The organism is Haemophilus seminalis (assembly GCF_006384255.1).
Lineage (GTDB): Bacteria > Pseudomonadota > Gammaproteobacteria > Enterobacterales > Pasteurellaceae > Haemophilus > Haemophilus seminalis.
Map to the genome: position 1 here is coordinate 1 of NZ_VCED01000002.1, position 115,343 is coordinate 115,343.

The window sequence follows — 115,343 nt, forward strand, 5'->3', positions numbered from 1 at the left end:
GGCTGGCCATCCTCTCAGACCAGCTAGAGATCGCAGGCTTGGTAGGCCTTTACCCCACCAACTACCTAATCCCACTTGGGCTCATCTCATGGCATGCGGCCTTGCGGTCCCGCACTTTCATCTCCCGATTCTACGCGGTATTAGCTACAGTTTCCCGTAGTTATCCCCCTCCATAAGCCAGATTCCCAAGCATTACTCACCCGTCCGCCACTCGTCAGCAAGAAAGCAAGCTTTCTCCTGCTACCGTTCGACTTGCATGTGTTAAGCCTGCCGCCAGCGTTCAATCTGAGCCATGATCAAACTCTTCAATTCAAGTTCAATCGCTCAATATACTGCTTAGCTATAAATAAAAACACTACTTAAAAAAGTAATTATGAATTTTCAGTTAAGCACCTATTAAGACTTCAAAATTAAAAATATTTTAAAACAAGTCAATCAACAAGTGCCCACACAGATTGTCTGATACATTCTTAAAGAGCAAAAAACAACGACGCACGTGGAAACTTAAAGACTTCACAACAGTGCGTCGTTGTGTGCGGTGCATTATAGGGATTTTCAAATCCCTTGCAAGTACTTTTTACAAAAAAATTATTTGAATGAACAAATTTTATTCGTCATCTAATTTTCTATAGCCTTTCAAGCCATTCTTTCTCAAAATTTCGTTTAATTTCTTTAATAAACGCTCTTTTTCAGATTGACTTAAAAATTGGCTATTTTTATTTTGCAAAGCACATACTAACTTCCAATAAAAATCTAAAGTTGCTCCGCTGCCGCTTTTCTTTAATTCTACCAATGCATTTTCTGCACCAATTTCTCTTAGCATAGCAACATCAGTAATGCCAACTTTTATTAGCGCCCTTTCATGCTTGATAGTTAAATTGGGTAAATCCTTTAATCTATTTAGCTTTCTCAAAGTACGATCTAACTTCTGATTGCGGATTTGCTGAATAGAAAGAATAATCAACTTTCTACACAACATATTATTGCGCATCACCTGATCTGAAAGCGCATAATATTGAGAAAGTACAAATCTCTTATTCAACTCATTTGTTGTAAATGGTTCACAACCTAATTTACTTAATTGAATTGCAAGTTCATCCTCACCACGTAGATAAAGTTTTTTATTCTGCCAAATGGCAAACATTGTCTCTTCCTTGTGAAACACACCGTAACCTGTAAAAAGATTTTTAAAGGTAACATTTCCTACCAACAGATCTAATAGAAGGCAAACATTATTTATATGCTCGTCTTTTATGTTCATATTAACCTCATATGGATAAGTAGTTTAAAGGAGTTAGTAGAAGTACTTCTGATTTGGTTTATATCATGAAGTTTTTAATCTTACTAAGAATAAATTTCAGATTTGTGAAGCTGATCGTAAATTTGAAATTTATTTTTATGTAAACAATTGGTTTATATATAAATATACTATATTTAAAAATTTTCTTACTATTATGTTTTGTATATAATTTAACCTAAAAATTCAATTAACAAGCTTTATCATAACTCCCTCATTTTGAGGTTTAGCTCTGGTTTTTTTGGAATACAGATCCCATATTTTTCCAAATATGAATATTTCTCTTGACCTGTACATCAATACAGATATAATCACAAAAAACTTGAACATTCAAACAGGAATTCACTTATGGCAACTAAAGAAGAAAAACAAAAAGCACTAGCTGCAGCATTAGGACAAATCGAAAAACAATTTGGTAAAGGCTCAATTATGAAATTAGGTGATACCAAAACGTTGGATGTAGAATCTATTTCTACCGGATCACTTGGCTTAGATGTTGCACTAGGAATTGGTGGTTTACCTATGGGACGAATTGTAGAAATTTTCGGACCAGAATCATCTGGTAAAACCACATTAACTCTTTCCGTCATTGCTCAAGCGCAAAAAGCGGGAAAAACCTGTGCATTTATTGATGCAGAACACGCCCTTGATCCTATTTATGCAGCAAAACTTGGGGTGGATGTAAAAGAACTTTTTGTTTCTCAACCAGATAATGGTGAACAAGCACTTGAAATCTGTGATGCATTAGTTCGCTCTGGCGCAATTGATGTAATCATTGTGGACTCCGTTGCCGCACTGACACCAAAAGCTGAAATTGAAGGGGATATGGGTGATTCCCATATGGGGCTACAAGCTCGTTTAATGTCACAAGCTTTACGTAAACTTACTGGCCAAATTAAAAATGCAAACTGTTTAGTTGTATTTATTAACCAAATCCGAATGAAAATAGGTGTGATGTTTGGTAATCCTGAAACCACCACAGGCGGTAATGCATTAAAATTCTATTCTTCTGTTCGCTTAGATATTCGTCGCACAGGTTCTGTAAAAGATGGCGAAAATATTATTGGAAATGAAACACGCGTAAAAGTAGTAAAAAACAAACTAGCGGCACCATTCCGTCAAGTAGATTTCCAAATTCTTTATGGCGAAGGTATTTCAAAAGCGGGTGAGTTATTAGAACTTGGTGTAAAACACAAGCTTGTAGAGAAATCAGGTGCATGGTATGCCTATAATGGAGAAAAAATTGGCCAAGGTAAAACTAACTCAATGAAATGGCTCAATGAAAATCCAGAAAAAGCTGATGAATTAGAAGCACGTTTACGCGCAGAATTAGTGGCTAATCCAGAACAAGCTTTAATGGCTGACATTGAACAATCTGAAAATAGTTCAGAATCAGAAAGTGATTTTGAATAAATCAAATCATCAACGCCAAAAGTGCGGTCATTTTAACCGCACTTTATATCAACTCAATAAAAATAAAGGAATCATTCCTTGTCATCCCTTGCTTTTAATTACATAGTTAATCTTCTTTCTCGCAGAGAATATAGTGAATTCGAGCTCCGCAATAAAATGCAGGAAAAGAACTTTTCGGAAGAAGAAATTGATGATGCATTATCTTTATGCCAGGCAAAAAATTGGCAAAGTGATCGTCGTTTTTCAGAAAATTATATAAATTCACGCGCACAAAAAGGTTATGGTGTAGGAAGAATTCGACAAGAATTACTACAATTAAAAGGTGTGTCTTCTGATATTATTGATGAAGTTTTAATAGAATCCGAAATAAACTGGTATGAAATGGCAGAGAACTTGTTACGTAAAAAATTCCCAAATTACAACGAACAGCAAACGCCTAAAATGAAACAAAAAATTTGGCAATATATGCTATCACATGGATTTCGTAGCGATGAATTTACTGATTTAATTGGGCAAAACCAAAATGAATGGGATTAATGTAAAAGTTGAGAACAAATTTTATATATCCAAATGCCCAATACAGTCATAGCTAAACATCCGGATAAATGCATAGCTAGTACACTAAATCCATTTAACCATTTATCATTAAAAAATAATTCCACAACTTCGGAAGAAAAAGAAGAAAATGTGGTTAGCGATCCTAAAAAACCGGTAATTAAAAATAACCGCCATTCAGCACTAATTTGTGGGAATTGCCAAAAAAGCCCAAGTAATACACCAATAATTAAGCAACCAAGCAAATTAGCGATTAAAGTCCCAAAAGCAAACGAAGAAAATAAAGGATTAAATAACAATCCTATAGCCCAACGTAATGACGCACCTAATATTGCACCACAACTTATGAATAATAATGCCTGCATTAATAATCTAATCCAAATTGGGTTCGCAAATAACGAGCGACAGATTCTTCTTTATTTGAGCCAATAACTTCTAACTCTGGACAAGCTTTTTTTAAACGAATATCAGCATCCTGCATGATACACCCTTTACCAGCCCAAGAAAGCATTTCTACATCATTCATTCCATCACCAAAAGCAATACAGTCTTTTAACTCATATTCTCGTGATTCGAGTAAATGTTTTAATGCATCGCCTTTTGAAACATTCTTATTCATCACTTCCAAACAGGCTAATGCTGAATAAACAATCGTCGTTACGTCACCAAACTTATCTCGTAAATAACTTTCTACTTCAACTAAATCCTCTGGAGTTTTACCAATAAAAAAGACTTTTTCTGTCCCACGTCCATGATGTTTAGAGAAATCGACAACGTTATAATCAAATCCTGATTCTTTGTGGAACTGACGCATTGCAGGAATATCTTTATTAGTAAACCAACCTTCATCTTGATAGCTATTCATGCATACTTTTGTTGTATCAAATGGAGTTTTGTAAAGCTCTAGAACTAACTCTTCAGGCAAGCTGTTGCTATAAAGAAAATTACCCTGTAAATCCCGTACACGAGCACCATTTGATGTAATCATAACCGCACGTTCCGCACCAATTTTTCCAAGAATGGATGACACATCGGTATGGTTACGCCCCGTTGCTAAAATGATATCCACACCGTTTTGCTCTAATGCTCTCAGCGTATCAATGGTAAGATCACCGACTAAATGTTCAGGAGTTAAAAGCGTGCCATCTAAATCAGACACCATTGCTCGAAAAGGTAAATTCATAAAAACCTCAAAAAATAATTTGCGGTTATCATATCACTAAATATACAAATTGCCCTTGTCTAAGATCAATGTATAAAAAACGGTAATAAAAATAACCGCACTTTATTAAGAATTAAGGCATTAAATCAACTGATATATTTCCTTTCATTTGACAGCAGCACGCTAAAACATAACCTTGTTTAATTTCATCTTCTGTCAGCGGTCCGTTTGAACTCACTTCATAATCCCCACTCACCACTAAAGTTTTACAAGAACCACAAATACCTTCTCTACAGGCAGCAATAATAGGTGCTTTATGTTCTTCCAAAGCAGCTAACAATGTTTTTCCAACAGGTACAGAAAAAGTTTGAGGTACTGGATTAGTAATAGAAAGCGTCACTTGTTTACTATTATCTAACATACAATTTTCTGCTGAAGAATGAAATTGCTCTAAAAAGAAACGTTCAGATGGGATACCAAGGGATTCTGTCATCGCACGTAAATCACGCATATAACTTTCTGGGCCACAAGTCAGCACCGTATAATCAGCTATATTAGGCACAAGCTCAGATAACATTTGACTATTTAAACGTCCAGCGATAAAGCCATCATCTGCATCAACAGAAGCATTAATAAATAATTTTAACTGTGGAAATTGTTCTTTCAGTAATGCCCATTCTCGTTTAAAAATAACATCTTTAGGAGAATGGACACTATAGAATACAACCACATCTACACCTGGTTTATTTTTTAATAACCAGCGAGTCATAGACATGATTGGCGTAACGCCACATCCACCAGCCACAAGCAAATATCGATCACTTACAATGCGGGTACAGGTAAATTTACCCATTGGATCAGATAGCCAAATTTGATCACCTTCTTTAATTTCGGATGTAATCCAATTAGAACCTACCCCGTTTTTAATACGACGAACGGTTAAAGTAACAAAACGGCTCATTCCTGGCGTAGACGATAGCGTATAAGCTCGTACAATATTTGGTGTATTACGAATACTTACTAAAGCATACTGGCCTGGCTCATAAGGGTAAAAATCTTGTGCGATTAATTCAATTGTATAGACATCATCAGTTTCCTGATGAATAGAATGCACCTGCATTTCGTTATAACACAACGGATTCTGATTATTTGACATAGAATTTTCTCTTTGAAGATAGAAAAAAGTGCGGTGGATTTTTAAAATGTTTATAAAGCTAATACTACAAATTAAAAAATCGACCGCACTTTTCTATGAAATTTTATTTAGCTAAAGCTTCTGCCATATCTTGTTCAGGTGTTGTCAAACCGCGCAAACCGAATTTTTCATTTAATAATGCCATCACATTATCATTTAAAAATGCTGGCGCAGTCGGCCCTGTATAGATATTTTTAACACCTAACGCCAATAAGGTAAGCAAAATAACAATAGCTTTTTGCTCAAACCAAGAAAGCACAAGTGTTAATGGTAATTCGTTAACGCCAATACCCAGTTTTTGTGAAAGATTTACAGCAAGCATTATCGCAGAATACGCATCATTACATTGCCCAACATCTAACAAGCGAGGTAACCCATCAATAGCGCCAAAATCTAATTTATTAAAACGATATTTACCACAACCTAAAGTTAAAATCGCACAATCTTCCGGTACTTGACGAGCAAAATCAGTGTAATAGCTACGCTCACCTTTGCTGCCATCACAACCGCCCACTAAGAAAACATGACGTAATTTTCCACCAGCAACAAGATTAATCACTGCATCTGAAGCATCTAATAAAGTTTGACGACCAAACCCAACGGTAATTTTGTGTTCTAATTCATCATAAGGGAATCCCGTCATTTCTTGTGCTTTCGCGATAACTTGACTGAAATCACGATCTTCAATGTGCGTTACACCAGGCCAGCCCACAATGCTACGGGTATAAATACGATCTGCGTAATTACCAACATTAGGATCAATAATACAGTTAGAGGTCATAATTACAGGACCAGGGAATTTCGCAAATTCTTTCTGCTGATTTTGCCAACCACTTCCATAATTACCAACTAAATGATTGTATTTTTTCAATTCTGGGTAACCATGCGCAGGTAACATTTCACCATGAGTATAAATATTTATCCCTGTTCCTTCCGTTTGTTCTAAAAGTGCTTTTAAATCTTTTAAATCATGACCAGAAATTAAAATACATTTTCCTGCTACAGGCTTCACATTTACCGTTGCTGGAACAGGATGACCAAATGCTTCTGTTTCACCTGCATCTAATAAACTCATTACTTGAAAATTCATATTACCGATGCCAAGTGCCTTTTCTAACAATTCATTTAGATCGCTTGGATTTGTTCCTAGCCACGCCATAAACTCATGGAATTGACGATATACCTCATTATCAAATTTACCTAAAACATGGGCATGTTCCATATAAGCAGCCGCACCTTTTAAACCGTATAAACAAAGCATACGCACACCATGTACGTCTTCCCCAATCAAAGTGCGGTCAGAATTTAGGGCAAAATTCGCAGCTTGTTTTGTTAAATCAGAAATCGTTGCGCCTTCAAGCTGTAAATGAGCTAACGGATGGTTTACATCAATACTTGGATTTAGTGTACGGCAACGTTTCATTAAATTATCGCGATAAGCGATGGCTTGTTGTGCATATTCAACTATACGTTGAGAATCAAAGTTTACATTAGTCAAGGTAGAGAAAAATGCTTGTGCCGTAAAAGCATCAATTTCATTATCGATAATAGCTAAATCTCTCGCTTGAATAGCCCAAGCAGATAAGCTTTGCAGAGTTGCAACAAGAAGGTCTTGTAAATCAGAAGTTTCCGCAGTTTTACCGCACATTCCTTGAGAGTAACTACAACCGTTACCCACAGGTGTGCGCATTGTTTGTTCGCATTGTACGCAGTACATAATTAAGTCCTTTTGATTAGAATAGAAAGTTTCGTTATAAACCCGATAAAATCACTCGGATTTATAAAAAAATGATAAAACCTTTTTTCTACTAGATACAAAAGGAAATTTTGATTAATTAGAATTTGTTTGATCTAGATTAAATTAATACCAATAACGAGTTAATCTATTTTTATTTAGAAGAACATAAATTCTAACAATACTAAAAACCACGCAATAAAATTGCATATATTGGCATTACCAGTTGAAAAACGATAACAAATTTCATTTTATTTCTCTTATAATGCAACTGTTCGAACAACAAGCAGTATCTCGAATGATGTATGTTTATTCCCCAATGGATAGTCAAAACACAAGGAGATTATTATGGCTTTCAATATGAAAAACAGACATTTACTTAGTCTTGTTCATCACACAGAACGTGAAATTAAATATCTCTTAGATCTCTCCCGAGATTTGAAACGAGCCAAATATGCAGGCACAGAACAACAAACATTAAAAGGCAAAAATATTGCGCTCATCTTTGAAAAAACCTCCACCCGCACACGTTGTGCATTCGAAGTCGCCGCTCATGACCAAGGCGCTCAAGTCACCTACATCGACCCTAACTCCTCCCAAATTGGCCACAAAGAAAGTATGAAAGATACCGCCCGCGTATTAGGCAGAATGTATGATGGCATTGAATATCGTGGCTTTAAACAAAGTATCGTTCAAGAACTTGCTGATTATGCTGGTGTGCCAGTATTCAATGGTTTAACCGATGAATTCCACCCAACACAAATGCTTGCCGACGTACTTACCATGATTGAACATTGCGACAAACCATTAAACGAAATTAGCTATGTATATATTGGGGATGCTCGCAATAACATGGGTAATTCACTTTTATTAATTGGTGCAAAATTAGGTATGGATGTGCGGATTTGTGGACCTAAAGCATTATTATCAGAAGCAAGTCTTGTGGAAATGTGCGAAAAATTTGCTAAAGAAAGTGGCGCTCGTATTACTGTAACTGAAGATATCGACAAAGCTGTGAAAGGTGTAGATTTTGTTCATACTGATGTGTGGGTTTCAATGGGTGAACCATTAGAAACTTGGGGCGAACGCATTAAATTATTACTTCCTTATCAAGTCACACCTGAATTAATGAAACGCACTGGTAATCCAAAAGTGAAATTTATGCACTGCTTACCCGCCTTCCATAACAGTGAAACCAAAGTTGGTCGTCAAATTGCTGAAAAATATCCTGAATTAGCTAATGGTATTGAAGTGACTGAAGACGTATTTGAATCGCCAATGAACATTGCATTTGAACAAGCAGAAAACCGTATGCACACAATTAAAGCGGTCATGGTAGCAAGTTTGGCATAAGGAGAAATCATGAGAATAGTGATTGCATTAGGCGGTAATGCGTTATTACGACGCGGAGAGCCGCTGACAGCCGAAAATCAACGACAAAATGTTCGCATTGCTTGTGAGCAAATTGCTAAGATTTGGCCAAATAATGAACTAGTGATAGCACACGGTAATGGCCCACAAGTGGGTTTGCTCGCCTTACAAGGCGCTGCCTATACTGATGTGCCAACCTATCCTTTAGATGTATTAGGTGCAGAATCAGTAGGAATGATTGGTTATATGATTCAACAAGAACTCGGTAATTTAGTTCCATTTGAAGTGCCATTTGCAACTTTATTATCTCAAGTCGAAGTTGATATCAACGACCCAGCTTTTAAAAATCCAACTAAACCAATTGGCCCTCTTTATACGAAAGAAGAAGCTGAACGTTTGGCAAAAGAAAAAAATTGGTCTATTGCACAAGATGGTGATAAATATCGTCGCGTTGTGCCAAGTCCATTGCCAAAACGTATTTTTGAAATCCGTCCAGTCAAATGGTTGCTTGAAAAAGGCAGTATCGTAATTTGTGCGGGTGGCGGCGGTATCCCGACCTATTATGATGAAAACCATAATTTACAAGGTGTTGAAGCCGTTATCGACAAAGATTTATGTTCAGCTTTACTTGCAGAAAATCTTGATGCTGATTTATTCATCATTGCAACTGATGTTTCAGCAACCTTCGTAGATTGGGGAAAACCAACTCAAAAAGCAATTTCTGTCGCATCACCTGAAGCCATTTCAGAACTTGGTTTCGCTGCAGGTTCCATGGGACCGAAAGTACAAGCCGCGATCAACTTTGCGAAACAAACAGGAAAAGATGCAGTAATAGGCTCTTTATCTGATATTGTGGACATTGTGAAAGGAAAAGCTGGTACTCGTATTACGAAAAAAGCTGAAGGCATATCCTATTATGCTTAAATAATAAAAGAACTTTGAGAAATCATTCTCAAAGTAAAAAGTGCGGTCGGTTTAACCGATGTTTTTACCAACCGCACTTTAAACGTTACATATAAGGAGCTCGCTATGGATGCGTCCAAAAAGAAGAAAACGTTTAATTTCCCATCAGCGTTTACCATTTTATTTGCAATATTAATTCTCGCTGTTGGATTGACCTGGGTAATTCCATCCGGTTCATATTCAAAATTAACATATAACTCCACAGATAATGTTTTTGTAGTTAAAGCTTACGGCGTTGACGATAAAACTTATCCCGCCACAACAGACACTCTTGATAATCTCAATATCAAAATAAAACTCTCCAACTTCACCGAAGGCGTGATCAAAAAACCAATCGCTATTCCTGGTACCTATCAACGTGTAGAACAACACCACAAAGGCATTGAAGACATAACCAAAAGTATGGTGGAAGGCACCATCGAAGCCGTTGATGTCATGGTCTTTATCTTCGTATTGGGGGGTATGATTGGTGTCATTAACCGTACTGGTTCTTTTAATGCTGGGTTGATGGCTCTGGCGAAGAAAACCAAAGGTAATGAGTTTTTTATTGTATTCAGCGTATCCGTCTTAATGGTTTTAGGCGGCACAACATGCGGTATTGAAGAAGAAGCGGTAGCATTCTATCCGATTCTGGTGCCAGTATTCTTGGCTCTGGGATACGATGCGATAGTCTGCGTAGGGGCTATATTCCTTGCTTCATCTATGGGAACTGCATTCTCTACAATTAACCCATTCTCCGTTGTTATCGCATCAAATGCGGCTGGTATTCAATTTACTGAAGGTATTGGTTTCCGTGCTCTAGGTTTAGTTTTAGGGGCAACTTGCGTAATCGCATATCTTTATTGGTACTGTAAAAAAATCAAAGCTGACCCAAGTTTTTCTTATACTTACGACGATCGCGAAGAATTCCGTCAACGTTATATGAAAAACTTTGATCCAAACACAACTATCGAATTCTCAGCTCGTCGCAAATTAATCTTAACGCTTTTCTGTATTGCATTCCCTATTATGATTTGGGGTGTAATGGTTGGCGGATGGTGGTTCCCTCAAATGGCTGCATCTTTCCTTGCCATTACTATCATCATTATGTTTATCAGTGGCTTGTCTGAAAAAGATATTGTGGAATCCTTCACAGAAGGTGCATCAGAATTAGTAGGCGTATCCTTAATCATCGGTCTTGCTCGTGGCGTAAACTTAGTACTCGAACAAGGTATGATTTCTGACACTATCCTTGATTATATGTCTAATGTGGTTAGCGGTATGCCGGGTAGTGTATTCATCTTAGGTCAATTAGTCGTATTTATTTTCCTAGGTTTAATCGTGCCGTCTTCTTCTGGTTTAGCCGTACTTTCAATGCCAATTATGGCACCACTTGCTGACTCTGTGGGTATTCCACGCGATATCGTGGTTTCCGCTTATAACTGGGGACAATATGCAATGCTATTCTTGGCACCGACAGGATTAGTGTTAGTGACACTTCAAATGTTGCATATTCCATTTGATAGATGGGTTAAATTCGTCATGCCAATGATTGGATGTTTATTACTAATTGGCTCCATTTTATTGGTAGTACAAGTATCTTTATATAGTGTTTAACTAATTAGTCAAATTGCCGCCTAGATCACAGTTTTTCTAGGCGGTTTCTTTTATAATAAGCTATCTTTTTTGTTAGTATAAAAAGGATTTACTATGCTTAAAAAATGTTTCGATAATATCGATACTCGAATTCTTAAAGCATTACAACGAAATGGTCGATTACAAAATAATGAATTGGCCAACGAAATAGGCCTCTCCAATTCAGCTTGTTTACGTCGAGTGAATCAATTAGAAGAAAGTGGCGTAATTGATAACTATGTAGCCTTATTAAATCCTAAAAAAGTAAACTGTAATCTCATCGTTTATGCATTAGGTTCTTTCTTTGAAGAAGACCCAGAATTAAAAGAGCGGTTTATTTTTGAAGTGAAATTAATCCCTCAAATTACCGAATGCCATTTTATGGCTGGTAGCTTTGATTTCTTATTGAAACTCAATGTATCTGATCTTGACCAATTTAATTACATCAAAAACACCTATCTCAATTCTAGGCTTGGCATTAAAACCTTAAAATCAGAAGTTACACTAAAAACGGTTAAGTCAACAACTGAGTTGCCTTTATAAAAATCCAGCTTTTATGCTGGATTTTGTTTTTAGCTTCGGCATAATAGCAATAACTTTTCATACCTAAAAAGGATTATAAATATGAAAAACATGTTACTGCTCAGTAGCTCAAAATACAAGAACACAGGTTATCTTGAACACACCATACCTTGGTTACAAAATTTCCTGACTGATTATCGTGGTAAAACAATTGCTTTTGTGCCTTATGCTGGGGTACGCCGTACTTTTGATGAATATGAAAAAACTGTGCAAAATGCACTTTCTGATTTAGGGATGAATATTGTTTCCGTTCATCATGGTAAACAGCATCGAGATATCATTGAACAAGCAGATGTCATTGCTATTGGCGGCGGGAATACATTTTGTTTGTTAAAACAGCTTTATGAACACAATTTGATTGATATCATTCGTGAAAAAGTAAATAACGGTACACCTTATTTTGGTTGGAGTGCTGGAGCCAATGTAGCTGGCGCATCTATTATGACAACTAATGATATGCCAATTACTTATCCCCTTCATTTAAAGCATTACAACTTTTTCCTCATCAAATTAATCCGCACTTTATTTCAGGTAAAATGCAAGGCCACAATGGTGAAAGCCGAGAAGAACGTTTGACAGAATTTTTACTCGTTAATCCAACTGCATTTATATATGCATTACCTGAAGGTTCTGCGCTTCATATACAAAATGAAATGGCAACTGTTTTGGGTGAAAATCCTATTTTGTGCTTCAGTGAAAATATGGAATGTGGCACATTTGACATCAATACAACTTTTTCTTATTAACTTAAAAGGAACATATAATGGAATTATTTAAATCCATCGTTGCAGTGGTTGGCATTATTGCCACAATTTATTTTTTGATTAAAAAAGCCGAAACCCGAACCGTTTTGATTGGAGTCGGTTTAATAATGTCCATTCTGACTCTTAATCCAATGGGAGCATTAGATGCTTTTGCCAAAAGCATGACATCTGGCGGATTAATTATGGCTATCTGTTCTAGTATGGGTTTTGCTTATGTAATGAAATACACTCAATGTGATACTCATCTAGTACATTTACTTACCAAACCATTAAGCGGATTAAAATTCTTCTTAATTCCGATTGCAACCGTCATCACCTTTTTCATCAATATTGCTATTCCTTCTGCTGCTGGTTGTGCAGCTGCGGTTGGAGCAACATTAATTCCTGTTTTAAAAAGTGCGGGTGTTTGACCAGCTACTGCTGGCGCAGCTATTTTAGCAGGGACTTTTGGATCAATGATGAGCCCAGGTTCTTCTCACTCAGCAATGATTAGTGAAATGTCAGGATTAACTATCGCTCAAGTAAACCTTTCACATGCACCATATAACATGATTGCAGGAGCAATAGGTGCGGTTGTTTTAACAATTCTTGCTCTTGTTTTTAAAGATTATGGTGAACAACATCGCCAAGCTTATCTTGCAGAACAAAAAGAAAGTGAAATTAAAGTTGTTGAAGGCGTCAATGTACTTTATGCCCTTGCACCATTAATACCATTAGTTATTTTAGTAATTGGTGGAACGTCATTACAACAAGTACCAGGTCTTGAATGGACTAAAATGGGCGTTCCTCAAGCGATGTTGATTGGTGCAATTTATGGCATTATCGTCACTCGTATTTCTCCAGTAAAAATCACTGAAGAATTTTTCAATGGTATGGGAAATTCTTATGCAAACGTGCTTGGTATCATCATTGCAGCCAGTGTATTTGTAGCAGGATTAAAATCTACGGACGCAGTGGATGCTGCAATTTCTTTCTTAAAAGAATCCAACGAATTTGTACGTTGGGGTGCAACAATTGGACCATTCTTAATGGGGTTAATTACAGGTTCTGGGGATGCGGCAGCAATTGCCTTTAACAGTGCTGTCACACCACATGCAGTAGAACTAGGCTACACTCACGTAAATCTTGGTATGGCAGCAGCGATTGCTGGTGCAATCGGTCGTACAGCTTCACCAATTGCAGGTGTAACTATTGTTTGTGCAGGCCTTGCGATGGTAAGCCCAGTAGAAATGGTAAAACGTACCGCACCAGGCATGATACTTGCTGTTTTATTCTTAGCATTATTTATGTTGTAAAAATAGTAAAAAATTGACCGCACTTTATTTAAGTGCGGTCTGTTTTTATAGACGTTTAAAGGAGAAAAAAATGAACTTAGATTTAAATCAACTTGTTAAATGGCGTCGTGAATTTCATCGTTTTCCAGAAATTGGTTGGAGTGAATTTTGGACAACTTCTCGCATTGCGGATTACTTGGAAGACTTAGGGTGTTTTGAAATTTTTCTTGGCAAGCAAATTATAAATCCGGACTTTGTTCGTGGACGAAAACAAGCTGTAGTAGATAAAGGTTTAGCTAATGCAAAAGCCTATGGAGCCAATGAAAAATGGCTCAAAAAAATGGAAGGGTACACTGGTTGTGTAGCATTATTTGATTCAGGCAAACCAGGAAAAACTATTGCATTACGTTTTGACATAGACTGTGTGAATGTAACGGAAACTCGTTCACCTGAGCATATTCCAAATAAAGAAGGTTTTGCCTCAATTAACGATGGATTCATGCATGCTTGTGGACATGATTCACATATTACAATAGGTTTAGGCGTTGCATTATGGATCGCTCAGAACAAAGATAAACTCACTGGAAAAGTAAAAATTGTATTCCAACCAGCAGAAGAAGGTGTTCGAGGTGCAGCAGCCATTGCACAAAGTGGCATAATTGATGATGCAGATTATTTTGCTTCTTCACACATTAGTTTTTGCGCAAATACAGGCACAGTTATTGCTAATCCAAGAAATTTTCTTTCCACTACAAAAATTGATATTCGCTATAAAGGTAAACCTGCACATGCAGGTGCTGCCCCCCATTTAGGTCGTAATGCCTTATTAGCTGCAGCGCATACAGTCACTCAACTTCATGGTATTGCACGCCATGGTGAAGGCATGACAAGAATTAATGTGGGAGTGCTAAAAGCGGGTGAAGGACGAAATGTCATTCCATCCTCTGCTGAATTACAATTAGAAGTGCGGGGAGAAAATAAAGCAATTAATGAATACATGACTGAACAAGTCATGCAAATAGCCAAAGGTATTTCCATAAGTTTTGATGTCGCATATGAAACTGAAATTGTAGGTGAAGCAGTGGATATGAATAATGATATTGAACTTATAAAACTTATTGAAGAAATATCTCTTGAACAACCTCAAATAAATAACGTAAATTCAGATTATGCTTTCAATGCAAGTGAAGATGCGACTATCTTAGGTAGACGTGTACAAGAACATGGAGGCAAAGCTATTTATTTCATTCTTGGAGCAGACCGCACAGCAGGTCATCATGAAGCTGAATTTGATTTTGATGAAAATCAATTACTTACTGGGGTTAATATTTATACTTCTTTAGTACAAAAATTATTAGCTTAATTAAATAAAAATATTTTTACTCCTTTCTTTTAAGAATCCTCTATTTTTCTTAGAATAAAGGCAATATCTACTCACCTTATAAGGAAAACTCAATGATTAATAGACGTCATTTTATTCAAATCGGTGCAAGCAGTATTCTTGCATTAAGTGCAAGCCGTTTTGCGACAGCAAAAGGTAAACATGATGTAGATTTACGTATTGTTGCCACTACTGACGTTCACAGTTTCTTAACAGACTTTGATTATTACAAAGACGCCCCAACCGAGAAATTCGGTTTTACTCGTGCTGCAAGCCTTATTCGTCAAGCACGTGCTGAAGTAAAAAATAGCGTATTGGTTGATAACGGGGATTTAATTCAAGGTAACCCTATTGCTGATTATCAAGCTGCACAAGGCTATAAAGAAGGCAAATCTAACCCTGCGGTGGATTGCTTAAATGCAATACACTATGAAGTAGGAACTTTAGGTAACCATGAGTTTAACTATGGTTTAGATTATTTAGCTGACTGTATCAAACAAGCTAAATTCCCAATTGTAAATGCCAATGTAGTAAAAGTCGGAACTGAAGAACCTTATTTCACACCTTATGTCATTCAAGAAAAATCAGTTATTGATAATCAAGGTAAAACACATAAATTAAAAATTGGTTACATCGGTTTTGTGCCACCGCAAATTATGGTTTGGGATAAAGCGAACCTTCAAGGCAAAGTTGAAACTCGTGATATTGTAAAAACAGCACAAAAATATGTACCTGAAATGAAGAAAAAAGGGGCTGATATTGTAGTCGCATTAGCTCACACAGGTCCATCTGATGAACCTTATCAAGAAGGTGCTGAAAACTCCGCATTCTATCTAGCTGATGTTCCACATATTGATGCCGTCATTTTTGGTCACTCACACCGTTTATTCCCAAATAAAGAATTTGCGAAATCACCAAATGCAGACATTGTAAATGGTACAGTAAAAGGTGTACCAGAAAGTATGGCTGGTTATTGGGCAAATAATATCAGCGTGGTTGATTTAGGATTAACAGAACACAAAGGCAAATGGATTGTTACCTCTGGAAAAGCGGTTCTTCGTCCAATCTATGATGCAGAAAATAAAAAAGCACTTGCAGAAAATGACCCAGAAATTACCGCACTTTTAAAACCAGTTCACGAAGCGACACGTAAATTTGTTTCTCAACCTATTGGTAAAGCAACAGATAATATGTACAGCTATCTTGCATTAGTACAAGATGATCCAACCATCCAAATTGTGAACCAAGCACAAAAAGCCTATGTAGAAAAAGTTGCACCAAGTGTTGCTGCAATGGCTGGCTTACCTATTTTAAGTGCAGGCGCACCATTTAAAGCGGGTGGTCGTAAAAATGACCCAACAGGTTATACCGAAGTAAATAAAGGTGAATTAACTTTCCGTAATGCGGCAGACTTATATCTCTATCCAAATACATTAGTGGTGGTTAAAGCAACAGGCGAACAATTAAAAGAATGGTTAGAATGTAGTGCTGGTATGTTTAAACAAATTGACCCTACAAGTGATAAACCACAATCATTAATCGACTGGGAAGGTTTCCGCACTTACAACTTTGATGTGATTGATGGTGTCAATTATGAATACGATCTAACCAAACCTGCTCGTTACGATGGTGAATGTAAATTAATTAACCCAGAATCGCACCGTGTAGTGAACCTAACTTATCAAGGCAAACCAGTTGATCCAAAAGCAGAATTTTTAATTGCAACGAATAACTATCGTGCTTATGGTAATAAATTCCCAGGCACTGGCGATCAACATATTGTTTACGCATCACCAGATGAAAACCGTCAAATTTTAGCTGATTACATTAAAGTAACCAGTGAAAAAGAAGGTTCTGTAAACCCTAGCGCGGATAAAAACTGGCGCTTTACGCCAATTAAAGGCAACGATAAATTAGATGTTCGTTTTGAAACCTCACCAAGCGAACAAGCAGCTCAATTCATCAAAGAAAAAGCACAGTATCCAATGAAACAAGTGGGTACAGATGAAGTTGGATTTGCTGTATATCAAATTGATTTATCTAAATAATAATTTAGAAAAGTAAAATGCCGCCTGAATATAAAAATTTAGGCGGTATTTTTTCTTCCCAAAGAGCGGTCAAATTTTTAAGTTTTTTTGCTTAATTTTTAATTCATTATCTTTATGTTTACGGGTAATATGGCAACTGACCACATTCCCAAATTCATAATTCAAACCTGTTACTTTTATACAAGGAGATTAAATAATGAAAAAATTATTAACCACTATCCTTTCTGCTACAGCCATTCTTTTCCCTTTAACAACATCTGCAAATACTACGCATAAAGTAGAACAAAGTGCTGTACAACCAGAAAAAGCAAAAGGGATTTGGATTGATGTACGTTCTGCGGAAGAATTTAATAGTGGTCATTTGCAAAATGCGGTTAACATTCCACACGATCAAATTATTGAAGGAATTAAAGCTGTTAGCTCAGATAAAAATGCCCCTATCAATCTTTATTGCCGTAGTGGTCGACGTGCAGAAGTTGCATTAAATGAGTTGAAAAAAGCTGGTTACACTAACCTTACTAACCATGGTGGTTATGACGATTTAGTTAAAAAAGGTTTGAAATAATAGCCTTCAGTTCCTTATAAAATCCCCTAAATTTCTTACTAAAGCATTTAGGGGATTTTTTATTCAAGATAGAATCAAATAAAAATACCCTGTGGATAACTCATAAATAATCTGTCATAAAACTGTTTTTATTCACTTGGTAACTTTGAGAAAAAATAAAGTTGTTAATAACTTTCCATTTTACACACAAGATTTTTAAAGAAAATGATCGCATTTTCACAAGATCTTTAGATCCTATAACACCTGTTTCTATAAGGATCAAATAAGGTTACTCACAATCACAAAGGATCTTAATAATAACAATAATAAGATCTTTATATATAAAAAGAGATCTTATTTACTAATACAAACCTGATCTTTCAAAGGACCAATAGATCCATTCTTTTTTTGTCAGGTGTTTTAAATTTCTGTAGAATAACGTCAATTTTTTGATCCGAATAAATAGAGATAGATATGTTTTACACTGAAACTTATGATGTGATTGTGATCGGTGGTGGCCATGCGGGTACAGAAGCCGCGCTTGCACCAGCTCGAATGGGATTAAAAACCCTTTTATTAACGCATAATGTAGATACTTTAGGGCAAATGTCTTGTAACCCTGCAATTGGTGGGATCGGTAAAGGTCATTTAGTAAAAGAAGTAGATGCAATGGGCGGTTTAATGGCTCATGCTGCAGATAAAGCAGGGATCCAATTTCGTACTTTAAATAGCAGTAAAGGCCCAGCAGTGCGTGCTACTAGAGCTCAAGCTGACAGAGTTCTATATCGTCAAGCTGTTCGTACAGCATTAGAAAATCAACCCAATTTAGATATTTTCCAACAAGAAGCCACCGATATTCTAATTGAGCAAGATCGAGTTACAGGCGTTAGCACAAAAATGGGATTAACTTTTCGTGCTAAATCAGTGGTATTAACTGCAGGTACTTTCTTAGCTGGTAAAATTCATATTGGTTTGGAAAATTATGAAGGTGGTCGTGCAGGAGATCCTGCTTCCATAAATCTTTCACATCGATTAAGGGATCTAGGATTACGTGTAGATCGTCTTAAAACAGGTACACCACCACGTATTGATGCACGTACGATCAATTTTGATATTTTAGCTAAACAACATGGTGATGCCGTATTACCGGTATTTTCTTTTATGGGATCTGTTTCTGATCACCCTCAACAAATTCCTTGTTATATCACCCATACCAATGAACAAACTCATGAAGTGATCCGTAATAATTTGGATCGCAGTCCAATGTATACCGGTGTGATTGAAGGGATAGGGCCACGTTATTGTCCATCCATTGAAGATAAAGTTATGCGTTTTGCGGATCGCAATTCACATCAAATTTATTTGGAACCAGAAGGCTTAACTAGTAACGAAGTATATCCAAACGGGATTTCTACCAGTTTACCGTTTGACGTGCAAATGGGCATTGTAAATTCCATGAAAGGTTTAGAAAATGCACGTATTGTGAAACCTGGTTATGCCATTGAATACGATTATTTTGATCCACGTGATTTAAAACCAACGTTAGAAACTAAATCGATTTCGGGTTTATTCTTTGCGGGTCAAATTAATGGTACTACGGGTTATGAAGAGGCGGCAGCGCAAGGCTTACTAGCTGGTATCAACGCAGGTCTTTACGTACAAGAGAAAGAGGCATGGTATCCACGCCGCGATCAATCCTATACTGGTGTATTGGTTGATGATCTTTGTACACTTGGCACCAAAGAACCGTATCGCGTATTTACTTCTCGTGCGGAATACCGTTTGTTATTACGTGAAGATAATGCAGATATTCGTTTAACGCCAATTGCCCATGAATTAGGTTTGATTGATGAGGCTCGTTGGGCGCGCTTTAATCAAAAAATGGAAAATATTGAACAGGAACGCCAACGCTTATGCAGCATTTGGTTGCATCCGCGTTCTGAATATTTAGAAGAAGCGAATAAAGTACTTGGTAGCCCACTTGTGCGTGAAGCCAACGGTGAAGATTTATTACGCCGTCCAGAAATGACCTACGATATTTTGACTTCCTTAACGCCATATCAACCAGCAATGGAAGATAGAGAAGCCGTAGAACAAGTGGAAATTGCCATTAAGTATCAAGGCTATATTGAGCATCAACAAGAAGAAATTGAAAAACAAAAACGCCACGAAAATACGGCAATTCCGACTAACTTTGATTACAGCAAAGTTTCCGGTTTATCTAATGAAGTACGTGCGAAGTTGGAACAGCATCGTCCGGTTTCCATTGGTCAAGCAAGCCGAATTTCAGGCATCACCCCTGCAGCAATTTCAATTATTCTGGTGAATTTGAAAAAGCAAGGGATGTTAAAACGTGGGGAATAATCTTTAGAAATGAAAAGTGATCTGCCCCCAAAAAGTTAGACAGTTAGTTAACTTAAATATTGAGCTCTGTATTGTACTGGGCTCAATTAATTCGTTTTTGGTTGTAATACACTAAATATTCTTCAATTTCAGCCTGTAATTCAGCGATTGAATGATAAGTCTGTGAGTAAAAACACTCTGATTTTAATATCGCAAAAAACTTTCAATCACCGCATTATCGTAACAATTTCCTCGACGACTCATGCTTTGTATCGCTTTATCTTCCAACATTTTCACCCATTCCACCGTGCCATACAATACACCTTGGTCGCTATGAATAATCGTGCATTCTGTCGGTTTAAGCCGACTAAGCTCTTGTTCTAACATCTTTTTTACCAATGAAAACTTCGGGAGTGTTGCAAAGTTATAGGCAATAATTTCTCGGTTAGCCAAGTACATCAATGGTGAAAAATAAAGCTTTTCTTGCCCAACCTGAAACTCGGTAACATCGGTTACCCATTTTTGATTGAGTGCCGTTGCGGTAAAATCAAGATTCAGTAAATTTAGGGCAATATGCGATGTTTTTCCGCGCTTTCCATGTCTTTTCTTGCGTAATATGGAATGAATACCTAACTCATTCATTAGTCTTAACACCGTCTTATGATTCAAATTAAAACCCATTTGGCGTAATTTAAACGTCATGGGGCGATAATCTTCTCGTTTTCTGTTCTTTTTATACAGAGATAAGATAGCCTCTTTACTTCGTGATAATTTCGCTTAATCTCTTTATAGTGAAAGCTCTCGCTGCAGCTTTTTAAACGCTTTAGGTGAAAAGTCTGTGGTTTCTGGAATTTTAATATCTTTCTTTTTCATTTTTGGCTTCACTATTTTCGGTGTTTGAAGGTTTGTATTAGGCGATTTTACGCTATCAAGCCCTCTTTCCCGAAATGCTTTTAGCCAATAAATGACGAGAGCGTGGGAAATTTTATGAAGTTTGGCCACCTCACGGATACCATAATCCTGTTCAGTGACGAGTTTGATAATTTTCAAACGAAATTGATAAGAGTAGGACATAATCAGCACCTCAAATTAGGTGTCCAGGTTTTGGGGTGCAGATCAAAGTGCGGTTAGTTTTAACTGCATTTTTTTATGTTTTATAAATTAAAAGAGACTATAATATCCAAAATCCTGTAAAATTAGATTTTTTGGATATAATTATGTCTATTTTTCTTATTGATGAAGTTGATGTTCAACAGGCATTAGCGATTTATCTTCATCACATTCGGAAACAAAAGAAACTTTCGCGTGCTGCGCTTTTTGAAAAAAGTGGTGTACCGGCAGCCACGATCAAAAAATTTGAGCTAACTGGGCAAATTTCACTGCGGCAGTTTTTGTTGTTATGGCAAAGTTTAGATGATTTGCAACGTTTATATTCACTGGTTCAAATGAAAAAAACATTACCAAAAACAATTGAAGAGGTGATAAAGGGTGAATTTTGAACCGACTAGACAACTTCAAGTCAGTCGAATATTAAGCAATGGGCAAAAAGTGTCAGTGGGAACATTGGCGCAAAATAGTGAGCAGGTTTATTTTTCTTATCATGCGGATTATGTTGAGAAATTTGGCAATCTTTCGCCTTTTGCCATGAAATTAGATACATCATTACAACTTGCTCCAAAACAACCGCACTTTGGTTTACATGGCGTGTTTGCAGATAGTTTGCCTGATGGGTGGGGGTTGTTATTGCAGGATCGTTTTTTTCGTCAAAAAGGTATTCTACCACAACATGTGACAGCAATGGATCGCTTAGCTTTTGTAGGCGATCGAGGTATTGGTGCGTTGATATTTGAGCCGAGCAAAGTAATAGAGCGGGATCAACTTGATTATGCTCAACTTGGCTTAGCTGCACAAGCTGTGTTTGATGGGCAAACGGAAGATATTTTAGAGGCTTTGTTAACCGCAGGGAGTTCTGGTGGTGCGCGCCCAAAAGCACAGATATTTATGCCAAAATCAGGTGAAGCAATAGCAAGATCTCAACCAAATTTCAACGATGAAGCTTGGATTATTAAGTTTACATCAAAAAACTTACCGCTCGGTCATGAGGAAGGATTATGCGAAGCTATTTATTTAACGATGGCGGAGCAAGCGCAGCTCAAGCCTTGTCAGTGGCGTTTACTTGATGCTCCGGCAACAAGCGGGGCAGCACAGTGGTTGGCATTAAAACGCTTTGATTGGGTAAATAATGAAAATGGCGTTGGTCGATATCATCAGCATAGTCTGAGTGGGTTATTAAATGCCGATTTTCGTTTACCGAGTTTGGATTACGAAGATTTAATTAAAGCCAGTAAATCATTATGTCAGTCTCAAAATGTGGCTGAAATTCAATTTCGTCGAGCGATTTTTAACTTATTTTCTAGTAATCAAGATGATCACGGTAAAAACTGGGCGTTTTTACAAAATGATCAGGGGGAATGGAAAGTCTCACCTTTTTATGATGTCACCTTTAGCCCACATCCATTTGGCGAGCATAGTACTGCTTTCGGTGGGTTCGGTAAAAAGCCAAGTGTGAAAGCAATGCAAAAATTAGCTCAGCGTGCTGGATTAAGTTGGAGCGAGACACAAAAAATTATTCAACAAATATTAGATGCTTTGAGTCAATTTCCTGTTTTAGCCCGTGATTTTGGAGTGAAAAATTCAACAGTGAAGTTGATTCAGAATGAGCTAAATCGGATTTGGGGTGAGAACAAGACTTTATTAGATTGATGGGAAAAGTGCGGTAGATTTTCACCGCACTTTTTGATTGATGACAGATCTATAAATTAATCTATGTAAATGGAAAAGCGTCTTAGTGAGCAAGCACCTGTTTCACTGCTACATCCAATCCTGCTGTTGGACGGCCAAGCAATTTCTCAAGGGTTTTGTCTTCTGAGAATAATGCACCGTTTGACGCATCTACATCCCATTGTGCAATTAAGCCTGCAAAGCCTTCATCTAAGCCTGCTTGTACAAGTGCTGCGGCATAATCTGCTGCAGGAATATCCACGTAAGGAATTTCTTTACCTGTTTGTTTACTGATTTCTGCGGCAAGATCAGCTAATGTCCAGCTGGTTGATCCAGCAAGCTCGTAAGTTTGGTTTTCATGACCTTCACTTAATGCAACGTTTACCGCTGCTTCAGCAAGTTCTGCACGGAGTACAGACGAAACCTTACCATTTTTTGCTGAACCATAGAAAGCATTGTTTGCTAATGCTGCCGGAATTGAATCTGTGTAGTTTTCGGTGTACCAACCATTGCGTAAAATGGTGTAAGTGATACCGGAGGCTTTTAATGCGGCTTCGGTTTCAACGTGTTCACCGGCAAGGGATTTGACGGTATTGTCGTTGGAGGCACCAAGTAAACTGGTGTAAATAATGTGTTTAACACCTGCTTTTTTTGCTGCTTCAATCACATTTTTATGTTGTTGAATACGCTGTCCCACTTCACTGCTTGATACTAAAATTAATGTATCCACGCCTTGTAATGCTTCTACTTGTCCTTCTGTTTTTGAATAATCAAATTTTCGGGCTTCTACACCTGAAATTTTTTCTGGAGAGCGTACAAGCGCAATGAAGTTTTCTTGTTTTGCTTTTAATAAGTCTAATGCGATTGCGCCAAATTGACCTGTTGCACCAGTAATTGCGATAGTTTTAGTTGTCATGATATTTTCCTTCTTGTTAAGTTGAAATGATATTTGAACATTTGATTGTTCGCTTGATGTGGCGTATTATATTTTAAAACTTACTTTTAGGAAGTACTTACAAAAATGTAAGTTTTAGAAAATTTAAAAATATTTTTTAATTAATTGATTTATAAGGAATTAAAAATGGAAAAAATTTTTGATCGGGGCAATGTATTAGCTTCAGCTTGTCCATCTCGCCAAATTTTGCAGCATTTAACAAGCCGCTGGGGAGTATTAGTATTAGTAAGTTTACATTCGGGCACCAAGCGTTTTAGTGAACTTCGCCGTGCGATTGATGGTGTAAGCGAACGTATGTTGACTAAAACCTTACAAGAATTGGAGGCTGATGGCATGTTAATCCGTAAATCCTATAATACCGTGCCACCGCAAGTGGATTACACATTAACAGAATTTGGAACAGAGGCTTCTAATAAGATGTTTGAGTTGGTGGATTGGTTGGAAACAAATTTACCTGAAATTTTAGATACAGTGAAAAAACATTAATAATTATTACTAAACTTGCTTATGGAAATTCTAAGGTAAAAAAATCGCACCTTTAACAGTGCGATTTTTTCTTATATTAATTTATGACATTCTGCCGTTTTCTATGCCAATCACCTGATCACAAATTGCCATTGTGGATTGGCGGTGGCTAACGAGAATAATCAATTTTTCAGCTTTCACATCGAGTAATGATTTCAAAATCATTGCTTCATTTAAGCTATCCAAATTACTGGTTGGCTCATCAAGCAAGATAATCGGTGCATTGTGTAAAAATGCTCGAGCAATACCGATACGCTGTTTTTCACCGTCAGAGAGATTGCCACCCAATTCCGTCATTTTTGTTTGATAACCTTGTGGCAAGCTTAAAATGAAATCATGAATTGAGGCTTTCTTCGCGGCTTCCATAATTTCTTCTAATGTTGTATCACGGCGCGCAAGACGAATATTTTCCTCAATGGTTTCGTTGAAAATATAGGTTTGCTGAGTAATGTACGCCATATTGTCACGCAAACTACGGGTGTTGATGTTAGGTAAAGTTTCGCCGTTAATTTTGATGCTACCTGATTTAGGATCGTAAAAACGCATCAACAGTTTTAATAAGGTACTTTTACCGCTGCCACTTCTTCCGTGAATACCTAAGATTTCACCTTTTTTCACTGACAAGCTGACATCCGATAAAATTTGCTCTTCGCCGTAAGCGAAGTTTACGTTCTCCACATCAATGCGAGAAACGTCCTTCAAATCTACCGCACTTTCTACGTCTTTTAATTCAGGCTCTTCTGCTAGCAAGCTCAATACACGCTCACCTGAAGCCAAGGTTTGTAATAAGTTGCTTGAAAGGTTACTTAAGGCAATAACTGGCCCGTAGCTCGACATCAATAAAATCACACCAATTAAAAAGGCTGAGAAATCAATCTGATCTAGACTAAACAAAATTAAGCCGGTGAATAACATAATGATGTTAAACGCCGATACCGCCACTTCAGTATAAACACGCACTTTTGCTTCTTGGTCTTTAATGCGCTCAAAAGCCGTATCAATTTTTTGGCTGCGTTGTTGGATTTCTGCTAAACGTTGTTTTGCATAACCAAAAAGCTGAATTTCTTTCATACCACGCACGCTGTCGAGGAAGAAGTCATTCATTTCGCCCACTAATTCACGATAACGTCTGCCATCTTCACGCGCTAATTTAGTGGTGATAATCGGTAAAATAACACCCACTGTCAAATACGCAGCCAACGCCACAAGCACAAACCAACCTGAAAGATGCGCAAAGACCAACAATAAAATCACAGAGGTAAAGAACGCAATCATAATTGGCGCGATGGTATGCGCATAGAATACTTCGAGTAATTCTATATCGTTGGTCACCAATGACACTAATTGCCCCGCTTGTTTATCTTGCAACTTCACAAAAGCCAAACGGCGCAAGGAAGAAAACACTTTATCACGCAATAAAGCCAATAATTTAAAAGCAATATAGTGCCCAGACATTTGCTCTAAATAACGCAGTGCGCCACGAGCCACCGCCAATACAATAAGTGCGGTCAAAATTCCAGAGAAACTTAAATGGGTATCAAAGTTTAAAAGATTCACTAACCCCATCGCACCCAGCACCATAATAAAGATGGCAGCCAGGAAACCGAGCGTTCCCATGGTGATAGTAAACGCCATAATGTGCGCAAGTGGTGTCACTAATTTCAACAAATGCCCCATTACAACAAAACCATTTTTACGCATTTGCCACCTCTCTAATTTGTTCTAAATCTTTTTGTTGTTGGAACATTTCAGCATACGCACCTTGTTTTTCCATTAAGGTTTCGTGAGTGCCTTGCTCGATCAATTTGCCTTGGTCAAGTACGTTAATACAGTCCGCATTTACCGCATTTGCCAAGCGGTGAGAAATCATCACAATGGTTTTTTGTTGTTTAAATTGTTGAATGAACTGCAAAATAATTTCTTCGCTTTCTACATCAATATTACTGGTCGCTTCATCAAAAATATAAAGCTCGGCATTGTGTAATAAAGCACGCGCTAAGGCTAAACGTTGAATCTGACCGCCCGATAAATTCGTACCACGGCTTAATAGCTGCATATCTAATCCGCCATTTTCGCGTACAAATTGGGCAAGATTCACTTGTTCTAAACACGCATAAATTTGTTCATCTGTGGCATCAATTTTCGCCATCGTCATATTTTCACGCAGTGTGCCTTTAAACACGTAGCTACTATGGCTCACCAACGATACTTTTTGATAGAAAGAAGTGAGGTCTATTTCTGAGGCGTTTTGTCCATTAAACAAAATTTCACCTTGTTGCGCTTTATTAAAGCCCATCAATAACGAAACTAAGGTTGATTTACCGCAACCACTTTTACCCACAAACACAGAAAGTTGGTTTGGTTGAATCGTTAACGTTAACCCCTGAATTGCCGGTTTTTCAGCAGAATACGCAAAATGTAGATCTTTAATTTCCACTTGAACGTTATTTTTGGCTTCAAAATCCATCGCACTTTGTTGGGTTTCCACTGGCGTATCAAGCAATGTGAAAATTTTATCTGAAGCCGCTTTACCATTCATCGCCACATGGAAGAATGAACCAAGCAAACGAAGCGGAATAAAGAACTCGGAGGAAAGTAGAATAAATAAAATCACGCCTAAGACGCTGAGTTGTGCATCTTGGAATTGCAATAATGCGGTTAAAATCCCAATTGCTGCGCCACCATAAGCGAGTAAATCCATAAGAGAAACCGAGTTAAGCTGCATGGTAAGTACTTTCATGGTGATTTTGCGGAAATGCTCTGCTTCTTCATCCATCGCTTTCGCTTTATAAGCATCATCTTGATAGATTTTTAGCGTAATTAAACCCTGTAGGTTATCTAAAAAGCTGCTGCCTAATCCCACATAGATGGACCAATATTTTGCTAAGAGTTTTTTCGCAATTTTATTTACCGCAATGATCGACATAGGGATAAGCGGCACGCAAATTAATAAAATAATGGCTGTTTTAAAGCTGAAAAAAATCAAGAAAACAAAGAGGGTAAGCGGTGCAAGCAAGCTATAAAAAAGCTGCGGCAAATAACGCCCAAAGTAGATTTCAAGCTGTTCTACACCTTCTGATGCCACTTGGATAATGCTTGAGGTGGATTGTTGGTTCACTTGGTTAAGCGGCATAGAAGCCAATTTACGGTAGATAAGGCTACGCAATTCATGCTTCACTTTTGTGCTGGCAAAATAAGATGCCTGCACTGATTTTTTACCCGCAAAAGCACGCAGTGCCAATGCCGCAATTAAAATCACACCTAAACCCACCGCACTTGACATCGTCAACTCTTTAAAATAAGCGGCCTGTAAAATATAAGAAAACACGACGGCACTAATAATCCCGCCAACTAATGCCACCCAATTCCACAACACTGTGACGCCAATCCATTTTTTACTATCGGCCACCGTGTTAATTAGGCGTTTATCTATCATCATAATGATTGCTCCTAAAATAAAAAGAAGTACGCATAGAATTATGCGTACTTTATATGTAGGGAATGGAAGTTAGTACAATCCATGCACTCAAATTATTTATGTGCGTGAATGGAAAACTATTCACACACCCTACAAATTAATTAGAATCGAATTTCTACAGAGGCAGAGAAGTTGCGACCTGGTGCATAGAAACGTTCAAGACCGACCCCGTTTCTATCAATATTATTTGTTGTGCTGTGTGCATTAATACCGCGCAACGCATCCCAAGTATGGTATTTTTTATCAAATAGGTTATATACCCCAGCTCTTAATATAATAGCTTCTTTGATTTTATAAAAACCGAATAAATCGACTAAATAGGTAGATTTATTAAGGTATTTATAGTTTTCAACAGATTGGTACAACTCTTTTTTTGAACACTGATCTTCACCAGTCCAATCATCATATTCCCACGCTACACAACGATCTTTAATTTCAAGTGTTTTGGCATCTTTTGCTTTTTTGCTCCCTAAATAGGTTAATCGGCTAAAAATGCCCCATTTACCATTTGGATCTTCATAATCTAACCCCAAAACAGCTTTTATTGGCTGAATAGAAAGTAGACTGGTAGAGTTCGATAACTTCCCTTTACTATAACCTAATGCAGCATGTAATTTAAAGCCTTGAGGAATAGGAAAAATAGTATCTAAATTCAAACTACCTTTTACTTCTACACCATGTACCCTTGCATTATCAACATTTACCATTTGTTGCACTGGAGTTTGATAAGTTCGTCCATATTGAGTCTGTTCAATAATACTTTCTTGCTCAAATAAGAAATCACGATACCGAGTTTGATATAAACTAACATCAAATATACCTTTTTCATTCTGTGCTTTAGCAAAAACTGTATGGTTGATACTGCGCTCAGACTTCAATCCGGGATTAGATTTCCATGTTCCATAAGCATTAGTAAAACTGAAATATAATTCAGTGGCAGTAGGAATACGATAACCTGTACTCAATTGATAGCCAAATTTCCAAGTATCTGTTGTTTGAGCATCTAAACCTAGAAAACCGCTCCAATTTGAAAAACTACTTTGTGCCGGTTCCCCTTCTGCTAAACAAGCCTTACTACAGGCCGCATTTAAAGCTTTAGGAGAAAGTTTAGCATAATCATAGCGAGTACCAACATTTGCAGAGAATGTTGGTCTCCAACCACTTTCAAAACGAGGATTCCATGTAATTTGATCTTTTAGTGAAGCACCGTATATTCTCGTTTTTACAGGTCTTTGAATGGTATACCAGTCGTCTAATCCAAATTCATTGGTATCATGGTTAATGTTTTTAAATTCTCGTTCACTTGCGTAGGTTCTAAAAGAGAAGACATGCTCGCCCCCCAAATTAAATGGCATGCTTTCTAATTCAGCAGAAATTCGTTTAAACACAGTTTTCATCCGACGATCATAAACTTCACTCAATTGTTTTTCATTTGTTAGCCAATCGCGTTGACCTTTATAGTTAACCGCTGCCAAATCTGTTTTTTGATAATCAAAATCTAATTTACTGAATGCTAAGTAATTAGATTCCGGCGTATAGAGATAATATGCATTGACATTAATACGTTTATTTTGATCATCCGCTTCACGCCAAGCACTTCCGTATGAAGTGTAGCTACGTTCATCGACATATCGGCTACCTTTTTGCCCATTAAGACCAACACCAACCTTATGATGTGGAGTAATTTGATAGCCCACCTTAGCTAAATAACTATGAAAACGGTGGGTAGCAGGATCTGGATGTTGACTTCTTGTGTAATTAAATTCAGGTCCCTCCCCCCTACTCTTAATTTCATGACCTGTACGTTGTGAGTACATCAAAACAGCATCCACCTTATCGCCAACATACCCAAGACCTAGAGTTCTGACCCACTCACTATTTTTGCTGGCATATCCACCACGTAATAAGGCACCAAATTTATTATTGGATTTAACAATATCTTGTGCATCTAAAGTATGGTAATTAACACTGCCACCTAAAGCACCACTACCAGAATTAAGAGCATCTGAGCCCCGAACAATATCAATATCTCTAACTAACTCTGAATCAATACTCAAACGAGAAGGATTAAAATTGCCATAACGCGAATAAAGTGAGTTTTCCTCACTATCAGGCAAATTCACACCATCTACACTAATACCAACTCGATTACCTTCTACTCCACGAATAGAAAAACCCTTTAGGAACCGCCCGTTGTCACTGATCCCTACATCAGTCGTATATCTCACTAAATCTCGAGTATCTCGAATCATTTCTTGTTGGATAGTTTTTGCATTCGTGCGGATAACATTTGACTGTGTTTTATGTTCAGACGATATTTCATCCGTAATCTTAATTTCAGACAATTGCTCCTCAGCCAAAGCATAACTCGTAACAGACATGCCTGCAGTAATCAGCAACAGAGCATAAGGGGTTAATTTATGTTGTTTCATTTATGATTTCCTTAAGTTATATAAATGATAATTATTATAAATAATGAATTTTTTATTTTGTATATGTTTTTGATAATTATTTTTATTTTGTGATTGAGATCAAAAAATTAAGTTGAACTTTTATTTTGCTAATCATTATCACAGTACAATCAAAATGACTTTTTTTCCTAACAGTGATAGGATAATTGGTAATTTTATTATGTAAATTGAATCAATTATGACCCAATCTCGAATTGTAAAAATCGCAACGCGTCAAAGTCCTTTAGCTTTATGGCAAGCAAATTTTGTGAAAGAGCGCTTAGAGCAATTTCATTCCCATTTAACAGTTGAACTTGTGCCTATGGTGACAAAAGGTGATGTGATTTTAGATTCACCTTTAGCAAAAATTGGGGGAAAAGGTTTATTTGTGAAAGAACTAGAGCATGCATTATTGGAGAAGCGAGCAGATATTGCTGTACATTCAATGAAAGATGTACCAATGACTTTTCCTGAAGGTTTGGGCTTAAGTGTGATTTGTAAACGCGAAGATCCTCGAGATGCTTTTGTTTCAAATTCTTACTGTTCTTTATCTGAATTACCACAGGGCTCGATTGTAGGAACATCTAGCTTACGTCGTCAATGCCAGTTAAAACAGCTTCGACCAGATTTAGATATTCGTTCTTTACGTGGAAATGTGGGTACGCGTTTGAGTAAACTTGATGCTGGTGAATACGATGCCATTATTTTGGCTTCTGCAGGTTTAATTCGTTTAGGTTTAGCATCTAGAATTGCTTCTTTTATTGAAGTAGAACAGTCATTGCCGGCTGCAGGACAAGGTGCCGTAGGAATAGAATGCCGAACGGATGATATAGTCGTGAAAGATTTATTAGCACCGCTAGCTGATGAAGAAACAACAGCATGTGTTTTGGCTGAACGTGCGATGAATACTGCATTACAAGGTGGATGTCAGGTACCAATTGGAGGGTATGCTGTGTTACAGGGAGATGAAATTTATTTACGTGCATTAGTGGGTGATGTGGATGGTTCGTTGATTATTCGAGCAGAAGGCAAAAGTACGGTAGAAAATGCAGAAGAATTAGGCCGTACTTTGGCTAAACAGTTATTAACGCAAGGTGCTGATAAAATTTTAGCAAGAATTTATGCATAATAGGGGGAAGTAATGGCTGTCTTAGTGACTCGCCCTGACGAACGTGGTAGACAATTGGTTGATATGTTAAGTCAATCAGGTATGACGGCACTGCATTTGCCTTTATTTACTCTAGAAGAAGGCTATGAGCTTGTTAATTTACCCACTAGGTTAAATCAACTTAATGCTGGTGATTATGTGTTTTTGGTTTCTAAAAGTGCGGTAGATTTTGCGGATAAAATATTAAAAAAAACAAATAATATTTGGAGAAAAGATTTACATTTCTTTACAGTTGGAGAACGAACCGCACAGTATTTTTCTTGTCAAAGCGAGCGCAATGTGCGTTACCCTATTCGTTCTGAAAGTAGTGAAGGCTTGTTAGAGTTACCCGAAATGCAATTTTTGCAAGGTAAACAGATTTTAATATTACGAGCTAATAGTGGTCGAGATTTTTTTCGCAAACAAGCAGAATTACGTGGAGCACTGGTAAGCTATGTTGAATGTTATCGTCGGGAGCCTCTTCTTTATGATGCAGAAGAAAAAATAAATATTTGTAAGCGTTTAGGTGTAAATACTATTGTGGCGACAAGTTTAGACATCATTCAATCCCTATTAACATTTGTGCCTGAAAATGATCAGGCATGGTTAAAACAATGCACACTGATTACTGTAAGCCAACGTATTGCTAATTTTACGAAAGAAGCTGGTTGGGCTAATGTCGTCATTTCTCCTAAAGCAGATAACACAAGTTTATTAAATACCTTACTTAAGACTCATTAAGGAATTGATATGGCAAAGAATCAATCAAATGATATCACTGAACAAGTCAGCGATACCCCTGAAATAGTAGTAGAAAAAACGGAAGCGGAACAATCTGCTGAACAGCCTGTTCTTCAACAAACGATAGTTAAAAAAAATGGTACAGCATTAAGTTTGTTAGCTATTTTAATTGCGCTTGGTGTTGGCGGTGCTGGTTATTATATTGGCCAACAACAAGTTACAGACTTTCAGAAAAAGTTAATTGTTCTTGAAAACCAAGTCGGAGAGTCAGCCTCTCGTGTTACTTCAAATGAGAAAAATGAGCAAGTAAGCCAATTGGAAAGTGGTTTAAAAGCCATGCAGGAAAAGGTAATTCAATTAGAAGAATTTAATAAAAGTAAAACGGAAGAAATTACTACTTTACAGGCACAAATAAAACAAGTGGGTCAACTTGCAAGTGCACAACAACCAAATGATTGGTTATTCTCTGAAGTCGATTTTTTATTGAATAACGCACTACGTAAACTTATTTTAGATAATGACGTTGATACAGCAATTTCTTTATTGAAATTAGCTGATGAAACGCTAGTTAAAATTAATAATACTCAAGCTAATTCTGTTCGTAATGCGATTAACCAAGATTTGAAGAAATTACTTTCTCTTTCTAGTGTGGATCAAAATTCAGTAATGCAAAAACTTTCACAGCTTGCCAACACAGTTGATGAGTTGCAAGTGCTTAATGTAAATTTTGATGACACCCCTGAAAATAATAATAAATTATCCGATAGTATCGAGGATTGGCAACAAAATGTTGAAAAAAGCGCTACTTCTTTCTTAAATCATTTTATTCGTATTTCGCCAAAACAAAGTGTAAATAAGAAAGAATTATTAGCACCGAATCAAGATATTTATCTTCGTGAAAATATTCGTTTACGTTTACAACTTGCTATTATGGCTGTACCTCGTCAACAGGATGAGCTTTATAAACAATCTTTAGATGCGGTGTCTTCTTGGGTTCGTAGCTATTTTGATACAAATTCTGAAACTACGCAGAACTTCTTAAAATCTGTGGATGAATTGTCTGAGTTGTCTATTTATGTGGATGTTCCAGAACAATTGGCGAGTTTAACATTGCTTGATAAATATCTTAATCGCTTACCATTAGATGTACAAAAAGTAGAAATTGAGACAGATAAAGCGGTTGAAAGTATGCCGAAAGTAGAGGATACAATGCAAAAATCTGAAGATAAACCGGCAAAAGCCGAGCATCAACAATAAGGAGAGCCTATGTTTAGAGTGCTTTTTCTAATGATAGCGCTGCTTGCAGGACTTGTGGGTGGACCTTATCTTTCTGGTCAGCAAGGTTATGTCCGTATTGAAACGGCTAACAATATTATTGAAATGTCTATTACAACGCTAGTCATCTTTTTTGTTATCGCGTTAGCAATCATTTATGGATTGGAGTGGATTATTACCCGATTTTTACGTTTAAGTAGAGGATCTTACAACTGGTTTTCACGCCGTAAACGTGTTAGAGCACAAAAACAAACCCTTGAAGGTTTGGTTAAAATGAATGAGGGAGATTATGCAAAAGCAGAAAAATTGATTGGTAAAAATGCCAAACACTCTGCTGAGCCAGTATTAAATCTAATCAAAGCTGCTGAAGCTGCACAACAACGTGGTGATGAATTTAGTGCAAATCGTTATTTAATTGAGGCAACAGAGTTAGCGGGTTCTGATAATTTATTGGTTGAAATCGCTCGGACACGGATTTTATTACAACAAAATAAATTACCAGCAGCGCGTAGTTCGGTTGATAGCCTGCTTGAAATGTCTAACCGTAATAAAGAAGTATTAAAACTTGCTGTGGATATTTATTTGCGCTCTAAAGCTTATCAAGCGCTTGATGAGATTTTAGACAGTGTAGAAAATAATGGTTTATTTAGCACAGAAGAGTTTCAAGAGCTCCGTACGCAAACAGAAAATGGCCTACTTGATGAAAAGATGAATGAGGAAGGCGTTGATGGATTACTTGCATGGTGGGATGAGCTACCTCGTCGTCGCCGTAATAATGTTGATTTAAAAGTAGGCTTAATTCAACGTTTAATTGATTGTAATGATCATGAGTCTGCAGCAGAATTTACCCTTGAAATCTTGAAAAAAATTGGTGACAACACACCAATTGGTAAAGCGCTTTGCACTCAAATTACACGTTTACAGCCGGAAGATAACAGTAAGTTAATTAAACTTGTAGCAAAACGAGCTAAACATGTTGGTGATGTAGAAAAATGTTGTATTAATCGAGCGTTGGGCTATTTATATGTTCGTAATAACGAATTTTCCCAAGCTGCTGAAGTTTTTAAAAAGGTGATTGCTTGTCCTAATCAATTAGAATCAAATGATTTGATGATGGCTTCTTACGTTTTTGAACAGTCTGGTGATAAAGTCCTAGCAGAACAAGTGCGACAAGATAGTTTAAAATCTGTAATGGCTATAGACAATATTCCTCTTGAAAAAAATGAGGAAAATATGCTAAAAAATGGAGATTAGCTTTCAAAAGCAAATTAGAATAAATACTGATTATAATAGATAAAACGCACTTCAATGAAGTGCGTTTTATTATGCTTTGGGATTTTTATATCTTTATAGATTTTTAAGTCTGTTAGAATATAAAACAAGGCAAAGCGCAATAACCATAACAAGAATTGAACCAGCAAATAACAAGGTATCAACTGAGCTTTCATGATTTACAATAATGAGTCGTAACATTGCTGTAATCCCTGCGTATATAAAATAGCGTAATGGGAAATGATAGCCACTTTTAAAATATTGAACTATTAATCCTATAAACCCGAAATATAAGAAAAACATTACAGCTTGTTCAGCAACATCATAGGGTACAAAGCTTGATGTATTTAAAACCATCATTGCTAAGGTATAAGTTATTTTACCCAAAGCAATAATTAGTACAATTGCTAATGCAATTAATGCAGAACTTAACACTATTTTTAGGACTCCAGTTATCATTTTCGGGAGCTTTTCTAATTCCGAAGATTCTTCCATTTTTCTTCCTTAAGGATAAAATTTAAAAAGGCGTATATTTTAATCTAATATAGAAAAGTTGGTCAAAGCTATTTGGGAAAATAATATAGTATAGAGTGGCTATAATAAGTGAATAGAGTAGTCAACAGTTGATATAGAAAGGTATGTTTAAAGGATTGTTTTCGATATTGTATCGGACTCAGTTCTTTTAATTTTAGTTGAATCCGTCGGTGATTATAGTAATCCAAATAATCTCTGACAGCATCAACTATCTCCTCTCTACTGTTAAATTCCCGACCATAAAAACATTCCGTTTTTAATTGCCCAAAGAAGCTTTCCATCGCGGCATTGTCCAAGCCATTCCCTTTTCTCGACATACTTTGGATGATGCCATGTTCAGCTAAAATTCGACGATAAGCCACCATTTGATATTGCCATCCCTGGTCTGAATGTAAAATGACATCACAAGCTTTGTTTAACCCTTTGACAGCTTGCATTAACATGTCCTCTAGTTGTGCCAAGTTTGGGGAATCGTTGAGGTTATAGGAGACTATCTCTTGATTAAATAAGTCTAAAATTGGGGATAAATAGACTTTACTCCCTGCAAGCACTGGACTTTTTTATGATTCACACCTGGCAAACAGGCATGAATGCGTCGATAGCCATAATCAGGATGTTTCGCTTTAATGTCTTTAATGACGGCTTTAAGGGCTTTGTCTTTATTTGCCTTAACTTGAAGTTGGGAAAAGAACGTACTGCGCTCTAATTGTGCGAAACTTAATAGCCATGTTAAGGGATAATGCGTTCTTAACTGTTGGATAATTTCTATTGCTCGGCTTCGTCCTGAAGTCTGAGCCTTCTTAACTCTTTTAGGTAAGCTACCTCCGCTTCAAGCTGTAAAATTCTCAGGCGTAAGCGGTCTTCTTCAGTTTTGGGGGGTAATAGCATTTTTTCATATTTGGGTTTCATTGGCGGTCATCCTGATAGTTTACGAGGAATCAGCCCATTTATGTCACTTTCTTCAAACCATTTCAACCATGTTCCGACTAAGGCATTGGAGGGAATATTGTAAAAGAGCGCGGCTTCTCTGATACTCATTTTTCGATTCAGAATAGGTTGAAGAACCTGTAATTTAAATTCGATTGTGTACTGTTTACCTATAAAAAATCTGCACCTCAATTGTTGGTTTGTTTAGTCCAACTTTTTGTGTACAGATCAAAATTCAGTGCACTTTTTACTTTCTTAGCTTCACTAATTCTACTTCGTGATTTTCCCCTTTTTTTAGAATTAAATTGGCACGTTCTCGTGTTGGCAATATGTTCTGATTAAGATTTAATCCATTAATTTCATCCCAAATTTTGCTTGCTGTGGCAATGGCTTCTTCTTTTGATAACTTCGCATAGTGCTTGAAATAAGAATTAGGATCAGTAAAGGCACTTTCACGGAATTTTAAAAATCGTTTGATATACCATTCTTTTAATAAACGTTCTTCTGCATCAACATAGATGGAGAAATCAACAAAATCAGACACGAAGGTTTGATTTGCTTTATTGTTGCCCGTTTGTAGCACATTTAATCCTTCTAAAATGAGAATATCCGGTTGATCGACTACATCAAATTTATTGGGAATAATGTCGTATGTCAGGTGAGAATAAATTGGTGCATGAACATTTCTTTTACCCGATTTTACATCAGCAAGAAAGCGAATGAGTTTGGGCGTGTCATAGGAAATGGGAAACCCTTTCTTTTGTAACAGATTATTTTGCTTGAGTTTCTCAAGTGGATAGAGAAAGCCATCAGTGGTGATAAGTTCAACTTTTCGCTCTGTTGGCCAATGGGAAAGAAGTGACTGTAATATCCGTGCAGATGTGCTTTTCCCTACAGCCACACTGCCAGCAATACTGATAATATAGGGAATTTTGGCATTGTTTCTGCCGAGAAATCGATGTAATACCGTTTGGCGACGTAAATTTTCATCGATGTAATAATTAATTAAGCGTGTCAGGGGTAAATAAATTGTGCTGACTTCATCCAGTGAAAGTTCTTCGTTAAAACCTAGGAGGGGCTTAAGATCTTGCTCTGTGAGTTTTAACGGAACGGATTTACGTAATTCAGCCCATTGTGCGCGATTGAAGCTTAAAAACGGGGTTAATTGATTTGAAAATTCCATGATGTACTGATTTTATCGTGAAATAAATGCGAGAAAATATACTCTATAAGATGAAATTTCGCATTGATTTTTCAGCATACTTCATGATTTCTGATTAAAAAATCACATTTTTGATTGTGATTTAAACGAATAGACAAAAAAAATAAATTTTTTAGAAAAAACACTTGTCAGGAAAAGTTTTTTCCATATAATACGCCTCACTTGCTTACGACACGCCGACTTAGCTCAGTAGGTAGAGCAACTGACTTGTAATCAGTAGGTCATCAGTTCGATTCCGATAGTCGGCACCATTCTTTCGTATCAAGTATTCATTTAGCGTGGAGGGGTTCCCGAGCGGCCAAAGGGGGCAGACTGTAAATCTGTTGGCTCAGCCTTCGAAGGTTCGAATCCTTCTCCCTCCACCATCTTTTAGATGAATCCTGATGGGACAGACGAATTTAGGACTTGCGGGCATCGTATAATGGCTATTACCTTAGCCTTCCAAGCTAATGATGCGGGTTCGATTCCCGCTGCCCGCTCCAAACGCTGATATAGCTCAGTTGGTAGAGCGCACCCTTGGTAAGGGTGAGGTCGGCGGTTCAAATCCGCCTATCAGCACCATCCTTCATTTCTCTCTTCCTTCAATTATAGCAAACAATTTTATTGGTTAATGTGGTTTAATTTACCCATCGATAACCGTGTCTATTTAGAGGGACTCTTTAAATGTCTAAAGAAAAATTTGAACGTACAAAACCGCACGTAAACGTGGGTACAATCGGCCACGTTGACCACGGTAAAACAACTTTAACAGCAGCAATCACTACCGTATTATCTAAACACTTCGGTGGTGCAGCTCGTGCATTCGACCAAATCGATAACGCGCCAGAAGAAAAAGCGCGTGGTATCACCATCAACACTTCACACGTTGAGTACGATACGGCAACTCGTCACTACGCACACGTTGACTGTCCAGGACACGCCGACTATGTTAAAAACATGATTACTGGTGCGGCACAAATGGATGGTGCTATCTTAGTAGTAGCAGCAACTGATGGTCCAATGCCACAAACTCGTGAGCACATCTTATTAGGTCGCCAAGTAGGTGTTCCATACATCATCGTATTCTTAAACAAATGCGACATGGTAGATGACGAAGAGTTATTAGAATTAGTAGAAATGGAAGTTCGTGAACTTCTATCTCAATATGACTTCCCAGGTGACGATACTCCAATCGTACGTGGTTCTGCATTACAAGCATTAAACGGCGTAGCAGAATGGGAAGAAAAAATCCTTGAATTAGCAAACCACTTAGATACTTACATCCCAGAGCCAGAGCGTGCGATTGACCAACCGTTCCTTCTTCCAATCGAAGACGTGTTCTCAATCTCAGGTCGTGGTACAGTAGTAACTGGTCGTGTAGAACGTGGTATCATCCGTACTGGTGATGAAGTAGAAATCGTAGGTATCAAAGATACAGCAAAAACTACTGTAACGGGTGTTGAAATGTTCCGTAAATTACTTGACGAAGGTCGTGCAGGTGAAAACATCGGTGCATTATTACGTGGTACTAAACGTGAAGAAATCGAACGTGGTCAAGTATTAGCGAAACCAGGTTCAATCACACCACACACTGACTTCGAATCAGAAGTGTACGTATTATCAAAAGAAGAAGGTGGTCGTCATACTCCATTCTTCAAAGGTTACCGTCCACAATTCTATTTCCGTACAACAGACGTAACTGGTACTATCGAATTACCAGAAGGCGTGGAAATGGTAATGCCAGGCGATAACATCAAAATGACAGTAAGCTTAATCCACCCAATCGCGATGGACCAGGGTTTACGTTTCGCAATCCGTGAAGGTGGTCGTACAGTTGGTGCGGGCGTTGTAGCGAAAATCATCAAATAATAGATGTAGCGAAATAGTCTAAGAGACAAGTAAGAGAAAAGTGCGGTGAGTTTTCATCGCACTTTTTTGCATTTATATCTAGCCACTGGGAATAGTGAAGATATAAAATAAGCTTTTGTGATTTTATCTCAAAAGCTTATTTTATATAGTTAGTAAGACAGGATTAATTAAAGATTAGTCCCATTTCCAAATCTTTTAGAAGATTGCTTTCAATTCTTAATTCATTCCATATTAATGGGTTTCGTTCCAAGTAACCTTCTTCAAGCGTTAAGAGCCAATTATTGTCAGATCGTTGAGTTTGAAAGGTGAACGTTTTTAGATTTTCCGTGGCTTGACGTGATTTATTGAAAATTACCGCAAGACGGAGAATGCGTATAAGCGTGATGATATCTTGTTCATGATAACGAGAAGATCGAAGAAATTCGTTTGGCTTGAGGTGCCCAGTATGCCAGTTAACGAGGGTGGTGAGTAAACGTTGCTGTTCACGGTCAAAACCAGGTAGTTCGATATTTTGTAAAATATAAGCAGAATGTTTTTGCAAACTTTTGTGATTGATGACAATACCTACTTCATGCAGGCGAGCAGCCCAAAGCAGGATTTCTCGCATTTCTTCAATACATGCTTGAGATTGCCAATGTTGATATTGAGCACTTAATAAATTTGCACTGTCAGCAACACGGTGAGCCTGTGCTTGATCTATATTAAATTGTTCACTTAATCCCCAAGCTGTGCGTGCACGAATGTCAGCAACTTGAAAGTTTTTTTCTAAGCTATAGATAACACCTTCACGTAGTGCTCCATCAGAATAACGCATCTGTTGAATATTTAATACCTCAAATATAGCACTTAAAATAGCCAGTCCGGGTACAAACACATCTACACGATCAGAATTTAAGCCATTGATATTCAGTGAAGTGAAATGATTAGCTCGTAGCGTTTGAGCGATAAGGGTATTTAATCGTTCTGTGGTAATAATACCATTAGGATCGATAGTTGAGGAAATAACCTGAGAAACAGTTTTGATGGTTCCTGAGGAGCCCAGTACAGATTGCCAGCCAAGTTTACGATATTCAAAACCTAAATCTTCGATTTTATTTACCGCACTTTGACGGGCTCGTTGGAAATTTTCTACTGAAATAATTCCATCTTTGAAAAATTGAGTGGCAAAGCTGACACAACCCATATGGCGACTTTCTGCAATAAGCGGGGTAAAGTCATCCCCTATGATTATTTCTGTTGAGCCACCACCGATATCAATTACCAGTTTACGGCCTTTTTCTGGCTGGGTATGACATACGCCGGCATAGATTGTTTTGGCTTCTGTTTGCCCACTGATAATATTTATTGGATATGGGAAAACGCGGGCCGCCTGACGTAAGAATTCATCATTATTGACCGCGCGTCTTAATGTATAGGTACCGACGACGTTAACATTTTCCATCGGAAAACCTTGTAAACGTTCTGCAAATAATGCCAAACAGTTTATTCCTCGAGTAATTGCTTCTTGATTGAGTACGGCATTTTCATCTAATCCTTCTGCTAGTCTCACTTTTTGTTTTAAGCGAGAAAGGACTTGAATAGAACCATTCACAATACGTGCAATAATCATATGAAAGCTGTTTGAGCCAAGATCAATTGCTGCAATTTCACGGACATTACCACGATGTTGTGAGGGTAATATTGCGTTATTCATAAAATTCCTAAAATTCAAATTGATAAAGTAAGTCAAACACCTGGTTTGTACTAGAAACGGATTGAAAATAAAGTTGTGGCATTAAGCGGTAACGTAAGGTTACTTCTGCCAAGCCATCAAATAAGCCTACACCATATTTTATTTGTAAACGATTGGTGAGATTTCCGCTGACAGTCACTTTGGATTTATCACCCACACCCGATGTGCCAAGGTTTAAATCTTGGATACCAAAAGTCTCGCCAATACTTCCCACTAATTTACCGCTTTTTGAAAGCCCTAAGCCAAGTAATGCCGCCCCCACAGAGCCACTAGATCCAGCCTCACCACTATTTTCTAATGAACGACCCGTTAACAAATAAGAAAGTGCTTGATCTTGTGGTTTGCTTGGTTCGCTAAAGATGGTGACATCAGGTCTATCAGCCGTACCTATTACTCTCACACCAGCAGTAATTTTGCTGTCTTCCATTGCTTCTGGATTACGAATTGCTTCAATGTTTAACATCGGTTGTGACGGTTGGCCTGAAAAGTTAATTTGTCCTTTTCGAATTAATAAATCTTGTCCAAAAGATGCATAGCGTCCTTTGGTTAAATTAATTTGCCCGAATAAACCTAAATTGCCCCTGTCTTGTTTCACAGAAAGTAAACCATCAAGATTGGTTTTTAAGCCATAGGCATCAAGGCTGACATCTTTACCAATATTGATGCGTAAATCAGAACGAATATCCATGCCTGATTTTGTTTTTGCCGCAAATTCACGTTTAATCAGTTCTTCTTTGCTCTTATGAGGGCCATTTAAAATAACTTCATCTTCGCTCACTGGCTCAGCAGTATCTGGTAAGCTATCAATTCTAATTCGCGCCCAAGGAATATCCACTGTCCCGCTTAAATTCAATTCTTTCGGATTCGCTTTTACCGTGATATTTGGACTGAAACGTAGTTTCGCCATAGAAGGAATATCCACGTTGAAATTATTTGCCTGAGCATTTAATTCTGTTGTCCAATGTTCGATATTCGCCCAGTTTGCTCGGCCAGTTAAATTTAAACGACTATCGCTAGTTTCAATTTTGCCCTGTAAAGTGGAATTATTACCGTGGAAATGTACGGCAATATCGCCATCTGTAATATTGACTGGCATAGATTTTAATTTGGTACGAATATTGCGAATATTGAAGTCGCCATTTAATAATGGTTTCTCTAAATTCCCACCGAAACTCAACTTCGAAACTACCTCACCATTCACTGATTCACCACTAGTAAGTAGCTGATTTGCGATAGACAAGTTTAGTCGTTCTATCGCAAGGGTTCCGCCAAGTTGACGATTTTTAGCCAGGTCATTTAAATGAATATCGCCTACAATCCTGCCTTGGTTATGCACATTGATGTCTGTTTTTAAAACCAAATTGTTATTTTGAATGTCGGCGTTAAGTGTTAATTTTGGAATATCCAATTTAAACGTACGGTAATCCAATTTTTGAGAGAAAGTTAAGTGATTGCCATCTACTTTTGCGCTAAATTGGAATGGTTTATCCGTAAACCAAGCAACATTACCTTGCGCTTGTAAGTTGCCTTTGAGGCTATCTTGTTCGATAAGTTTATTAACTAAATCCAAATTAACATGTTTAAATTGGAAAGGAATATTCCCTTGCTTGCCCACATTGAAAGATTGTGGAAAACATAACTCTACATCTGTGTTTTTCCAGCAATGTGAAGCAATATTGGCTTGTGTTTGTTTGTGATCGTAAGACACCGTAATAGCTTGGTTAGATTTTACATCACCAATAGGTGTATCGAGTTTTGCTTGGGAAAGTGTGCCTTTCCACTGTTCTAAAGTGCGGTCAAAATGACCGTTAATTTGTAAATTTGCAGCAACAGGCTCACCTTGGGATTTAAGCGTTAACAAATGATTTTGTTCATCGCCAGATAAGGCGAGATCAAGTAAATGGAGTTTAACACTTTCACCGTAATGAAGTTGCTCTGCCTTAACATTGAATTGCCCTTTAGCTAAAGGATCGCTTTTGATATTCCCTTTTGCGCTCGCTTTAGATAACTGGAAACCTTGTAAGTGTAAATTAGACGAGGTTAAATCAAGATCAAGATTTGGACTGGTGAACTGACCAGAAATAGCCGCATGCCCTTTCACATTGCCGCTTAAATCAGACCATAAACCACGCAAATTCGGTGCATCAACATCTAATACAAAATCAGAATGGTCATCTAATACACCTCTTGCGTTAAGATGATTTTCACCATATCTAACCTGCAAATCAGGTACTGTTAGAAGTACATTTTGATTAAGTGTTGCAGAGCCTTTTAAACTGATGGGTTTTGAAGACAGCGTCCCATTTAAATCGGCTACTGGCACTTCCACTTGCCAGCCTTGAGAGCCTGCAAAACCACGCGAATGCAATTTACCAGATAGTGTTGCAGGCATGATAGGTACATAAAAACCGATATTCATTTTTTCTAAATCGGCTTGTACATCCCAGTTTGCGCCCTCTTTCCAGTTTGCAGTCCCCACAAATTCACTTTTACCGTCTAACGAAGCTATCCCTAATTTATTGACGGTTACTTCATAAAGTTTGCCGTCAGCATTAAGGTCCACTTGAGATGCGGGAATATAATCCATTCCATCTACGCCACCCTTAAGTTCAGCGTGATAATTCAGTAAATCCCCCGTGAGCTTAAGTGTCACATCATTAATTTTAAGTGGCGCCATTGTGTTTACAAAAGCGTATTGTCCTTTTGCCACATTTAATGTGAGATTTAAGGGCATTTTGTCTTGCGCTAATTGCACTTCACCATTCAGCTCAGCATCTAATACGCCTTTTGTTTTCAAAGAAAGTGAGGTTGATTTTTTCAGTGATCCCGAAAGCGTAAGATCGACATCACTCGCTGGCAGAATTTCTTTTCCAGCGGATTTCAACGGCTCCAAATGGGATTTTAAAGTTAAATCTAGTGGCATATCGCCATCAAGTTGTAATTTACCCTGTGAATAAAGATTACCCAACGAGCTTTCTACCGCTAATTTTTGTAATTGCAGTTGGTTATCGTCAGTATCCGCCTGTGCAATCAGGCTTGAGATTTCAATAGATTGAAGTGTTTCACCTTTTTCATTCACCGCTTGATAATGCCAGTTTTTGCCTTTAATCGCAGGGGTGTGTAAATCAAAAGGAAGAATTATTTCTGATACATTGCCTAAAAAAGCAGGCGTTAAAGATTGCTCAATCGCATCCCAATCTACAGGCTTATTCGACTGTTCGGCTTTCGGCTCTAATTTAACTTCAGGCAATTTTTTTGAAATAACTGAAATATCGTTAATTTCAGTCGGCGCAAGAGTTAAGCCTTTTTCATTATTTAAACTTACCGCACTTTTAAAATGACAGAGAGTAAGATGAGTTTGATCAACATTTACAGATAAATCTTGCACTGCCAAATTTTCTGCATTGATACTAATCGGCAAGGAAATGCGTTTCATCGAGCCAGAGTTTGAATCATCAGGTGTTGATGGAGGCAGTAATGCGGTATTAATCGCAATCGTTGGTTTATTTAAAGTGAAATCACGTAAACAAACCTCACGTGAAAGCAAACAACCGAAATCAAGCTGTAAACGTGCTTGTGCAATATGAGTATCAATCCCTGCGGTTTGATAACGAACATTATTTAGCACCAAGCCATTTTGTAGTCCGCCTTCAATTTGCTCAACAGAAAAACTATCAAGCATTTTATCGGCAAATTGAATTAAACCTCTTTGCCCTGCATCGAAAGAAAGTGCCCCAGCAACACCTAAAACGGGCACTAAAATGACCGCACTTCCGATACAAACAGCCTTGCGTACCCAATGTTTTTTATTAGGTTGAACAGGTGATTTTGGTGAAGTTTCTGATGGTTGTAGTTGTTCTGTCATAAATTCACCTTAAATTTCTGTACCAAGTCCGATGTAAAATTGAATATTTTTGCTGTTATCTTTATCACGAATCGGGGTGGCAATATCAAATTTAATCGCGCCCACTGGTGATGCCCAACGAACACCAACGCCTGCGCCATAACGCAATTCTTTAGTGGTGTAATCATTGGCTGCTAATCCACTATCTGCGAAGGTTGCCGCCCACCAATTCGGATAAACTTGATATTGATATTCTAAAGAACCCGCAAGTAATCGCGAGCCACCAACCAATTTTCCGTTTTTATTTTTAGGCGCAATTTTTTTATAGCCGTAACCGCGTACACTACGATCGCCACCAGCAAAGAAACGAAGTGCGGGCGGAATTTTTTCAATATCCTTTGTATGTAAATACCCAACTTCAGCACGAGCAACGATACGGTGATTTTCCGCATAAGTACGAATCCATGCACTAGAGGCTTGCACTTTTACGAAAGACGCTTCCGATAACCAAACTTTGTTACCCACATCAAACGTGATTTTTTGTACGTCGCCCCAAGTTGCAAAAGAACCGCCACGTAATCGGGTGCGAGTAAATCCGACCGTTGGATAAAGCAGGAAAGTTTTATCAGTTATATCGGCTTGTGTAAAACTGTCGTATCGTGCACGAAGTCCGCCAAAATATTGCCAGCCATGGGCGTTGTTCCAATAACGTAACGCGGACAACGTAAGCGCTCTTGTATTGGTATCATTCTCTTTTTCACCTTCCCAACCGACAGAGTAATCATAGTAATAATTTAATGGATTTTTAAGTAGAGGCATTCGATAAGTTGCCTCTAAAGTTTGTTTTGGGGCAGAGAGATAAAGATTAGTGCGGAAACTATGTCCACGGCTATTAATCCACGGTTTTGTCCAACCAATTTGAGTATGCACGCCACCATCAGTTGCAAAGCCCACCCCTAGTTCCATCGCATTTTTTTTACGTGGATAAAGAATAATCTCCACATCCACAGTTTTGCTTTTATGATTAACATTAGGTTGAACTAATACTGAGCTAAACCAATTTGAAGATGAAAAATCGCTGGTTAAATCCGATAAGTTATTCATTAAATACGGATCACCAGATTTGATGTTAAGAATATTATTTAAGTAATCATCCCGAATTTGTGAATGGCTAAAAGTAATATTGCCATAATGATAACGAACGCCGCTATCAAATAACATTCGCCACCATGCTTGGTGGGTTTCAGGGCTGATTTCTAAACGTGAAATTTTAAATTCTCCATCAAAATATCCACGATTTAATGCTAAACGTGAGATCGCTGTTTTGTAATCATCGTAAGTTTGGTGTTCAACCAAAACGCCTTCTTTCGGCAAGTTTTTACGTAATGCATCAAAATTCTCATCTTGTGCGGCTTCCCCTTCAATTTGCACATCAGTGCCCGCAATTTTTGTTGGCTCGCCAGGTGTAACATGAGCAATCAATAAATCACGTTTGCCTTGACGCTGTTTTCGTTCAAAACGCACGGAAGATTCATAATAGCCGAATACCCGCAAGCCGCGATCTACGGCTTTACTTACTAGGTGTTGATAACGTTCTGAGCCATCCATTTCTTCTTTATTGATGAGTTGAACATTAAGATCGGTATTACGAATAGCACGAAATCCACGGATACCTTGAATTTCAATATCCACCGTTTGTTCAGCTAAAGCAGCTAGGCTAGGAAAAAAAAGAAAAAGTGCGGTGAGTTTTAGCGGTTTTTTATTCATGCTTAAATGCTACTAGGTATTATCGTTGCACATTAGTGGCTATAGTCTACGGATATGTAAAAGATGATCAATGCTATTTATCATTTCTTGTCATAATTTTTATGCTTGAATGTGGGTAAACATTAATAAGCTGTTTCAATAGGTAATTCTGCTCGACACCAGCCATCAAATCCACCAATAATACTAAACACATTTTCATAGCCTTGTTCCACTAGAAAGGTCGCCACATTTTTACTGCTTACGCCATGATAACAACTCACAATAATGGGGGAGTCAAAATCGACTAACTCTTCAAATTGCAAAAAACTTTGGTTCGTTAAATGAAAAGCACCTTTAGGATGCGAGTGGGTAAAGCGAGTATCATCGCGAATATCGGCTAACACTGCCCCTTGCTGAACCATTTCCCAAGCTTGTTGTGGCGTAATTTCTTTAAATGACATTTATAAACTTCCTTTTGCGTGCTGTTTGTACACACCATCAATCACAATAAGAATCATAGCGAGCACTAAACAAATAAAAAGCGGATAACTTTCGGCATCAATTTGTTCACCGATAAAAAACGACACAAAAACCATCATTATGGTTTCCACATAACCAAGTAAGCCAAGCAAATTCATCGGTAGCATATTGCTAGCGATCACATAAGCAATCAATGCCGTGCCGCTAATTAATCCAAGCAACACAAGCAGCCCCCAAATATTAGGATTACTTTGTTCAACCACTGCAAAATCTGTTTGCAACGCAAAATAAATGCTAATTGGGATTAGGCTTAACATCTCTAAACAAAAAGAAGCTAGATCACTATTTTTTAATGCTTTTCTAACGGAAAAATAAGTAGTATAGCCAACACAAATCACAATGGCTTCCCAAGAAAGCCCACCTTTTAACACGATATTAGAAATTACACCCAATGCGGCAATCACGACTGCAATAAATTTGAATGTTGAAATACGTTCTTTAAAAATTAATCGACCTGCTGCCACCATCACAATTGGCAAAAGTAAATAACCAAAAGACACGCTCAATGAACTGCCATTATTCGGCGCCCAAAGAAAAAGCCACATTTGAAAACCCATCAATAAGCCGCAAAAAAGATAGGGCAATGCCAAGTGCGGTTGTTTTTTGATGAGTTTTAAGCGATGAATCAACGCATTTTTCTGCTTAAAAATAAACACGGAAAGGACAACAAAAGGAAACGTAAAAATCATCCGATAACCAAAAATATCCGTGCCGCTCAAAGGTTTTAACAGCGTAGAAAAATAATACATATAGCCAAATAGAAATGAGGCAAGTAATGAAACGAGAACACCTTTAAACATAAGAAATCCTTATTCTAAACAGCTAATCATTCTATTCTAACATCGCCCAAAATGCACGGATTAAGGGCTGTTCGAGATTCCTTTTTTGGGTACAAATAACCAATTCAAAAGGCTCAACAGGCTTATCAAGATTAAGTCTGGAAATTTGATTATTCATTGGACTATTGTCAATGACCACATCAGGCAACATCGCTAATCCGAATCCCAATCCCACCATCGGAACAATCCCTTCATGCCCCGCAACGGTAGCATAAATTTTCGGATGTTTAATGTGTTTCTCCCGTAGCCATTGTTCAATCCGTTGCCGAGCATGCCCTTCAACAGGGAAAATAAAAGGCATTTGCTGCCAATTAATGGGTTTTTCTTGCAGTAATTGTGTCGCCAAACAAGCCACGCGCGGTGCAATTAAAGACAAACTAATATCATCAATTTTATGAAATACCACACTGGATGGTAGATTATTCGGCTTACCCGCAATAGCGAGGTCGACTTGTTGGGTTTGAATCAACTCTAATGCAAGCGCTGGATCGCCCGTCGTCAGCTGAATTTCCACTTTAGGATAACGTTGTCGAAATTCTTTAAGTACGTGCGGAAGATGGCTATAAGATGCGGTTACAGAGCAAAAAAGTTTAATTTCACCGCAAAGTTCATTTGATTCATCCTTGAGCTGTTGTTTAAATTGTTGCCAGCTTTGCCATTCTGTTTTAGCAAATTGCAAAAATTTCTCACCATATTCAGTAAGTTTGACTTGACGATTATCACGGATAAAAAGTGTCTTCCCTAACTCGTCTTCTAACCGTTGAATTTGACGGGAAAGCGTAGAGGGAGACATGTGGTTTTGGATGGCGGTTTTAGCGAAATTTTTTGTATCACTAAGGTGGATGAATATTTGTAGGTCGTTAAATTCCATAATTTCTTTTTTTATTTAATATCGGGTTTCGCCGATGGCGACTTACTTTCTTTTGCTTGTACAAAAGAAAGTAAGCAAAGAAAAATACACCCCAGTTAAATCGCTGATCTTTGCTTTGTTTCAATTTTCTTTACGGCAATTTTCTAAACTCGCTACGCTCAAACAGACGAAAATTGCCTAAAAATTGAAAGTCACAAAGGCGATTTATATGGGGCTTAGGATGTATTAGAGCATTATTTGAAAGTGCAGTTGATTATAAGATTATTTTTTATGATGAAAAATATTCAATTTTTCAGGAAATAAGGCAAAGCAGGGTGTGCTTTCTTTTTGCCTACTTTTACTTTGCACAAGCAAAGAAAAAGTAGGTCGCTCATCGAGCGAAATACGATGCCAATTCACAAAAAACAAAATAATTGCATAAATTGCAACATTACATTCCTATAATATCACTTTACGCAATCACAAAAAACTTTATAATCCCATCCACAACAAAAAAATATGCAAACACAACATCATACAATTATTCACCTTACACAATTAAGGACAACAAAATGGCTAACTATTTCAACACATTAAATTTACGTCAAAAATTAGACCAATTAGGTCGTTGTCGTTTTATGGATCGCGAAGAATTTGCAGATGAAGCAAACTTCTTAAAAGGCAAAAAAATCGTTATCGTGGGCTGTGGTGCGCAAGGTTTAAACCAAGGTTTGAATATGCGTGATTCTGGCTTAGATATTAGCTATGCCTTACGCCCTGAAGCAATTGCTGAAAAACGCGCGTCATTCCAACGTGCAACTGAAAATGGTTTTAAAGTGGGTACTTATGAAGAATTAATTCCAACTGCAGATTTAGTCGTAAACTTAACGCCAGACAAACAACACTCTAAAGTGGTTGCTGATGTCATGCCTTTAATGAAAAAAGACTCTGCATTTGGTTATTCACACGGATTCAACATTGTTGAAGTTGGCGAAGAAATCCGTAAAGACATTACAGTTGTGATGGTTGCACCAAAATGTCCAGGTACAGAAGTACGTGAAGAATACAAACGTGGTTTCGGTGTGCCAACATTAATCGCGGTTCACCCTGAAAATGACCCGAAAGGCGAAGGCATGGCGATCGCAAAAGCATGGGCTGCGGCAACTGGCGGTCATAAAGCGGGTGTTTTAGAATCTTCATTCGTGGCAGAGGTAAAATCTGACTTAATGGGTGAGCAAACTATCCTTTGCGGTATGTTACAAGCAGGTTCTATCGTATGTTATGACAAATTAGTGGCAGATGGTAAAGATCCTGCATACGCAGGTAAATTAATCCAATACGGTTGGGAAACGATTACCGAAGCGTTAAAACAGGGCGGTATCACATTAATGATGGATCGCTTATCAAACAGCGCAAAATTACGTGCATTTGAACTAGCTGAACAAATCAAAGAAAGCCTTGGTTTCTTATATTACAAACACATGGATGACATCATTAGCGGCCACTTCTCTGCAACAATGATGGCTGACTGGGCAAATGGCGATAAAGACTTATTCGCATGGCGTGAAGCAACAGGTAAAACAGCCTTTGAAAATGCGCCAAAATATGATGGCAAAATTAGCGAACAAGAATACTTTGATAACGGCGTGTTAATGATTGCAATGGTGAAAGCTGGCGTGGAATTAGCTTTTGAAGCAATGGTAGCTAGCGGTATTTATGAAGAATCAGCTTACTACGAATCACTTCACGAATTACCATTAATTGCGAACACCATAGCACGTAAACGCTTATACGAAATGAACGTGGTAATTTCAGATACTGCAGAATATGGTAACTACTTATTCTCTAACGTAGCGACTCCAATTCTTGCAAAAGAAATTATCCCTAACCTTCAAAAAGGCGACTTGGGCGAGCCAACTCCAGCAGTGGAAATCGATAACATCACCTTACGCGATGTAAACGATGCAATTCGTAACCACCCTGTTGAATTAATCGGTCAAGAATTACGTGGTTATATGACAGATATGAAACGTATCGCAGTTGCGGGTTAATACTGAATTAAACCAAATTAAAACCGATTTTGTTAATGCAAAATCGGTTTTTTCATTCTTTAATCAATTTTTAAATCCAAAGTGCGGTAAGATTTCACCGCACTTTTATTTGCCCTAACTAAATATTCAAAATCTTATAAATTCTAGAATCTTTTAGCTATTAAGAGAGAAATGAATTCGATTACTCTATTGTGTATCAAGGATATCACGTACTGTCAAATCGATGATTTATTGATTATATTTCGATCAAAATAAAATAAAAAATATGATCAAGATCACAAAATGAATTCTTTCATAAGAATGTGAACTTCAAAAGTGTATAATTTTATATCGATTATTGATTTTAAATAACTCAAGGATTGAGGAGAATATTTTGAAAAAACGTACTGCTTTAACTACTGCAAAAAGTTCAGTAGCCTTATTACTCTTTACATTGCCTTTATCTTCTAACCTTGCCTATTCTGCCCCATCCACAACGGGTGAAGGGAATATTGTCACAGGCGATCATGGCGTTGCAACTGGCTATAACAATGCTGTAACAGCTAAATATGGTTTAGCACAAGGTAATGATTCTGTTGCAACAGGTGGGAACATTTCTCGTGAAGAATTTAAGGCTATTCTTGAAAAAGAAAAGCAAACGTTTGCCGATAAGAGTATGGCGAACGATGATCTTTCCAAAATAAATATAAAAATTGAAGCTAACAATAAAACTGAAACAGAACTAAGCAAAAAAATCAAAAAATTAGAAGAGTTAATCTCAAAGTATAATAATGATAAAACAAACAAAATAGATTCACTAAATAAAGATTTAAATAACAAAAATAAGGAATTAGATAATTTAAAAAAAGAGTTTGATGAAGCCCAAAATAAACTAGGTTCCATCTTGACATCAATCAATTCAGGCGACAAGTTGGTTTGGATAACTTTTAGAGAACAAATTAAAAAACTTGATTTCACTAAACTTACAGATTCTTCAGAGGGAACAACCGGACGTCAAAAACTAGCAGAAGATTTAAAAAAAGAAGTTGAAAAGGCTTACCCTAATTACTCTGAAACTCTTAAAAAATGGGGTATAGATAAGTATGAAGGCGTTATTAATGGATATATAAATGCAGGGACATTATTTGGTGCTAACAAAGTAAAGATACAAAAAATTATTGAATCTAGAAATCAAAAATATTTACTTAACTTTGGTACAGCAAGGGATCTAGGTATATACGCTAATCCTGATGTGGGAATTGTTCCAGATTTACTAGAAAAAGTAAATTCGGTAGATCCTATCAGTCTCACAAAAGAAGAAACAATACCAAATAAAATGACAAACAGTTTCTTTTCATCTGACAAACAAAAACGTTATGTACAATATTCTACTTTACTAAAAATAATAGATGAGGAGAATATAATAAGTGACTTAAATAAAAGTTATAACCTAAATAATAATAAATTAGATAATAATTTTGATAAACCTAATAATGTGGCAAACCTAGTATTTTATCTTCCACCATTAAAAAATAATCAAGATAATAAAGATCCAGTAAATCACAGTAATTTTTTATTAACCGACCATGTATATTATGACTATAATTATAATATCGGTGCTAGTGGATACGAGGTTGAGGATAAAGATAAAGAGCAAGATAAAGATTCTATCTTCGAGCATACGGGTGAAGGAAATATACGTATAACCCATAAGGTTGAAGATACAACAAAACCTTTATTCTATTATTATAAAACGTCAAAATTTTTCGATGATATCTTCAATAGCGGAGAAGGCGCTGCCCTTACAGATAAGCAAGCAGAGAGATTAAAGGAATGGGTAAATAGATTTTACAATGACTTCTATAACCTAATCGATTTCAATGCACCTGAGGATAAGTGGCTTTTTGATAAAAAAGATTTTATTAATAAACTTGATATTGTTGAAGGTTTTGCAAAAAAAATATCAGATTTTCTTGATGCTCGCAATAAAGAAATCGAATCCCCAACTACAGAAAATTCTGAAAAAAGAGAACTTCTTGCTAGGGAAATAGCTAAAGAGATACACAATCCTAAAAATTATTACGAAAATATTGAATTTAAATTTAAAGAATCCACTAAAGATTTATGGAATAAATATGCTGAAAAAACAGCAAAAGAATTAACTGATTGGGCTAAAAAATTGAAACTTTATGACCCATACAATGAAGTTGTTAAGGGAATAACAGAGGAATCTGAAAAAGTCCAAAATGCCTTAAATGAAGCTAAAATAAAATTTGAGGATAAGGAACGGGAAATTAATGATCTCAAATCTCAAATTGACAAACTACAATCAGATTCAAATAATTCAGATGAGTTAAAACGAAGACAAGAAGAACTTGCAGAGAAACAAGCAGAAAAAGAAGAGCTTGAAAAAGAGCGAGCCAAAAAGGAAAAAGCATTAAAAGAGTTAGAGGAAAAACTAACACGTCATTTTTCTAACATTGGTGAAAACTCAATTGCCGCTGGGAAAGAATCCTTTGCAAGTGGTACAAATTCAATTGCTATCGGTACCAAAAATGAGGTAACAGGTAATAATTCTGTAGCGATTGGTGCAGGGAATAAAGTTGCATCACATAATGTGATGGTGTTAGGCAATAATGTCACTGTTGATGCTGGGTTTGATGGTGCTGTAGTATTAGGTAACGAATCTGCGCCAAGTAAACCAATGCCTGTAGAAAGCATCACTATTCAAGGCACCACTTATCGATTTGCTGGTACAAATCCAACATCAACTGTCAGCGTAGGTGCAGAAGGTAAAGAGCGTCAAATTACGCACGTTGCAGCAGGTCGTATTACCAGTACATCAACGGATGCGATTAACGGCTCTCAACTTTATTCTGTTGTCGAGGCTATTAATCAAAAAGTTACCCAACATAATAAAATGCTGAAAGCGGGGATTGCCGGTTCTGCTGCAATAGCCGGATTACCACAAGTACGAGGTAATGGTAAGTCTATGATTTCTGCGGGTGCAGGAAACTTCAAAGGACAAAATGCTATCGCAGTGGGATATAGTCGCTCAAGTGACAACGGTAAAGTGTTATTCCGCCTAAGTGGAAGCACAAATACTCAAGGCGATGTGGTAAGCTCCGTTGGCGTAGGCTACGAATGGTAAGCTAAGACACAAAAAGTAGGTGAATTGATCAGCCCTCAAAAGTTGGACTAACTAAACCAATAATTGGGTGCAGATTAATTCACCGCACTTTTTTTGTTATTCTAATTAACTAAAAATTAATTTTTCGCTGCTGCCGCTGCTTTTACAATTACTGCAAATGCTGGGGCTTTTAATGATGCGCCACCTACTAATGCGCCGTCGATATCTGGCTGAGTAAATAATTCAGCTGCATTTGCATCATTTACAGAACCGCCGTATTGAATAATCACTTGGTCTGCCACGGCTTGTGATTTTGCTGCAATGTGGTGACGGATAAATGCATGAACGGCTTGTGCTTGTGTTGGGGTCGCAGATTTACCAGTACCGATCGCCCAGATTGGTTCGTATGCGATCACTGCACCATTGAATGCTTCTACACCTAAGGCGTTGATTACTGCATCAATTTGACGTGCGCACACTTCTTCTGTTTTGCCTGCTTCGTTCTCAGCTTCAGTTTCACCAATACATAATACTGGTACTAAACCAGCTTCTTTTAATGCACCAAATTTTTTCGCTACGAATTCATCGCTTTCTTTGTGGTAAGTACGACGTTCAGAGTGACCAATAATGATGTATTTTGCACCAAAATCTTTTAACATTTCGCTAGAAATATCACCAGTAAATGCACCTTTTACATTGATATCTACGTTTTGTGCACCTAATTGAATTACACTTTTACCGCCACAGCTGCAACCACAACCAGAAAGTACTGCTTCAGCCGTACCTAAATACATAACGGGGGGGGCAATTGCCACATCACAACCTGTTACATCATGTAATTCTGCTTTTAATCCTTCGATTAATTCTTTGGTGAACGCTTTGGAACCGTTTAATTTCCAGTTACCCATAACTAAAGGACGACGTGCCATTTTTGTTTCTCCATAGTTGATAAAATTAACTCGCTTACTATACCAAAATTTCGCCACGATTCTTTGCAGAAGATCATAAAATTAAAAAAATTCTCATAGAAAGATGATTATCTTGTGCTAAAAAGCTACAATTACCTGTATGGAACCAATAAAAAATAACCAATTATGAAACTTTTCAAAGCTGAACAATGGAATATTGACGTGCTTCTTCCTCTTTTTGAAGCCTATCGCCAAGCCTATGGACAAGCAGAGAATCCAGAACGCACTTTGGCTTTTTTAACTAATCGTATGCGTTTTAATGAAAGCCTGTTTTTTATTGCGGTGGATGAAAATGAAAAGGCTATTGGCTTTGTGCAGCTTTTCCCTCGCCTTTCTTCTTTACAATTACAACGCTATTGGCAAATCACCGATATTTTTGTGTTAGAACATGCTCAACAAACAGAGATTTATGCGGCGTTGATTTCTAAAGCAAAAGACTTTGTGCATTTCACGCAATCCAATCGTTTAGTGGCAGAATTAGCGCAAAATCAATATTCAATGTTGGAATCGGAAGGGTTTAAATTAAACCCGAAAGAACGTTTATTTGAATTGAGTCTGTAATGCTAACAGCGTTAAATCGTTATTGGGATTATTTGCGGATTGAACGCCAAATGAGCCCTCACACGCTCACCAATTATCAACATCAACTCGATGCCATCATCAAAATCTTAGTGCAACAAGATATTCATGCTTGGGCACAAGTGACACCCAGCGTGGTGCGGTTTATTTTGGCGGAAAGCAAAAAACAAGGCTTAAAAGAAAAAAGCTTGGCTTTGCGTTTATCGGCACTGCGTCGATTTCTCAGTTTTTTGGTGCAACAAGGCGAATTGAAAGTGAATCCCGCCACCGGCATTTCCGCACCGAAACAAGGCAAGCATTTACCGAAAAATATGGATGGCGAGCAAGTTCAACAATTGCTTGCCAACGATAGCAAAGAGCCGATTGATATTCGTGATCGTGCTATTTTGGAATTAATGTATAGTTCAGGTTTGCGCTTATCTGAATTACAAGGTTTAGATTTAAACAGCATTAATACTCGTGTGCGGGAAGTGCGCGTTATCGGGAAAGGCAACAAAGAGCGTGTCGTGCCGTTTGGGCGTTATGCTTCGCATGCCATTCAAGAATGGTTAAAAGTGCGGGCATTATTTAACCCAAAAGATGAGGCGTTATTTGTTAGCCAGCTTGGAAATCGTATTTCTCATCGAGCCATTCAAAAACGCTTGGAAACTTGGGGAATTCGTCAAGGCTTAAACAGCCATCTTAATCCGCACAAACTACGTCATTCTTTTGCGACGCATATGTTGGAAGCCAGTTCTGATTTACGCGCGGTGCAAGAATTGCTTGGGCATAGCAACCTTTCCACCACACAAATTTATACTCACTTAAATTTTCAACATCTGGCGGAAGTGTACGATCAGGCTCATCCAAGAGCGAAACGTAAAAAATAAACGCCCTCTAAACCGATTATAATAAAAAGAGGTAAGCCATGATTCTGGCTAGAAGGGCACAGGGTCAACAAAGGAAAAAATTTTACCTGTTCAATAAACTGTGACAAATTTAGTTTAATTCAGAGTGCTAATTGCGGGTAAAACTTCTGCGTTATCGCCACAAAATCTAGCATAGTAATAGACCGCACTTTACTTTCTCTAGGTAAAAGTGCGGTGAGATTTCTTGCCAGAATATCTTGCTCTAACAACAGACATTCAGCTGGGCATTGTTCAAAACAATGCGGATATTTAATTGCTAGCAAGACTCCATCTTGCCATAACACCACCGCATCATTCTCAGTAATATTCGCAAAATACCCCTCAAGTTCTCTTTGCGCATAATCTGCTTGTGAAAAAGTATAAAGCATGATTTTCCTTAAAAAGTCAGCAATTTTTCAGCTTGATTCAGTTTGGACATAAAAGAAGCACGATTCATTTTTTCAGCTGAAATAATACATTGCTCTGACGAAATGCCGAATTTTTCCAAACTTTCTGAACAAATGAAACGTTGTGTTATTTCATATAAATCTAACAATTTAAAGGTGCGAATAAAATCTTTTTGGAGAATATGTTCTGGTTGTTGATAAGAAACAAGATTCAGCACACCGTCATCTATAAAGAATACGCCAATATCCTCTTCATCACAAAAAGCCGTTGCGGCAAGTAATGCATCTAATCCCTCACGGGAAAGTGCGGTGCCATGGGGAACGGTTTTAAACAAAAAAGCAATTTTCATAATGTGATGACTCGCTCAGCCTTTAATGTTGCTGATATAAATTCACCTAGCCCCGCAATCGTGAAGCCCTCAGCAAGATTGATTTTTTCTGGGTTTTCTGCCGTTAAAGTATCCACGATGCCACGACGTTGTGAAGCGGCAACACAAAGGTGCAATGGAATTTGATGCATTATAGCAAGATCTTGCCAACACTTTTGCAAATTGACTTCATCACTAGCAGGATAAACTAATGCGTTGCCATTCGTCACACCATCTTGGAAAAAGAAAATTTGGACGATCTCATGTTTTTTTTCAATCAATGCTTTGGCAAATTGGTAAGCTAAAAAAGCCCCTTGCTGACCATAAATAGGGCTTTTCACTGCAAGTACATAGCGCATTATTCTTGCTCGTGTTTTATTTGACGAATATAGAGATAGACCGTATGGCGGGAAATATCCAAACGCTCAGCCACTAAATTGATCGCATCTTTAATGTCAAAAATACCTTTTTCATACAGAGATAAGACAATTTGGCGGTTTTTAGTGTTATTGGCCACCATACGATCAGTATTTACTTCCTCGATGGTTTTCTCAATAGTTTGATTGACTAAATCCTCAACAGAGCTTGCAAAATTGACAGCCGATGTTTCTTCTGTTTTTTCTGTTGGCATAAAAGCCTGTACAAATTGTGAAATGGGCACATCTAAATTAATATTAATACAAAGTAAACCAATAATACGTTGGACTTTATTACGAATCGCAATCGTGACAGATTTCATCAACACACTGCCTTTAGTGCGAGTAAAATAAGGCTTAGAAACACTTTCACTTTGCATATTACGGAGTGAACGTAATGCCAAATCAGTAATTGGTGAGCCCACTTGACGATTCGTATTATGGCCATTTGCAATACAAATAGCAGAATGCTCAATATCTTCTAAAGAATGTAAAACGATTTCACAGTGTTCGCCAATCAGCGCGCTAACGCCATCAACAACCGCTTTATAAGAATTAATGATAGTGCGATCTTCATCCGTGAAAGGTTGTTTATCGTTTAATGTCATGGTTCGAGGTTAAAAGTGCGGTCAAAATTCACTGAGTTTTATAACAAATGACACGCATTAAAAAAACATGTGCCATGATAAGAAGTATTATTTTTCTGATTTAGGATTTACATCTAAAACTTCTACATCAAAAATGAGGGTTGAATTAGGTGGAATAGACGCGCCGGCACCTTGTTTACCATAACCTAACGCTGGTGGAATCACTAACTGAATTTTTCCACCTTTTTTCACCAATTGAAGGCCTTCTGTCCATCCAGGAATAACTTGATTTAATTGGAATTCAACCGGTTGACCACGCTCCACAGAACTATCAAATACTTTTCCATTTGGTAATTTACCAGTGTAATGCACTTTTACAGTATCGGTAGCTTTAATTGCCTCACCTTTACCCGCATTTTCAATTTTGTAAAGTAAACCTGATTTAGTCGTTTTAACATCTTTGCCTTTAGCAAAATCAGCGCGATATTTATCCCCCTCATCCTGAGCACTTTTCGCAATGGCTTCCGCTTTTGCTTTTGATGCAGATACTAATTTCGCTTCAATAGCTTCTAAAGTTTTTTGTACATTTTCATCTTTACGCACATCAACTTTACCCTCTAAAGCATCTTTTAAACCATCTAAGATACGAGCATTATCATAAGTAATCACTTCTTTGTGCGCATCGACCAAATCTTTCATTTGCCCACCCATTAATGCGCCCACGGCATAAGAGGCAGCTTTTTCATCAAGCGCTTTTTCTTCCGCAAAAACTTGGCCAGAAATCACCGCACTTACCATTAATGCTGCGATAGATAATTTTTGAATTTTTAACATATGTGTTAATCCTTTATAATAAATGAAATAATTCTGAGGCTAGATTAAATCGCTTTTAACCTATTCTCAACTTTTTTTTAAAATTTAGAGAAATTTTATGCACATTGAACAAATATTAGAAAATCGTATTACTGAACTTGAAACCAAAATCGCGTTTCAAGAGCAACTATTAGACGAACTGAATCATGCATTAGTTCAACAACAATTTGCGCTTGATAAAATGCAAGTTCAGCTACGCTATGTGGCAAGTAAATTAAAAGATTTTCATCCCACAAATATTGCAAGCCAAGCGGAAGAAACGCCACCACCGCATTATTAATTTCTGCAATAAATTCGTACAAATGAAAAGGGCGCATTATGCGCCCTTTAAATTACATTCCCAAATAATAATCAGCTAAATACTTGCCTGCTTATGAAAAGTATTTTTCCAAATCGTCGCTACCGCCAATATGCTTACCACCAATAAACACTTGTGGAACAGTAGTACGACCAGAAACCGCGCGTACACTCACGATAGTAGCATCATGGCCTAATACGATTTCTTCAAAACTTAATCCTTTATCATGTAAAAGTTGTTTTGCTTTTGTGCAATACGGACAACCTGGTTTAGTGAAGATTGAAATAGATTCTTGAATTTGATGCTGTGGCGCAAGATATTTTAACATTGTATCTGCATCAGAAACTTTGAACGGATCACCCGGTTCATTTGGTTCAACAAACATTTTTTCTACTACGCCATTTTTCACTAACATAGAATAGCGCCAAGAACGTTTACCAAAACCTAAATCTTCTTTACCAACAAGCATTCCCATGCCTTCTGTAAACTCACCATTACCATCTGGAATGAAAGTGATGTTTTCAGATTTTTCGTCTTCCTTCCATGCATTCATCACGAAAGTATCATTGACTGAAACCACAACAATATCATCCACACCATATTTTTTGAATACAGGGGCTAATTCGTTATAACGAGGTAAGTGAGAAGATGAACAAGTCGGCGTGAATGCGCCTGGTAATGAGAACACGATCACTGTTTTGTTATCAAATAATTCAGAGGTAGTTACATCAACCCATTTATCACCCTGACGAGTGCGGAATGTTACTTGAGGGACTTTTTTACCTTCCATATTAGACATCATCATTATTCTCCTATTGGTTGTTGATTTAATTTGAATGTGCTGGATTATAGGGAAATTTATGGTATAGTTACAATCAATTAATTCTATTTTTTTAATTGAAATTTTCTATAGGAAGAATCAAATGAATATCCGAGATTTAGAATACCTTGTAGCCTTATCAGAATATAAACATTTCCGCCGTGCTGCCGATTCTTGCAATGTCAGCCAACCCACTTTAAGTGGTCAAATTCGCAAGCTCGAAGATGAACTTGGCATTATTTTATTAGAACGAACCAGCCGTAAAGTATTATTCACACAATCAGGTATGTTACTTGTAGAACAAGCGCGTACCGTGTTGCGTGAAGTAAAATTATTGAAAGAAATGGCAAGTAATCAAGGTAAGGAAATGACAGGCCCATTACATATAGGCTTAATCCCAACTGTTGGCCCTTACTTATTACCTTATATTGTTCCAACGCTAAAAGCTGCCTTTCCGGATCTAGAAGTCTTTCTCTACGAAGCACAAACACATCAATTGCTAGAACAACTCGAAACTGGTCGTTTCGATTGTGCAATTGTAGCTACCGTGCCTGAAACAGAAGCCTTTATTGAAGTGCCTATTTTTAACGAAAAAATGTTACTGGCCGTATCAGATGAACATCCTTGGGCAAAAGAAAAGAAAATGTCTATGAATCAACTGAAAGGGCAAGAAATGTTAATGCTAGACGATGGTCATTGCTTACGTAATCAGGCTTTAGATTATTGCTTCACGGCAGGCGCAAAAGAAAATGCCCACTTCCAAGCCACAAGCCTAGAAACTTTGCGCAATATGGTCTCTGCAAATGCTGGTATCACGTTTATGCCTGAACTTGCTGTATTAAATGAAGGTGCTCGTAAAGGTGTAAAATATATTCCTTGTCACTCACCTGAACCATCACGCACTATTGCTTTAGTTTATCGACCTGGTTCACCTTTACGTAACCGTTACGAACGCGTAGCCGGTGCAATCAGCAGTGAGGTAAAATTAATTTTAGCCGGAGAAAAATAATGGCCGGGGTTCGTGCAATTCAAAAAGAGAAAACACGTCGAGCCTTGGTAAATGCCGCGTTTAATCAGCTCAGTGCGGAAAAAAGCTTTTCCAACTTAAGTTTACGCGAAGTCGCTCGTGAAGCGGGTATTGCGCCAACTTCGTTTTATCGTCATTTTAGCGACATGGATGAATTAGGCTTAGAAATGGTAGATGAAGCTGGTTTAATTTTGCGTCAATTAATGCGACAAGCACGTAAACGTATCGATGCTGGTGGTAGTGTAATTTCTGTTTCTGTTGATACGTTTTTTGAATTTATTACCAATAGCACAAATGTTTTCCGCTTATTATTACGTGAAAGCTCGGGTACCTCCCAAGCATTTCGAACTGCAGCCGCACGAGAAATCAAACATTTTGTCGATGAACTCGCAGAGTATATTTCATCTAAGCATCAGTATTCTCAATATATTGCATATGTTCAAGCTGAAGGCATTGTGACTATTGTCTTCACCGCTGGAGCAAATGCTTTAGATATGAATAAAGCTGAAAGAGAACAACTCAAAACACGCGTAATTTTACAATTAAGAATGTTAGCAAAAGGTGCAGATTTCGCGGCTCAAAAAGAAAAAGGAAAACACACATAAACTTAACCGCACTTTTTGGCTTACAACTAAATCCGCAAAACTGGATTAGTTATCCTATTATTCATTTATAACATAACAAATGGCCACATTTTGCTTTATGAAATGTGACCATTCTTCTCTATATCTTAACTTACCATTTTCTTTAACTGATACAAATACGCCAATGCTTGTTTAGGGCTTAAATCATCGGGATCCAGTTTTTCAATAGCCTCTCTTAGTGCATCTGTTTCTTGTTCAAACAATAATTCACCTTGCGTGTGATTGGCTTCACGCAATGCCTGAATTTGTTGATCGGCTGAATGACCTGAGGTTTTTTCTAATTGTGTCAATTTCTGTTTTGCCAGTTTAATAACAGATTGTGGCACTCCCGCCAAAGCCGCTACTGCCAAACCATAACTTTTACTTGCTGCGCCATCTTGTACAGCATGCATAAAGGCGATGGTGTTGTTATGCTCAAGGGCATCTAAATGAATATTGGCGATGCCTTCTAGCTGTTCTGGCAACGCGGTTAATTCAAAATAATGGGTGGCAAATAATGTAAGCGAGCGGATTTTTTTCGCTAACCATTCTGCACAAGCCCAAGCTAAGGATAAGCCATCATAAGTGGATGTGCCGCGACCGATTTCATCAATAAGCACGAGACTTTGCGCAGTGGCTTGATGAAGAATATTTGCCATTTCAGTCATTTCCACCATAAAGGTTGAACGTCCTGAGGCTAAATCATCAGACGCACCAATTCGAGTGAAAATACGGTCAATCGGCCCAATTCGCGCGCTGTCTGCTGGCACAAAGCTACCGATATAGGCAAGCAACGTAATTAATGCAGTTTGGCGCATATAAGTACTTTTACCACCCATATTTGGCCCAGTGATAACTAATAAATGACGATTGTGATTGAGTTCCACTGGGTTGGCGATGAAAGGATCTTTCAATACTTGTTCCACGACAGGATGGCGGCCATTTTCAATTTTCACACTCACTTCATCACAGAATGTTGGCATCACGTAATTGAGGGTGTCTGCGCGCTCGGCAAGATTGACCAATACATCCAATTCAGAGAGTACGAGGCTCGCCAGTTGTAATGAACCTAAGTGCGGTAATAATAAATCAAATAATTCATCGTAAAGTTGCTTTTCTAACGCTAACGCTGCGCCTTTTGATTTCAGCACTTTGTCTTCATATTCTTTGAGTTCAGGAATAATGTAACGCTCAGCATTTTTCAGGGTTTGACGGCGAACATAATGAATCGGGGCTCTATGCGCTTGACCTTGGCTAATTTGAATGTAATAACCATGCACTGCATTAAAACCGATTTTTAGCGTATCAATACCTGTGCTTTCACGCTCCCGTTTTTCTAGGTTTTCCAAATATTGGGTTGCACCATCAGACAGCATACGCCATTCGTCCAACTCGGCATGGTAACCTTCAGCAATCACGCCACCATCCCGAATTAAAAGTGGAGGCGTCTCAATCAATGCACGTTGCAATAAATCGCACTGCTCGGTGAAATCGGCAATTTGACCGAAAAGAGCGGTTAAAAATGGAGGTGTTTTTTGTTGCACAATCGCGCGTAATTCTGGAATTTGTTCTAACGCCGTGCGCAAGCGGGTGAGATCGCGTGGACGCGCTGAACGCAGCGCCACACGTGCTAAAATACGTTCCATATCGCCGACTAATTGCAAATAAGGCTGAAGTTCATCGACTAAATCAAAATTCAGAATTTCCGCAATCGCTTGTTGGCGTTGTTTTAATTTTTCCACATGACGAACAGGCTGGTGAATCCAACGTTTCAGCAAACGGCTCCCCATTGGCGTAACGCATTTATCCAATACAGACGCTAGGGTATTTTCTGTGCCACCCGCAAGATTTTGTGTCAATTCAAGATTTCTGCGCGTGGCGACATCTAACTGAATACAGTCTTGATTTTGAATTAAGCTAATGCTTTGAATATGGGGTAATGCGGTACGTTGCGTTTCTTTTGCATATTGCAATAAACAACCTGCCGCACTTAAGCCTAAAGGGGATTTTTCCACACCAAAGGCGCGTAAATCTTTTGTGCCAAATTGGCGATTCAGTAACGTAATGGCAGTGCTAAGTTCAAATTCCCAAATCGGGCGACGGCGTAATCCCTTGCAATGTTCAATCGCAGCCATTTCGTTAAATTCTTCACAATACAGCAATTCTACGGGGGCAATACGTTGCAATTCAGCGCGTAATGTTTCTTTATCTACAGGTTCACAAAGCTGAAAACGGCCAGAGGTCATATCTAAAGTGGCTAATCCAAATTTTTCTTTCTCTTGATATACTGCTGCAATCAGATTGTCTTGGCGCTCAGGCAAAAGTGCCTCATCACTCACCGTACCGGGTGTAACAATTCGCACAATTTGGCGCTCCACAGGCCCTTTGCTTGTGGCAGGATCGCCAATCTGTTCGCAAATCGCCACAGATTCCCCTAACTGAACTAATTTTGCTAAATAACCTTCCACCGCATGATAAGGTACCCCAGCCATTGGAATTGGTTGCCCAGCTGATTGACCTCGTTTCGTTAAAGAAATATCCAACAATGCCGCTGCTTTTTTCGCATCGTCATAAAACAACTCGTAAAAATCCCCCATGCGATAAAACAACAAAATATCTGGATTCTCTGCTTTGAGTTTTAGATATTGTTGCATCATTGGCGTATGTTGTTGGAAATTTTCTTCGGAAATCATCTATTTAATCCTTTTAATATATTGATTTTAAACAATATATATAAAATTTATTGTATCTAGTAGTTTCATTAGGTTTTATGAAGACTCACTAAATCCTATACTAAAATGTAGGTTTTTTTGTAGGTTTTTATAGCTTATAGTATAATATACATATAGCAAAAAACGGAATTTATCAGAATATTTTATGAGTAATGCTATGAAAAAGCCATTAACTACGAAAACTATTGAAATGATGAAGCCTAAAGATTTTGATAAAGCTGATATTGGTGAGTATTCAGGTCTAAGGGTAACTTGTGGTAAAACTGGTATAAAAACATTTTTTTATAGATATTCTAGCCCTATAACTAAAAAACTCACTTAAGTCAAAATAGGTTCATATCCTCAAATTAGCTTATCTGAAGCTAGAAAACAATTAAAAGAATTGAAGAATATTCGATTATCTGGTCGTTGTCCTGCCGCTGAATTAAAAGAATTTAAGAAAGAACAAGCAGAGAAAGAAACTCAAAAACTCTTTTATGTTAAAGATCTTGTTGAACTTTACTTGTCGCAATATATTGAAGATCACTATAGTGAAAATGGTCGTTTAATAGTTGGAGCAAGAAAACCTAAAGGACAAGATGAAGTTAGGCGTACATTATACAATGATGTTGTTATTCCATTTGGAGCTAGACTAGCTTCATCAATTACAAGAAAAGATATAGCAGAACACATTACAAGTATTGTTAATGAGCGAGGTGCAAGTGTTCAAGCAGGTAATGTTCTTAGAGAATGGATAGCAGCGTATCGTTTTGCTATTGGATTAGATAAATTTGATGAAAATTTTGTAAATCCTGCATTATTAGCGAAAGAAACACTAAAAATGACAACTGTTAGGCTTACTAATAATAAAGGAACTAGAGCGTTTGATCAGCGTGAATTAAGTATATTTTTAAAATGGCTTAAAACTTCAAGTTTAACTAAAAAAATTCAAAATGTTTTTCTATTAACATTACTTACAGGTTGTCGAACAGGAGAAATTTGTGCCATTTCTTGGGCCGATATTGATCTAGAGATGAAAACTATTTTTCTTAGGGAAACTAAAACCGGTACATCTCGTTATGTTCAATTATCTAATCAAGCTACAGAACTAATCAAGACATTTGATAAATCAACTAAATATCTCTTTCAAATGCGGCTACAAGAAAAGCCTATTCAGCAAAAATATCTTACAGAAAGAACTTGGACCCTTAGAAAAAAGGGAATAATGCTAGATATTGAGCACTGGTCACCACATGATCTACGCAGAACAGTTCGCACTGGATTAGCTAGATTAGGCTGTCCAAATGAAGTTGGCGAAGCGATTTTAGGACACTCTAAGAAAGGTATTGAAGGGACTTATAATTTGCATACCTATGACAAAGAATGTCGACTTTGGCTACAAAAATGGGCTGATTATTTAGACGATTTACTTATAACATAAAAAATAGGCAGTTTTCTGCCTATTTCTTTATTTTTTTGTTACAAGCAACTCTCTCCTATATGTTTCAGATAGCTTGGATACCACGCCATTTATTTCAAGTATATCCATTATTTCTACAGCTCGTATAAAGTCAATATTAAATTTACGCATTATCCCTGCAATCGATACTGTTCCAGTTTCAATTACAAATTTTCGTATATCTTCAAATAAAGGATCTAGGACACTCTCTATTCTGCGAGGTATATAAGGAATTTCCGTAGCAAAAATATCTTTGACGTATTGCGGTTTACCTTGATTTCGCCAAAAATCAGTTACATTAACGATTTCATCATTACTCACAAATGCACCATGAACATGAGTGATAGAAGATAATCCTATTTCTGAATAAAGCATATCCCTCGCCTCTAATAAGGGCACAGCCCTTTTTTCCTTAAGAATAAACTCAGAATTGACATCGCTAGCAACAGTCAATGTGATATGGCTAGGAATATTAGCTTTAATAAGGGAAGTTATGACATCACTAGAGAATTTTTGTGTTGCGAGAACCAAATGAATACCTACTAGATGAGCTTTATTTAAGATATGTATAATGCTTTCTTCTACCTGTCTACCACCAACTATCATTAAATCAGCAAACTCATCAATAATAGTTACTATACAACTCAACTTTTTCAATATCGGAGGAATTAAATCCAATGTATCACCAATTCTCCAAGTTGGATCTGGAATCGGCATTCCAAGATTCTCATATTCATCAATTTTTTCATTAAAGCTACTAATGTCACTCACCTTCAAAATAGAAAATAAGTGATAACGACGTTTAACTTCATTAATACACCACGATAATGCTTGTTCTGCTTTTTTCATATCAGTGATGATAGGAGTAATTAGATGAGGAATATCATTGTAAATCGATAGTTCAACAACTTTTGGATCAATTAACATAAAATTAATCTGATCTGCCCTAAATCTAAATAATAAGCTAATAAGAATGGTATTAATACAGACAGATTTGTCTGCTCCACTCATACTGTCTATCAACAAATGAGAGGATTTGGCTAAATCAATCACTACAGGATTACCTTTTGTATCAGTACCTAAAGCAACAGGTAGTTTTATATTAGTATTCACAAATTCTTCAGAATTAATTATTCCTTTTAGTGAAATTATTTGATGATTACTATATGGTACTTCTAGGCATAATATATCCAAATCATCTTTTGTGATTCTAATAGATTGAATATTCAATAACTTAGCCCATTTTTTAGAATCTAGAAGTTTTTCTACATTTAAAAATTTTGCTTCAATACGATAGTTAATACCAATAGAACCAGCCTTACTCTTAATTTTTGCATTCTTAATACCAAATTTAGCTAGAGCTTTCTCTATATCAGACAAATTCACATTATAGTGGTTAGACAATAAATCTTTGGGTAATAGTAATGAATGAGATTTTTGCATATATTTCCAAATTAGATATCTACTAAAACTCTACGTACCTTCATTAAAGCTAAACTTGATTGATAAAAATAGTTCTCTTCTCAACTTTATTTATCAATATGCCTTCAATATTTTCTGTATAAGGATCAGTAATTAAACCTTCAAAATACCAATCTTCATCATCATTCATTATTTCTAGCCATATGGTTTCTTTTGTTACATCAGGTTTATTTGATACTAACTCAACTGTATAGGGATTAGTAAAAGTATTAACTGCACCGCTAAACCACACATAAGTTGTAGGTTCATTTTCTTCTTGTTCGTATTCAAACTTGATACTCAATATATTTGTTTTACTATTATATTTAACCCAACAAGGTAGGGATTCTCCCCAATATGATTGATTACTATCATCTAAATACTCTAGATATTCACAAGTAATATCCATATCATCTAATTGCATAGCTAATTATTCCTCTTCATCTAGATAAATTTTTAGATCGCCTAAATGCCATTGTTCACCATCCCAGGATACTACGCTTGGCATATTTTGTTGAGCAACATGGTTTCGTTTTTGTCTAAGAGTTCCATTTTTATCAAACCAATAATTAATCACAGTCATAGGTCTTGGTTGTAAAGTACGATTTTTGCTATTTAATGGAGCTTGTAGATAATATGTCAGTAAACGTTCAGGCTCTTTCAGGTAAGCTAAATAAGCTCCATTCATATTTGGATAAGGTGTAGATTCAATTAATCCTAACCAAACTTTCTTCTCATTCTCAATTTTCCAGTATTTATGGTGTGCTTTAAATCGAGAAGCATAGGATTGTACTGCAATACCACAATACTGAATTTGGCTTTCTGTATCTTCTTTTCGTTTGCCTGTGAATAAATAGAGCCCTCTCTCTTTTCCCCAATCTGATTCAATCACTTCAGAAAGCTCAAAAGGTCCATACCAATGAATTAATGTAAATGAATGTTGCATAAATAAATCCTTAAATAGGTAAAATTATTTAAAGATACTATAACCGATATTTTTAAAGGAGTAAAACAGTTACAAAATAGCTATAAAAGATGATTTTAAGGCTAGGTAATGTCGAAACTTTCAGTAACAGAAACCGATAGATTTATAGGGAAACGAATTCAACAAAAGCGAAAAGAACTTGGATTTAGTGCTGCGGAACTTTCCGAGCAAATAGGCATTGCTCAACAACAACTTTCTCGTTATGAACGAGGTGAAAATAAGATTAATGTGGCTCATTTAGTAGGAATAGCGACAGCATTGAATACAGAGATTGGTTGGTTTTTTATTGATTGTATATCAGATCAAAAAACTAATAATAAACGAAAATTTATTCCTGTTGCGGAAGATAGTATTAGAGATAGGCTTTATACTCACTTAGATAGGCTAAGTGCGGACAAAAAACGAGGTCTATTAGTCTTCCTAGAGACCATTTTGTAGATACTATAAAATATGTTAATATATTGATATATAATATATTTTTTGATTTAAATGAAAGCATTACAACAGGGAGAATTAGACTGCTTATGTGGTATTTATAGCATAATAAATGCAGTCTATTTTGTATCAAATAAGAAAATTAAACGAAAACCATTGTTTAACCAGCTACTTTTAGCTTATATGAATAACTGGAGTATTTATGATCTACTCACTAATGGATTAGATCTTAACCAAATGAAATATCTATTAAATCATACCGTTAAAATACATAAGCAGATAAAAATAGAACATCCCAATATAAGACTACATTCAAAAATCCCTTCACTTATATCTTCTCACTTAAAAAAACAATCTAATGCAATAGTATTATTTTCGACCAATTATCACTGGAGTTTAATAAAAGGTTACGATAATGAAAAATTATCTCTTTTTGACAGTTGCGGTATAAATACCGTAAAAATTTCAGAAATTTTACCGAATTCTCTATTTTATATATCCTTTCTCCCTAAAGAATAAATAATCAAGTAAAATTTCTCTATCCCATTTCTTTTCTTTAAAGGGGTAGTTTTTATCTAATAGCTTTAGTAATTTATCTAATGTCATAGTTTTCTTAGTTACATTTCGATAGATTTTTCTTAATATTCTTGATTTTTCTTTATTTCCAGAAATATAAACATAATAGGTAATAGCCAGAGATTTTATCTCAACTTCTCTTATTTGTTCCTCTGCTAATTCAAAGGCTTTTTTAATCTTGAATTGTTGTTTAGCTATTTTTTCCTCAATATCCTCATAAGTATGGAATGTAACAGTCTTAGGAAAACGCTCCTTGATAGAAGCTCTTCTACGTTGTTGTTCTTCACTATTTTTCTTTTGCTGGATTGTTTGTCCACTCAAATTTCTATGCATTTTTAACACCTCAAAATAACTAATTATCAACAATATTTTTTATAAACTGACAGTCAGTAAGTTTATAAAAAATAAAACTGACTGTCAGTAGATTAATGGCTAGATTTTAACTTTTGTAAAGAGAGCCTCGCAAAGAGTAATTCTGCTCTTTGGTAACTAAGTGAGGTTCCTAATGAAACTGATTAAACTTAGCCAAGTAATGGCAAAAACAACGTTATCAAAATCCACGATATATAGATTAATAAAAACTTCTGGATTTCCACAACCGAAGAAACTTTCATTAAGAGCGGTTGCATGGCTAGAGGATGAGATTGATGAATGGATTGTAAGTAGAGGATGTAAAAACGATTCAAGTCCTAGTAACTCTATTAGCACACTACAAGCATATTTATTACTTAATGGAGGTAATAAATATGAATAAAACAGTATTATTAAATAAAAATTGTATATACAGATGTAATAATTTTATATATGTAGGTAAATTCAAAGATAAACCTCTATATATGGGAATAGATAAATTATCTTTCATTTCATACATAGATAATGAAATAGAATATAAGAATATCTGTGATAGATTTAATTTTTTAAGAAAAGAAATATCATCAAATTATAAAATTGAGAATGTAAAGGATAAACATTATAAATACAGTATGAAAATTATAGAAATTAATAATCCAGAATTTTATATAGTCATATCTTATTTATTTTTGAGTAATAAAAAAATTTATGGCATTAGATTTGAGTTATCACCACAATATGGAAATGTAGATTCAATTTATAATTTTGTAAAATGGTTAATAGATTGCATTGGAAAAAATATAGTTAATAAGTTATTATCAAAAAGCAGAATAACAAGAATAGATATTACTGTTGATATACATGGCAATAGTTTTATTTCTAACTATTATTTTTCCATACCAAAATCAAGAAAAGGAATAAGATTTATACATAATAAAGATGATTGTAAAAATAATTATAGTGTAGGATCAAAACGCTCAGAATTTTACTTGTTAGTATATGAAAAAGCTAAATTATACGAGGATATTAAGGTTGAGGATGATGATATAATTTCTGTAAAAGAAAACGATATAGATAAACGAATAACAAGATTAGAACTTAGAATAAAACCAAAGGAGTTTTTTTCGCTTTTATCAATATCTAATCTAAAAAACCCATTTAATAAAGTGGATATTTATAGTAAGAAATATGTAAAATCTAGATTTAGAGATTTTTTACCTTTCTTAGAGCAAGAAAAGAGTCTCCCAAGAGCTATAGATTGTTATTTAGATACTATGAATGGTTCATCTAAATATTGGAGACATAAGATCAATGAAACTATGGAATATTGTAAAAGTAAATATATCCTTGATATAGATTGGGGGAAATGGCAAGATATAACTAGAATTATTGAACCATTTATTCACCCTCTAGAATAGTCTCATTTCTTAGCAATAAAAGCTACATAAGTGTAGGTTATTATGTAGCTTTTACTTTTCAAAACGTGCGAACCCTTGTAAATAAACAAACATAGCCTTATGCATCAGGCGTATGTTGTTGAAATGTTTCTCCGGAAAACATGGGGCTACCTACTTGTAAGATGAGATATTTAAGTGAATCTATGCGGATTTATATAGATTGGCGGAAGGTCATGGGAGTTGAACCCACCCGGGAACGCTGGCGTCCCCAACAGGATTTGAAGTCCTGCCACCTCACCGGAGATGACGACCTTCCGTGGTTGAAATTGAGGTTACTTTAGCGTAAATTAATCGGCAATTCAACGTTATTTTAAACGGATTCAAAAATGACCGCACTTTTTCAACAACTTCCTTCCGTTGATAAAATTCTCAAAACACCTCAAGGATTACAACTCATTACCGAATTTGGTCACACAGCAGTCGTGGCAACATGTCGAGAATTATTAACACAAGCTCGTCAATTTATTCAAAAAAATAATCAACTTCCTGAATATTTTTCTAATTTTGACCGCACTTTTGTAGAAATTCATTCTCGCCTACAAAGACAGAACCAAGTACAAATCAAAGCGGTGCATAATCTGACTGGCACGGTGTTACACACAAATCTTGGACGGGCACTTTGGTCTGAAGCAGCACAACAGGCAGCGCTTTCTGCGATGCAAAAAAATGTTTCGCTTGAATATGATTTAGATGAAGGTAAGCGTAGTCATCGCGATAATTACATCAGTGAATTATTATGCAAACTCACAGGTGCTGAAGCAGCCTGTATAGTGAATAACAACGCCGCTGCGGTATTGTTAATGCTGGCAACCTTTGCTCAAGGTAAAGAAGTTATTATTTCTCGTGGCGAATTAATTGAAATCGGCGGTGCATTTCGTATTCCAGATATTATGGAGCAAGCTGGATGCCATTTAGTGGAAGTGGGCACCACTAATCGTACTCACCTGAAAGATTATCGTAATGCTATCACTGAAAATACGGCTTTTTTAATGAAAGTGCATAGCAGCAATTATCAAATTTGTGGTTTTACCTCTTCAGTTTCAGAAGAAGAGCTTGCGGAATTAGGCCGAGAAATGAAGGTACCCGTAGTAACGGATTTAGGCAGTGGTGCGTTAGTTGATTTAAGCCAATATGGCTTGCCAAAAGAACCGACCGTGCAAGAAAAAGTTGCCCAAGGTGTAGATTTGGTCTCTTTCTCTGGCGATAAATTGCTTGGCGGTGTGCAAGCAGGCATTATTGTGGGTAAAAAAGAATGGATCGAACAATTACAAGCCCATCCTCTCAAGCGTGCATTACGTTGCGATAAAGTCATTTTAGCCGGCTTAGAAGCCACATTACGTTTATATTTAAATCCTGAAAAATTAACTGAAAAATTACCAACTCTGCGCTTACTCACGCAGCCATTAGAACAACTCAAAATAAATGCTACGCGTCTCAAAGAGCGGTTAGAATCTCGCTTAAATTCACAATTTGAGATTCAAATTGAAGATAGCCAAGCACAAATCGGTAGTGGATCACAACCGATGGAAAGAATCCCTTCTGTGGCTGTCACTATTGCAGAAAAAACAAACGTAAAACTTTCCGTACTTTCAGCTCGTTTTAAACAACTTTCTCAACCTATTATTGGGCGAATGGAAAACGGAAAAATTTGGCTAGATTTACGTAGCCTTGCGGATATTGAAACATTATTAAATACATTGGATGAACTATGATTATTGTTACTTCAGGTCACGTTGATCACGGCAAAACAGCATTATTAAAAGCATTAACTGGCACAAGTACCGCCCATTTACCAGAAGAAAAAAAACGCGGAATGACCATTGATTTGGGATATGCCTATCTGCCTTTAGAAAACAAAGTTCTAGGCTTTATTGATGTACCTGGGCACGAGAAATTCTTGTCAAATATGCTGGCGGGCTTAGGTGGCGTGCATTATGCAATGTTAATTGTCGCTGCGGATGAAGGCGTTGCAGCGCAAACAAAAGAACATTTAGCGATATTACGCCAGCTTCAATTCCACGAAATTATTGTTGTCATCACAAAAGCAGATCGTACAAATTCAGAGCAAATTGAATCGTTAATCCAAGCAATTAAACAAGATTATAGTTTTTTACGCGATGCTAACTACTTCGTTACCTCAGCAGAAACAGGACAAGGCATCAGTGAATTGCGTCATTACTTAGCTAATCTACCTGAATTAGCTGATACCCTGAAACCATTCCGCTACGCAATAGACCGAGTATTCAGCGTAAAAGGGGCGGGTACTGTAGTGACAGGCACATCCTTTTCAGGAACAGTGAAAGTCAACGATGAAATTTACCTTTCCACAGGACAGAAAGTTCGTATAAAAGCGATTCACGCGCAAAATACATCAAGCGAACAAGGTATTGCGGGGCAACGTTTAGCGCTAAATTTAAATGCTGATTTAGACCGCACACCAATGAAACGAGGTGATTGGTTATTGCAGAATGAGCCACTTCCACCAACAGATCGCATCAGTGTACAAATTTTGGCTGAAGTACCATTAAATGAAAGCCAACCTGTGCATATTTATCACGGAGCGAGTCGCACTACGGGTAAGCTCACCTTATTACAAGGAAAAAATGCCGCTAAAAATGACCGCACTTTGGCTGAAATCATATTAGATTCACCTTTATTCTTGGCTTTCGGAGACAAACTTATTTTACGCAGTGGTGATGCTAAATCGTTAATTGCAGGTGCGCGCATATTAGAAATTGATTCACCCAAACGCCATAAACGAACAGAGGGTCGATTAAGCTTCTTGGCAAATTTAGCGCTTGCTGAAAATACAGCCCAACGAATTGCATTCATCCTTCAACATAATGCAATATCAGCTCATAAACTGATGTGGATAGAACAACTCACAAATAAACAACTAGATTATGCACTTACCGAACGTAGCGCTGTTCGCTATCAAGATTGGTGCTTTAATACAAACTACAAAAAAGAAAAAATACAACTAATTTTAACCGCACTTAATACCTATCACGAGCAACATAATGATCAACTTGGTGTAAGCAAAGCTCGTCTCTACCGAATGGCCGCTTTAAACCAGCCTGAAAACTTGATCAATCATTTTATTGATGAAATGCTTGATGATGGACGATTACAACAAACGCGTGGCTGGATTCATCTACCAGAGCATAAAATTCAGTTTAATACTGAAGAAAAATCACGTTGGACAGATGTATTAAACGAGTTTGAAAAAGCAAACGGTCAAGCAATTTGGGTACGAGATATGGCGAATGCGCTCGCTATTGATGAATCAATTATGCGTAATTTTATGTATAAAGCAGGGAAACTGGGTTACCTCACGCCAATCGTGAAAGATAGATTTTTCTTAACTGAAACCATCTATACTTATGCAAGACTCATCAAACAAATCGCAGAAGAAAAGGGAAAAGTATCCGTAAATGAAGTACGTGATAAATTGAATTTCGGGCGCAAACTTACCGTTCAACTGATGGAATATTTCGATAGAATGGGTTTTTTACGTCGCAGAGGAAACGATCATATCCTACGCGATAAAAACGTTTTTGATTTATAAGGAAACATTTTACTGATATATAACTAACTTCAATGAAGTAAATAACCAAGTGAAGAGCTCGAACAATACAAAGTGTAATTGCTCCCATACAACGTGTGTAAAAATACTTTATCAGTTCTTCACTGACGTAAATCAAATGCACGATGCGTTATTGAATAAAATCTGGCGCAACTTGTGTATTTACCAACTTCCCAAATACTGGCGTTGAGTTTTTGGAAAAACAAAAATAATACGTAAGTAAAAGTAATAAAAGTGATCTGCTCCCCAAAAGTTGGACAGGTTAGTTAACTTAAATATTGAGCTCTGTATTGTACTGGGCTCAATCCTTTGAAACCAAGTTTAATTCGTTTTTGGTTGTAATACACTAAATATTCTTCAATTTCAGCCTGTAATTCAGCAATTGAATGATAAGTCCGTGAGTAAAAACACTCTGATTTTAATATCGCAAAAAAAATTTCAATCATTACATTATCGTAGCAATTTCCTCGGCGACTCATACTTTGCACCGCTTTACCCTCCAACATTTTCCCCCATTCCGCCGTGCCATACAATACACCTTGGTCGCTATGAATAATTTGGCATTCTGTCGGTTTAAGCCGACTAAGTCCTTGTGCTAACATCTTTTTCACCAATGAAAATTTGGGGCGTGTTGAAAAGTTATAGGCAATAATTTCTCGGTTAGCCAAGTCCATCAACGGTGAAAAATAAAGCTTTTCTTGCCCAACATGAAATTCCGTTACATCCGTTACCCATTTTTGATTGAGTGCTGTTGCTGTAAAATCATGATTCAGCAAATTCGGGGCAATATGCGATGTTTTTCCACGTTTTCCATGTCTTTTTTTGCGTAAAATGGAATGAATACTTAACTCGTTCATCAGCTTTAACACCGTTTTATGATTCAAATTAAAACCCATTTGGCGTAATTTAAACGTCATGGGGCGATAACTATCTCGTTTTCTGTTCTTTTTATACAGCGATAAGATAGCCTCTTTTACCTCGTGATAATTTCGCTTAATCTCTTTATAGTAAAAGCTTGAGCGAGGCATTTTAGCTACATGAAGTAAATCATTTAACGCGTGGTCCGGCTTCAATCTTTCAATGATTTTTCTTTTTTCTGTCGTTGTTTTTGACGGTCGAGCTTCTCCAACTCCTTTAGGTAAGCAATCTCCGCTCGAGCCAAGGCGAGTTCTCGCTGCAGCTTTTTAAACGCTTTAGGTGAAAAGTCTGTGGTTTCTGGAATTTCAATGTCTTTCTTTTTCATTTTTGGCTTCACTATTTTCGGTGTTTGAAGGGGTGTATAAGGCGAACGCCATCAAGCCCTCTTTCCCGAAATGCTTTTAGTCAATAAATAACGAGAGCGTGGGAAATTTGATGAAGTTTAGCCACCTCACGGATACCATAATCCTGTTCGGTAACGAGTTTGATAATTTTCAAACGAAATTGATAAGAGTAGGACATAACCTGCACCTCAAATTAGGTGTCCAGGTTTTGGGGTGCAGCTCAACAAGCGGTTCAATTTGGTAAAAGTTTTACCATTTTGAACCGCTTTTGCTTTAATTAGTGTTTGTGATCGTGATGATGCTTATGTGGGGCATCATCTACCTCAACTAATGTCACCATAATGACTGAGTCCTCCGCAGCTTCGCCTTGAATAAAGTATTTTCCATCAAAGTTAAGCACTTGCCCTACGTTGATTTCATGTTTTTCATTGTCATTCAATACCACATTCATTTTTCCGCTTAGTACGGTAAAAATCACACTATCGCCTTCGTGGTTATGACGTTTTAGTTGCTCTCCTTTCTTCAAAGCTTTTTTCACCACGGTAAACTGTTCCGTTTGCATAATTTTACCGAAGCCATCTTTTACTACACCAATATCTGCTTGTGCAATAGAGGCAATACCAAAGCTGAGTAATGAGGCTAATAACACTTTTTTCATAACAAGTCTCCTTCTGTGTTTTGAATTAGATGTCCTAATTCTGACACTTTTACTCAACTATTTCAATGCAAATTATTCTCAAATACAAAAAGCATCACAAAAATAACTCTTTATTACACTTTTTTTCTCAAATGATCCCCATCTGTTTTATGCAATTTCAATACGGTTAAAACAAGAATGATTGCAAAAATATATCCCGTTTCTAGATCAATAACTGGTCCTCCACTTGTTCCCTCATGAACCATTGTATCAAGTAAATCTAAAAATTCGCATCCAAGCGCCATCTTCAGACTAATCTTCAGGATACCATGAGTTGCTCACGGCACGGAATACACGCTCAGGGTGTGGCATCATTGCAGCAATATGACCGTCCACTTTAGAAATCACGGTAATCCCTAATGCCGAAGTATTTGGGTTGGCTGGGTAGGTTTCAGTTACATTTAAATGACAGTCGATATACTGCGCCACAATCAAGTTTTGGGCTTGAAGTGCGGTCAAATTTTCAAAAGTTTTGAATTCAGTCTCCTTTCTTTGTTATTGGTTTGTATCTCTTAATAACAAAAAAGCTTGCTGTTTCTCCCAGCAAGCCTTTTAAAATAACGCAATTAAGCAAATTGTTTTTTATTATTTAAATAGCGTTTCGCACATTCTGCTGCAGCAACTAAACCGCCTGCCATCATAATAATATCTTTAATCACGAGTCGGCCAGCACCTGAGAGATATGGGAAGCCATAATTAGGTGTTGGGAAGTCCCCGCCTAAATTCGGCACCCAGGTTTCTGGCGTAAATATTAGGAATGACAGCGTGACTATCGACATACCAAACGTGAGTAAGCCTCCAAATAGTCCAAGTGTTGGAGACCAAATCCCCGCTAATACTAAAATACCAATGGTTACGATCATCGCGCCAATAATATAAGAAGCTGTATAGGTACCATTAGCTTTATGCCACTCAATATTTTTTGCGACCATTTTGCCTTCAGGGTTTTTATATAAGGTATATTCTTTTACTAAAACACCCTTATCATTTTCTACCATGTTCGCTCCATTTTTATAAAGGAAGCTTAAAAAAGGGCTATTTGACACAAAATGTGCGATACCATCTGCCTCATATTGGCAAACTTTTAAGCCACCAATCCAGACCATCACTACACAAATAGCAATGCGGATCAAGTTAATAAATTGACGTTGCAATGGTGCAACAATATTAGCTAGTAATGTCACTAAACTACTCATTAAGAACTCCTCATATAGTTCAATTGATATTACGGACAAAATATCCAAGCATTGTTCAGTATAAAAAAGAGATACTGACTCGCCCAGTATCTCTTATTCTGTATTAATTTTCTGTGAGTAATTTCACATTATTTGAAATTTATTCTCGCATTTCTAAAAATTCGCATCCATGCGCCATCTTCAGACCAATTTTCTGGATACCATGAGTTACTCACAGCTCGGAATACACGCTCTGGGTGTGGCATCATCGCAGCAATACGACCATCAACGTTAGAAATTGCGGTAATCCCTAATGCCGAGCCATTTGGGTTAGCTGGATAGGTTTCAGTCACATTTAAATGGCTGTCGATATATTGTGCCACAATCAAGTTTTGCGCTTGAAGTGCGGTCAAATTCTCAGTAGTTTTGAATTCTACGCGACCCTCACCATGAGAAACGGCAATCGGCATATGTGAACCTGCCATGCCTTTAAACCACAATGAGTTGGTATCGTTAATTTTTACCATCGCGGCACGAGCTTCAAAGCGTTCTGACTTATTACGCACGAAACGTGGCCAGTTTTCTGCACCAGGGATAATTTCTGCAAGAGTGGAGATAAATTGACAGCCGTTACATACGCCTAATGAAAGGGTGTTTTCATTGGCGAAGAATTGGCTGAATTGATCGCGTAATTGTGGGTTAAATAAAATGGATTTCGCCCAGCCACCGCCAGCGCCCAATACGTCACCGTAAGAGAAGCCACCACAGGCCACCATCGCGTTGAAGTCGTTTAAGTTGTAACGACCTACCATTAAATCGCTCATGTGAACATCAATCGCCGCAAAGCCTGCACAGTCAAAAGCAGCTGCCATTTCAACGTGGCTGTTTACGCCTTGTTCACGTAATACGGCCACTTTCGGTTTCACGCCTTTGCTGATGTACGGCGCAGCAATATCTTTATTCACATCATAGGTTAAGTGAGCGGATAAACCTTTATTGTCTATTGCTTTTTTCGCTTCAAATTCTTGGTCAGCACATTCTGGGTTATCACGTAAGCGTTGCATTTGGTGAGTGAGCTCTGCCCAAATACCGCGTAATTCAGAGCGTTTTTCGCTTAATAGTTTTTTGCTGCCGCGCGTGATTTCAAAACGATCTTCTGAGGTTACATAGCCGAGTTCATGTGTTAAACCAAGCAAATCATGGGATTTTAATACTTCACTCACGGCACTTAATTCTCGTTCTGACACTTGGAGCACTGCACCTAATTCTTCATTGAATAACACGGCTAAATCATTGTCGCCTAATGCAGAAATATCCACATCTACGCCACAGTTACCCGCAAATGCCATTTCTGCAAGGGTGGTAATTAAACCACCGTCGGAACGGTCGTGGTAAGCCAATAATTTACGCTCTGCTACTAATGCTTGCATTGCATCAAAGAAGTGTTTCAGTTTAGCGACATTCACCACATCAGCTGGTTTGTCACCTAATTGTTTATACACTTGCGCAAGTGCGGTCGCGCCTAAGCGATTTTTTCTTTCGCCTAAATCAATCAACAATAAACGGCTTTCGCCTTTGTCTGTACGTAATTGAGGTGTCACGGTTTTGCGGACATCTTCCACACGAGCAAAAGCTGAAATCACTAAAGAAAGCGGAGCTGTAACCGATTTTTTCTCGCCATTTTCTTCCCAAGTGGTTTTCATCGACATGGAGTCTTTACCCACTGGAATGGTAATGCCTAACGCAGGGCAAAGTTCTTCACCGACTGCTTTCACCGCTTCATATAAGCCAGCGTCTTCACCACCATGACCCGCTGCAGACATCCAGTTTGCAGAAAGTTTGATACGTTTAATATCGCCAATGTTAGTGCCCGCAATGTTAGTGATAGATTCAGCCACCGCTAAACGTGCAGAAGCACCAAAGTCTAATAACGCTACAGGTGCTCGTTCACCCATAGCCATGGCTTCACCGTGATAGCTGTCTAATGATGCAGTTGTGACGGCCACATCAGACACCGGAATTTGCCATGGGCCAACCATTTGATCGCGCGCCACCATACCGGTTACCGAACGGTCGCCAATAGTGATTAAGAACGTTTTTTCTGCCACCACCGGTAAGCGTAATACGCGATGGAAAGCTTCTTTTAATTGAATATTTTCTGTTGCAAGCGGTCGATTTTCGACAGTTTTTGACGAAACCTCGCGTGTCATTTTCGGGGTTTTGCCTAATAACACATTCATTGGCAAATCAATTGGGTTATTGCCGAAATGGCTATCGTGCAAGGTTAAATGTTTCTCTTCCGTTGCCTCACCAATGACCGCAAACGGTGCACGTTCACGTTCACAAAGTGCGGTAAATAATTCGAGTTTTTCTGGCGCAACCGCTAAGACATAACGTTCTTGCGATTCGTTACACCAAATTTCTAATGGCGACATGCCTTTTTCATCGCAAAGGATGGAGCGTAAATCAAATTTACCGCCACGTTCGCCATCATGCACCAATTCAGGCATCGCATTGGATAAACCGCCAGCGCCCACATCGTGAATAAAGAGAATTGGATTTTCATCACCTAATTGCCAACAGCGATCAATCACCTCTTGGCAACGACGTTCCATTTCTGGGTTTTCACGTTGAACAGAGGCAAAATCTAAATCTTCTTTTGATTTCCCGCTGTCCATCGAAGACGCTGCGCCACCGCCTAAGCCGATGTTCATCGCTGGGCCGCCTAAGACGATCAATTTAGCACCAACTGGAATTTCGCCTTTTTGAACGTGTTCGCCACGAATGTTACCGATACCGCCCGCCAACATAATCGGCTTGTGGTAACCGCGCACTTCTTCGCCATTGAAGCTGTTCACTTTCTCTTCATAGGTACGGAAATAACCCAATAACGCAGGACGACCAAACTCGTTGTTAAATGCAGCACCCCCTAATGGGCCTTCAATCATAATATCTAAGGCTGAGGCAATACGATTTGGTTTAGAAAGTGGATTTTCCCAAGGTTGTTCAAAGTTTGGAATAATAAGGTTTGATACGGAGAAACCCGTTAAACCTGCTTTTGGTTTTGCACCACGACCCGTTGCCCCCTCATCACGAATCTCACCGCCCGAACCTGTTGCGGCACCTGGGAATGGCGAAATTGCGGTTGGGTGGTTGTGGGTTTCCACTTTCATTAAGATATGCGCTTCTTCATTGTGATAGCGATATTGCCCATCTTGATCTGCAAAGAAACGGCCGACTTTTGAGCCTTCCATTACTGCTGCATTATCTTTATAGGCTGAAAGCACGAAATCAGGGGTTTTCTCAAAGGTATTTTTAATCATTTTAAACAGGGATTTATCCTGTTTTTTGCCGTCAATAATCCAATCTGCATTAAAGATTTTATGACGGCAGTGTTCAGAGTTAGCTTGCGCAAACATATAAAGTTCAATATCGTGTGGATTGCGCCCTAATTGGGTAAAGTTTTCCACTAAATAATCAATTTCATCTTCTGCCAGTGCCAGGCCTAATTCTACGTTAGCAGTGACCAACGCTTCACGTCCACCTTTCAAAATATCCACGGTTTTAAACGGTTTCGGATCTTGATGTCGGAATAAAATCTCTGCATCTTCAGGACGACGCACCACGGTTTCCATCATTCTGTCGTGTAAAAGTGCGGTCAATTTTTCTGTTGTTTTTTCATCAAGCGGTTGGCTTAACTCAAAATAATACGCCAAACCACGCTCAATACGCTCCACTTCACTTAAACTACAGTTATGCGCAATATCGGTCGCTTTAGAAGACCAAGAAGAAATCGTGCCAACACGTGGAATCACGATAAAAGTTTCGCCTTTGGCTTCATGTTCTGCCAAAGTTGGACCGTAATGTAACAACGCTTTTAATTTTGCTTCCTGCTCGCTAACAAGCGGTCGATTTAATTCCAAAAAATGCAAGTATTCCGCGTAAACTGATTTCACCGGTAATTGATTTTGTTGGAATTTTTGCATTAAGCCTTGAATACGGAATTCAGAAAGGGCGGGTGAGCCACGAAAAGTTTGAAACATACGGGTACCTTTGAGTTGTGTTTGAGGTAAAAATCGCGGGCTATTATAAAGGAAAAACACCAAAACGAAAACGTTTGCGTCAATCATTTTCAATGATTTTAGGTAAGAGAAAGCATATAATCATCAAGTAAATTCAAAAACAATCCAAAAACTAACCGCACTTTGAGGCGTCACTATGATCATCAACGACATCAATTTCAACGATCTCTACCAACAACATCTAAAAGCCTGTAATCACTATAATCTTCCACCAACAAAGTGGGATAAAAAAGCCCCTAAAATGGCTGAGAACTTAGTGGGCAAACCAAGCCGTTATAACGAAACGTTGCTTAAAGCCATGAATGTGCAACCCAATGAAACCGTATTAGATATCGGCTGTGGCCCCGGCACCTTTGTGATTCCTTTAGCCCAACAATGCCAAGCTGTGTATGCCCTCGATTACAGCCAAGGCATGTTAGAGATGGTTCAGCAATATAAAGAAAAGCATCAACTGAATAATATTACGCTTCTACATAAATCATGGTCGGATAACTGGGATGATGTACCTCAAGCAGATGTAATACTCGCCTCTCGCTCGACGCTTGTGGACGATTTAGATGACATGATTGAAAAGCTACAAAGTAAGGCGAAAAAACGCGTCTTTTTAACCTCGGTGACACAACGCCATTTTCTCGATGAAGGTGTATTTGAAGCCATTGGTCGTGATGATGTGGGCTTTCCGACTTATATTTATTTAGTCAATCGCCTTTACCAAAAAGGCATTCACGCGAATGTGAGTTTTATTGAAACCGAATCAGGCCATTTCCAAGGTGAAACCTTTGAGGATTTATTAAATTCTGTGGAGTTTTCTCTCGGCAATCTCACTGAAAAAGAAAAACAAGATTTGGCTCAATTCTATCAACAAAAACAAACTAATAACAACCCAATAAAACACGGACAACGTAAATGGGCGTTAATTTGGTGGGAAGTTTAAGAAAATATAAGTATTGTAATTTACTTTTAAATTAAAACACTTAACCTTATAAAATTAACTAACTCATAGACAAATTGAATTTCTAATGATACAGTCCAGTCTGATACCTTTGAAGGTATTTTATGTCTACTTTTTCAATAAGGAATATTAGTATGTTTTCTTTAAATCATGTTTTAAAATTTGGTACTACAGCATTAGCCGTTTTAGTATTATCTGCGTGTGGTAGCAGCGGCGGTGGTAGTAGTAATCCAAATGCTTCAGCCTCAACCAATCAGACTAAGCAAAGTCAGCCAAGTACTACTGCTAATAATATGACTCAGCAACCAAGTACTACTACATCTACAAACAATCAGACAGCATCAAGCCAATCTACTCCAACTGAAAATGTGGCTCAACCATCAAACCCTAATACTCAAAGTGGTAATACTAATCGAGCACTCACAGATAAACATGTTGGTTTCATCATACCTAAAAAAGGCGGAACTATTCAAACCGCATCCATTTCTGGCAATCCAAATCTTTATGTGCTAGATGTTGAAGGTAAAAGTATTGATATAATTCCTGCCGGGATGGGGGGTGGAAAGGTTCTCAAAATCACGGCCAACAATATTACCCGCATAGTTAACGGTTCATTATATAAAAATGTACGTTGGGGATTAATTACAGAGGACAGCCTAAATAATTATTACTTAGTCTCTTACGGTATCAATCCTACAACCGATATGCCAACTAGTGGTAGCGCTACCTATGTTGGTCAAGGTGTACACGGTTACGCAAATAGTGGTTCAGCTATTGATACGTATCGCTTAAGTAACGCAAAATTTAATGTAAATTTTGCTGATAAATCATTTGAAGGCACTATTACTCCAGATGATGGAAAAGCATTTGGCAATATCAACGAGGTTAAACTTTCTGCGAAAATTGATGGTAACCAATTCCACGGTAAAACTGCTGAAGGTACAGAAGCTGTCGGTCGTTTCTACGGAAATAACGCTAGTGAGTTAGCTGGTAGTTATGTAAATGAAAAAGCCTCTTACATTGGCGTATTCGGCGCACAAAAACAATAATTAGTTTTAATCCTAACATAATAAAGCAAGCTTAGTGCTTGCTTTATTTTTATAAAAAAACGAGATAATGTAATAAATTAAAGAATCTCTAATAACTTCGCAAAGTCATCAAACACCCAATCTGGGTTTGATTCAGCAATCGGAATGTTGTAGCGGTATTTGGCAGAGTTGGCTTGCGCGAACATATAAAGTTCAATATCGTGCGGATTGCGCCCTAATTGGGTGAAGTTTTCCACCAAATAATCAATTTCATCTTCGGCCAGTGCTAAACCTAATTCTACGTTAGCTGTGACCAAGGCTTCACGTCCGCCTTTTAAAATATCCACGGTTTTAAACGGTTTCGGATCTTGATGACGGAATAAAATTTCCGCATCTTGCGGATTGCGCACCACCGTTTCCATCATTCTGTCGTGTAAAAGTGCGGTCAATTTTTCTGTTGTTTTTTCATCAAGCGGTTGGCTTAACTCAAAATAATACGCCAAACCACGCTCAATACGCTCCACTTCACTTAAACCACAATTATACGCAATGTCCGTCGCTTTAGAAGATCAAGAAGAAATCGTGCCAACGCGTGGAATCACGATAAAAGTTTCGCCTTTGGCATCGTGTTCTGCCAAGGTTGGGCCATAACGTAACAACGCTTTTAATTTTGCTTCCTGCTCGCTAACAAGCAGTCGATTTAATTCCACAAAATGCAAATATTCCGCATAAACCGATTTCACCGGCAATTGATTTTGTTGGAATTTTTGCATTAAGCCTTGGATACGGAATTCAGAAAGGGCGGGTTAGCCACGAAAAGTTTGAAACATACGGGTACCTTTGAGTTGTGTTTGAGGTAAAAATTGCGGGCTATTATAAAGGAAAAACACCAAAACGAAAACGTTTGCGTGAGCTGAAAATAAAATCCCCATCTTTAAGAATTTGATGGGGATAAGAAGATTAAAGGGTTATAAAACCATCATATACATGGGTTGCTTCGCCAGTCATATAAAGTGGATGACCAATGCCATCCCATTCAATGATTAATGAACCGCCTGGCAAATCGACTTGAACTCGATTGTTCAATAAACCTTGCATAATTCCAACTGCAACAGCTGCACAAGCGCCACTTCCACAGGCTTGCGTTTCTCCTGCACCGCGTTCATAAACTCTAAGTTTAATATGCTCTTTATTGATGATTTGCATAAAACCAGCATTGACCCGTTCGGGGAAGCGTTCATGACTTTCTAGCAAAGGACCAAGTTGTTCAACATTTGCGGTTTGAATATCATCTACTTGTACAACACAATGAGGATTGCCCATTGAAACGGCACCACATAAGACGGTTTGAATATCCGTGCGTAGGATGTAATTTTTCTCGAATTTATTTGCGGTAAATGGAATTTTTGCTGGCTCCCAAATAGGCTCACCCATATTCACACGAATTTGGTTATCGTCTTTTACTGTTAGAACCATATTGCCTTTTTGCGTGCTAACCGCGATGTCTTTTTTGTTAGTTAGCCCTTTTAATGTCACAAAACGAGCAAAACAGCGGGCACCATTTCCGCATTGCGAAACTTCACTTCCATCGGCATTGAAAATGCGATAATGGAAGTCGAGTTCAGGATCATAAGGTGGCTCAACAAGCAAAAGCTGATCAAAGCCAATTCCACGGTGGCGATCAGCTAAGCGTTGAATGGTTTCTGACGTGAAAAAAACATTTTGAGTAACACCATCAACTACAACAAAATCGTTGCCTAATCCGTGCATTTTGGAAAACTGCATTTTTCCATCCTTTATTTAAATTCAAGATTGATTGCATTATAGAGAGCGGTAAAAAGAATGGCAAATTCAGAATTTTAAACTAAGAAAAGTACGGTAAAACACAGGAAATTTTTACCGCACTTTATTCGCTAATTTACTCAGATTACATCCAAGCATTATTGCGAATGATCCCTACGGCAATGCCTTCAATCTCAAAGTTTTCTTGCTCTTCAAGATTTACCACGATTGGATCAAATTCTTCATTTTCTGCGTGTAGATAAATGATAGAACCTTTTTTCTCAAGGCGTTTTACCGTCACTTCATCTTCAATACGGGCAACGACAATTTGTCCATTACGTACATCCTTGGTGCTATGTACAGCTAATAAATCACCATCTAAGATACCAATGTCTTTCATGGATTGGCCATAAACTTTGAGTAAGAAATCGGCTTGTGGTTTAAACATATCGGCATCTACGCGATAAGTTGCTTCGATATGTTGTTCTGCAAGAATAGGTTCTCCAGCCGCTACGCGCCCCACGAGTGGTAAACCATCAAATTCTTCATTTGCGCTATTGTCTAAAATGCGGATACCGCGAGATGCGCCTGGAATAATTTCAATCGCACCTTTGCGTGAAAGCGCTTTTAAATGTTCTTCTGCAGCATTGGGTGATTTAAAGCCTAATTCTCGAGAGATTTCGGCTCGTGTTGGTGGCATGCCTGTTGTTTCTAAATGACGTTTTAATAAATCCAACACTTCTTGTTGGCGTGCTGTTAATGGTCTCATATACACTCCTGTTTTTAAATACAGATAACTGGTATTGTATACAGATTGCATGAAGTTGCAATAGTTATTTTTTAAATCTGTGTATTAGGTCACATTCTTCCACCAAATTTTTTAAAGCGGTTGAGATCGGATGTGTTAAAATATTTTAAATTTACAACAAAGAGAAAATTTATCATGGCAAATTTTGTAAATATGTATCGTCAATTATTGAGCTTGCCTCTGTCAGTATTAGTGAAAAATAATCCAATTCCAGCCAATCCGATAGAAGAGCTTTCCCTCAATATTCACCAACCTGTTGTTTATGTTTTGCCTTATACCTCTCAAACCGATTTCGTTATTTTCCGTCGAAATTGTTTGGCGTTAGGTTTGCCTGATCCTGCTGAGAAAAATGAAATTGATGGTGTGAAGTTGCCTCGTTATGTGTATTTAGATGAGGGACGTCGTATTTTTAAATCGAAAGGTGCGAAAGATGAAACTACCACGATCTTCAATAAATACCTCGAATTACACCGCACTTCTGAGAGTTTAGATGTGCAACTTATTCCAGTCTCCGTTCTTTGGGGGCGTTCTCCTGGGCATGAAGATAAATCCGGCTTGCCTAACTTGCGTTTGTTAAATGGCATGCAAAAAACTTTTGCTGCTATTTGGTTTGGACGTGATACCTTTGTACGTTTTTCTCAAGCTGTTTCATTACGTTATATGGTGAATGAGCATGGCTCTGATGAAAAAATTGCGCAAAAGCTGGCTCGAGTTGCAAAAATGCATTTTGCTAAACAGCGTATTTCTGCCACAGGCCCGCGTTTACCGAATCGCCAAGCTATGTTTAATAAATTATTGCAATCAGAAGCGATTCAACGTGCGATTGAAGATGAAGCAAAATCGAAAAATATCAGTATTGAAAAAGCGCAAAAAGAAGCGCATAAGATTTTGGATGAAATCGCTGCAGATGTAAGCCATTCAAGTTTACGAGCCGTTGATCGTTTTTTACGTTGGCTTTGGAATAAACTTTATTCTGGTATTGATGTGCAAAATGCAGATCGCGTACGTAAATTAGCACTTGAAGGTCATGAGATTGTTTATGTTCCTTGCCACCGCAGCCACATTGACTATCTATTGCTTTCTTATGTGCTTTATCATCAAGGGCTTGTTCCACCGCATATCGCAGCAGGAATTAATTTAAACTTCTGGCCTGTGGGTAGAATGTTCCGCAGTTGGGGGGCATTCTTTATTCGTCGCACTTTTAAAGGAAACAGATTATATTCCTCCATTTTCCGTGAATATTTATCAGAGTTATTCCATCGTGGTTATTCGGTAGAATATTTTATTGAGGGTGGTCGTTCTCGCACTGGCCGTTTACTTGCGCCAAAAACAGGTATGATGTCGATGACACTTCAAGCCTTGCAACATAATCAAACTCGTCCAATTTCTGTTGTTCCAGTTTATGTAGGCTATGAGCATGTATTAGAAGTGGATACTTACGCAAAAGAATTACGTGGTGCGGCGAAAGAAAAAGAAAATGCGGGTTTAGTACTCCGTGTAATTAAAAAATTGCGTAATCTTGGACAAGGCTTTGTCAATTTTGGTGAGCCAATTACGCTTTCAAACTATTTGAGCCAACATTTCCCTGATTGGAAAGAGCAAAACAACGAAGAAAAACCACAATGGTTTGCTCCTGCAGTTGATTCTGTATCAAAACAAGTAATGGTGAACATCAATAAAGCAGCAGCAGTGAATGCAATGAATTTAGTTGGAACGGCATTATTGTCTTCTCGTCAACGTGCACTTTCTCGTGAGCAACTTTTAGAACAACTGGCGAGTTACCAACAATTACTACAAAACGTGCCTTATTCCGTAGATGTTGTATTGCCCACTGCTACGCCTGAAATGATGTTAAATCATGTATTAACGCTTGATCGTGTTGGCGTGTTAGTCGAAAAGGATAACTTCGGAGAAATTGTGCGTTTGGAACGCGCATCAGCCGTGTTGATGACTTACTATCGCAATAATATTCAACACTTATTTGTTTTGCCGTCTTTAGTTGCAAGCATCATTTTGCATTATGAGGCGATTCAAAAAGATTTATTAGTCGAAGCTGTCGGCAAGATTTATCCGTTCTTAAAAGGCGAGTTATTCTTGCACTTTAGTGAAGAAGAGTTAAAAACTCAAATTCATCAAATTATTGATGAATTTGCGCGCCAACAGGTGATTAACTCTAATGATAATTTCTTATCTATCAATAAATCGAAAGTACGTATTTTACAACTTTGGTCTGCTGGAATGCGTGAAATCTTGCAACGTTATTACATTACAGTGACAATTTTGCAAAAACAACCAGATATTTCACGTGCAGAACTGGAAAAAGAAAGTCAACTTGTCGCACAGCGTTTATCTGTATTGCATGGTATTAACGCGCCGGAGTTTTTTGATAAAGCCGTCTTCTCTATGTTTATTGCAAATTTGAAAGAGCAAGGTTATTTTGATGATAACGGCCAAGGTAACCTTGAAAAATTAGAGGCATTATCCTCTATTCTTGCACATTTAATTTCAACCGAAATTTGCCTCACCGTAAAAGGCACGGTGGCTAAAGTTGAAGATAACTAAATATTACCATGTTACAAAGTGCGGTGAATATTCACCGCATTTTTTATTATCAACCTGATAAATGAAAATGTGATCTCCATCACATTTTTTATGTTTTTCGATTGTATTTTATTTTACGTGGGTGTATAACTTCTGCCGATGATGAGACAGGGAGCTCGTCGTATCTTTAATCTACTAAGATCTATCTTTACTTAGCCTTTCAAAAAATCTCCCCCTTTTGCCGTTCTCAATGATAAAGCAGTATGTTTTGTTACATAATAACCAAAATATTGCAACCAAAGCAGGGGTTGTCTTTACTCAAGGTGGTGGTGTAACTTATAACGCTGGTGTAAACTTTGAGTGGTAAATAAATATTACCTATAAGGGCAGACATTGTGTCTGTCCTTTTTTCTTTATTAAAAAAAATATTGGCGTTAATAGACTGGTTAGAAATAAATTAAGACGGAATCTTATTATAAGTAAAAAAACACTAAAGATTTTCACCGCACTTTTAAGTAAAATAGCGCAATTTTCTAAAGAGATAATAAATATGAAAGCCAAATTAGCTAGTTTACTTGCGCAAGCAAATATAAAAATAAGTGATCAACAAATTCAGCAGCTGATTGATCTGGTCAATTTACTCAATAAATGGAATAAAGCTTATAATTTGACGTCAGTCCGTGATCCACAAGAAATGTTAGTCAAACATATTTTAGATAGTCTTGTTGTAAGTCCTTATTTACATGGGGATCGTTTTATTGATGTCGGTACTGGCCCTGGCTTGCCTGGTTTACCTTTGGCAATTATTAATCCTTCCAAGCAATTTGTCCTCCTTGATAGTTTAGGAAAGCGTATTAGTTTTATTCGAAATGCTATACGTGAGCTTGGGCTCACTAATGTAACTCCTGTTTTGAGTCGAGTAGAAGAATATCAACCTGAAGATAAATTTGATGGCGTATTAAGTCGCGCTTTTGCTTCGTTAAAAGATATGACAGATTGGTGTCATCATTTACCAAAAGAAAATGGATATTTTTATGCATTAAAAGGTACTTATCAGGAAGATGAAATTAATGAATTGAATGAAAAATACACTATTCAAGAAGTGATTGAACTACATGTTCCAGAACTTATAGGTGAGCGACATTTAATCGTTTTGCGTTAAAAAGTAACTAATAAATAAATTATTTTCTAAAAGTGTGATTTATATAACACTTTTTATGTGTTTTTAAGTTGAATCTAAAACCAGCAAAGGTATAATCGGCGGGCTAAAATTATTTTGTAAAAGTGATGTCGCGCATTTTATCTCACGCTAAAAAAAACTACAGAAAAGCTATTGTTATTGAGAGTCTTTTGCTTGTAGTTTTTTATTTGCTTATTTATGGATGGCAACGCCAAAGTGCGGTAGATTTTGGCTACGGTTTTTTAAGTGCCTTTTTGCCTTTTTGTACATTCATATTTATCATTTTTTACAGAAAACAAAATTTTTCAACAAAACTGACTGCACTTTATCGTGCTGAAGCAATAAAGTTTATTTTAACGATGGTTTTTATCATTATTGCCATCAAATGGTTATTAGTTATCAATTTTATTGCGTTTTTTGTTGGTTTTTTATTGGCGTTAGTGCTGAATAATGTTATTCCACTTATTCTCAATAAAATTTAACTTTGGGTTATTCTTCTTCAGAACAAAGGATCGATTATGTCTGGACAAACTTCAATTGAATATATCCAACACCATTTAACTTATCTTACAACAGGTGAAGGTTTTTGGACGTTTAATCTTGATACGTTTTTCTTCTCTGTGTTGTGCGGTTTCCTTTTCTTAGCTATTTTTCGCAAGGTGGCTAAAAAAGCAACAATAGGTGTGCCGAGTAAACTACAATGTGCTGTTGAAATGGCTGTAGAATGGATTGATGGTGTGGTAAAAGAAAATTATCACGGTAAGCGAGATGTGATAGCGCCGTTGGCTTTAACTATTTTCGTATGGGTGATGATTATGAATACTATTGATTTGGTACCTGTGGATTATATTCCCCAGTTGTTTGCTATTATTACAGGCGATCATCATATTCCTGTACGAGCCGTGCCGACTACGGATATGAATATGACATTTGCAATGTCGATTTCAGTATTTGTATTAATCCTTTTTTATACGATTAAATCTAAGGGTATTAAAGGTCTCGCAAAAGAATACACTTTACACCCTTTTAATCATTGGGCATTTATCCCTGTTAATCTTCTTCTTGAATCCGTGACGTTGATCTCAAAGCCTGTTTCATTAGCACTTCGTTTATTCGGAAATATGTATGCTGGTGAGCTGATCTTTATTTTGATTGCCGTGATGTATTCAGCCAATGCGTTTGTGGCTGCACTGGGTGTGCCATTGCAGTTGGTGTGGGCGATTTTCCATATTTTGGTTATCGCATTACAAGCCTTCGTCTTTATGATGCTTACTGTGGTTTACCTGAGTATTGCATATAATAAAGCGGAACATTAATTTTTATTTTTTATTTAACAACTCAACTCTCAACAACGGAGAAAATTTATGGAAACTGTAATTAGTGCAACAATCATTGCTTCTGCGATTATGCTTGCTTTTGCTGCGTTAGGTACTGCGATTGGCTTTGGTCTTCTTGGCGGTAAATACCTTGAGTCTGCCGCTCGTCAGCCTGAATTAGCTAATTCACTACTTACTAAGATGTTTATTGTTGCAGGTCTTCTTGATGCGATTGCGATGATCGCGGTAGGTATCGGTTTATATTTCGCATTCGCAAATCCATTTGCTGCATTATTAGGTTAATAAACAACAAATTTCCTAATTAACGAAGGAGGTATGTTGTGAATATTAATGCAACATTAATTGGTCAAACCATCGCCTTTATTATTTTTGTATGGTTCTGTGTGAAATTTGTTTGGCCACCAATTATTAATGCGATTGAAACACGTCAAAGCCAAATTGCGAACGCTTTAGCGTCAGCTGAAGCAGCTAAAAAAGAGCAAGCAGATACGAAAAATCTTGTTGAACAAGAACTTTCAGCTGCAAAAGTACAAGCTCAAGAAATTTTAGATGCAGCGAATAAACGTCGCAATGAAGTATTAGACGAAGTTAAGGCAGAAGCCGAAGAACTAAAAGCAAAAATTATTGCTCAAGGTTATGCAGAAGTAGAAGCAGAACGTAAACGTGTTCAAGAAGAATTACGTCTTAAGGTGGCTTCATTGGCAGTGGCTGGTGCTGAGAAAATTGTGGGTCGTTCTATTGATGAGGCGGCAAACAATGATATTATTGATAAATTAGTTGCAGAGTTATAAGAGGCTTAGCTTATGTCAGAATTAACTACAATAGCTCGCCCTTATGCAAAAGCTGCATTCGACTTTGCCATTGAACAAAGTGCGGTCGAAAAATGGACTGAAATGTTAGGTTTTGCTGCAGCCGTAGCTGAAGATGAAACGGTAAAAGCTTACTTAAGTAGTTCTCTTTCTGCACAGAAATTAGCTGATACAGTAATTTCTATTTGTGGCGAACAATTGGATCAATATGGGCAAAATCTTATTCGGTTAATGGCTGAAAATAAGCGTTTGAGTGCTATTCCTGCGGTGTTTGAAGAATTTAAACATCACGTAGAGGAGCATCAAGCTATTGCAGAAGTTGAAGTAACGTCTGCGGAACCATTGAATGCAACACAAATCGAAAAAATTGCAGCTGCAATGGAAAAAAGATTAGCTCGCAAAGTGAAATTAAATTGCAACGTGGATAACGCACTTATTGCTGGTGTGATTGTTCGTACTGAAGATTTTGTGATTGACGGAAGTAGCCGTGGGCAACTTACTCGTCTCGCAAACGAGTTGCAATTATAAGAGGAATACAAGATGCAACTAAATTCAACTGAAATTAGTGAATTGATTAAAAAACGCATCGCTCAATTCGACGTGGTCAGTGAAGCGCGTAATACAGGGACAATTGTTTCTGTAAGCGATGGTATTATTCGCATCCACGGTTTAAGCGATGTGATGCAAGGTGAAATGATCGCCTTACCAGGTAATCGTTATGCGATGGCACTTAACCTTGAACGCGATTCTGTTGGTGCTGTAGTTATGGGACCTTACGCAGATTTAGCGGAAGGTATGGAAGTTCAATGTACAGGTCGTATTCTTGAAGTACCAGTTGGTCGTGGTTTATTAGGTCGTGTAGTAAATACGCTTGGTCAACCAATCGATGGTAAAGGCGAAATTGAAAATGATGGTTTCTCACCAGTAGAAGTGATCGCACCAGGCGTTATCGATCGTCGTTCTGTTGATCAACCTGTTCAAACCGGTTATAAAGCCGTTGACTCAATGGTGCCAATCGGTCGTGGCCAACGTGAATTAATCATCGGTGACCGTCAAACTGGTAAAACTGCGTTAGCAATTGACGCTATTATTAACCAACGTAATTCTGGTATTAAGTGTATCTATGTTGCGATTGGTCAAAAAGCCTCTACTATCGCAAACGTCGTGCGTAAATTAGAAGAACATGGTGCGCTTGCAAATACTATCGTGGTAGCTGCATCAGCATCTGAATCAGCAGCGTTACAATATTTAGCACCTTATGCTGGTTGTGCGATGGGTGAATATTTCCGTGATCGCGGCGAAGATGCATTAATTGTTTATGATGATTTATCAAAACAAGCTGTAGCTTATCGTCAAATTTCATTATTATTACGTCGTCCACCAGGTCGTGAAGCCTATCCAGGTGATGTGTTCTATTTACATTCTCGTTTACTAGAACGTGCTTCTCGTGTAAACGAAGATTACGTAGAAAAATTCACTAAAGGTGAAGTGAAAGGAAAAACAGGTTCTTTAACCGCACTTCCTATTATTGAAACCCAAGCTGGTGACGTATCTGCGTTTGTTCCAACCAACGTAATTTCTATTACCGACGGTCAGATCTTCTTAGAATCTAACTTATTTAACTCAGGTATTCGTCCTGCGGTAAACCCAGGTATTTCGGTATCTCGTGTTGGTGGTTCAGCGCAAACTAAAGTTATTAAGAAATTAGCGGGTGGTATTCGTACCGCGCTAGCTCAATATCGTGAATTAGCAGCGTTTGCACAGTTTGCATCAGATCTTGATGATGCGACTCGTAAGCAACTTTCTCACGGTGAAAAAGTAACTGAATTATTAAAACAAAAACAATTTGCTCCATTATCTGTTGCAGAACAAGCGGTTGTATTGTTTGCTGTTGAATTTGGTTATTTGGATGACGTGGAATTATCAAAAATTGCAAGTTTTGAGACCGCACTTTTAGATTATTCTAACCGTAATCACGCTGAGTTTATGCAAGAGCTTACTAAAACCGGTAACTATAATGACGAAATCAAAGATACATTAAAAGGTATTTTAGATAGTTTTAAAGCGAATAGTGCTTGGTAGTAACGGAGAGATAAGATGGCAGGTGCAAAAGAGATAAAAACCAAAATTGCCAGTGTACAAAGTACACAAAAAATTACTAAGGCAATGGAAATGGTGGCGACCTCGAAAATGCGTAAAACGCAAGATCGTATGGCTGCATCTCGTCCGTATTCTGAAACTATCCGTAACGTTATTAGTCATGTGTCTAAAGCAAGTGTCGGTTATAAACATCCGTTCTTAGTTGAGCGTGAAGTGAAGAAAATCGGTATCTTGGTTATTTCAACAGATCGTGGTATGTGTGGTGGTTTAAATGTTAATTTATTCAAAACCACACTTAACCAAATCAAAAATTGGAAAGAACAAAATATCTCTACAGATTTGGGCTTAATAGGTTCAAAAGGGATTAGTTTTTTCCGTTCCTTTGGATTTAATATCAAAGGTCAACTTTCTGGTTTAGGCGATACGCCCGCTCTAGAAGAATTAATTGGTGTCGCAAATACAATGTTTGATGCTTATCGTAATGGTGAAATTGATGCAGTTTATATTGCATACAATAAATTTGTTAATACGATGTCGCAAAAACCTGTTGTACAACAATTAGTTCCTTTACCAGAATCTAAAGACGATCATTTAAATGAAAGACAACAGACTTGGGATTATCTTTATGAGCCAGAACCAAAAGTACTATTAGATAGTCTCTTAGTTCGTTATTTAGAATCCCAAATTTATCAAGCGGTTGTAGATAATTTAGCTTCAGAACAAGCGGCTCGAATGGTAGCAATGAAAGCAGCAACTGATAATGCAGGTAATTTAATTAATGATCTGCGGTTGGTGTATAACAAAGCTCGTCAAGCAAGTATCACAAATGAATTGAATGAAATCGTAGCCGGTGCGGCAGCGATTTAAGAAAAGAGGAACGGTAATGTCAGCAGGAAAAATTGTACAAATCATCGGTGCGGTGATTGACGTTGAATTTCCACAAGATGCAGTGCCAAAAGTTTACGATGCATTAAAAGTTGAATCAGGTTTAACACTTGAGGTGCAACAACAATTAGGTGGCGGTGTGGTACGTTGTATCGCATTAGGTGCTTCTGACGGTTTAAAACGTGGTTTAAAAGTAGAAAACACGAATGATCCAATTCAAGTACCGGTAGGCACAAAAACCCTTGGTCGTATTATGAATGTATTGGGTGAACCAATTGACGAACAAGGTCCTATCGGTGAAGAAGAACGTTGGGCTATCCACCGTTCTGCACCAAGCTATGAAGAACAATCAAACAGTACGGAATTATTAGAAACTGGTATCAAAGTTATCGACTTAATTTGTCCATTTGCTAAAGGTGGTAAAGTTGGTTTATTCGGTGGTGCGGGTGTAGGTAAAACCGTAAACATGATGGAATTAATTCGTAACATCGCGATCGAGCACTCAGGTTACTCCGTATTTGCGGGTGTAGGTGAACGTACTCGTGAAGGTAACGACTTCTATCATGAAATGAAAGATTCCAACGTATTAGATAAAGTATCTTTGGTTTATGGTCAGATGAATGAGCCACCAGGTAACCGTTTACGTGTTGCGTTAACTGGTTTAACCATGGCAGAAAAATTCCGTGATGAAGGTCGTGATGTATTATTCTTCGTGGATAATATCTATCGTTATACCCTTGCTGGTACTGAAGTATCTGCGTTATTAGGTCGTATGCCATCAGCGGTAGGTTATCAACCAACCTTAGCTGAAGAAATGGGTGTATTACAAGAACGTATTACTTCAACTAAAACAGGTTCTATTACCTCTGTACAAGCGGTATATGTACCTGCGGATGACTTAACAGACCCATCTCCAGCAACAACTTTCGCACACTTAGACTCAACAGTTGTATTAAGTCGTCAAATTGCATCTTTAGGTATCTACCCAGCTGTTGATCCATTAGATTCAACTTCACGTCAGTTAGATCCTCTTGTTGTTGGTCAAGAGCATTATGATATTGCTCGTGGTGTACAAGGTATTTTACAACGTTATAAAGAATTGAAAGATATTATCGCAATTCTTGGTATGGACGAATTATCTGAAGAAGATAAATTAGTGGTAGCACGTGCACGTAAAATTGAACGTTTCTTATCACAACCGTTCTTCGTTGCTGAAGTATTTAATGGTACTCCAGGTAAATATGTTCCATTAAAAGAAACCATTCGCGGCTTTAAAGGTATTTTAAGCGGTGATTACGACCATATCCCAGAACAAGCGTTCTATATGGTAGGTTCAATCGACGAAGCGCTAGAAAAAGCCAAAAATATGTAATCACTTCAAGTCATTTGAAGGAGAACAAAAATGGCGACATTTAATTTAACAATAGTAAGCGCAGAGCGAAAAATCTTTGAAGGTGAAGTAAAACAAATCCAAGCAACTGGTGTTGAGGGGGAATTAGGCATTCTCCCTGGACACACCCCATTGCTAACGGCAATTAAGCCAGGGATTGTTAAATTTACCCTTAAAGATGGAAATGAAGAAGTTATCTATGTTTCTGGTGGTTTTTTAGAAGTTCAACCAAATATTGTTACGGTACTAGCAGATGTTGCTATCCGTGGTAGTGAATTAGATGCAGATCGTATTCGTGAAGCAAAACGTAAAGCTGAAGAAAACATTGTATCTCATGCATCAGATGTAGATCATGATTTACTGGTTGCGAAACTTTCTAAAGAGTTAGCAAAACTTCGAGCTTATGAGTTGACTGAAAAACTCTTGAAAACAAGACGGTAATAAAAAAATACGGTGAATTGATCTGCACCCAAAAAGTTGGACTTAACAAACCAACAATTGAGGTGCAGATTTTTTTATGGGTAAACACTACACATAGAATTTAAATTACAGGTTCTCCAATCTATTTTAAATGGGAAATGGGTATCAGAGAAGCTGTACGTTTTTATAATATTCCTTCCAACTCCTTGGTCGGGACGTGCTTGAAACGGTTTGAAAAAAGTGACATAAATGGGCTGATTCCTCGTAAACTATCAGGACGACCGCTAATGAAACCAAAATATGCCAGAATGCCACCGTTACCCAAAACTGAAGAAGACCGTTTACGACTGAGAATTTTACAGCTTGAAGCGGAGGTGGTCTACCTAAAGGAGTTGAGAAGGTTCAGACTCCAGGACTAAGCCGGCAACAGAAATTATCCAACGGTTAAGAACGCATCATCACTTAATATAGCTATTGAGTTTTGCACGATTAGTGCGTAGTACGTTCTTTTCCCAACTTCAAGTTAAGCCAGATAAAAACAAGGCGCTTAAAGACATTAAAGCGAAATATCTTGATTATGATGGCTATCAACGCGTTCATGCTTGTTCTATAACCTCAGCTATTCCCCACAAGCTGGGCACAAGTAGAGGACATGTTAATGCAAGTCATCAAAGGGTTAAATAAAGCTTGTGGTGTCATTTTACATTCAGACTAAGGTGGCTTAAATGGTGGCTTATCGTCGAATATTGGCTGAATATGGCGTCATTCAAAGTATATTGAGAAAAGGGAATGGCTTGGATAACACCGCGATGGAAGTTTCTTTGAGCGATTAAAACAGAATGTTTTTATGGTCGAGAATTTAACATCAGAGAGGAGATAGTTGAGGCTGTCAGAGATTATTTGGATTACTATAATCACCGATGGATTCAACTAAAATTAAGAGGACTGAGTCCGATACAATATCGAAAACAATCCTTTAAATAACAGTCTAACTTTTGGGGGGCAGATCAATTTTCACCGCACTTTTTTGGCTAGATATTTAACGTTTAATTCACGACTTCAGCAGTATATTTCAGCTTGTGAATCGCATCGAATAATTGCTGATTTGTGACTTTTGGATCTTCCACAACCGTCACTAAACCATCTTTAATGGATGCTTTTGTTGAAATAACACCATCGATATTACGCAATTCTTTATTGACTAAGTAAGCGCAAAGCTGGCAATTCATTTCTTTTACTTTTAGCACAATTTGTTTGGTTTCATTCGCATGAGCGAAAGAAATAGCAAACAGCGAAAGCAAAAGTGCGGTACATAATTTCTTCATTTTTATTCCTAATTAGCTAATTCTAAAATCCAAGGCAAAATTGTCGGATAGGTTAAGAAAAAAATCATCACGATAAATACAATCCAATATAAAACGATGAGTTTTTTACGGGAAATATATTTGCTACAAATGATTTTTTTGGAAAACATCAACAGCCAAAATCCATAGGCAAAGGCACATAATGAAACGATAAGCATAGGAATACGCAAATAATCATATTCGCCTAAGCCAATCAACCAAGTAGATGATACGCCGAACACTAAATAGATTAACGGTGCGGTGCAGCACAAGGTTGATGCCACCGCGGCGCTAAGTGCGGTGGCTATGGCAATCCAAAAGGATTTATTAGAGTTTTTTAGAGACGTAGTCATATTTAAATTCTTTTGGATCAAAGGAATTTAACGGATCGCCCCCCACTTCAGCATATGGATAGCCGAAGTTATTGATTGGAGCCAGTTCTGGTTGTGGATATAAATCGAAGTCACGGGCATGATTAAATCCCACCCAGTTTGCTTCCCAGTTACCAAACAAATATTTTGCTACGGCTTGTGTATCTTTACCTTCAACAGATTTTTTCTCTGCTAAACGCATTTTGGCAACGTCTGCGGAATCAACTGGTACCCATCCAAACCCTGCAAGGTAGAATTCAGCACGGCAATGTTGGCCACCACTTACGTTTGCGATGCCTTGTTCATTTGCACTACCGAAAGCACCTTTGGAATATTTGCCCATTTTCTCTGCTGCACCTAAGCGAATACCAAAAATTTCACGAGCTGGGATGCCTGCCGCACGAGCAAGTGCCACAAATACAGAGTTAATATCGGTACATTTACCTTTTAATACGCCAGTGGTAAGAATTTTTTCTACATCGCCGTCGCCACAACCTAATACAGAATTATCACGTTCCATATTTTTTACGATCCAATGGTGAATAAGTTCTGCTTTCTTCAATGGATTACTTTCTTTACCTATGATTTTGTCAGCAAATTCTTTCACAATGCCATCAGTTTTAATATGTTGGGTCGCTTTTAAGTACTCTTGTACATCCACGGAATACTGAATATCTTTTGGCGGAGTATAATTCTCTAGAGCACTTTTCACCATCGGTTCACGATCTTTTGTTTCAATGACCATAGTGACTTTTAAATCACGTTTTTGTGCATCTTTATCCCAAGTGGCAAATAAGGTTTTTGCACCGTATTTATTGTTTTCTGTTACATAGGCATTCATGTAATTACCTTCAAAGTGAATCGATTTCACTTGTTGGTATTCTCCATTAAATGGCAATGGAACCCATAAATTGGTTTGTCCTTGCGAGCCTTTTGGCACAACTAAATCGTAGGTTTGCGTGAATTCGTAAAGATGGGTGTCTGTATTGTAGTTTGGAATATTGGTGTTTGCATGAGCTAACGAGCCACATGCAGAAAGCACCGCAACTGCGATAAGTTTCTTCATGAAGAGATCCTCTAGTTAATAATAGTTAAACTTAACATATTAGATAAACTAATACGCCACTATGCTAACGGATTTTTGAGCAATAATTCAACCGTTTTGCATAAACTTTTTATTTTTCTTATATAAAAAATATTTTATTTTCCAACCGCACTTTCCTTCTAACATTTGACACCCCTAGCCCTTACACCTATTATTCCCTCGTTATTTATTAAGATTTACGGAACAAAATAATTATGGTGAATAAAACCGCTCAACTTAAACAAGCTCTAGAAAATCGTATTCTCATTTTAGACGGTGCGATGGGGACGATGATTCAAAAATATAAACTGACGGAAGCCGATTTTAGAGGCGAGAAGTTTAAGGAAAGTGCGGTTGATTTACGCGGTAATAATGATTTACTGACATTGACTCAGCCACTGCTAATTTCCGCTATTCATGAGAAATATTTGGCAGCGGGTGCCGATATTATTGAAACCAATACTTTTAGTTCAACTACGATTGCTCAAGCGGATTACGACTTGCAATCTATTGCTTATGAACTCAATTTTGTTGGCGCAAAATTAGCTCGTTTGGCAGCAGATAAATATAGTACGCCAGAAAAACCTCGCTTTGTCGCAGGCGTGTTAGGCCCAACAAACCGTACAGCCTCCATTTCACCCGATGTTAATGATCCTGGTTTCCGTAATGTGACTTTTATGGAGTTGGTGGATGCTTATGCCCAAGCAACAAAAGGCTTAATTGAAGGTGGTGCGGATTTAATTATGATCGAAACCATTTTCGACACGCTTAACGCTAAAGCGGCAGTTTTTGCTATTGAAAGCGTATTCGAAGAATTAGGCGTGGAATTGCCAATCATGATTTCTGGCACCATTACCGATGCTTCCGGGCGTACCCTTTCTGGGCAAACCACTGAGGCTTTCTATAACTCCCTCCGTCACGCAAAACCGCTCACTTTCGGTTTGAACTGTGCGTTAGGTCCAAAAGAATTACGCCAATATGTAGAGCAGCTTTCAAAAATCAGTGAAACCTACGTTTCTGTGCATCCGAATGCGGGCTTGCCAAATGCTTTTGGTGGTTATGATTTAGGGGCAGAAGAGATGGCAGCTCACTTAAAAGAGTGGGCAGAAAGTGGTTTTGTGAACATTATCGGCGGTTGTTGCGGCACCACACCGGAACACATCAAAGCCTTTGCCGATGCGGTAGAAAACATCCCACCACGCAAATTGCCACAAATCAAAACCGCGATGCGTTTATCGGGTTTAGAACCTCTCAATATTGATGATGAAAGCCTGTTCGTGAATGTGGGCGAGCGTAATAACGTGACGGGTTCGGCAAAATTCAAACGCTTAATTAAAGAAGATAAATTTGCTGAAGCCATTGAAATTGCTATCGACCAAGTAGAAAACGGCGCACAAGTCATTGACGTCAATATGGACGAAGCCTTGCTCGACGGCAAAAAATGCATGACCCGTTTCCTCAACATTATGGCGACGGAACCCGATGCGGCCAAAGTGCCAGTGATGATTGACTCGTCTAAATGGGAAGTAATTGAGGCAGGTTTACAGTCGGTGCAAGGTAAACCGATTGTGAACTCTATCTCGTTGAAAGAGGGCGAGGAAAAATTTATCCATCAGGCTAAATTGGTGCGTAAATACGGTGCAGCCGTTGTGGTCATGGCATTTGATGAAGTAGGGCAGGCTGATACCGAAGAGCGTAAAGTCGAAATCTGTACCCGTGCTTATAACATCTTAGTCAACCAAGTCGGCTTCCCGCCGGAAGACATTATTTTCGACCCGAATATTTTCGCCATCGGCACCGGGATTGAAGAACACAACAACTATGGCGTAGATTTTATTAACGCCACCGGTCGTATTAAACGCTCTTTACCGCATGCAAAAATTTCGGGCGGTGTGTCAAATGTCTCTTTCTCTTTCCGTGGAAATAATGTCATGCGTGAGGCTATTCACGCTGTCTTCCTCTATCATGCAATTAAACAAGGCATGGATATGGGGATCGTGAACGCAGGACAGCTCGCGATTTACGATGATCTGGATCCAGAATTACGTAACGTGATAGAAGATGCTGTATTAAACCGTACGCCGGATGGCACAGAGCGTTTATTAGATATTGCGGAAAAATATCGCAACCAAGGCAACGATGAAAGTGCGGTGGATTCTGTGGCCGAATGGCGCACGTGGCCGGTGGAAGAACGCTTAAAACACGCGCTAGTGAAGGGCATTACTACGCATATCATTGAAGATACCGAAGAGGCGCGCCAAAAATTGCCAACGCCGTTAGAGGTAATCGAAGGCCCGCTCATGGCAGGCATGGACGTGGTGGGCGATTTGTTCGGCGACGGTAAAATGTTCCTGCCGCAAGTGGTGAAATCGGCACGCGTAATGAAACAATCGGTGGCGTATTTAGAGCCGTTTATTAACGCGACCAAACAAAAAGGCTCAAGCAATGGTAAAGTGGTGATCGCCACCGTGAAAGGCGACGTGCATGACATCGGCAAAAACATCGTGAGCGTGGTGTTGCAATGTAATAACTTTGAAGTGATTGACTTAGGCGTTATGGTGCCAGCGGACAAAATCATCCAAACCGCTATTGATGAAAAAGCCAACATTATCGGCTTAAGCGGTTTGATTACCCCGTCCCTTGATGAAATGGAATACTTCCTCGGCGAAATGACACGTTTAGGTTTGGACTTGCCTGTGTTGATTGGCGGTGCAACCACGTCCAAAGAACATACTGCGATTAAACTTTATCCAAAATACAAGCAACATGGTGTGTTCTATACCTCTAATGCATCAAAAGCAGTAACGGTTTGTGCAACTTTAATGAACCCAGAAGGTCGTGTAGCATTGTGGGAACAATTCAAGAAAGATTACGAAAAAATCCAACAATCTTTTGCAAATCGTAAACCGCTACGTAAACAGCTTAGTATTGAAGAAGCTCGCGCAAACCGCTTTGATGGTTTTAGTTGTGAATGGGCAGATTATGTGCCGCCAACACCAAACCAAACAGGCATCGTGGAATTTAAAAATGTGCCGATTGCCGAGCTGCGTAAATTTATCGACTGGTCGCCATTCTTCCGTATTTGGGGCTTGATGGGCGGCTATCCTGATGCCTTTGATTATCCAGAAGGAGGCGAAGAAGCACGCAGAGTGTGGAATGATGCACAAGTGGTATTGGATGAATTAGAACAAAACCACAAACTCAATCCAAGCGGCATTTTAGGCATTTTCCCTGCAGAACGTGTGGGCGACGATGTAGTGCTTTTCTCTGATGAAGAACGCACACAAACCATTGGCACAGCTTACGGCTTACGCCAACAAACGGAACGCGGAAAAAACAGCAAAAGCCCATTTAACTTCTGCTTAAGCGATTTTATCGCCGATCGAGAAAGCGGCAAAAAAGACTGGTTCGGTATGTTCGCCGTGTGCGCCGGTATTGAAGAAATGGAATTAGTAGAAGGCTACAAAGCCGCAGGCGATGACTACAACGCCATCTTGCTACAAGCCGTGGGCGACCGCCTTGCCGAAGCCATGGCTGAATATCTGCACTTTGAGCTTCGCACCCGCATTTGGGGCTACACACAAGAGGAATTTGACAACCAAGGTTTAATTAATGAAAACTATGTTGGCATCCGCCCTGCACCGGGCTATCCAAGTTGCCCAGAACATACCGAAAAAGCCTTGATTTGGGATTTATTAGAAGTGGAACAACGCATCGGCATGAAACTCACCGAAAGCTACGCCATGTGGCCAGCAGCTTCTGTCTGCGGTTGGTACTTCACCCACCCGGCAAGCAACTATTTCACTTTAGGTCGCATCGATGAAGACCAAGCTCAAGATTATGCTAAACGTAAAGGTTGGGATGAGAGAGAGATGATGAAGTGGTTGGGTGTGGCGATGAAGTAGGTGTATACTAAACATAGCTACAATACACAAGGAGCAAATTATGAAAAAGACTATCGTGATACTTGCTAAATCGATAAAGAATGGGCATTTCTGTATTGCTGGTAAAGATTTAAGTAACTTCGAGTGGATAAGACCTGTTTCAACAGAAGAGGGAGGGGAAATAACGAAACAACAGTCAAAACTAACTTATCAAGGTGCTGAAGCTCGTCCTTGGGATTGCAACATTTTTCATAATGTTGAAATTGATTTTCAACGCCATGTTCCTCTTTATTTTCAACCAGAGAATTATTTAATCTCGACTGAATATCAATGGATACAAAAATATAGATCTTCACCAAATATATTAGATAGCCTGCTAGATAGTCCATTATCTTTGTGGGGGAGTGCTTCACCTAGAATAAATAAAGAGACAATCATTCAAGATGACAAGTTCAATAACTCATTATACTTGATAAAAGTACAGAATTTAAAACTATATATAAATGAATATAAAAAAAGAAAAGTTTCATTTGAATATAAAAATGTATTACATTCTGATTTTTCTTGTACTGACCCAAGTTTTGACAGCCTAATGTCACAAAAAAAAGAATATTGTAGTGCAATATTGTGTATTAGTTTGGGAGAGTTATTTAAAGATAATTTTCATTATAAAATAGTAGCATCTATTTTTGTTATCTAAGGAGTTCTTATGATTAAAATAAATACTATTGGATTTACCCAGAAAAGTGCTGAAGATTTCTTTTGTTTATTGAAAAAATCTAATACAAAATTACTTATAGATGTTAGAATAAATAACGTATCTCAATTATCTGGTTTTGCAAAAAAAAACGATCTTCAATTTTTTTTAAAAGAATTATGTAGTATCGAATATCAACATATGCCTGAATTAGCTCCAACTGATAGTTTATTAAAACTATATAAGAAAGGGGATATAAGTTGGGAAAGGTATGAGACCGAATTTCTAAATTTAATGGCCAAAAGAAATATAGAAAAATTAGTTAATGCAAATTTATTAGAAAACTCATGTCTGCTCTGCAGTGAGCATAAGCCACATTTTTGTCATAGACGATTAGTAGTAGAGTATTTGAACAAAAATTCAGATTTAAAATTAGAAGTTAAGCATTTATATTAATATGATAGAGAAAAATATATTAATTTTATATCCAATAGAGTTTAAATCATTTTCTAAATTTGAAAGAAAAATTAATCATATATTATCAAAAATAAAAAACTTTAAGATTTTTTCTATTAATGACTATAATGGTTTTATAACTAATTATTTTGGTGCCTATGAAAAAATAGATATCAGAGAAATAGCGTCTTGTAATATTACACATGCTATTATTTTTTCCGATAGAGAAATTTTCTTAGATGAAATATCGTGGTTCAAAGAGAAGAATATACCATTAAGAGTTGTACACATTGATATAACTAGAGTAATCAACATTGATATAGAAGATCCAGCAATATATGGAGATAAATATGTTTATATTGGAAGAAATCCTAATAGAACTCCCAATACTCCAAACTGGAGTAACCCCTATTCAATGTATGATTTTCAGATAGGTGAGGAACCACTTTCAAGGGAAGACGTCATTCATCAATTTGCTTATGGGTTTGAACGAGAAAATTTGCCCACAAATTTAACTAAAGCAGATGCACTACAGTTGCGTGGCAAAGTGTTAGGATGTCATTGTAAACCCTTAGCATGTCATGGTGATATTTTAGCTGATTATTTAAATAGTCTTGACGACGGGAAATAGTAGTCTTGTCCCCACGATAGCGCAAGCGTCCTCGCTTGTGCCTATCAACTAAAAGTGCGGTCAAAAAATCCAAAGAATTTTGAATTTTGGCTCTGCCGATGGTTATGAGTAAAATTCAAAATGTTTTTATTAAGCAGCACCAGTGTGGACGCTGGCGCTATCTTTCTTTATTTGAACCTATCTGTTGGCGCACGCTTCCCAGCGTGTGCCTAATTTCACTAAAAAACACTTCAAAAACTGACCGCTCTTTATTTACTTTCTACGGCACGCGTTAGGAAACGCGCGCCGAAATAAGAGTTAAATACCAAAAAGTGCGGTGAAAATTTTCAACATTTTTGGATTTATTGCAGCAACCAATCCACCACATAAATCACTTCAATCCCATCAATCTCCGTTTGTTCGTAATATTTCCCCGTAATTAAGATCTTTTTATAGTTATCCTTAATATGCAAAAGATTATCGGTTTTGTGGGTATTTTCAGGGATTTCAAAGGCGACTTGCACATATAAAATTTCATCGGCTTTTCGGGCGATAAAATCAATTTCTTTGCTGTCAAGTTTACCTACATCTACGGTATAACCTCGTCTAAGCAATTCAATAAAGACAATATTTTCTAAGCGATTGGCATAATTCGCGCCTTTTTTGCCGATAGCGTGTCGTCTTAAACCGTTATCCACAATAAAATATTTGGCATTGGTTTTTAAATAACCTTTTCCGCGAATATCGTATTGTTTTGCTTTATAAAAAAGAAAGGCATTTTCTAACAAATCAAGATATTTGCTGATGGTATGATTTGAGGTAGGGACACGTTCGGACGTGAGCGTGTTGCTAATTTTGCTCGGATTTACCAACTGACCGACATTATCCGCTAAAAAGAGAATCACGCTTTTAAGAATATGGGTATCTTTCACGCCGGCTCGGTGAGCAATGTCATTCAGCACGATGGAATCAAAAATACCCGATAAAATCGTTTCTTTTAAAGGTTCATCAGCAATGGCGACACTGGGGAAACCGCCGTATTTTTCGTATTCCAAATAGAGTTTATCCACCAATCTTGACTGGCTATCCACATTTTTGACGTGCAAAAATTCTTTGAAAGAAAGCGGGTAAATTTTGATTTCCACATAGCGACCGCTTAACAAGGTTGCAAGCTCACCGGAAAGCAAGTTGGCATTGGAACCCGTAATCACAATGTCGGTGTTAAAACTCACGCGAAGCGCATTGACGATTTTTTGCCAACCTTCCACAAACTGAATTTCATCAATCAACAAGTAGATTTTCTCTTGAGAGGACGGTATTTTTTCTTGAATAAGCTGTTGGAAGTCTTGAGCGTCTTTCACCCATTGATATTCAAAAGATTCAAAATTGAGATAGAGAATATTTTCGGAATCAATGCCTTGTTGTTGAAGGTAATCACGGTATTGCATGAGTAGCACTGATTTACCAGAACGACGAACACCAGAGATCACTTTGATAAAATCGGTATCTTTAAATTGAATCAGTTGCTGTAAATAATTTTCACGAGAGATCATAGTTTTACTCATTGGAAGTTAATTTCATATTTATAAAAGTATACAAAATTGGAAGTTAATTTCCATATTTTATTTTTTTTCGTGTATTTGGAATTACATTTCCAATTTCTTATTGTGATTTTTTAGTCTCATTCCAATCCCTTGCACAATCCCCAATTTCCGCTATCATACGCGCTTTCTTATTTCTCGGAATTTTGTATTTATGAATAAATTAAAGATGGCGTCGTTTGTGGGTGTCCTAGTGAGTTTATTTGCTTGTACCACAACACATCAGCCGAAGAAAACGGTTAAATCTCGATTTTTAAAGAATAATATTAGCCAAGCTGAGTTAAATAATTCTGTTAATTACAAGCCATATCATTATCGTTGTAATAATAAAGAAACTGGCGGGATTTCTCATTTAACGACTTATTTCCCTCTGTCGCGTGAAAGCCGTATGAAAGATAACTTTGGGTTTTATTTCCAGTTAGATAATGGTAAGGCTGTGCCTTTTGATCATTTATACACACTGACACTGAATGCGCGCGGTACAAAATTTGAAGTGGTTTATCGTTCGTATGATCCGATTCAAGGAAGTTATGTGGATTTAATTGCGCGATCTCAAAGTTCAATTTACTACAAGAATCAACAAGGCAAGCAAGTTCCTTGGTTGATTTGTAAGGGCGGTTGATTTTTCTCGAAAATAACTTTTGCTTTCAGCAAAATGAGAAATTGGAATTAAGTTTCCAATTTCTCTATTCCATAAATCTCTCTTCTTTCTACGTCAAATTTCACACTTATATCAAAGGCTTGTGCAAGATTCGTTGAATTTAGCACCGCTTGTGTTTTGCCAGTCGCAATAATTTTACCTTTGTCGAGCAAAATCACTTCATCACAGTATTTGTATGCGAGGGATAAATGATGGATCGCTACAACGCAAGTATGCTGTGGTGTGAGCGATTTTAATTGTTCCATCATGTCTATTTGGTAATAGGGATCGAGTGGTGCGATAGGTTCATCAGCAAGCAATAGCGGCGCATTTTTGATACAACAACGAGCGAGTTGCACTCGGGCTTTTTCTCCGCCTGATAGTTTTTGAAAGGATTTATTAAGCAAATGTTCTATCGAAAATTTTTGTGAAATCTCCGTGATTTTTGACTGCTCTTTTGCCGATGATAATGGCGAATTTAAGCCGATAGCAATGACATCATAAACCGATAAATCCCAATGAATATTGGTATCTTGCGCCAGATAAGCGAGTTGTTGGCTTTTTTCAGCTGTACTCATTTTGCTTAACGGGCTATTCCCAAAATAAATTTCACCTTTTGTAATAGGTAAAATTCCTGCGATCGTTTTGAGCAAAGTTGATTTGCCAGCACCGTTTGCGCCCATAATGCCGATAAGTTTTCCTTTAGGAAGCGTGCAGCTGATGTTGTTTAAGCCATAAGGCTGGGAAAGGTTTTCGATTCTAATCATTATCTTACCAACTTGCGTTGCTCCGTAATTAAAATCCAAATTAAGCAAGGTGCACCAATGATTGCGATGAGCGTACCAATATAAATATGTGAGAAGATTGGGATATATTGCACGCAAAGATCTGCAATAAGTAGCAATAATGCGCCAAGTAATGCACTGGTGATGTAAAGTTGCGAAGGGCGTTTTTTTAGCAATAGGCGAGCAAAGTGCGGTGCGATTAAGCCAATAAAACCGATAGTACCTGTTTGCGGAATCGTTGCACCAACTAATAATGCCACGCCAAAGGTCGTGACGAAAAAGCTACGTTTAGGATTTACGCCCATTGTGCTCGCGGTTTCTTCACCGAAGGTGAGCAAGTCAATATAGCGGCGTTCACGATATAAACAGAACAATCCTAATAGTATGATTGGAAATGAAATGAGTAGCGTATCAAGTTTTGCCCACACAAGAGAACCTTGTAGCCAGCGGTAGAGTTCAGCTAATGCCCACGGGCTTTCTGCGTTTGAAAGTAGCAATGCAATGGCAGCAGAGAGCAACATATTGACGGCTAAACCACTTAAAATCATCGCCGTTGTACCGTGATTTTTAGCGATTAAATAAACCAATAAAAAACTAGATAACGCACCAGCCACACCGCCAATTAACAACAGACTTAAGGGCACGGAAAAATAATAGAGCAAAAAGACACTGGTGGTGGTTGCACCGGCACTACTTCCCAATAATCCAGGACTTGCCAGCGGATTTTGAAATATCCCTTGCATTGCATTGCCCGCTAAAGCAAGGCTTACGCCAGTTAAAATGGCTAATCCGAGGCGCGGCAGGCGAATATCAAGCAATACGAGCGAGCGCATATCCGTGAGCACACCATCCGCATTTTTGAGATGAGCAAAATCGCCGAGCTGATGATAAATTGCAAACCCGCTAATCAACAGAAACGCTAAGAAAAGTGCGGTATTTAATTTTAGTGTTTTGGTCAATGAATAATTTCCTATGTAATTCAAATATCATTTTAATTGTTGATAAATCTTCTCTGCCCCTTGCCACACGCCGTGATCAAAGCAATAAGTATATTTCATTGGAATACGAAAGTGCGGTCGATTTTTAAAAAGATTTTGTAGAAGCGGATGTTTAAGCAATTCCGCTTGCTCGTTATAACTTTGTTGGTCGCTGATTTCAATCAACACGTTGGGTTCAGCTCGTAACACTTTTTCGAGAGAGAAATTTTGTGCCGTAAGTGGTGTTTTTAGTGGGGTTAAGCCTAGCAAGTTAAGTAAAGTGGGATACTGTGGCGTATAAGTTTCTACAATGCCAGTATCTGAAAGTATTAATGTGTCTGTGAGTGATAGATTGAGGCGAGAATCTTGTAATTTAAGTTTATCGATTAAAGATTTCGCATGCGTTTCGTTATCCGTGAGTTTGCCCAAGTGCAATATTAGCCCAAATAATTCTTCTGCCGTTTGTGGCGTGTCATTAATTGGTTCAATTTTTGCCCCGAGTTTTTTTAAATCTGCTACAAGTTGTGGATAAAAGGTTTCATTGATAAGAAACGTTTTATCGAGATAGGGCAATAATGCGGTGAGTTGTGGCTCAAGTGTTGGCTTATCCATATTGAGTTTATCTAACATCATCAAGGGATTTTTAGAATAAGGAGACTGTGCGGTAATTTGTTCAGGACGCGCAATTTCCGACAAAAGACGATCGCTACAAAGCGTAAGCGAGACAAATTGCTCCGACGCATGCGAAGTCAAGGGCAAGAAAAGTGCGGTTAAAATTAAGTGAGTTTTTTGCATATAGATAATGATACGCTATGCCATCAAGAATGTAAAAAGGCGTGCTAAGCACGCCCTTATTAGTGGGTAATAATTAGAACGATCCTTTCAACCCAACGTAAACATTACGTCCGTCTTGGCCATAGCCTACAATGTTTTCGTATTTTTTATTGAATACGTTGTTAAGGTTCGCATAAATTGTCAAGCTATCTGCTACTTTATAGTTCACGCCAAAGTTTGCCAAAGTGTAAGATGGCATTTTGAAATCGCCGGAATCAAGACGTTTACCCACATAAGAAACATTCACGTCAGAACCTAATTTTTCCGTGATTTGATAAGCTAAACCAAGGTTTCCTGTGTGTTTCGGACGACGAACATAGTTTGAACCGTATTGATCATTTTCAGATTTAATATAAGTGTAAGTATAGTTCGCGTAACCTGACAACTGCTCGGTAAATTTACCGTTATACGCCACTTCTACGCCTTTGATTTTGGTTTTACCGTCACGATTGATTGTGCGATAAGCTGTAGAACCTCTAACTGGGACTGCAGAAAGGAAATTATCTACATTACGGGCAAAGAGTGTGGTATCTAAGCTATGACGTTTGTCATTGCTTTCAACTAATAAACCTAATTCACCACCTAAGCTTTTTTCTGGTTTTAAATTTGGGTTTGCAGCCCAACTGGTAGAATTACCCCATCCATAAACATCAATAAATGTTGGATTGTGGATTGCTTTACCAATACTTGCGTGTGCTTTTAAATTTTGTGATAAACGATAAGCTCCAGCAAGGCGAGCCGTGAATGCATTTTCAAATAAGCTGTTATCTGTATAACGACCGCTTACAGAGAGACTATGGTCAGATTCAGTAAATAAACGGTACTCTGTGGCAACACTTTTCTCGGTTAATTTTTTCTCAGCAAAATTGTAAGCGGAAGCAATATATTTCGTATTTTGGTAATCTGCTAATACGCTGACGGCTTGTTTGACTTCACCTTCACGGTCGAAGTTAATATCAAGTTGATAGTTCGTATTCAACTTTTTGCTGTCGTATTCTGTTTTACCAATAGCGGAAGCCCAACTTTGATATTGTGCAGTATCAGCATCCATTTTAACGTGACTTACCGCCGCTTTATGCACGAATAAATCTTCTGCATTACCAAAATAACCGCTTAATTTATAGCGAGTTTCGCGTGTACGGGTATTATCATCAAATTTTAATTCATCTGCTGCACTATTATCCAAATGCAAGGTTTGAGAAGAGTGAGAAGCAAGGAAATCCACTCCTTTTTTACTATCATCAAAACCTAAACGCATAGACACGTTATCACGGTGGAAGCCATCCTTTTCAGTTGCCGGTACATTTGTACTTTTCGCACCGGATACGCTCGTATAATTAAATACGCGTTCACTACGCGCAGAAATCCCTTGCGTACGATGGCTATCACCATGAAGGGCATAGTAAAGACCGTGATGTTGACCAGAAAGGGTGACAGAACCATCACGGGTGCGATGAGAACCTGCGCCTAAATCAAAATCGACGTTAAATTCCTTGTCTTTATATAACCCGCTTTTGGTGGTGATATAAACTACGCCGCCCATAGCATCACTGCCCCAAAGTGCAGATTGTTCGCCACGCAATACTTCAATTTGTTCAATATTACTTAATGCTAAACCGCCAAAATCAAAGTTAGTATCAGCCGGATTAACGCGAATGCCGTCAATAATGACCGCAGTATGTTTTGAATTTGCACCACGTAAGAATAAACTAGTTACAGCACCACGCCCTCCATTAGCACCCATCGCCACACCTGGCACAGTCTTCAACACATCACTTATATAAGTCGCATTACGCTGTGCAAAATCTTTTTCTGTTAATACTGTGACTGATGATGCAGTTTGATCTTGGTTTACAGGTGTTGCGTAAGCCGAATACACATTGATCGGTTCAAGCTCGGTTTTGGTTTCAGCTTGTACAAAAGCAGATGCACTCAATAAAAGTGCGGTAGTAATTAAGTTAGTTTTCATTAAGTTGGTTCCTCTTTTAAAAAAGTGCGCTATTTTGGCACAATAGAAATTCATTTCCTAGTTGAGAATTTTCATTTACTTTACAAATTCTGTTTATTTTGTAAAAAAATTCGTTTTTTGACCGCACTTTTTCGCTTTTATCCGCCTTGCGTTTTCAAGTATAATGTTTCAAACTATTGAATGAATTATGATGGTTTAGAATTCCTATTTTGAGCTATTTATCTTCTAACATAAATCCACACTTTATCTTCCTCCAGCGTCCTTTAATTGCTTAATTAAATCCTTCAGGAATAACCGTGTCTTTATCGTTTAATTCTTTTTGTAATATGAAACATTCTTTCAGGTAATTTCTATGAAAAAAAATGTATTTCGTCTTAATTTTCTAACCGCTTGTATTTCATTAGGGATAGCATCACAAGCGTGGGCAGGACATACTTATTTTGGTATTAGTTACCAATATTATCGTGATTTTGCAGAGAATAAAGGGAAGTTCACAGTTGGAGCCCAGAATATTGAGGTTTATAACAAGAAAGGGGAATTAGTCGGTACATCAATGACAAAAGCACCGATGATTGATTTTTCTGTAGTGTCGCGCAACGGCGTAGCAGCATTAGTGGGCGATCAGTATATTGTGAGTGTTGCACATAACGGTGGATATAATAGCGTTGATTTTGGTGCGGAAGGACAAAATCCAGATCAGCATCGTTTTTCATATCAAATTGTAAAGAGAAATAATTATAAACCTGGTCAATATGATGGCGATTATCATATGCCTAGATTACATAAATTTGTCACTGATGCTGAGCCGATAGAAATGACAGAAACAATGCATGGAAATACGTATGCAGATCATGCTAGATATCCTGAACGTGTTCGTATTGGTGCAGGTAGACAATGGTGGAGAACCGCTGAAGATCAAGAAAAGGGACGTAATAGCTCATATTGGATTGCTAGTGGTTATCAATGGAGAACTGCTGGTAACACGCATTCCCAAGGTGGGGCAGGTAATGGTACGGTAAATTTAAATGGAGATCTGACAAAACCGAATGATTATGGACCTTTGCCAATCGCTGGTTCTTTAGGCGATAGTGGATCGCCAATGTTTATTTATGATGCAAAAAAACAAAAATGGTTGATCAATGGCGTATTGCAAACTGGTAACCCTTTCTTGGGAGCTGGGAATGGATTCCAATTAATTAGAAAAGACTGGTTTTATGACAATATCTTTGCAGAGGATTTGCCTATAACATTTTTAGAACCAAGAAGTAACGGTCATTATTCATTTACTTCAAATAATAATGGAACTGGTACGGTTACTCAAACGAATGAAAAAGTGAGTATGCCTCAATTTAAAGTCAGAACGGTTCAGTTATTTAATGAAGCATTAAAAGCAGAAGATAAAGAACCTGTTTACGCCGCAGGTGGTGTAAATGCTTATAAACCAAGACTAAATAATGGTAAAAATATTTCATTTATTGACTATGCGAAAGGTGAAGTTACTTTTACTAATAATATTAACCAAGGGGCTGGCGGTTTATATTTTGAAGGTGACTTTACAGTATCTTCAGAAAATAATGCAACTTGGCAAGGGGCAGGCGTACATGTAAGTGAAGGTAGCACCGTTACTTGGAAAGTAAATGGTGTTGAAAATGATCGCCTTTCTAAAATTGGTAAAGGAACGTTACATATTCAAGCAAAAGGTAAAAACTTAGGCTCAATTAGCGTTGGCGATGGTAAAGTAATCTTGGATCAACAAGCCGATGAAAATAATCAAAAACAAGCCTTTAAAGAAGTTGGCATTGTAAGCGGTAGAGCAACTGTTCAACTAAATAGTGCAGATCAAGTTGATTCTAATAATATTTATTTCGGCTTCCGTGGTGGTCGTTTAGATCTTAATGGTAACTCATTGACTTTCAAACGTATTCAAAATACTGACGAAGGAGCGATGTTAGTTAACCACAATGCAACTCAAGCATCAGAAATTATCATTACTGGCAGTGATATTACTAATAATCAAGGAGGCAACTTAACCAATAAACGTGATATTGCTTTTAATGGTTGGTTTGGTGATAAAGATGATACTAAAAATACTGGACGTTTGAATGTTAATTACAATCCACTTAACAAAGATAATCACTTCCTTCTATCAGGTGGAACAAATTTAAAAGGGAATATTACTCAAAATGGCGGTAACTTAATTTTTAGCGGTCGTCCAACGCCTCATGCTTACAATCATTTAAATCAAAATCATGCCAAGATGGAAGGTTCAACGCGAGGAGAGGTCATCATCGATGATGATTGGATCAACCGCACTTTTAAGGCTGAAAATTTTCAAATTCAAGGTGGAAAAGCTATTGTTTCTCGTAATGTTTCCGAAATTAATGGTAATTGGCAATTAAGTAATAATGCTAAAGCCACTTTTGGTGTGACGCCAAATCAAGAGAATTTGGTGTGTATCCGTTCAGATTGGACGGGATTAACAGAATGTAAATCGGAAAATCTAACGAAACAGAAAACAATCGACTCATTACCAAGAACAAAAGTAAATGGCAACGTGCAGTTATCTAATACCGCAAGCCTCGTTGCATCAGGATTCGTGGATTTAATTGGCAACGTGAATTTAACTGAACAGAGTCAATTTACATTAAGCCATAATGCAACCC

103 protein-coding genes, 5 tRNA genes, 1 rRNA gene and 5 pseudogenes (1 of these 114 running past the window's edge) are annotated in these 115,343 nt (G+C 37.7%); 60 read left to right on the plus strand and 54 right to left on the minus strand.

From position 1 onward, the window contains the following. Together FE813_RS02210 and tfoX are read right to left on the minus strand one after the other, a co-directional pair. A 16S ribosomal RNA gene (locus FE813_RS02210) occupies positions 1-312 on the minus strand; the annotation flags it as partial. Between the two features lie 295 nt (positions 313-607). After that, positions 608-1,261, minus strand: a complete 654-nt coding sequence (tfoX, locus tag FE813_RS02215; RefSeq protein WP_139989304.1) for a DNA transformation protein TfoX — start codon at positions 1,259-1,261, stop codon at positions 608-610. A gap of 384 nt (positions 1,262-1,645) precedes the next feature. Between tfoX and recA the strand changes: the two genes are divergently transcribed. Further along, positions 1,646-2,710 (plus strand): recombinase RecA, encoded by a 1,065-nt coding sequence (gene recA / locus FE813_RS02220; RefSeq protein ID WP_005636084.1) that lies wholly within the window; start codon positions 1,646-1,648, stop codon positions 2,708-2,710. 78 nt (positions 2,711-2,788) lie between these two features. Beyond that, positions 2,789-3,247 (plus strand): recombination regulator RecX, encoded by a 459-nt coding sequence (gene recX, locus FE813_RS02225; RefSeq protein ID WP_139989305.1) that lies wholly within the window; start codon positions 2,789-2,791, stop codon positions 3,245-3,247. Here the strand turns inward: recX and crcB are convergent. From crcB to hcp, 4 genes are all read right to left on the minus strand, one after another. After that, positions 3,244-3,630 carry a fluoride efflux transporter CrcB gene (crcB, locus tag FE813_RS02230; protein WP_139989306.1) on the minus strand — a complete coding sequence of 129 codons (387 nt, stop codon included), beginning with the start codon at positions 3,628-3,630 and terminating at the stop codon, positions 3,244-3,246. The genes recX and crcB overlap by 4 nt on opposite strands. Continuing rightward, complete coding sequence (locus FE813_RS02235; protein ID WP_139989307.1) at positions 3,630-4,448, minus strand: Cof-type HAD-IIB family hydrolase; 819 nt, start codon at positions 4,446-4,448, stop codon at positions 3,630-3,632. The genes crcB and FE813_RS02235 overlap by 1 nt, the downstream gene beginning before the upstream one ends. A gap of 112 nt (positions 4,449-4,560) precedes the next feature. After that, positions 4,561-5,583, minus strand: a complete 1,023-nt coding sequence (gene hcr / locus FE813_RS02240) for an NADH oxidoreductase (protein ID WP_139989308.1) — start codon at positions 5,581-5,583, stop codon at positions 4,561-4,563. Between the two features lie 103 nt (positions 5,584-5,686). After that, on the minus strand, positions 5,687-7,339 hold the full coding sequence (gene hcp, locus FE813_RS02245) for a hydroxylamine reductase (protein ID WP_139989309.1): 1,653 nt from the start codon (positions 7,337-7,339) through the stop codon (positions 5,687-5,689). Positions 7,340-7,705: 366 nt separating this feature from the next. Here hcp and FE813_RS02250 point away from each other — a divergent pair, with 366 nt between their 5' ends. The 10 genes and pseudogenes from FE813_RS02250 to mnmG all read left to right on the plus strand — a co-directional run bounded on the left by FE813_RS02250 (position 7,706) and on the right by mnmG (position 20,262). Beyond that, complete coding sequence (locus tag FE813_RS02250) at positions 7,706-8,710, plus strand: ornithine carbamoyltransferase (RefSeq protein ID WP_139989310.1); 1,005 nt, start codon at positions 7,706-7,708, stop codon at positions 8,708-8,710. A 9-nt stretch (positions 8,711-8,719) separates the two neighbouring features. Then, positions 8,720-9,652 (plus strand): carbamate kinase, encoded by a 933-nt coding sequence (arcC, locus tag FE813_RS02255; protein WP_139989311.1) that lies wholly within the window; start codon positions 8,720-8,722, stop codon positions 9,650-9,652. Between the two features lie 105 nt (positions 9,653-9,757). Then, positions 9,758-11,287, plus strand: coding sequence for a YfcC family protein (locus FE813_RS02260; protein WP_005644136.1), 1,530 nt, complete (start codon positions 9,758-9,760; stop codon positions 11,285-11,287). Between the two features lie 93 nt (positions 11,288-11,380). After that, the gene (locus FE813_RS02265) at positions 11,381-11,848 is read left to right on the plus strand and encodes an Lrp/AsnC family transcriptional regulator (RefSeq protein WP_139989312.1); all 468 of its coding nucleotides are present in this window, start codon (positions 11,381-11,383) and stop codon (positions 11,846-11,848) included. Between the two features lie 81 nt (positions 11,849-11,929). Further along, positions 11,930-12,633, plus strand: a pseudogene (pepE, locus tag FE813_RS02270) (dipeptidase PepE). 17 nt (positions 12,634-12,650) lie between these two features. After that, positions 12,651-13,946: pseudogene (dcuC, locus tag FE813_RS02275) on the plus strand (C4-dicarboxylate transporter DcuC). 70 nt (positions 13,947-14,016) lie between these two features. Further along, positions 14,017-15,288 (plus strand): M20 family metallo-hydrolase, encoded by a 1,272-nt coding sequence (locus tag FE813_RS02280; RefSeq protein ID WP_139989313.1) that lies wholly within the window; start codon positions 14,017-14,019, stop codon positions 15,286-15,288. Positions 15,289-15,380: 92 nt separating this feature from the next. Beyond that, the gene (gene cpdB / locus FE813_RS02285; RefSeq protein WP_139989314.1) at positions 15,381-17,354 is read left to right on the plus strand and encodes a 2',3'-cyclic-nucleotide 2'-phosphodiesterase; all 1,974 of its coding nucleotides are present in this window, start codon (positions 15,381-15,383) and stop codon (positions 17,352-17,354) included. A 196-nt stretch (positions 17,355-17,550) separates the two neighbouring features. Next, positions 17,551-17,919: a rhodanese-like domain-containing protein gene (locus tag FE813_RS02290; RefSeq protein ID WP_139989315.1), complete on the plus strand. Its 369-nt coding sequence runs from the start codon at positions 17,551-17,553 to the stop codon at positions 17,917-17,919. Positions 17,920-18,372: 453 nt separating this feature from the next. Further along, a complete protein-coding gene (gene mnmG, locus FE813_RS02295) occupies positions 18,373-20,262 on the plus strand; it encodes a tRNA uridine-5-carboxymethylaminomethyl(34) synthesis enzyme MnmG (protein ID WP_139989316.1) in 1,890 nt (629 codons plus the stop codon). 82 nt (positions 20,263-20,344) lie between these two features. Here mnmG and FE813_RS10760 read toward each other — a convergent pair whose 3' ends face one another. The 3 genes from FE813_RS10760 to FE813_RS02310 form a co-directional block, all read right to left on the minus strand. Further along, on the minus strand, positions 20,345-20,452 hold the full coding sequence (locus tag FE813_RS10760) for an IS3 family transposase (protein ID WP_139989567.1): 108 nt from the start codon (positions 20,450-20,452) through the stop codon (positions 20,345-20,347). Further along, the gene (locus FE813_RS02305) at positions 20,446-20,943 is read right to left on the minus strand and encodes an IS3 family transposase (protein ID WP_235898362.1); all 498 of its coding nucleotides are present in this window, start codon (positions 20,941-20,943) and stop codon (positions 20,446-20,448) included. The genes FE813_RS10760 and FE813_RS02305 overlap by 7 nt, the downstream gene beginning before the upstream one ends. Before the next feature lie 84 nt (positions 20,944-21,027). Then, positions 21,028-21,315 (minus strand): transposase, encoded by a 288-nt coding sequence (locus tag FE813_RS02310; RefSeq protein WP_139989318.1) that lies wholly within the window; start codon positions 21,313-21,315, stop codon positions 21,028-21,030. Between the two features lie 143 nt (positions 21,316-21,458). Here FE813_RS02310 and FE813_RS02315 point away from each other — a divergent pair, with 143 nt between their 5' ends. Continuing rightward, positions 21,459-21,740 (plus strand): helix-turn-helix domain-containing protein, encoded by a 282-nt coding sequence (locus FE813_RS02315; protein WP_139989319.1) that lies wholly within the window; start codon positions 21,459-21,461, stop codon positions 21,738-21,740. Then, a complete protein-coding gene (locus tag FE813_RS02320) occupies positions 21,730-23,004 on the plus strand; it encodes a type II toxin-antitoxin system HipA family toxin (protein ID WP_139989320.1) in 1,275 nt (424 codons plus the stop codon). The genes FE813_RS02315 and FE813_RS02320 overlap by 11 nt, the downstream gene beginning before the upstream one ends. Before the next feature lie 82 nt (positions 23,005-23,086). On the opposite strand, the gene FE813_RS02325 is transcribed toward FE813_RS02320, so the two are convergent. Beyond that, entirely contained in the window at positions 23,087-23,938 is an 852-nt protein-coding gene (locus FE813_RS02325) for an SDR family oxidoreductase (RefSeq protein WP_139989321.1), read from the minus strand. A gap of 165 nt (positions 23,939-24,103) precedes the next feature. On the opposite strand from FE813_RS02325, the gene FE813_RS02330 reads away from it, so the two are divergent. Continuing rightward, complete coding sequence (locus FE813_RS02330; protein WP_139989322.1) at positions 24,104-24,463, plus strand: winged helix-turn-helix transcriptional regulator; 360 nt, start codon at positions 24,104-24,106, stop codon at positions 24,461-24,463. 81 nt (positions 24,464-24,544) lie between these two features. Here FE813_RS02330 and FE813_RS02335 read toward each other — a convergent pair whose 3' ends face one another. The 3 genes from FE813_RS02335 to FE813_RS02345 all read right to left on the minus strand — a co-directional run bounded on the left by FE813_RS02335 (position 24,545) and on the right by FE813_RS02345 (position 30,361). Continuing rightward, on the minus strand, positions 24,545-26,203 hold the full coding sequence (locus tag FE813_RS02335) for an ABC transporter ATP-binding protein (RefSeq protein WP_139989323.1): 1,659 nt from the start codon (positions 26,201-26,203) through the stop codon (positions 24,545-24,547). After that, a complete protein-coding gene (locus tag FE813_RS02340) occupies positions 26,196-27,941 on the minus strand; it encodes an ABC transporter ATP-binding protein/permease (protein ID WP_139989324.1) in 1,746 nt (581 codons plus the stop codon). The genes FE813_RS02335 and FE813_RS02340 overlap by 8 nt, the downstream gene beginning before the upstream one ends. Before the next feature lie 140 nt (positions 27,942-28,081). Continuing rightward, positions 28,082-30,361: a TonB-dependent hemoglobin/transferrin/lactoferrin family receptor gene (locus FE813_RS02345; protein WP_279386095.1), complete on the minus strand. Its 2,280-nt coding sequence runs from the start codon at positions 30,359-30,361 to the stop codon at positions 28,082-28,084. A gap of 268 nt (positions 30,362-30,629) precedes the next feature. Between FE813_RS02345 and hemC the strand changes: the two genes are divergently transcribed. Genes hemC through FE813_RS02365 form a run of 4 tightly spaced genes read left to right on the plus strand, consistent with a single transcriptional unit; the run spans position 30,630 to position 34,847 of the window. Then, positions 30,630-31,559, plus strand: coding sequence for a hydroxymethylbilane synthase (gene hemC, locus FE813_RS02350; protein WP_139989325.1), 930 nt, complete (start codon positions 30,630-30,632; stop codon positions 31,557-31,559). Between the two features lie 12 nt (positions 31,560-31,571). Further along, positions 31,572-32,318 (plus strand): uroporphyrinogen-III synthase, encoded by a 747-nt coding sequence (locus FE813_RS02355; RefSeq protein ID WP_111407835.1) that lies wholly within the window; start codon positions 31,572-31,574, stop codon positions 32,316-32,318. Between the two features lie 9 nt (positions 32,319-32,327). After that, positions 32,328-33,575, plus strand: a complete 1,248-nt coding sequence (locus FE813_RS02360; RefSeq protein ID WP_139989326.1) for a uroporphyrinogen-III C-methyltransferase — start codon at positions 32,328-32,330, stop codon at positions 33,573-33,575. 9 nt (positions 33,576-33,584) lie between these two features. Beyond that, positions 33,585-34,847: a heme biosynthesis protein HemY gene (locus tag FE813_RS02365; RefSeq protein ID WP_139989327.1), complete on the plus strand. Its 1,263-nt coding sequence runs from the start codon at positions 33,585-33,587 to the stop codon at positions 34,845-34,847. Positions 34,848-34,940: 93 nt separating this feature from the next. Here the strand turns inward: FE813_RS02365 and psiE are convergent, their stop codons facing one another. The 4 genes from psiE to coaA form a co-directional block, all read right to left on the minus strand. Continuing rightward, positions 34,941-35,360, minus strand: a complete 420-nt coding sequence (gene psiE / locus FE813_RS02370; protein WP_065265661.1) for a phosphate-starvation-inducible protein PsiE — start codon at positions 35,358-35,360, stop codon at positions 34,941-34,943. A 68-nt stretch (positions 35,361-35,428) separates the two neighbouring features. After that, positions 35,429-35,950: an IS3 family transposase gene (locus FE813_RS02375; protein ID WP_139989328.1), complete on the minus strand. Its 522-nt coding sequence runs from the start codon at positions 35,948-35,950 to the stop codon at positions 35,429-35,431. A gap of 364 nt (positions 35,951-36,314) precedes the next feature. Next, positions 36,315-36,437 (minus strand): helix-turn-helix domain-containing protein, encoded by a 123-nt coding sequence (locus FE813_RS10765; protein ID WP_139989329.1) that lies wholly within the window; start codon positions 36,435-36,437, stop codon positions 36,315-36,317. Between the two features lie 136 nt (positions 36,438-36,573). Continuing rightward, entirely contained in the window at positions 36,574-37,509 is a 936-nt protein-coding gene (gene coaA / locus FE813_RS02385; RefSeq protein ID WP_139989330.1) for a type I pantothenate kinase, read from the minus strand. 214 nt (positions 37,510-37,723) lie between these two features. Here coaA and FE813_RS02390 point away from each other — a divergent pair. From FE813_RS02390 to tuf, 5 genes are all read left to right on the plus strand, one after another. After that, positions 37,724-37,799, plus strand: a tRNA-Thr gene (locus FE813_RS02390). 29 nt (positions 37,800-37,828) lie between these two features. Continuing rightward, positions 37,829-37,913: transfer RNA gene (locus tag FE813_RS02395), tRNA-Tyr, on the plus strand. Positions 37,914-37,955: 42 nt separating this feature from the next. Next, positions 37,956-38,030: transfer RNA gene (locus FE813_RS02400), tRNA-Gly, on the plus strand. Positions 38,031-38,033: 3 nt separating this feature from the next. Then, positions 38,034-38,109: transfer RNA gene (locus FE813_RS02405), tRNA-Thr, on the plus strand. Positions 38,110-38,211: 102 nt separating this feature from the next. Continuing rightward, complete coding sequence (gene tuf, locus FE813_RS02410) at positions 38,212-39,396, plus strand: elongation factor Tu (protein ID WP_118865560.1); 1,185 nt, start codon at positions 38,212-38,214, stop codon at positions 39,394-39,396. Positions 39,397-39,559: 163 nt separating this feature from the next. On the opposite strand, the gene ppx is transcribed toward tuf, so the two are convergent. The 6 genes from ppx to ilvY all read right to left on the minus strand — a co-directional run bounded on the left by ppx (position 39,560) and on the right by ilvY (position 48,968). Next, positions 39,560-41,089 carry an exopolyphosphatase gene (gene ppx / locus FE813_RS02415; protein WP_139989331.1) on the minus strand — a complete coding sequence of 510 codons (1,530 nt, stop codon included), beginning with the start codon at positions 41,087-41,089 and terminating at the stop codon, positions 39,560-39,562. A 7-nt stretch (positions 41,090-41,096) separates the two neighbouring features. Beyond that, positions 41,097-44,993, minus strand: a complete 3,897-nt coding sequence (tamB, locus tag FE813_RS02420) for an autotransporter assembly complex protein TamB (RefSeq protein WP_139989332.1) — start codon at positions 44,991-44,993, stop codon at positions 41,097-41,099. 9 nt (positions 44,994-45,002) lie between these two features. Beyond that, positions 45,003-46,739: an autotransporter assembly complex protein TamA gene (gene tamA / locus FE813_RS02425; RefSeq protein ID WP_139989333.1), complete on the minus strand. Its 1,737-nt coding sequence runs from the start codon at positions 46,737-46,739 to the stop codon at positions 45,003-45,005. A 122-nt stretch (positions 46,740-46,861) separates the two neighbouring features. Then, positions 46,862-47,179, minus strand: a complete 318-nt coding sequence (glpE, locus tag FE813_RS02430) for a thiosulfate sulfurtransferase GlpE (RefSeq protein ID WP_139989334.1) — start codon at positions 47,177-47,179, stop codon at positions 46,862-46,864. After that, a complete protein-coding gene (gene rarD / locus FE813_RS02435) occupies positions 47,180-48,058 on the minus strand; it encodes an EamA family transporter RarD (protein WP_139989335.1) in 879 nt (292 codons plus the stop codon). It lies immediately after the preceding gene. Between the two features lie 31 nt (positions 48,059-48,089). Beyond that, a complete protein-coding gene (ilvY, locus tag FE813_RS02440) occupies positions 48,090-48,968 on the minus strand; it encodes an HTH-type transcriptional activator IlvY (RefSeq protein WP_139989336.1) in 879 nt (292 codons plus the stop codon). A gap of 551 nt (positions 48,969-49,519) precedes the next feature. Between ilvY and ilvC the strand changes: the two genes are divergently transcribed. Beyond that, a complete protein-coding gene (ilvC, locus tag FE813_RS02450) occupies positions 49,520-50,998 on the plus strand; it encodes a ketol-acid reductoisomerase (protein ID WP_049364180.1) in 1,479 nt (492 codons plus the stop codon). A gap of 373 nt (positions 50,999-51,371) precedes the next feature. Then, a complete protein-coding gene (locus FE813_RS02455; RefSeq protein WP_139989337.1) occupies positions 51,372-54,128 on the plus strand; it encodes a YadA-like family protein in 2,757 nt (918 codons plus the stop codon). Positions 54,129-54,244: 116 nt separating this feature from the next. On the opposite strand, the gene tpiA is transcribed toward FE813_RS02455, so the two are convergent. Then, positions 54,245-55,036 (minus strand): triose-phosphate isomerase, encoded by a 792-nt coding sequence (tpiA, locus tag FE813_RS02460; RefSeq protein WP_139989338.1) that lies wholly within the window; start codon positions 55,034-55,036, stop codon positions 54,245-54,247. Between the two features lie 165 nt (positions 55,037-55,201). Here tpiA and FE813_RS02465 point away from each other — a divergent pair, with 165 nt between their 5' ends. Beyond that, positions 55,202-55,636, plus strand: coding sequence for a GNAT family N-acetyltransferase (locus FE813_RS02465; RefSeq protein WP_005629228.1), 435 nt, complete (start codon positions 55,202-55,204; stop codon positions 55,634-55,636). Further along, the gene (gene xerC, locus FE813_RS02470; RefSeq protein ID WP_139989339.1) at positions 55,636-56,523 is read left to right on the plus strand and encodes a tyrosine recombinase XerC; all 888 of its coding nucleotides are present in this window, start codon (positions 55,636-55,638) and stop codon (positions 56,521-56,523) included. The genes FE813_RS02465 and xerC overlap by 1 nt, the downstream gene beginning before the upstream one ends. Before the next feature lie 119 nt (positions 56,524-56,642). Here the strand turns inward: xerC and FE813_RS02475 are convergent, their stop codons facing one another. The 5 genes from FE813_RS02475 to fkpA form a co-directional block, all read right to left on the minus strand. Beyond that, complete coding sequence (locus tag FE813_RS02475; RefSeq protein ID WP_065265682.1) at positions 56,643-56,930, minus strand: DsrH/TusB family sulfur relay protein; 288 nt, start codon at positions 56,928-56,930, stop codon at positions 56,643-56,645. 8 nt (positions 56,931-56,938) lie between these two features. Then, entirely contained in the window at positions 56,939-57,298 is a 360-nt protein-coding gene (gene tusC / locus FE813_RS02480) for a sulfurtransferase complex subunit TusC (protein ID WP_139989340.1), read from the minus strand. Then, the gene (tusD, locus tag FE813_RS02485; protein WP_139989341.1) at positions 57,295-57,675 is read right to left on the minus strand and encodes a sulfurtransferase complex subunit TusD; all 381 of its coding nucleotides are present in this window, start codon (positions 57,673-57,675) and stop codon (positions 57,295-57,297) included. The genes tusC and tusD overlap by 4 nt, the downstream gene beginning before the upstream one ends. Continuing rightward, positions 57,675-58,340 carry a helix-turn-helix transcriptional regulator gene (locus FE813_RS02490; protein WP_139989342.1) on the minus strand — a complete coding sequence of 222 codons (666 nt, stop codon included), beginning with the start codon at positions 58,338-58,340 and terminating at the stop codon, positions 57,675-57,677. Before FE813_RS02490 ends, tusD begins: the two co-directional genes overlap by 1 nt. An 87-nt stretch (positions 58,341-58,427) precedes the next feature. Further along, on the minus strand, positions 58,428-59,153 hold the full coding sequence (fkpA, locus tag FE813_RS02495; protein ID WP_048953359.1) for an FKBP-type peptidyl-prolyl cis-trans isomerase: 726 nt from the start codon (positions 59,151-59,153) through the stop codon (positions 58,428-58,430). A gap of 97 nt (positions 59,154-59,250) precedes the next feature. Between fkpA and FE813_RS02500 the strand changes: the two genes are divergently transcribed. Then, the gene (locus FE813_RS02500) at positions 59,251-59,472 is read left to right on the plus strand and encodes a SlyX family protein (protein ID WP_139989343.1); all 222 of its coding nucleotides are present in this window, start codon (positions 59,251-59,253) and stop codon (positions 59,470-59,472) included. A 91-nt stretch (positions 59,473-59,563) separates the two neighbouring features. Here the strand turns inward: FE813_RS02500 and pgdx are convergent, their stop codons facing one another. Continuing rightward, a complete protein-coding gene (gene pgdx / locus FE813_RS02505; RefSeq protein ID WP_048953383.1) occupies positions 59,564-60,289 on the minus strand; it encodes a hybrid peroxiredoxin PGdx in 726 nt (241 codons plus the stop codon). 124 nt (positions 60,290-60,413) lie between these two features. Here pgdx and oxyR point away from each other — a divergent pair, with 124 nt between their 5' ends. Both oxyR and fabR read left to right on the plus strand, forming a co-directional pair. Further along, entirely contained in the window at positions 60,414-61,319 is a 906-nt protein-coding gene (oxyR, locus tag FE813_RS02510; protein WP_139989344.1) for a DNA-binding transcriptional regulator OxyR, read from the plus strand. Further along, positions 61,319-61,942 carry an HTH-type transcriptional repressor FabR gene (gene fabR / locus FE813_RS02515; protein WP_065265674.1) on the plus strand — a complete coding sequence of 208 codons (624 nt, stop codon included), beginning with the start codon at positions 61,319-61,321 and terminating at the stop codon, positions 61,940-61,942. The genes oxyR and fabR overlap by 1 nt, the downstream gene beginning before the upstream one ends. Before the next feature lie 125 nt (positions 61,943-62,067). On the opposite strand, the gene mutS is transcribed toward fabR, so the two are convergent. After that, the gene (gene mutS, locus FE813_RS02520; RefSeq protein WP_139989345.1) at positions 62,068-64,653 is read right to left on the minus strand and encodes a DNA mismatch repair protein MutS; all 2,586 of its coding nucleotides are present in this window, start codon (positions 64,651-64,653) and stop codon (positions 62,068-62,070) included. Between the two features lie 196 nt (positions 64,654-64,849). Between mutS and FE813_RS10620 the strand changes: the two genes are divergently transcribed. Together FE813_RS10620 and FE813_RS02525 are read left to right on the plus strand one after the other, a co-directional pair. Beyond that, complete coding sequence (locus tag FE813_RS10620) at positions 64,850-65,014, plus strand: integrase (RefSeq protein ID WP_258038568.1); 165 nt, start codon at positions 64,850-64,852, stop codon at positions 65,012-65,014. A gap of 60 nt (positions 65,015-65,074) precedes the next feature. Further along, the gene (locus tag FE813_RS02525; protein ID WP_235898364.1) at positions 65,075-66,112 is read left to right on the plus strand and encodes a tyrosine-type recombinase/integrase; all 1,038 of its coding nucleotides are present in this window, start codon (positions 65,075-65,077) and stop codon (positions 66,110-66,112) included. 27 nt (positions 66,113-66,139) lie between these two features. Here the strand turns inward: FE813_RS02525 and FE813_RS02530 are convergent, their stop codons facing one another. Genes FE813_RS02530 through FE813_RS02540 form a run of 3 tightly spaced genes read right to left on the minus strand, consistent with a single transcriptional unit; the run spans position 66,140 to position 68,537 of the window. Continuing rightward, positions 66,140-67,573 (minus strand): FtsK/SpoIIIE domain-containing protein, encoded by a 1,434-nt coding sequence (locus tag FE813_RS02530; RefSeq protein ID WP_111696183.1) that lies wholly within the window; start codon positions 67,571-67,573, stop codon positions 66,140-66,142. Between the two features lie 49 nt (positions 67,574-67,622). Then, the gene (locus tag FE813_RS02535) at positions 67,623-68,015 is read right to left on the minus strand and encodes a hypothetical protein (protein WP_111696184.1); all 393 of its coding nucleotides are present in this window, start codon (positions 68,013-68,015) and stop codon (positions 67,623-67,625) included. Between the two features lie 6 nt (positions 68,016-68,021). Next, positions 68,022-68,537 carry a hypothetical protein gene (locus FE813_RS02540; protein ID WP_032827201.1) on the minus strand — a complete coding sequence of 172 codons (516 nt, stop codon included), beginning with the start codon at positions 68,535-68,537 and terminating at the stop codon, positions 68,022-68,024. A gap of 108 nt (positions 68,538-68,645) precedes the next feature. On the opposite strand from FE813_RS02540, the gene FE813_RS02545 reads away from it, so the two are divergent. Together FE813_RS02545 and FE813_RS02550 are read left to right on the plus strand one after the other, a co-directional pair. Further along, the gene (locus FE813_RS02545) at positions 68,646-69,014 is read left to right on the plus strand and encodes a helix-turn-helix domain-containing protein (protein WP_111696185.1); all 369 of its coding nucleotides are present in this window, start codon (positions 68,646-68,648) and stop codon (positions 69,012-69,014) included. 51 nt (positions 69,015-69,065) lie between these two features. Then, positions 69,066-69,530: a hypothetical protein gene (locus FE813_RS02550; RefSeq protein WP_139989346.1), complete on the plus strand. Its 465-nt coding sequence runs from the start codon at positions 69,066-69,068 to the stop codon at positions 69,528-69,530. Here FE813_RS02550 and FE813_RS02555 read toward each other — a convergent pair. Beyond that, positions 69,498-69,920: a hypothetical protein gene (locus FE813_RS02555; protein ID WP_139989347.1), complete on the minus strand. Its 423-nt coding sequence runs from the start codon at positions 69,918-69,920 to the stop codon at positions 69,498-69,500. The two genes, FE813_RS02550 and FE813_RS02555, sit on opposite strands and share 33 nt — an antisense overlap. Positions 69,921-70,092: 172 nt before the next feature. Here FE813_RS02555 and FE813_RS02560 point away from each other — a divergent pair, with 172 nt between their 5' ends. Both FE813_RS02560 and FE813_RS02565 read left to right on the plus strand, forming a co-directional pair. Further along, a complete protein-coding gene (locus FE813_RS02560) occupies positions 70,093-70,341 on the plus strand; it encodes an AlpA family transcriptional regulator (protein ID WP_005638429.1) in 249 nt (82 codons plus the stop codon). Then, positions 70,334-71,356, plus strand: coding sequence for a hypothetical protein (locus FE813_RS02565; protein WP_139989348.1), 1,023 nt, complete (start codon positions 70,334-70,336; stop codon positions 71,354-71,356). Before FE813_RS02560 ends, FE813_RS02565 begins: the two co-directional genes overlap by 8 nt. 200 nt (positions 71,357-71,556) lie before the next feature. Here FE813_RS02565 and FE813_RS02570 read toward each other — a convergent pair. Continuing rightward, positions 71,557-71,651, minus strand: a tRNA-Sec gene (locus tag FE813_RS02570). Between the two features lie 70 nt (positions 71,652-71,721). Between FE813_RS02570 and selA the strand changes: the two genes are divergently transcribed. The 3 genes and pseudogenes from selA to FE813_RS10625 all read left to right on the plus strand — a co-directional run. Continuing rightward, positions 71,722-73,107, plus strand: coding sequence for an L-seryl-tRNA(Sec) selenium transferase (gene selA, locus FE813_RS02575; protein WP_139989349.1), 1,386 nt, complete (start codon positions 71,722-71,724; stop codon positions 73,105-73,107). Beyond that, the gene (gene selB / locus FE813_RS02580; RefSeq protein ID WP_139989350.1) at positions 73,104-74,963 is read left to right on the plus strand and encodes a selenocysteine-specific translation elongation factor; all 1,860 of its coding nucleotides are present in this window, start codon (positions 73,104-73,106) and stop codon (positions 74,961-74,963) included. Before selA ends, selB begins: the two co-directional genes overlap by 4 nt. Before the next feature lie 51 nt (positions 74,964-75,014). Continuing rightward, positions 75,015-75,193 (plus strand): annotated as a pseudogene (locus tag FE813_RS10625) (glycerophosphodiester phosphodiesterase); the annotation flags it as partial. A 54-nt stretch (positions 75,194-75,247) separates the two neighbouring features. On the opposite strand, the gene FE813_RS02590 reads toward FE813_RS10625, so the two are convergent. The 7 genes and pseudogenes from FE813_RS02590 to purL form a co-directional block, all read right to left on the minus strand. Beyond that, positions 75,248-76,054 (minus strand): IS3 family transposase, encoded by an 807-nt coding sequence (locus FE813_RS02590; protein ID WP_180978667.1) that lies wholly within the window; start codon positions 76,052-76,054, stop codon positions 75,248-75,250. Then, positions 76,051-76,224, minus strand: coding sequence for a hypothetical protein (locus FE813_RS10770; protein ID WP_006719834.1), 174 nt, complete (start codon positions 76,222-76,224; stop codon positions 76,051-76,053). The genes FE813_RS02590 and FE813_RS10770 overlap by 4 nt, the downstream gene beginning before the upstream one ends. A gap of 80 nt (positions 76,225-76,304) precedes the next feature. After that, the gene (locus FE813_RS10905) at positions 76,305-76,421 is read right to left on the minus strand and encodes a transposase (protein ID WP_459562309.1); all 117 of its coding nucleotides are present in this window, start codon (positions 76,419-76,421) and stop codon (positions 76,305-76,307) included. A gap of 99 nt (positions 76,422-76,520) precedes the next feature. Further along, positions 76,521-76,901: a cupin domain-containing protein gene (locus FE813_RS02600; protein ID WP_005639069.1), complete on the minus strand. Its 381-nt coding sequence runs from the start codon at positions 76,899-76,901 to the stop codon at positions 76,521-76,523. A 291-nt stretch (positions 76,902-77,192) separates the two neighbouring features. Continuing rightward, positions 77,193-77,420 (minus strand): annotated as a pseudogene (locus tag FE813_RS02610) (phosphoribosylformylglycinamidine synthase subunit PurQ); the annotation flags it as partial. Between the two features lie 86 nt (positions 77,421-77,506). Beyond that, positions 77,507-78,136, minus strand: coding sequence for a YkgB family protein (locus tag FE813_RS02615; RefSeq protein WP_139989353.1), 630 nt, complete (start codon positions 78,134-78,136; stop codon positions 77,507-77,509). Positions 78,137-78,264: 128 nt separating this feature from the next. After that, entirely contained in the window at positions 78,265-82,158 is a 3,894-nt protein-coding gene (purL, locus tag FE813_RS02620) for a phosphoribosylformylglycinamidine synthase (RefSeq protein ID WP_139989354.1), read from the minus strand. 175 nt (positions 82,159-82,333) lie between these two features. On the opposite strand from purL, the gene FE813_RS02625 reads away from it, so the two are divergent. Both FE813_RS02625 and FE813_RS02630 read left to right on the plus strand, forming a co-directional pair. Beyond that, on the plus strand, positions 82,334-83,131 hold the full coding sequence (locus FE813_RS02625) for a class I SAM-dependent methyltransferase (RefSeq protein WP_139989355.1): 798 nt from the start codon (positions 82,334-82,336) through the stop codon (positions 83,129-83,131). Between the two features lie 152 nt (positions 83,132-83,283). Beyond that, positions 83,284-84,198: a transferrin-binding protein-like solute binding protein gene (locus FE813_RS02630; protein ID WP_180978668.1), complete on the plus strand. Its 915-nt coding sequence runs from the start codon at positions 83,284-83,286 to the stop codon at positions 84,196-84,198. Positions 84,199-84,305: 107 nt separating this feature from the next. Here the strand turns inward: FE813_RS02630 and FE813_RS02640 are convergent. The 3 genes and pseudogenes from FE813_RS02640 to lexA all read right to left on the minus strand — a co-directional run. Next, positions 84,306-84,950: pseudogene (locus FE813_RS02640) on the minus strand (phosphoribosylformylglycinamidine synthase family protein); the annotation flags it as partial. Between the two features lie 187 nt (positions 84,951-85,137). Further along, entirely contained in the window at positions 85,138-85,962 is an 825-nt protein-coding gene (gene dapF, locus FE813_RS02645) for a diaminopimelate epimerase (protein WP_118813884.1), read from the minus strand. 142 nt (positions 85,963-86,104) lie between these two features. Continuing rightward, the gene (lexA, locus tag FE813_RS02650) at positions 86,105-86,728 is read right to left on the minus strand and encodes a transcriptional repressor LexA (RefSeq protein ID WP_005632942.1); all 624 of its coding nucleotides are present in this window, start codon (positions 86,726-86,728) and stop codon (positions 86,105-86,107) included. Between the two features lie 174 nt (positions 86,729-86,902). On the opposite strand from lexA, the gene plsB reads away from it, so the two are divergent. The 12 genes from plsB (at position 86,903) to FE813_RS10775 (ending at position 98,413) form a co-directional block, all read left to right on the plus strand. Beyond that, a complete protein-coding gene (gene plsB / locus FE813_RS02655) occupies positions 86,903-89,329 on the plus strand; it encodes a glycerol-3-phosphate 1-O-acyltransferase PlsB (protein ID WP_139989357.1) in 2,427 nt (808 codons plus the stop codon). A 529-nt stretch (positions 89,330-89,858) separates the two neighbouring features. Continuing rightward, positions 89,859-90,470: a 16S rRNA (guanine(527)-N(7))-methyltransferase RsmG gene (gene rsmG, locus FE813_RS02665; protein ID WP_139989358.1), complete on the plus strand. Its 612-nt coding sequence runs from the start codon at positions 89,859-89,861 to the stop codon at positions 90,468-90,470. A 125-nt stretch (positions 90,471-90,595) separates the two neighbouring features. After that, a complete protein-coding gene (locus FE813_RS02670) occupies positions 90,596-90,970 on the plus strand; it encodes an ATP synthase subunit I (RefSeq protein WP_048953129.1) in 375 nt (124 codons plus the stop codon). Positions 90,971-91,006: 36 nt separating this feature from the next. Beyond that, positions 91,007-91,804 (plus strand): F0F1 ATP synthase subunit A, encoded by a 798-nt coding sequence (atpB, locus tag FE813_RS02675; RefSeq protein ID WP_139989359.1) that lies wholly within the window; start codon positions 91,007-91,009, stop codon positions 91,802-91,804. Positions 91,805-91,852: 48 nt separating this feature from the next. Further along, entirely contained in the window at positions 91,853-92,107 is a 255-nt protein-coding gene (atpE, locus tag FE813_RS02680; protein ID WP_005632219.1) for a F0F1 ATP synthase subunit C, read from the plus strand. A 38-nt stretch (positions 92,108-92,145) separates the two neighbouring features. Then, positions 92,146-92,616: a F0F1 ATP synthase subunit B gene (atpF, locus tag FE813_RS02685; RefSeq protein WP_046949257.1), complete on the plus strand. Its 471-nt coding sequence runs from the start codon at positions 92,146-92,148 to the stop codon at positions 92,614-92,616. A 12-nt stretch (positions 92,617-92,628) separates the two neighbouring features. Next, positions 92,629-93,162, plus strand: a complete 534-nt coding sequence (atpH, locus tag FE813_RS02690) for a F0F1 ATP synthase subunit delta (RefSeq protein WP_139989360.1) — start codon at positions 92,629-92,631, stop codon at positions 93,160-93,162. Between the two features lie 12 nt (positions 93,163-93,174). Then, complete coding sequence (atpA, locus tag FE813_RS02695) at positions 93,175-94,716, plus strand: F0F1 ATP synthase subunit alpha (protein ID WP_005629241.1); 1,542 nt, start codon at positions 93,175-93,177, stop codon at positions 94,714-94,716. A gap of 15 nt (positions 94,717-94,731) precedes the next feature. Beyond that, positions 94,732-95,601, plus strand: a complete 870-nt coding sequence (gene atpG / locus FE813_RS02700) for a F0F1 ATP synthase subunit gamma (protein WP_005632226.1) — start codon at positions 94,732-94,734, stop codon at positions 95,599-95,601. 16 nt (positions 95,602-95,617) lie between these two features. After that, entirely contained in the window at positions 95,618-96,991 is a 1,374-nt protein-coding gene (gene atpD, locus FE813_RS02705) for a F0F1 ATP synthase subunit beta (protein ID WP_005629235.1), read from the plus strand. Between the two features lie 30 nt (positions 96,992-97,021). Continuing rightward, on the plus strand, positions 97,022-97,450 hold the full coding sequence (locus FE813_RS02710) for a F0F1 ATP synthase subunit epsilon (protein ID WP_065246429.1): 429 nt from the start codon (positions 97,022-97,024) through the stop codon (positions 97,448-97,450). Positions 97,451-98,305: 855 nt separating this feature from the next. Continuing rightward, positions 98,306-98,413, plus strand: a complete 108-nt coding sequence (locus tag FE813_RS10775) for an IS3 family transposase (protein WP_373366633.1) — start codon at positions 98,306-98,308, stop codon at positions 98,411-98,413. Positions 98,414-98,475: 62 nt separating this feature from the next. On the opposite strand, the gene FE813_RS02725 is transcribed toward FE813_RS10775, so the two are convergent. From FE813_RS02725 to FE813_RS02735, 3 genes are read right to left on the minus strand one after another with little or no spacing between them, the layout of a single operon-like run. After that, entirely contained in the window at positions 98,476-98,754 is a 279-nt protein-coding gene (locus FE813_RS02725; RefSeq protein WP_005651690.1) for a heavy-metal-associated domain-containing protein, read from the minus strand. A gap of 8 nt (positions 98,755-98,762) precedes the next feature. Next, positions 98,763-99,125 (minus strand): mercuric transporter MerT family protein, encoded by a 363-nt coding sequence (locus FE813_RS02730; RefSeq protein ID WP_180978669.1) that lies wholly within the window; start codon positions 99,123-99,125, stop codon positions 98,763-98,765. Next, a complete protein-coding gene (locus FE813_RS02735) occupies positions 99,100-100,209 on the minus strand; it encodes a transglutaminase-like domain-containing protein (protein ID WP_139989362.1) in 1,110 nt (369 codons plus the stop codon). The genes FE813_RS02730 and FE813_RS02735 overlap by 26 nt, the downstream gene beginning before the upstream one ends. A gap of 233 nt (positions 100,210-100,442) precedes the next feature. Between FE813_RS02735 and metH the strand changes: the two genes are divergently transcribed. Genes metH through FE813_RS02755 form a run of 4 tightly spaced genes read left to right on the plus strand, consistent with a single transcriptional unit; the run spans position 100,443 to position 105,895 of the window. After that, positions 100,443-104,132, plus strand: coding sequence for a methionine synthase (metH, locus tag FE813_RS02740; protein WP_180978670.1), 3,690 nt, complete (start codon positions 100,443-100,445; stop codon positions 104,130-104,132). A gap of 40 nt (positions 104,133-104,172) precedes the next feature. After that, positions 104,173-104,811 carry a dual OB domain-containing protein gene (locus tag FE813_RS02745; RefSeq protein ID WP_139989364.1) on the plus strand — a complete coding sequence of 213 codons (639 nt, stop codon included), beginning with the start codon at positions 104,173-104,175 and terminating at the stop codon, positions 104,809-104,811. Positions 104,812-104,820: 9 nt separating this feature from the next. After that, a complete protein-coding gene (locus FE813_RS02750; protein ID WP_235898365.1) occupies positions 104,821-105,264 on the plus strand; it encodes a DUF488 domain-containing protein in 444 nt (147 codons plus the stop codon). Position 105,265: 1 nt separating this feature from the next. Then, positions 105,266-105,895, plus strand: coding sequence for a DUF4326 domain-containing protein (locus tag FE813_RS02755; protein ID WP_139989365.1), 630 nt, complete (start codon positions 105,266-105,268; stop codon positions 105,893-105,895). A 341-nt stretch (positions 105,896-106,236) separates the two neighbouring features. Here FE813_RS02755 and FE813_RS02760 read toward each other — a convergent pair whose 3' ends face one another. Then, entirely contained in the window at positions 106,237-107,439 is a 1,203-nt protein-coding gene (locus tag FE813_RS02760) for an ATP-binding protein (protein ID WP_139989366.1), read from the minus strand. A 190-nt stretch (positions 107,440-107,629) separates the two neighbouring features. Here FE813_RS02760 and FE813_RS02765 point away from each other — a divergent pair, with 190 nt between their 5' ends. Then, entirely contained in the window at positions 107,630-108,097 is a 468-nt protein-coding gene (locus FE813_RS02765; protein WP_139989367.1) for a hypothetical protein, read from the plus strand. Positions 108,098-108,144: 47 nt separating this feature from the next. Here FE813_RS02765 and FE813_RS02770 read toward each other — a convergent pair whose 3' ends face one another. The 4 genes from FE813_RS02770 to FE813_RS02785 all read right to left on the minus strand — a co-directional run bounded on the left by FE813_RS02770 (position 108,145) and on the right by FE813_RS02785 (position 112,680). Beyond that, on the minus strand, positions 108,145-108,882 hold the full coding sequence (locus FE813_RS02770) for an ABC transporter ATP-binding protein (RefSeq protein ID WP_139989368.1): 738 nt from the start codon (positions 108,880-108,882) through the stop codon (positions 108,145-108,147). Next, on the minus strand, positions 108,882-109,859 hold the full coding sequence (locus FE813_RS02775; protein WP_139989369.1) for a FecCD family ABC transporter permease: 978 nt from the start codon (positions 109,857-109,859) through the stop codon (positions 108,882-108,884). Before FE813_RS02775 ends, FE813_RS02770 begins: the two co-directional genes overlap by 1 nt. Positions 109,860-109,886: 27 nt before the next feature. Continuing rightward, positions 109,887-110,672, minus strand: coding sequence for a substrate-binding domain-containing protein (locus FE813_RS02780; RefSeq protein ID WP_139989370.1), 786 nt, complete (start codon positions 110,670-110,672; stop codon positions 109,887-109,889). A gap of 73 nt (positions 110,673-110,745) precedes the next feature. Further along, the gene (locus FE813_RS02785; RefSeq protein ID WP_139989371.1) at positions 110,746-112,680 is read right to left on the minus strand and encodes a TonB-dependent receptor plug domain-containing protein; all 1,935 of its coding nucleotides are present in this window, start codon (positions 112,678-112,680) and stop codon (positions 110,746-110,748) included. 352 nt (positions 112,681-113,032) lie between these two features. Here FE813_RS02785 and FE813_RS10630 point away from each other — a divergent pair, with 352 nt between their 5' ends. Further along, positions 113,033-115,343 carry the 5' end (the start) of a S6 family peptidase gene (locus FE813_RS10630; RefSeq protein ID WP_258038569.1) on the plus strand. 3,512 nt of this gene lie beyond the right edge of the window, so the window shows 2,311 of its 5,823 coding nt (coding positions 1-2,311); the start codon lies at positions 113,033-113,035; its stop codon lies off the right edge, out of view.

Excerpts from the sequence above, each read along its gene's own strand:
- tfoX (WP_139989304.1), bottom strand. The coding sequence starts at position 1,261 with ATGAACATAAAAGACGAGCATATAAATAATGTTTGCCTTCTATTAGAT.
- recA (WP_005636084.1), top strand. The coding sequence starts at position 1,646 with ATGGCAACTAAAGAAGAAAAACAAAAAGCACTAGCTGCAGCATTAGGA.
- crcB (WP_139989306.1), bottom strand. The coding sequence starts at position 3,630 with ATGCAGGCATTATTATTCATAAGTTGTGGTGCAATATTAGGTGCGTCA.
- FE813_RS02235 (WP_139989307.1), bottom strand. The coding sequence starts at position 4,448 with ATGAATTTACCTTTTCGAGCAATGGTGTCTGATTTAGATGGCACGCTT.
- hcr (WP_139989308.1), bottom strand. The coding sequence starts at position 5,583 with ATGTCAAATAATCAGAATCCGTTGTGTTATAACGAAATGCAGGTGCAT.
- hcp (WP_139989309.1), bottom strand. The coding sequence starts at position 7,339 with ATGTACTGCGTACAATGCGAACAAACAATGCGCACACCTGTGGGTAAC.
- FE813_RS02250 (WP_139989310.1), top strand. The coding sequence starts at position 7,706 with ATGGCTTTCAATATGAAAAACAGACATTTACTTAGTCTTGTTCATCAC.
- arcC (WP_139989311.1), top strand. The coding sequence starts at position 8,720 with ATGAGAATAGTGATTGCATTAGGCGGTAATGCGTTATTACGACGCGGA.
- FE813_RS02260 (WP_005644136.1), top strand. The coding sequence starts at position 9,758 with ATGGATGCGTCCAAAAAGAAGAAAACGTTTAATTTCCCATCAGCGTTT.
- FE813_RS02265 (WP_139989312.1), top strand. The coding sequence starts at position 11,381 with ATGCTTAAAAAATGTTTCGATAATATCGATACTCGAATTCTTAAAGCA.
- FE813_RS02280 (WP_139989313.1), top strand. The coding sequence starts at position 14,017 with ATGAACTTAGATTTAAATCAACTTGTTAAATGGCGTCGTGAATTTCAT.
- cpdB (WP_139989314.1), top strand. The coding sequence starts at position 15,381 with ATGATTAATAGACGTCATTTTATTCAAATCGGTGCAAGCAGTATTCTT.
- FE813_RS02290 (WP_139989315.1), top strand. The coding sequence starts at position 17,551 with ATGAAAAAATTATTAACCACTATCCTTTCTGCTACAGCCATTCTTTTC.
- mnmG (WP_139989316.1), top strand. The coding sequence starts at position 18,373 with ATGTTTTACACTGAAACTTATGATGTGATTGTGATCGGTGGTGGCCAT.
- FE813_RS02305 (WP_235898362.1), bottom strand. The coding sequence starts at position 20,943 with ATGACGTTTAAATTACGCCAAATGGGTTTTAATTTGAATCATAAGACG.
- FE813_RS02310 (WP_139989318.1), bottom strand. The coding sequence starts at position 21,315 with ATGTCCTACTCTTATCAATTTCGTTTGAAAATTATCAAACTCGTCACT.
- FE813_RS02315 (WP_139989319.1), top strand. The coding sequence starts at position 21,459 with ATGTCTATTTTTCTTATTGATGAAGTTGATGTTCAACAGGCATTAGCG.
- FE813_RS02325 (WP_139989321.1), bottom strand. The coding sequence starts at position 23,938 with ATGACAACTAAAACTATCGCAATTACTGGTGCAACAGGTCAATTTGGC.
- FE813_RS02330 (WP_139989322.1), top strand. The coding sequence starts at position 24,104 with ATGGAAAAAATTTTTGATCGGGGCAATGTATTAGCTTCAGCTTGTCCA.
- FE813_RS02335 (WP_139989323.1), bottom strand. The coding sequence starts at position 26,203 with ATGCGTAAAAATGGTTTTGTTGTAATGGGGCATTTGTTGAAATTAGTG.
- FE813_RS02340 (WP_139989324.1), bottom strand. The coding sequence starts at position 27,941 with ATGATGATAGATAAACGCCTAATTAACACGGTGGCCGATAGTAAAAAA.
- FE813_RS02345 (WP_279386095.1), bottom strand. The coding sequence starts at position 30,361 with ATGTCTGTTACGAGTTATGCTTTGGCTGAGGAGCAATTGTCTGAAATT.
- hemC (WP_139989325.1), top strand. The coding sequence starts at position 30,630 with ATGACCCAATCTCGAATTGTAAAAATCGCAACGCGTCAAAGTCCTTTA.
- FE813_RS02355 (WP_111407835.1), top strand. The coding sequence starts at position 31,572 with ATGGCTGTCTTAGTGACTCGCCCTGACGAACGTGGTAGACAATTGGTT.
- FE813_RS02360 (WP_139989326.1), top strand. The coding sequence starts at position 32,328 with ATGGCAAAGAATCAATCAAATGATATCACTGAACAAGTCAGCGATACC.
- FE813_RS02365 (WP_139989327.1), top strand. The coding sequence starts at position 33,585 with ATGTTTAGAGTGCTTTTTCTAATGATAGCGCTGCTTGCAGGACTTGTG.
- psiE (WP_065265661.1), bottom strand. The coding sequence starts at position 35,360 with ATGGAAGAATCTTCGGAATTAGAAAAGCTCCCGAAAATGATAACTGGA.
- FE813_RS10765 (WP_139989329.1), bottom strand. The coding sequence starts at position 36,437 with ATGAGTATCAGAGAAGCCGCGCTCTTTTACAATATTCCCTCCAATGCC.
- coaA (WP_139989330.1), bottom strand. The coding sequence starts at position 37,509 with ATGGAATTTTCAAATCAATTAACCCCGTTTTTAAGCTTCAATCGCGCA.
- tuf (WP_118865560.1), top strand. The coding sequence starts at position 38,212 with ATGTCTAAAGAAAAATTTGAACGTACAAAACCGCACGTAAACGTGGGT.
- ppx (WP_139989331.1), bottom strand. The coding sequence starts at position 41,089 with ATGAATAACGCAATATTACCCTCACAACATCGTGGTAATGTCCGTGAA.
- tamB (WP_139989332.1), bottom strand. The coding sequence starts at position 44,993 with ATGACAGAACAACTACAACCATCAGAAACTTCACCAAAATCACCTGTT.
- tamA (WP_139989333.1), bottom strand. The coding sequence starts at position 46,739 with ATGAATAAAAAACCGCTAAAACTCACCGCACTTTTTCTTTTTTTTCCT.
- glpE (WP_139989334.1), bottom strand. The coding sequence starts at position 47,179 with ATGTCATTTAAAGAAATTACGCCACAACAAGCTTGGGAAATGGTTCAG.
- rarD (WP_139989335.1), bottom strand. The coding sequence starts at position 48,058 with ATGTTTAAAGGTGTTCTCGTTTCATTACTTGCCTCATTTCTATTTGGC.
- ilvY (WP_139989336.1), bottom strand. The coding sequence starts at position 48,968 with ATGGAATTTAACGACCTACAAATATTCATCCACCTTAGTGATACAAAA.
- ilvC (WP_049364180.1), top strand. The coding sequence starts at position 49,520 with ATGGCTAACTATTTCAACACATTAAATTTACGTCAAAAATTAGACCAA.
- tpiA (WP_139989338.1), bottom strand. The coding sequence starts at position 55,036 with ATGGCACGTCGTCCTTTAGTTATGGGTAACTGGAAATTAAACGGTTCC.
- FE813_RS02465 (WP_005629228.1), top strand. The coding sequence starts at position 55,202 with ATGAAACTTTTCAAAGCTGAACAATGGAATATTGACGTGCTTCTTCCT.
- xerC (WP_139989339.1), top strand. The coding sequence starts at position 55,636 with ATGCTAACAGCGTTAAATCGTTATTGGGATTATTTGCGGATTGAACGC.
- FE813_RS02475 (WP_065265682.1), bottom strand. The coding sequence starts at position 56,930 with ATGCTTTATACTTTTTCACAAGCAGATTATGCGCAAAGAGAACTTGAG.
- tusC (WP_139989340.1), bottom strand. The coding sequence starts at position 57,298 with ATGAAAATTGCTTTTTTGTTTAAAACCGTTCCCCATGGCACCGCACTT.
- tusD (WP_139989341.1), bottom strand. The coding sequence starts at position 57,675 with ATGCGCTATGTACTTGCAGTGAAAAGCCCTATTTATGGTCAGCAAGGG.
- FE813_RS02490 (WP_139989342.1), bottom strand. The coding sequence starts at position 58,340 with ATGACATTAAACGATAAACAACCTTTCACGGATGAAGATCGCACTATC.
- fkpA (WP_048953359.1), bottom strand. The coding sequence starts at position 59,153 with ATGTTAAAAATTCAAAAATTATCTATCGCAGCATTAATGGTAAGTGCG.
- FE813_RS02500 (WP_139989343.1), top strand. The coding sequence starts at position 59,251 with ATGCACATTGAACAAATATTAGAAAATCGTATTACTGAACTTGAAACC.
- pgdx (WP_048953383.1), bottom strand. The coding sequence starts at position 60,289 with ATGTCTAATATGGAAGGTAAAAAAGTCCCTCAAGTAACATTCCGCACT.
- oxyR (WP_139989344.1), top strand. The coding sequence starts at position 60,414 with ATGAATATCCGAGATTTAGAATACCTTGTAGCCTTATCAGAATATAAA.
- fabR (WP_065265674.1), top strand. The coding sequence starts at position 61,319 with ATGGCCGGGGTTCGTGCAATTCAAAAAGAGAAAACACGTCGAGCCTTG.
- mutS (WP_139989345.1), bottom strand. The coding sequence starts at position 64,653 with ATGATTTCCGAAGAAAATTTCCAACAACATACGCCAATGATGCAACAA.
- FE813_RS10620 (WP_258038568.1), top strand. The coding sequence starts at position 64,850 with ATGAAAAAGCCATTAACTACGAAAACTATTGAAATGATGAAGCCTAAA.
- FE813_RS02530 (WP_111696183.1), bottom strand. The coding sequence starts at position 67,573 with ATGCAAAAATCTCATTCATTACTATTACCCAAAGATTTATTGTCTAAC.
- FE813_RS02535 (WP_111696184.1), bottom strand. The coding sequence starts at position 68,015 with ATGCAATTAGATGATATGGATATTACTTGTGAATATCTAGAGTATTTA.
- FE813_RS02540 (WP_032827201.1), bottom strand. The coding sequence starts at position 68,537 with ATGCAACATTCATTTACATTAATTCATTGGTATGGACCTTTTGAGCTT.
- FE813_RS02545 (WP_111696185.1), top strand. The coding sequence starts at position 68,646 with ATGTCGAAACTTTCAGTAACAGAAACCGATAGATTTATAGGGAAACGA.
- FE813_RS02550 (WP_139989346.1), top strand. The coding sequence starts at position 69,066 with ATGAAAGCATTACAACAGGGAGAATTAGACTGCTTATGTGGTATTTAT.
- FE813_RS02555 (WP_139989347.1), bottom strand. The coding sequence starts at position 69,920 with ATGCATAGAAATTTGAGTGGACAAACAATCCAGCAAAAGAAAAATAGT.
- FE813_RS02560 (WP_005638429.1), top strand. The coding sequence starts at position 70,093 with ATGAAACTGATTAAACTTAGCCAAGTAATGGCAAAAACAACGTTATCA.
- FE813_RS02565 (WP_139989348.1), top strand. The coding sequence starts at position 70,334 with ATGAATAAAACAGTATTATTAAATAAAAATTGTATATACAGATGTAAT.
- selA (WP_139989349.1), top strand. The coding sequence starts at position 71,722 with ATGACCGCACTTTTTCAACAACTTCCTTCCGTTGATAAAATTCTCAAA.
- selB (WP_139989350.1), top strand. The coding sequence starts at position 73,104 with ATGATTATTGTTACTTCAGGTCACGTTGATCACGGCAAAACAGCATTA.
- FE813_RS10770 (WP_006719834.1), bottom strand. The coding sequence starts at position 76,224 with ATGAAAAAGAAAGACATTGAAATTCCAGAAACCACAGACTTTTCACCT.
- FE813_RS10905 (WP_459562309.1), bottom strand. The coding sequence starts at position 76,421 with ATGTCCTACTCTTATCAATTTCGTTTGAAAATTATCAAACTCGTTACC.
- FE813_RS02600 (WP_005639069.1), bottom strand. The coding sequence starts at position 76,901 with ATGAAAAAAGTGTTATTAGCCTCATTACTCAGCTTTGGTATTGCCTCT.
- FE813_RS02615 (WP_139989353.1), bottom strand. The coding sequence starts at position 78,136 with ATGAGTAGTTTAGTGACATTACTAGCTAATATTGTTGCACCATTGCAA.
- purL (WP_139989354.1), bottom strand. The coding sequence starts at position 82,158 with ATGTTTCAAACTTTTCGTGGCTCACCCGCCCTTTCTGAATTCCGTATT.
- FE813_RS02625 (WP_139989355.1), top strand. The coding sequence starts at position 82,334 with ATGATCATCAACGACATCAATTTCAACGATCTCTACCAACAACATCTA.
- FE813_RS02630 (WP_180978668.1), top strand. The coding sequence starts at position 83,284 with ATGTTTTCTTTAAATCATGTTTTAAAATTTGGTACTACAGCATTAGCC.
- dapF (WP_118813884.1), bottom strand. The coding sequence starts at position 85,962 with ATGCAGTTTTCCAAAATGCACGGATTAGGCAACGATTTTGTTGTAGTT.
- lexA (WP_005632942.1), bottom strand. The coding sequence starts at position 86,728 with ATGAGACCATTAACAGCACGCCAACAAGAAGTGTTGGATTTATTAAAA.
- plsB (WP_139989357.1), top strand. The coding sequence starts at position 86,903 with ATGGCAAATTTTGTAAATATGTATCGTCAATTATTGAGCTTGCCTCTG.
- rsmG (WP_139989358.1), top strand. The coding sequence starts at position 89,859 with ATGAAAGCCAAATTAGCTAGTTTACTTGCGCAAGCAAATATAAAAATA.
- FE813_RS02670 (WP_048953129.1), top strand. The coding sequence starts at position 90,596 with ATGTCGCGCATTTTATCTCACGCTAAAAAAAACTACAGAAAAGCTATT.
- atpB (WP_139989359.1), top strand. The coding sequence starts at position 91,007 with ATGTCTGGACAAACTTCAATTGAATATATCCAACACCATTTAACTTAT.
- atpE (WP_005632219.1), top strand. The coding sequence starts at position 91,853 with ATGGAAACTGTAATTAGTGCAACAATCATTGCTTCTGCGATTATGCTT.
- atpH (WP_139989360.1), top strand. The coding sequence starts at position 92,629 with ATGTCAGAATTAACTACAATAGCTCGCCCTTATGCAAAAGCTGCATTC.
- atpA (WP_005629241.1), top strand. The coding sequence starts at position 93,175 with ATGCAACTAAATTCAACTGAAATTAGTGAATTGATTAAAAAACGCATC.
- atpG (WP_005632226.1), top strand. The coding sequence starts at position 94,732 with ATGGCAGGTGCAAAAGAGATAAAAACCAAAATTGCCAGTGTACAAAGT.
- atpD (WP_005629235.1), top strand. The coding sequence starts at position 95,618 with ATGTCAGCAGGAAAAATTGTACAAATCATCGGTGCGGTGATTGACGTT.
- FE813_RS02710 (WP_065246429.1), top strand. The coding sequence starts at position 97,022 with ATGGCGACATTTAATTTAACAATAGTAAGCGCAGAGCGAAAAATCTTT.
- FE813_RS02725 (WP_005651690.1), bottom strand. The coding sequence starts at position 98,754 with ATGAAGAAATTATGTACCGCACTTTTGCTTTCGCTGTTTGCTATTTCT.
- FE813_RS02730 (WP_180978669.1), bottom strand. The coding sequence starts at position 99,125 with ATGACTACGTCTCTAAAAAACTCTAATAAATCCTTTTGGATTGCCATA.
- FE813_RS02735 (WP_139989362.1), bottom strand. The coding sequence starts at position 100,209 with ATGAAGAAACTTATCGCAGTTGCGGTGCTTTCTGCATGTGGCTCGTTA.
- metH (WP_180978670.1), top strand. The coding sequence starts at position 100,443 with ATGGTGAATAAAACCGCTCAACTTAAACAAGCTCTAGAAAATCGTATT.
- FE813_RS02745 (WP_139989364.1), top strand. The coding sequence starts at position 104,173 with ATGAAAAAGACTATCGTGATACTTGCTAAATCGATAAAGAATGGGCAT.
- FE813_RS02750 (WP_235898365.1), top strand. The coding sequence starts at position 104,821 with ATGATTAAAATAAATACTATTGGATTTACCCAGAAAAGTGCTGAAGAT.
- FE813_RS02755 (WP_139989365.1), top strand. The coding sequence starts at position 105,266 with ATGATAGAGAAAAATATATTAATTTTATATCCAATAGAGTTTAAATCA.
- FE813_RS02760 (WP_139989366.1), bottom strand. The coding sequence starts at position 107,439 with ATGAGTAAAACTATGATCTCTCGTGAAAATTATTTACAGCAACTGATT.
- FE813_RS02765 (WP_139989367.1), top strand. The coding sequence starts at position 107,630 with ATGAATAAATTAAAGATGGCGTCGTTTGTGGGTGTCCTAGTGAGTTTA.
- FE813_RS02770 (WP_139989368.1), bottom strand. The coding sequence starts at position 108,882 with ATGATTAGAATCGAAAACCTTTCCCAGCCTTATGGCTTAAACAACATC.
- FE813_RS02780 (WP_139989370.1), bottom strand. The coding sequence starts at position 110,672 with ATGCAAAAAACTCACTTAATTTTAACCGCACTTTTCTTGCCCTTGACT.
- FE813_RS02785 (WP_139989371.1), bottom strand. The coding sequence starts at position 112,680 with ATGAAAACTAACTTAATTACTACCGCACTTTTATTGAGTGCATCTGCT.